Source organism: Kitasatospora sp. NPDC005748 (assembly GCF_040630735.1).
Classification (GTDB): domain Bacteria; phylum Actinomycetota; class Actinomycetes; order Streptomycetales; family Streptomycetaceae; genus Kitasatospora.
The window spans coordinates 112,745-194,850 of sequence record NZ_JBEXYD010000010.1 but is presented as its reverse complement, the minus strand read 5'-3'; the positions used below and the strand labels follow the sequence as shown (position 1 = coordinate 194,850).

General features: G+C 73.5%; 64 protein-coding genes and 1 tRNA gene. 36 read left to right on the top strand and 29 right to left on the bottom strand.

Translation table 11 applies throughout. The features are described from left to right. Window positions 1-186: 186 nt before the first annotated feature. Window positions 187-513 (top strand): hypothetical protein, encoded by a 327-nt coding sequence (locus ABZ495_RS11340; protein WP_359805349.1) that lies wholly within the window; start codon window positions 187-189, stop codon window positions 511-513. A gap of 226 nt (window positions 514-739) precedes the next feature. On the opposite strand, the gene ABZ495_RS11335 is transcribed toward ABZ495_RS11340, so the two are convergent. Both ABZ495_RS11335 and ABZ495_RS11330 read right to left on the bottom strand, forming a co-directional pair. Continuing rightward, entirely contained in the window at window positions 740-1,654 is a 915-nt protein-coding gene (locus tag ABZ495_RS11335) for a diacylglycerol kinase (RefSeq protein ID WP_329490333.1), read from the bottom strand. Beyond that, window positions 1,651-3,273 carry an FAD-binding oxidoreductase gene (locus ABZ495_RS11330; RefSeq protein ID WP_359805350.1) on the bottom strand — a complete coding sequence of 541 codons (1,623 nt, stop codon included), beginning with the start codon at window positions 3,271-3,273 and terminating at the stop codon, window positions 1,651-1,653. The genes ABZ495_RS11335 and ABZ495_RS11330 overlap by 4 nt, the downstream gene beginning before the upstream one ends. Window positions 3,274-3,293: 20 nt before the next feature. Between ABZ495_RS11330 and ABZ495_RS11325 the strand changes: the two genes are divergently transcribed. Continuing rightward, complete coding sequence (locus ABZ495_RS11325; RefSeq protein WP_359835467.1) at window positions 3,294-4,019, top strand: TetR/AcrR family transcriptional regulator; 726 nt, start codon at window positions 3,294-3,296, stop codon at window positions 4,017-4,019. A 180-nt stretch (window positions 4,020-4,199) separates the two neighbouring features. Beyond that, window positions 4,200-5,756, top strand: coding sequence for a glycerol-3-phosphate dehydrogenase/oxidase (locus ABZ495_RS11320; protein ID WP_359835465.1), 1,557 nt, complete (start codon window positions 4,200-4,202; stop codon window positions 5,754-5,756). A 153-nt stretch (window positions 5,757-5,909) separates the two neighbouring features. Here ABZ495_RS11320 and ABZ495_RS11315 read toward each other — a convergent pair whose 3' ends face one another. Both ABZ495_RS11315 and ABZ495_RS11310 read right to left on the bottom strand, forming a co-directional pair. Next, window positions 5,910-6,203 (bottom strand): hypothetical protein, encoded by a 294-nt coding sequence (locus ABZ495_RS11315; RefSeq protein ID WP_352287575.1) that lies wholly within the window; start codon window positions 6,201-6,203, stop codon window positions 5,910-5,912. A gap of 122 nt (window positions 6,204-6,325) precedes the next feature. Beyond that, entirely contained in the window at window positions 6,326-7,093 is a 768-nt protein-coding gene (locus ABZ495_RS11310; protein ID WP_359835463.1) for an SDR family oxidoreductase, read from the bottom strand. A 103-nt stretch (window positions 7,094-7,196) separates the two neighbouring features. Here ABZ495_RS11310 and ABZ495_RS11305 point away from each other — a divergent pair, with 103 nt between their 5' ends. Next, window positions 7,197-8,147 (top strand): LysR family transcriptional regulator, encoded by a 951-nt coding sequence (locus ABZ495_RS11305; protein ID WP_359835462.1) that lies wholly within the window; start codon window positions 7,197-7,199, stop codon window positions 8,145-8,147. Window positions 8,148-8,301: 154 nt separating this feature from the next. Next, window positions 8,302-8,877, top strand: coding sequence for a TerD family protein (locus ABZ495_RS11300; protein WP_329490340.1), 576 nt, complete (start codon window positions 8,302-8,304; stop codon window positions 8,875-8,877). 60 nt (window positions 8,878-8,937) lie between these two features. Here the strand turns inward: ABZ495_RS11300 and ABZ495_RS11295 are convergent, their stop codons facing one another. Then, on the bottom strand, window positions 8,938-10,218 hold the full coding sequence (locus tag ABZ495_RS11295; protein ID WP_359835459.1) for an FAD-dependent monooxygenase: 1,281 nt from the start codon (window positions 10,216-10,218) through the stop codon (window positions 8,938-8,940). A gap of 248 nt (window positions 10,219-10,466) precedes the next feature. Here ABZ495_RS11295 and ABZ495_RS11290 point away from each other — a divergent pair, with 248 nt between their 5' ends. From ABZ495_RS11290 to ABZ495_RS11280, 3 genes are all read left to right on the top strand, one after another. Further along, a complete protein-coding gene (locus tag ABZ495_RS11290; protein ID WP_359835457.1) occupies window positions 10,467-12,515 on the top strand; it encodes an NADPH-dependent 2,4-dienoyl-CoA reductase in 2,049 nt (682 codons plus the stop codon). 37 nt (window positions 12,516-12,552) lie between these two features. Next, window positions 12,553-13,149, top strand: coding sequence for a PadR family transcriptional regulator (locus tag ABZ495_RS11285; protein WP_359835455.1), 597 nt, complete (start codon window positions 12,553-12,555; stop codon window positions 13,147-13,149). Window positions 13,150-13,238: 89 nt separating this feature from the next. Continuing rightward, window positions 13,239-13,985, top strand: coding sequence for a hypothetical protein (locus ABZ495_RS11280; protein WP_359805361.1), 747 nt, complete (start codon window positions 13,239-13,241; stop codon window positions 13,983-13,985). A gap of 72 nt (window positions 13,986-14,057) precedes the next feature. On the opposite strand, the gene ABZ495_RS11275 is transcribed toward ABZ495_RS11280, so the two are convergent. Continuing rightward, the gene (locus ABZ495_RS11275; RefSeq protein ID WP_359835453.1) at window positions 14,058-18,413 is read right to left on the bottom strand and encodes a LamG-like jellyroll fold domain-containing protein; all 4,356 of its coding nucleotides are present in this window, start codon (window positions 18,411-18,413) and stop codon (window positions 14,058-14,060) included. 467 nt (window positions 18,414-18,880) lie between these two features. Between ABZ495_RS11275 and ABZ495_RS11270 the strand changes: the two genes are divergently transcribed. Together ABZ495_RS11270 and ABZ495_RS11265 are read left to right on the top strand one after the other, a co-directional pair. After that, window positions 18,881-25,921, top strand: a complete 7,041-nt coding sequence (locus ABZ495_RS11270) for an RHS repeat-associated core domain-containing protein (RefSeq protein WP_359835451.1) — start codon at window positions 18,881-18,883, stop codon at window positions 25,919-25,921. A 458-nt stretch (window positions 25,922-26,379) separates the two neighbouring features. Then, complete coding sequence (locus ABZ495_RS11265; RefSeq protein WP_359835449.1) at window positions 26,380-26,637, top strand: hypothetical protein; 258 nt, start codon at window positions 26,380-26,382, stop codon at window positions 26,635-26,637. 67 nt (window positions 26,638-26,704) lie between these two features. Here ABZ495_RS11265 and ABZ495_RS11260 read toward each other — a convergent pair whose 3' ends face one another. Next, window positions 26,705-26,887, bottom strand: coding sequence for a hypothetical protein (locus ABZ495_RS11260; RefSeq protein WP_359835447.1), 183 nt, complete (start codon window positions 26,885-26,887; stop codon window positions 26,705-26,707). Window positions 26,888-27,492: 605 nt separating this feature from the next. On the opposite strand from ABZ495_RS11260, the gene ABZ495_RS11255 reads away from it, so the two are divergent. Further along, complete coding sequence (locus ABZ495_RS11255; protein ID WP_359835445.1) at window positions 27,493-28,080, top strand: hypothetical protein; 588 nt, start codon at window positions 27,493-27,495, stop codon at window positions 28,078-28,080. A gap of 609 nt (window positions 28,081-28,689) precedes the next feature. On the opposite strand, the gene ABZ495_RS11250 is transcribed toward ABZ495_RS11255, so the two are convergent. Next, the gene (locus ABZ495_RS11250) at window positions 28,690-29,421 is read right to left on the bottom strand and encodes a TetR/AcrR family transcriptional regulator (protein ID WP_359835443.1); all 732 of its coding nucleotides are present in this window, start codon (window positions 29,419-29,421) and stop codon (window positions 28,690-28,692) included. A 134-nt stretch (window positions 29,422-29,555) separates the two neighbouring features. On the opposite strand from ABZ495_RS11250, the gene ABZ495_RS11245 reads away from it, so the two are divergent. Continuing rightward, a complete protein-coding gene (locus tag ABZ495_RS11245) occupies window positions 29,556-31,082 on the top strand; it encodes an APC family permease (protein ID WP_359835441.1) in 1,527 nt (508 codons plus the stop codon). Between the two features lie 61 nt (window positions 31,083-31,143). Continuing rightward, window positions 31,144-32,781, top strand: coding sequence for an amidohydrolase (locus ABZ495_RS11240; RefSeq protein WP_359835439.1), 1,638 nt, complete (start codon window positions 31,144-31,146; stop codon window positions 32,779-32,781). A gap of 64 nt (window positions 32,782-32,845) precedes the next feature. Here the strand turns inward: ABZ495_RS11240 and ABZ495_RS11235 are convergent, their stop codons facing one another. Continuing rightward, window positions 32,846-33,010, bottom strand: a complete 165-nt coding sequence (locus ABZ495_RS11235) for a hypothetical protein (protein WP_359835437.1) — start codon at window positions 33,008-33,010, stop codon at window positions 32,846-32,848. Further along, window positions 33,000-33,458 (bottom strand): ATP-binding protein, encoded by a 459-nt coding sequence (locus ABZ495_RS11230; RefSeq protein WP_359835435.1) that lies wholly within the window; start codon window positions 33,456-33,458, stop codon window positions 33,000-33,002. The genes ABZ495_RS11235 and ABZ495_RS11230 overlap by 11 nt, the downstream gene beginning before the upstream one ends. A gap of 132 nt (window positions 33,459-33,590) precedes the next feature. Between ABZ495_RS11230 and ABZ495_RS11225 the strand changes: the two genes are divergently transcribed. The 5 genes from ABZ495_RS11225 to ABZ495_RS11205 all read left to right on the top strand — a co-directional run bounded on the left by ABZ495_RS11225 (window position 33,591) and on the right by ABZ495_RS11205 (window position 37,488). Further along, window positions 33,591-34,463 (top strand): helix-turn-helix transcriptional regulator, encoded by an 873-nt coding sequence (locus ABZ495_RS11225; protein ID WP_329490356.1) that lies wholly within the window; start codon window positions 33,591-33,593, stop codon window positions 34,461-34,463. 2 nt (window positions 34,464-34,465) lie between these two features. Then, window positions 34,466-34,651 carry a DUF397 domain-containing protein gene (locus ABZ495_RS11220; RefSeq protein WP_329490357.1) on the top strand — a complete coding sequence of 62 codons (186 nt, stop codon included), beginning with the start codon at window positions 34,466-34,468 and terminating at the stop codon, window positions 34,649-34,651. 216 nt (window positions 34,652-34,867) lie between these two features. Further along, entirely contained in the window at window positions 34,868-35,833 is a 966-nt protein-coding gene (locus ABZ495_RS11215) for a DUF4331 family protein (RefSeq protein ID WP_359835433.1), read from the top strand. Window positions 35,834-35,961: 128 nt separating this feature from the next. Next, window positions 35,962-36,795: a DUF1206 domain-containing protein gene (locus ABZ495_RS11210; protein WP_359835431.1), complete on the top strand. Its 834-nt coding sequence runs from the start codon at window positions 35,962-35,964 to the stop codon at window positions 36,793-36,795. 102 nt (window positions 36,796-36,897) lie between these two features. After that, on the top strand, window positions 36,898-37,488 hold the full coding sequence (locus ABZ495_RS11205) for a DUF6368 family protein (protein ID WP_359835428.1): 591 nt from the start codon (window positions 36,898-36,900) through the stop codon (window positions 37,486-37,488). A gap of 52 nt (window positions 37,489-37,540) precedes the next feature. Here the strand turns inward: ABZ495_RS11205 and ABZ495_RS11200 are convergent, their stop codons facing one another. The 3 genes from ABZ495_RS11200 to ABZ495_RS11190 form a co-directional block, all read right to left on the bottom strand. Further along, a complete protein-coding gene (locus ABZ495_RS11200; protein WP_329490362.1) occupies window positions 37,541-37,765 on the bottom strand; it encodes a DUF6458 family protein in 225 nt (74 codons plus the stop codon). 58 nt (window positions 37,766-37,823) lie between these two features. Beyond that, a complete protein-coding gene (locus ABZ495_RS11195) occupies window positions 37,824-38,486 on the bottom strand; it encodes a hypothetical protein (RefSeq protein ID WP_359805383.1) in 663 nt (220 codons plus the stop codon). A 172-nt stretch (window positions 38,487-38,658) separates the two neighbouring features. Then, window positions 38,659-39,192 (bottom strand): hypothetical protein, encoded by a 534-nt coding sequence (locus tag ABZ495_RS11190; protein WP_329490364.1) that lies wholly within the window; start codon window positions 39,190-39,192, stop codon window positions 38,659-38,661. Window positions 39,193-39,399: 207 nt separating this feature from the next. On the opposite strand from ABZ495_RS11190, the gene ABZ495_RS11185 reads away from it, so the two are divergent. Further along, window positions 39,400-40,173 carry an alpha/beta hydrolase gene (locus tag ABZ495_RS11185; RefSeq protein WP_359805385.1) on the top strand — a complete coding sequence of 258 codons (774 nt, stop codon included), beginning with the start codon at window positions 39,400-39,402 and terminating at the stop codon, window positions 40,171-40,173. 41 nt (window positions 40,174-40,214) lie between these two features. After that, complete coding sequence (locus ABZ495_RS11180; protein ID WP_352287520.1) at window positions 40,215-40,682, top strand: OsmC family protein; 468 nt, start codon at window positions 40,215-40,217, stop codon at window positions 40,680-40,682. 6 nt (window positions 40,683-40,688) lie between these two features. On the opposite strand, the gene ABZ495_RS11175 is transcribed toward ABZ495_RS11180, so the two are convergent. Beyond that, window positions 40,689-43,862 (bottom strand): EAL domain-containing protein, encoded by a 3,174-nt coding sequence (locus ABZ495_RS11175; protein WP_359835425.1) that lies wholly within the window; start codon window positions 43,860-43,862, stop codon window positions 40,689-40,691. On the opposite strand from ABZ495_RS11175, the gene ABZ495_RS11170 reads away from it, so the two are divergent. Continuing rightward, window positions 43,856-47,632 carry an amino acid adenylation domain-containing protein gene (locus ABZ495_RS11170; protein WP_359835423.1) on the top strand — a complete coding sequence of 1,259 codons (3,777 nt, stop codon included), beginning with the start codon at window positions 43,856-43,858 and terminating at the stop codon, window positions 47,630-47,632. The genes ABZ495_RS11175 and ABZ495_RS11170 overlap by 7 nt on opposite strands. Then, window positions 47,629-48,438: a leucyl/phenylalanyl-tRNA--protein transferase gene (locus ABZ495_RS11165; protein WP_359835422.1), complete on the top strand. Its 810-nt coding sequence runs from the start codon at window positions 47,629-47,631 to the stop codon at window positions 48,436-48,438. Before ABZ495_RS11170 ends, ABZ495_RS11165 begins: the two co-directional genes overlap by 4 nt. 121 nt (window positions 48,439-48,559) lie before the next feature. Here the strand turns inward: ABZ495_RS11165 and ABZ495_RS11160 are convergent, their stop codons facing one another. The 6 genes from ABZ495_RS11160 to ABZ495_RS11135 all read right to left on the bottom strand — a co-directional run bounded on the left by ABZ495_RS11160 (window position 48,560) and on the right by ABZ495_RS11135 (window position 55,447). Next, window positions 48,560-49,705, bottom strand: coding sequence for an FAD-dependent monooxygenase (locus ABZ495_RS11160; protein ID WP_359835420.1), 1,146 nt, complete (start codon window positions 49,703-49,705; stop codon window positions 48,560-48,562). A gap of 81 nt (window positions 49,706-49,786) precedes the next feature. Further along, window positions 49,787-50,398 carry an ATP/GTP-binding protein gene (locus ABZ495_RS11155; protein ID WP_329490370.1) on the bottom strand — a complete coding sequence of 204 codons (612 nt, stop codon included), beginning with the start codon at window positions 50,396-50,398 and terminating at the stop codon, window positions 49,787-49,789. A 3-nt stretch (window positions 50,399-50,401) separates the two neighbouring features. Then, on the bottom strand, window positions 50,402-50,770 hold the full coding sequence (locus tag ABZ495_RS11150; protein ID WP_329492319.1) for a DUF742 domain-containing protein: 369 nt from the start codon (window positions 50,768-50,770) through the stop codon (window positions 50,402-50,404). Between the two features lie 64 nt (window positions 50,771-50,834). Beyond that, a complete protein-coding gene (locus ABZ495_RS11145; protein WP_329490371.1) occupies window positions 50,835-51,266 on the bottom strand; it encodes a roadblock/LC7 domain-containing protein in 432 nt (143 codons plus the stop codon). After that, window positions 51,263-54,403 (bottom strand): nitrate- and nitrite sensing domain-containing protein, encoded by a 3,141-nt coding sequence (locus ABZ495_RS11140; protein ID WP_359835418.1) that lies wholly within the window; start codon window positions 54,401-54,403, stop codon window positions 51,263-51,265. Before ABZ495_RS11140 ends, ABZ495_RS11145 begins: the two co-directional genes overlap by 4 nt. Window positions 54,404-54,754: 351 nt before the next feature. Next, the gene (locus ABZ495_RS11135) at window positions 54,755-55,447 is read right to left on the bottom strand and encodes an FCD domain-containing protein (RefSeq protein WP_329490374.1); all 693 of its coding nucleotides are present in this window, start codon (window positions 55,445-55,447) and stop codon (window positions 54,755-54,757) included. Window positions 55,448-55,649: 202 nt separating this feature from the next. Between ABZ495_RS11135 and ABZ495_RS11130 the strand changes: the two genes are divergently transcribed. From ABZ495_RS11130 to ABZ495_RS11120, 3 genes are all read left to right on the top strand, one after another. Further along, complete coding sequence (locus tag ABZ495_RS11130) at window positions 55,650-57,398, top strand: 2-isopropylmalate synthase (protein WP_359805395.1); 1,749 nt, start codon at window positions 55,650-55,652, stop codon at window positions 57,396-57,398. Next, the gene (locus ABZ495_RS11125) at window positions 57,395-57,877 is read left to right on the top strand and encodes a YbaK/EbsC family protein (RefSeq protein WP_329490376.1); all 483 of its coding nucleotides are present in this window, start codon (window positions 57,395-57,397) and stop codon (window positions 57,875-57,877) included. Before ABZ495_RS11130 ends, ABZ495_RS11125 begins: the two co-directional genes overlap by 4 nt. Before the next feature lie 140 nt (window positions 57,878-58,017). After that, window positions 58,018-58,086: transfer RNA gene (locus tag ABZ495_RS11120), tRNA-Glu, on the top strand. Window positions 58,087-58,164: 78 nt separating this feature from the next. Here the strand turns inward: ABZ495_RS11120 and ABZ495_RS11115 are convergent. After that, window positions 58,165-59,589: an MFS transporter gene (locus ABZ495_RS11115; protein ID WP_359835416.1), complete on the bottom strand. Its 1,425-nt coding sequence runs from the start codon at window positions 59,587-59,589 to the stop codon at window positions 58,165-58,167. Window positions 59,590-59,723: 134 nt separating this feature from the next. Here ABZ495_RS11115 and ABZ495_RS11110 point away from each other — a divergent pair, with 134 nt between their 5' ends. Continuing rightward, window positions 59,724-60,389: a helix-turn-helix transcriptional regulator gene (locus ABZ495_RS11110; RefSeq protein ID WP_359835414.1), complete on the top strand. Its 666-nt coding sequence runs from the start codon at window positions 59,724-59,726 to the stop codon at window positions 60,387-60,389. 103 nt (window positions 60,390-60,492) lie between these two features. Here ABZ495_RS11110 and ABZ495_RS11105 read toward each other — a convergent pair whose 3' ends face one another. Then, complete coding sequence (locus tag ABZ495_RS11105; protein ID WP_359835412.1) at window positions 60,493-61,020, bottom strand: N-acetyltransferase; 528 nt, start codon at window positions 61,018-61,020, stop codon at window positions 60,493-60,495. Between the two features lie 647 nt (window positions 61,021-61,667). Here ABZ495_RS11105 and ABZ495_RS11100 point away from each other — a divergent pair. The 6 genes from ABZ495_RS11100 (at window position 61,668) to ABZ495_RS11075 (ending at window position 70,408) form a co-directional block, all read left to right on the top strand. Next, entirely contained in the window at window positions 61,668-62,915 is a 1,248-nt protein-coding gene (locus tag ABZ495_RS11100; RefSeq protein ID WP_352287491.1) for an aminotransferase class I/II-fold pyridoxal phosphate-dependent enzyme, read from the top strand. Continuing rightward, window positions 62,912-64,516: a carboxyl transferase domain-containing protein gene (locus ABZ495_RS11095; protein ID WP_329490381.1), complete on the top strand. Its 1,605-nt coding sequence runs from the start codon at window positions 62,912-62,914 to the stop codon at window positions 64,514-64,516. Before ABZ495_RS11100 ends, ABZ495_RS11095 begins: the two co-directional genes overlap by 4 nt. A gap of 8 nt (window positions 64,517-64,524) precedes the next feature. Next, window positions 64,525-66,639, top strand: coding sequence for a biotin carboxylase N-terminal domain-containing protein (locus ABZ495_RS11090; protein ID WP_359835410.1), 2,115 nt, complete (start codon window positions 64,525-64,527; stop codon window positions 66,637-66,639). A gap of 92 nt (window positions 66,640-66,731) precedes the next feature. Beyond that, the gene (locus ABZ495_RS11085) at window positions 66,732-67,994 is read left to right on the top strand and encodes an ATP-grasp domain-containing protein (protein WP_329490383.1); all 1,263 of its coding nucleotides are present in this window, start codon (window positions 66,732-66,734) and stop codon (window positions 67,992-67,994) included. After that, the gene (locus tag ABZ495_RS11080; RefSeq protein WP_352287480.1) at window positions 67,991-69,292 is read left to right on the top strand and encodes an MFS transporter; all 1,302 of its coding nucleotides are present in this window, start codon (window positions 67,991-67,993) and stop codon (window positions 69,290-69,292) included. Before ABZ495_RS11085 ends, ABZ495_RS11080 begins: the two co-directional genes overlap by 4 nt. 300 nt (window positions 69,293-69,592) lie before the next feature. Next, the gene (locus ABZ495_RS11075; RefSeq protein WP_352287477.1) at window positions 69,593-70,408 is read left to right on the top strand and encodes a helix-turn-helix transcriptional regulator; all 816 of its coding nucleotides are present in this window, start codon (window positions 69,593-69,595) and stop codon (window positions 70,406-70,408) included. A 65-nt stretch (window positions 70,409-70,473) separates the two neighbouring features. Here the strand turns inward: ABZ495_RS11075 and ABZ495_RS11070 are convergent, their stop codons facing one another. Together ABZ495_RS11070 and ABZ495_RS11065 are read right to left on the bottom strand one after the other, a co-directional pair. Continuing rightward, window positions 70,474-70,908 carry a protein phosphatase gene (locus tag ABZ495_RS11070; protein WP_359835408.1) on the bottom strand — a complete coding sequence of 145 codons (435 nt, stop codon included), beginning with the start codon at window positions 70,906-70,908 and terminating at the stop codon, window positions 70,474-70,476. A gap of 100 nt (window positions 70,909-71,008) precedes the next feature. Next, a complete protein-coding gene (locus ABZ495_RS11065; protein WP_359805408.1) occupies window positions 71,009-72,418 on the bottom strand; it encodes a LuxR C-terminal-related transcriptional regulator in 1,410 nt (469 codons plus the stop codon). Window positions 72,419-72,573: 155 nt separating this feature from the next. On the opposite strand from ABZ495_RS11065, the gene ABZ495_RS11060 reads away from it, so the two are divergent. Then, window positions 72,574-73,503 (top strand): NADP-dependent oxidoreductase, encoded by a 930-nt coding sequence (locus ABZ495_RS11060; protein WP_359835406.1) that lies wholly within the window; start codon window positions 72,574-72,576, stop codon window positions 73,501-73,503. A 126-nt stretch (window positions 73,504-73,629) separates the two neighbouring features. After that, window positions 73,630-74,415 (top strand): SDR family NAD(P)-dependent oxidoreductase, encoded by a 786-nt coding sequence (locus tag ABZ495_RS11055; protein WP_359835404.1) that lies wholly within the window; start codon window positions 73,630-73,632, stop codon window positions 74,413-74,415. A gap of 46 nt (window positions 74,416-74,461) precedes the next feature. Here ABZ495_RS11055 and ABZ495_RS11050 read toward each other — a convergent pair whose 3' ends face one another. The 4 genes from ABZ495_RS11050 to ABZ495_RS11035 form a co-directional block, all read right to left on the bottom strand. Beyond that, the gene (locus ABZ495_RS11050) at window positions 74,462-75,133 is read right to left on the bottom strand and encodes an ATP-binding cassette domain-containing protein (protein ID WP_359835403.1); all 672 of its coding nucleotides are present in this window, start codon (window positions 75,131-75,133) and stop codon (window positions 74,462-74,464) included. A 124-nt stretch (window positions 75,134-75,257) separates the two neighbouring features. Further along, window positions 75,258-76,025 carry an ABC transporter ATP-binding protein gene (locus ABZ495_RS11045; protein ID WP_359835401.1) on the bottom strand — a complete coding sequence of 256 codons (768 nt, stop codon included), beginning with the start codon at window positions 76,023-76,025 and terminating at the stop codon, window positions 75,258-75,260. Beyond that, entirely contained in the window at window positions 76,022-77,998 is a 1,977-nt protein-coding gene (locus ABZ495_RS11040; RefSeq protein WP_359835399.1) for an ABC transporter permease, read from the bottom strand. The genes ABZ495_RS11045 and ABZ495_RS11040 overlap by 4 nt, the downstream gene beginning before the upstream one ends. Before the next feature lie 13 nt (window positions 77,999-78,011). Then, window positions 78,012-78,641, bottom strand: coding sequence for a hypothetical protein (locus ABZ495_RS11035; protein WP_359835397.1), 630 nt, complete (start codon window positions 78,639-78,641; stop codon window positions 78,012-78,014). Window positions 78,642-78,785: 144 nt separating this feature from the next. Between ABZ495_RS11035 and ABZ495_RS11030 the strand changes: the two genes are divergently transcribed. Further along, window positions 78,786-79,388 carry a hypothetical protein gene (locus tag ABZ495_RS11030; protein WP_359805420.1) on the top strand — a complete coding sequence of 201 codons (603 nt, stop codon included), beginning with the start codon at window positions 78,786-78,788 and terminating at the stop codon, window positions 79,386-79,388. Further along, entirely contained in the window at window positions 79,379-80,830 is a 1,452-nt protein-coding gene (locus ABZ495_RS11025; RefSeq protein ID WP_359835395.1) for an ABC transporter substrate-binding protein, read from the top strand. Before ABZ495_RS11030 ends, ABZ495_RS11025 begins: the two co-directional genes overlap by 10 nt. An 81-nt stretch (window positions 80,831-80,911) precedes the next feature. Here ABZ495_RS11025 and ABZ495_RS11020 read toward each other — a convergent pair whose 3' ends face one another. After that, window positions 80,912-82,099: a PP2C family protein-serine/threonine phosphatase gene (locus ABZ495_RS11020; protein WP_359835393.1), complete on the bottom strand. Its 1,188-nt coding sequence runs from the start codon at window positions 82,097-82,099 to the stop codon at window positions 80,912-80,914. Window positions 82,100-82,106: the final 7 nt, after the last annotated feature.

The following is an 82,106-nucleotide window of genomic DNA, read 5'->3' as shown; positions in this document are numbered from 1 at the left end:
GCCCGCGAGGTCTACCGCGCACTGACCAGCACTCCAACCTCACGAATCACCCAACCCGACCTTGCTCCTGCGGCTTGACGTCTATAGGAGCATCCGCGCGCACCCGTTCCTCGGGACCGGCCGGATGACGCCCGTCCCCGGGCCCGGCACGTGGACATCCGGGCGGGGTGACGGGAGGATCGGCGCATGACAGCTGACGGACCGTTGACGGAGGAAGACCTCAGCGCAATGGAACGGCGAGCCGCCGCGGCGGCGCCGGGCCCGTGGACCGCCTGGCTGGAGGGTCGCCACGGCGTCGGCGGCGACAGCTTCATCCAGGTCCGCCCCGAGGCGGAGCCGGACGACGAGATCTACGTCAGCCGCTTCGTCGAGGGCGCCCAACTGCCCGGACAGGACCCGAGGCTCGACGCGGACATCGACTTCATCGCGGCCGCCCGCCAGGACGTCCCCCGCCTGATCGCCGAGGTGAGGCGGCTGCGGGCGGCAGCGGCGGACCGGTCCCGCGGCTGGTGACTGCCGGGAGGTGAGGCCCCGGCCCCCTCCGCCGGGCACCTCCGCACAGGAAGTCGGCCGGTCCGACTCCCTGCGCGGAGGCCGGGGACGCTCGGCTCATCGCCCCGGACGTCGCGGCGAGTCCCACCGAAGCAGGGCGTTCGTTGCCCGGAAGAGGGGTGGGACAGCCCGGGCCGGACCTCAGGCCGGTTTCAGGGCGGTCTCAGGCCGGGTTTCAGGCCGGGTTTCAGGCCGGGGTGAGCAGGTGCAGGGCGCCGGGGACGGCCTCGACGTCGACTGGCAGGGCGGCCATGAACTCGCCGTCGGCGTATGCGGTGATGCCGGGGGAGTCGATCCGCAGCGAGGGCGTGCGGTGGGTGGTGACCTCCGGGTGATCGACGTGGGTGCCCTTGAAGAGGGTGGGGAAGAAGCGGGCGATGCGGTGGCGGGGCATGGCGTCGACCAGGGTGATGTCGAGCAGGCCGTCGGTGGGGTCGGCGGTGGGGCAGATGAGCATGCCGCCGCCGTAGCTGCTGGTGTTGCCGACGGCCGCGAGGGTGAGGTCGCGCGCGATGACGGTGCCGTCGGCGAGGGTGAGGCGGAAGGGGAGCGGGCGGAGGTTGGCGAACTCGACCAGGATGGCGAGGTTGTAGCGCATCCTGCCGTGCGGCCAGCGCAGCCGGTTGGTGCGGTCGCTGACCAGCGAGTCGAAGCCGCTGGCGAGGACGGAGCCGAACCAGCGCCGCGTGCCGTCCGCCGAGGTGATCCGGCCGAGGTCCACCGTGCGGGTGCGGCCGGCGGCGATGACGTCGGCCGCCGCCTCCGGCTCGCCGCGCGGCAGCCCGTACGCGCGGGCGTGGTCGTTGCCGGTGCCCGCCGGGACGACGCCCAGGGGGACGTCCGTCCCCGCGGCGGCCTGGAGGCCGAGGTTGATCATGCCGTCGCCGCCGACGACCACCAGGGCGTCGCAGGAGCCGGCGGAGACGGCCGCGCGGGCCAGGTCGAGCGACTCCTGGGCCGACGAGCCCGCCCGGGCGTCGACCTCGACGCCCAGGGCGCGCAGCCGGTCGGTGGCGCGGCGGGCCGCCGGCTCGGCGTGGCCGGCGGCCGCGGCCGGGTTGGTGAGGAGAACGACCCGGGTGATGGTTCTCCGGTCGGTCATGGGATCAGCTTGCCGGGGTTGAGGATGCCCGCCGGGTCCAGCTCGGCCTTGACCGCGCGCAGGATGCGGACGCCCAGCTCGCCGATCTCCTCGGCCATCCAGGGCCGGTGGTCGGCGCCGACGGCGTGGTGGTGGGTGATGGTGCCGCCGTTGGCGAGGATGGCGTCCCCGGCGGCGCGCTTGGCGACGGCCCAGCGGGCGAGCGGCTCCTCGCCGAGCGCGGCGACGACGGTGAAGTAGAGCGAGGCGCCGGTCGGGTAGACGTGCGAGATGTGGCAGAGCACGAGGGCGCCGGGCAGGGCGCCGGTCAGCGCGGTGGTGACCGCCAGGCGGAGGTCGGCGAGCCGTCGCCAGTCGGTCGCGGTCTCCAGGGTCTCGCAGAGCGCCCCCGCGCTCAGCAGCGAGTCCCGCAGGTACGGCGCGTTGAACCGGCCGTGCTCCCAGGCCCGGGCCGGTGCCTCGCCGAGCGAGGTGGCGCCGGCGGCGAGCAGGACGTCCCGGGTGAGCCGGTGACGGGTCGCGACCTGGTCGGCGGAGCCCTCGAAGACGGTGACCGCCAGGCAGCCGGTGACGGCGGGCTCGCCGCCGATCTTCTCCGTCATCGCGAGGTTGACCATGGTCTCGGCCTCGTCGGAGAGCCGGATCACCGTCGGACCGGTGTCCTGCTGCTCGACCGCGCGCAGTGCGGCCGCGCCGGTGGCGAAGTCCGGGAAGGACCACGCCTCGTAGGCCTTCACGGCGGGCACCGGGTGGATCCGGACGCGGACGGCGGTGATCACGCCCAGCGTGCCCTCCGAGCCGAGGAAGAGTTCACGCAGGTCGGGGCCGGCGGCGGAGGCGGGGGCGCGGCCGAGGTCCAGCACGCCCGCCGGGGTGACGACCCGCAGGCCGCGCACCATCTCGTCGAAGCGCCCGTACCCGGCGGAGTCCTGGCCGGAGGAGCGGGTGGCCGCGAAGCCGCCGATGGTGGCGAAGCGGAAGCTCTGCGGGTAGTGGCCGAGTTCGAAGCCGTGCTCGGCGAGCAGCGCCTCGGCCGCCGGGCCGGTCAGGCCCGCGCCCAGGACGGCCTCGCCGGAGGTGGCGTCCAGGTCGAGCAGCCCGTCGAGGCGGCGCAGGTCGAGCGAGACGACGGCGCTGAGGCCGCCGCGCTCCGGGTCGAGCCCACCGACCACGCTGGTGCCGCCGCCGAACGGGACCGCGGCGATCCGGCGCTCGGCGCAGAGCGCGAGCAGGGCGGCGATCTCGTCCTCGCCGCCCGGCAGCACGACGGCGTCCGGCGCGTCCTGCGGCTCGCGGCCGCGGCGGCGCAGCAGGTCGGGGGTGGACTTGCCGCCCGCGCGGGGGAGGCGGTCCGCGGGGGCCGCACTGACGTGGGTCTCGCCGACCACGGCGGCCAGCGCCTTCAGGTCCGCCTCGGTCAGCCGCGAGGGCCGCAGGGTGACCTCCTCGGCGGCGGGCCCGGGGGCCGCGTCGCCGGTGACGCCGAGGGCGGCGGCCAGCAGGGCTTTGATGTCGGCCGACAGCTCCTTGGCGAGGGCCGGGTCGCCCCAGGCGTCCCACTTCATCGGGGGGAGCGGCAGCGCGGCGTGGGCCGGTCCCGCTTGCGTCTCAGGTGCCATGCGTTACAGTTTCACACATCATGTCAAGTAGTAACGATGATCACGACGGCCGTCCGGTCGGCCCCGGGGCGGGCACCGAGTCGCGCGGCGCAAAGGCCCATGGCGCGGAGGCGCGCGGCCCTGCGCAGCGTGGAGCCGAGCCGAGTGCGGCCGAGCCGCCGGGGGCCGACGCGCGTGCGGCCGAGCCGCGCAGTACCGATGACGCCATTCTCGACGCCGCCGCCGAGCTGATCGTCCACCTCGGCGTGCGCCGCACGCAGTTGGCCGAGATCGCCCGGCGCGCCGGGGTCAGCCGGCCGACCGTCTACCGGCGCTGGCCGGACGTCCGGGCGGTGATCGGGGCCCTGCTCACCCGGGAGATCCTGGCGACCCAGGCCACCGTCCCGCTGGTGGGCGAGGACCGCGCCGCCTTCGTCGAGGGCGTCGTCGAGGTCGCCGTCCGGCTGCGCGACCACCCGGTGCTCGCCGCCCTGCTGCGCTCGGCCGACTCCGACGCGCTCTTCGAGTACGTCGTCGAGCGGCTCGGCACCAGCCAGCTCGGGCTGCTGGAGGCGTTGCGCAGGGGCATCGAGCAGGGGCAGGCGCACGGCTCGGTCCGCGCCGGCGAGCCCGTCGAGCTGGCCGCGATGGTGCTGCTGATCGCCCAGTCCACCGTCCAGTCGCACCGCATGGTGGCGCAGCTGCTGCCGGAGGCGGCCTGGCGGCGCGAGCTGGCCCGGGCGCTGAACGGATACCTCGCGCCGTGACCGCTCGGGGGGTTCGGGCCGGGGTGACCGCCCGCCGCGCGGCCGCCTGCCCGGTGACCGCCCGCCGCGCGGCCGCCTGCCCGGTGACCGCCCGCCGCGCGGCCGCCCGCCCCGCAGTCGAACGCCCCCTGACCGCTCGCGTCATACCCTGCACGCCGTGACGAACGGATACCTCGCGCCATGACGATCAACGCCGGGCCTTTCGCCGGAACCACCCGACTCAGCTCCCGTCGGCGGGAGGTGGAGCTGGACGCGCTCGCCGCCACCCCGGCCGTCGACCTGGTGGTCGTCGGTGGTGGAGTGACCGGCGTCGGGGTCGCGCTGGACGCGGCCGCGCGCGGACTCCGCGTCGTCCTCGTCGAGGCCCGCGACCTGGCCTTCGGCACCAGTCGGTGGAGCTCCAAGCTGGTCCACGGCGGCCTGCGCTACCTCGCCTCCGGGCGGATCGGCGTGGCCCGGGAGAGCGCCGTCGAGCGCGGCGTGCTGATGACCCGCACCGCCCCGCACCTGGTCCGCCCGCTGCCGCAACTCGTCCCGCTGCTCCCGGGGTTGCTGCGTCCCGGGCAGGCGTCGCTGGTCCGGGCCGGTTTCCTCGCGGGCGACGCGCTGCGGGTGAGCGCGCGCACGCCCGGGGCGGTGCTACCCCGGATGCGCCGGGTGGACGCCGCCCGGGCCCGCCAACTGGTGCCCGGCGTACGGTCGGTGGGCCTGGCGGGTGCGCTGGTCGCGCACGACGGTCAACTGGTCGACGACGCACGGCTGGTGGTGGCGCTGGCCAGGACGGCCGCGCAGTACGGCGCCACCGTGCTGACCCGGGTCCGGGCGGAGGAGGTCACCGGCAGCTCGGTCCGGCTGGTCGACAGCCTGACCGGGCAGTCCCTGGTCGTCACCGCCGGCGCGGTCGTCAACGCCACCGGTGTCTGGGCGGGCGAGGTCGACCCGTCGATCCGGCTGCGGCCCAGCCGGGGCACCCATCTGCTGGTCGACGCGGCCGCGCTCGGCCACCCCGTCGCCGCGCTCACCGTGCCGGTGCCGGGCTCGACCAGCCGGTTCGTCTTCGCGCTGCCGCAGCAGCTCGGCCGGGTGGCGATCGGGCTGACCGACGAGGACGCGCCGGGACCGGTCCCGGACGAGCCGCAGCCGACCGAGGCCGAGCTCGACTTCCTCCTCGACACCGTCAACGCGGCCCTGGCCACCGAGTTGACCAGGGCGGACGTGCGCGGTGCCTACGCCGGGCTGCGGCCGCTGATCGACACCGGCGGCGGCAGCACGGCGGACATCTCCCGCCGGCACGCGGTGCTGGAGTCCCCGTCCGGGGTGATCACGGTGGTCGGCGGCAAGCTCACCACCTACCGGCGGATGGCCGAGGACGCGGTGGACACCGCCGTCCGCCTGCGCGGCCTGCCGGCCCGCGACTGCTGGACGGCCCGGCTGCCCCTGGTCGGCGCGCCCGGGCACCGGGACAGCCGGCCGGTGCCGGAGGGCGGCGTGCCCGCATCGCTGCTCGCCCGGCACGGCGGCGCGGCCCGTGAGGTCCTGGCGGCGGGCGGCGCCGAGCCGATCGCCGAGGGCATCGACGTGACCCGTGCCGAGATCGCCTACGCGGTGACGCACGAGGGCGCCCTGGACGCCGGGGACGTGCTCGACCGGCGGACCCGGATCGGGCTGGTCGCGGCGGACGCTGCCCGGGCCCGGGCGGCGGTGGAGGAGATCGTGGAGCGGTCCCTCGCGGGGTAGCGGCCGACCACGGGTCCTCATCGCCGGGCCCCCGCGGCCGGGCGCCGGAACGCCGGCCCTCACACCCCGGCCCTCGCCGCCGGGCGCCGGAACGTCCGACCCTCACCGCCGGGCTCTCGCCGCCCGGCCTTCCACGCCCGGTGCCGGAGCGCCTCACTGCTCGACGCGTTCCGGCACCGGGTGGACGGTGCCGTCCAGGTCGACCGTGCAGGTGAGCGGGTGCTCCGCCGAGCCGGTCCGTTCCAGCCGGACCGAGACCGGCAGCGGGGGCTCCTCGGGCAGCCGGACGGCCAGGGTGAGCGGGTAGAGGCCGTGGCCGTGGACGCGGTGGAAGGCACACTCCCGGCCGTCCACCAGCAGTTCGGTCTCGGTGATCCAGCCCGAGCGGACGTTCACGGTGACGGACCGGCCCGCCCGGTCGAGGTGGAAGCTGTACCGGCGGCGCATGGCACCTCCCGCGCGGGGGTCCTGGCCCGCACGGCCAGTCTAGGCCGGACCTCGCGGCGTGGCCGGAGCGCGTGCTCCGCCACCTGGTGCGGGGCGCCGGGCCCCGCCCACGGCCTTCGCGGTCAGACCAGGCGGCCGCCGCCGTCGACGTGCAGGACCGTTCCGGTGACGAACGGGCTGGCCATCGAGAAGAGGACGGCGCGGACCAGGTCGTCCGGGCTGCCGACCCGGCGGGCGGGGTTGCGCTCGGCTACCGCGCGCAGGAACGGCTCCTTGTCGGTGCCCATCCGGTCCCAGGCGCCGCTGTCCACGATGCCGGGGGAGACGGCGTTGACCCGGACCGGGGCGATCTCCACCGCGAGGGCCTGCACCAGGAAGGCCAGCGCGCCGTTGGTGGCGGCCATCACCGTGCGGGCGGGCGCCGGGCGCCAGGCGGCGACGCCGGAGAAGAAGGTGAACGAGGCGCCGTCCGGCCCGTCGGTCGCGGCCTGGCCGGCCAGGTGCTTCGCGAGCAGCAGCGGGCCGACCACCTTGGCCGCGAACGCGCGCTGGACGTCGGCGAGTTCGAGTTCGGCGAGCGGGCCGTTGGCGGGCATCGCGGCGGTCGAGACCAGGTGGTCGAACCGGCCGGTCGCGGCGGCGAGGGCGGCGATCGACGCCTCGTCGGTGAGGTCCACGGGGACGACCCGGGACGGGCCGGACAGCTCGCCGGCGGTCCACTCCAGCTTGCGCGGGTCGGGGCCGGCCAGGACCAGTTCGGCGCCGGCCGCGGAGGCGGTGCGGGCGAGCGCTCGACCGGTGTTCGAGCCGGCGCCGACGACCACGACGCGGCGCCCTTCGAGGGCGGCGGGGGCGAGGGCGGGCGCGGTGGCAGGGGAGGTGGCGGTCATGATCGATACTCCGGGAGAAGGGGGTGGTTTCGTGTTCCACCCTGCGCCGAGCTGCACCGATGCGTCCAAGGCTTGTCTTTTCGCCGAGCCATAAACTCTCTGCATGGCCACTCTCCGACAGCTCGAATACCTGGTGACCGTCGTCGACACCGGTTCGTTCACCCGGGCCGCCGAGCTGCTGCACGTCACCCAGCCCGCGCTCTCGCACCAGGTACGGGCACTCGAGCGGGCCGTCGGCGGGACGCTGCTGGAGCGCCTGCCGCGTGCCGTCCGGTTGACGCCGATGGGCCGGGCGGTGCTCCCGCACGCCCGCGCCGCGCTCGCCGACGCCGAGCGCCTGCGCGCCGCGGCCCGTCTCGCGGCCGGTCTGGACGGTGGCGAGCTCGAACTCGCCACCGTCTACTCGATCAGCCTCGGCATCCTGCCGCCGGTGCTGCGGGCCTGGCACCGGCTCCACCCGAAGGTGCGGATCCGGCTGCGCGAGTACGCCCACAACGACGAGCTGCGCGCGGCGATGGCGGCCGGTCAGGCCGACGTCGCGGTCGGTACGCCGCCGCCGGACTGGGAGGGGCCGATCCGGGAGCTGGGCGTCGAGGAGTTCGTGCTGGCGCTGCCGGCCGAACCGGACGCGGTGCCGGCGGGCCGGGTGGTCCGGCTGGCGGACCTGTCCGGGCGCGACTGGGTGCACTACGCGCCGGGAAACGGCCTCGCCGACCTGCTCGACGGAGCGTGCGCGGAGGCCGGGTTCCGGCCGAGGGCCGCGGTGCGGACCGAGCAGACGGCCGCCGCGCCGCTGCTGGCCGCGTCCGGGCTGGGACCGGCCCTGGTGCCCGCCAACCTCGTCCCGCCGGGCTTCGACGGCCTGGTCCGCCTGCCCGAGCCGCCCGTGCGGCGCCCGCTCGCGGCGTACACCCGGACCCGGCCGGATCCGCTGACGGCGGCCTTCGTCGACCTGCTGGCGCGGCAGGCCTGTCTGCTGCCGCCGCACGTCGCCGAGCTGCTCGCGGGGGCGGGGGCGGTCGAGGCGGGGGCGGCGGCGGAGCCCGGTGAGTAGGCCGGCGACGTGCGGGGAGCGGGTCGGACGGCCGGCGCGCGCGGGTGGGTGCTGCCGGGGGGCGCACGACGGGGGCGCATCAGGTCGGATGGATTCTCGTGATCTCTACAGTGTTGTAGATTCTTTCGGAGGGAGAGCAACCGAGGAGGGCATCGTGGGAGTTTCGCTGGCCAAGGGTGGCAATGTCTCGCTGACCAAGGAGGCGCCGGGCCTGACCGCCGTCATCGTCGGTCTGGGCTGGGACGTGCGGACCACCACCGGGGCCGACTACGACCTGGACGCGAGCGCGCTGCTCTGCAACGCGCTCGGCAAGGTGGTCTCGGACCAGCACTTCGTCTTCTTCAACAACCTGCGCAGCCCCGAGGGTTCGGTCGAGCACAGCGGCGACAACCTGACCGGTGGCGGCGACGGCGACGACGAGCAGATCAGGGTCGACCTCGACGCGGTGCCGGCCGGGGTGGCCAAGGTGGTCTTCCCCGTGTCGATCTACGACGCCGACGCCCGCCTGCAGAGCTTCGGCCAGGTCCGCAACGCGTTCATCCGGATCGTCAACCAGGCCAACGGCCAGGAGATCGCCCGGTACGACCTCTCCGAGGACGCCTCGACCGAGACCGCGATGGTCTTCGGCGAGCTGTACCGCAACGGCGCCGAGTGGAAGTTCCGCGCCATCGGCCAGGGGTACGCCTCCGGCCTGCGCGGCATCGCCACCGATTACGGCGTCAACGTCTGAGACGCCAGCGCCACCCCCGGACCGTCGGCGCGCCGGTCCGGGGGTGAAACACGGTGACGTTCAGGGGTTCTGACGCCCAGTCGGTGGACGACCGAGCGCATGGCCGCCGAACCCGCCCGTACCGGCGACCTGTTGGCGCCACCACGCGGTCATCGCGCCCTCGTCCATGGCCGCCCAGTCGGGCGCCCCGGTCACCTGGGCCCGCCCGAGCCGTCGGCCGACCTCGACCATCTCCCGCCCCACCGTGCCGCGTTCGCGGTCGTACGCGGGCAGCAGCTCCGCCCAGGAGTCCGCCGCCCGCCAGGCGTCCTCGAAGGCGCAGGCGTCCTGCACGGCCTTGACCGCGCCGCTGGTGTTGTGCGGGCGGACGACGGTGGCCGCGTCCCCGGCGAGCAGCAGGCGCCCGGCGGTCCGGCGCGGCGCCGCGAGGTCGTAGATCGGCTGGATGAAGGTCCGCTCGCGGGGGGAGAGCGCGACGACCCCCGCCCAGTAGGAGGGCAGGTGGCGCTCGGCCAGCTCGGCCAGTTCCTCGAACTGCCCGCCGGTGAGCGCGCCGGCCGGGACGCTGGTCGGGTCACCCGGCCGCAGCCAGGCCGGGGTCGGCGCGTAGAAGACGAAGTTGACCTGGGTGGAGCCCGGGGTCAGGCCGGGTATGCGGTAGAGCACCACCTGGCCGCCGGGGTAGCAGACCGTGATCACCTCGTGCTCCGGCCAGAGTGCCGCGCCGCCGGGCAGCCCGTCCAGCAGCCGGGCGTCGAAGCTGCCGCGCCAGCAGACGTAGCCCGCGTACTCGGGCCGGGCCTCGGGACAGACGGCCTCGCGGACCACCGAGCGGTACCCGTCGGCGCCGATCACCAGGTCGTACGGCTCGCGTCCGCCGGCCGCGCCGGTCACCCAGGCGTGGTCGGTGCCGGTGCCCGGGGCGCCGGCACCGGAGGCGCCGTTCCCGACGGCGGGGACGGCCTCGCCGAGCCGGAACTCCACGCTGTCCGGGGTGCGTTCGCGCAGCGACTGCCAGAGCACGCCCCAGTGGTAGGAGCGGAACGGCATTCCCTGCGCCCAGAGCAGCCGCCCGCGCGGCCCGCCCCCGCCGTCGGGATCGCGCGCCAGCCAGTGCCGTTCGGTCAGCCGGTGCCACCGCATGCCGTCGTCGAGGTGGCCGGCGCCGGCCAGTTCGGCGAAGCGGTCCTCCAGGACGCAGAGGCCGACGCCGCGGTCCTCCAGCCGGCCGGGGCTGCGCTCCAGCACGACCACCCGCTCCGCCCCGCCCCGGGCGGCCGCCCGCGCGAACGCGCACCCCGCGATGCTGCCGCCGACCACGGCTATCGATCCGCCTCGCACAGTCGTCCCCTCCCCGGGGTTCCTTCGAACCCCCACCGGCCCCGGGGTTCCTCCGAACCCCCGCCGAGGAGGAACCCTACGCACATCCGGCCCCGAGCTGACGGGTGGTCAGGCAATTTCGGACGCGGCCGGGCGGGGCCGGCCGTCGTCCCCCGTAGGGCGCGTTTATGCAACTAGTTGCATACTCGGCTCCACGTCCCCTACCGTGTGGTAACAACGAGCCGCCGCACGCCGCACAGGAGACGCCGATGAGCACCGACCCCCAGCGGGCCCGGAAGCCGTACCCGCACCTGCTGAGCCCGCTCGACCTCGGCTTCACCACCCTCCCCAACCGCGTGATCATGGGATCGATGCACGTCGGCCTGGAAGAGGCGCCGAACGGCTTCGAACGGATGGCCGCGTTCTACGCCGAGCGCGCCCGCGGCGGCGTCGGCCTGATCGTCACCGGCGGCATCGCCCCCAACGAGGCCGGCCGGCCCTGGGGCGGCGGCGCCATGCTCACCACTGAGGCGGAGGCCGACCGGCACCGCGTCGTCACCGACGCCGTGCACGCCGCCGGCGGCCGCATCGCGATGCAGATCCTGCACTTCGGCCGCTACGCCTACCACCCCGACCTGGTCGCGCCCAGCGCCCTCCAGGCCCCGATCAGCCCGTACGTGCCGAACGCCCTCACCGCCGAGCAGGTCGAGCAGACGATCGAGGACTTCGTCCGCTGCGCCGCCCTCGCGCAGCGGGCCGGCTACGACGGCGTCGAGATCATGGGCTCCGAGGGCTACCTGATCAACGAGTTCACCGCCGCGGCCACCAACCACCGCGAGGACGAGTGGGGCGGCGCCTACGAGAACCGGATGCGCTTCCCGGTCGAGATCGTCCGCCGGGTCCGCGAGCGGGTCGGCCCCGACTTCATCCTGGTCTACCGCCTCTCCATGCTCGACCTCGTCCCCGGCGGCTCCACCCTCGCCGAGGTCGTCCGGCTCGCCCAGGCCGTCGAGGCGGCCGGCGCGACCATCATCAACTCCGGCATCGGCTGGCACGAGGCGCGGATCCCCACCATCGCCACCTCCGTCCCGCGCGGCGCCTACGCCTGGGTGACGAAGAAGGTGATGGGCTCGGTCGGCATCCCGCTCGTCACCAGCAACCGCATCAACACCCCCGAGATCGCCGAGCAGTTGCTCGCCGACGGCTGCGCCGACCTCGTCTCGCTGGCCCGCCCGCTGCTCGCCGACCCCGACTTCGTCGCCAAGGCGCGGGGCGACCGCTCCGCCGCCATCAACACCTGCATCGGCTGCAACCAGGCCTGCCTGGACCACACCTTCAGCGGGCAGATCACCTCCTGCCTGGTCAACCCGCGCGCCTGCCACGAGACCGAACTCGTCCTCGCACCGACCAAGCGGCGCAAGCGGATCGGCGTCGTCGGCGCCGGCCCGGCCGGGCTCGCCTTCGCCGTCTCCGCCGCCGAACGCGGCCACGCCGTCACCCTGTTCGACGCCGCCGACACCGTCGGCGGGCAGCTGAACGTGGCCCGGCGGATCCCCGGCAAGGAGGAGTTCGACGAGACGCTGCGCTACTACCGCACCCGGCTGGCCGAGTTGGCGGTCGAGCTGCGTCTCGGCGCACTGGTCGACGCGGAGCGGCTCGCCGCCGAGGGCTTCGACGAGATCGTCCTCGCCACCGGCGTCACCCCGCGCACCCCGGCCGACCTCCCGGGCATCGACCACCCCAGCGTCGTCGGCTACCTGGACGTGCTGCGCGACGGCGCGCCCGTCGGCGAGCGGGTCGCCGTCCTCGGCGCGGGCGGCATCGGCTTCGACGTCGCCGAGTACCTCACCGACCAGGGCGACGCCGCCAGCCTCAACCCGCCGGTGTTCCACCGCAAGTGGGGCATCGACCCGGAGTACCGCGAGCGCGGCGGCCTCACCCGCCCCGAGCCGCCCCGCCCCCCGCGCAGCGTCCACCTGATGCAGCGCAAGGCCACCAAGGTCGGCGCGGGCCTCGGCAAGACCACCGGCTGGATCCACCGCACCGAGCTCAAGCACCGCGGCGTCACCATGGTCGCCGGCGCGAGCTACGAACTGATCGACGACGCCGGCCTGCACTTCGTCGTGGACGGCGAACGGCAGCTCCTGCCCGTGGACACCGTCGTCCTCTGCACCGGCCAGGAACCCCGCCGCGACCTGGACGCCGCCCTGCGCGAACTCGGCATCACCCCCCACCTGATCGGCGGCGCCGACGTGGCCGCCGAACTCGACGCCAAGCGCGCCGTGAAGCAGGGCACCGAACTGGCCGCCACGATCTGACGGGGGCGGGTGCTCCGGTGGGATCTAGGATCGGGGCATGTCCCTGCCGCACGCCATCCTGACCGCCCTGCTGGAGAAGCCGTCCTCGGGGCTGGAGCTGACCCGGCGGTTCGACAGGTCGATCGGGTTCTTCTGGTCCGCCACCCATCAGCAGATCTACCGGGAGCTCGGCCGGCTGGAGACGGCCGGGCTGATCCGGGCGCTCCCGCAGGACGGTCCGGCGCGGGGGCAGAAGAAGGAGTACGACGTCCTGCCCGCCGGCCGCGCCGAGCTCGAACGGTGGACGGCCGGCGGGGACGACCCGAAGGCCGTCCGCGAGCCGCTGTTGCTGCGGCTGCGCGCGGCGGCGGTGGTCGGCACGGCCGGGCTCGACGCCGAGCTGGCCCGCCACCTCGCGCTGCACCGTGCGCAGTTGGCCGACTACCGGGAGATCGAGCGGCGGGACTTCCCGTCGGGCCGGGCGGCGGAGGGTGGCCGGCCCGCTGAGGGCGACGAGCCGGCCGACGGGGACCGGCTGCGGCACGCCGTACTGCGGGCCGGAATCGGGCTGGAGTCCTTCTGGGTGGAGTGGCTCACCGAGACCCGGGCCGCCCTGCCCGCGGACCCGTCCCCTCCTGGCCTCCCTACGACCTGACCTGCGACGATGCCGCGTGGGCGGGCGCGGCCGCAGGCCCGGTGGGACACTGATTGCCTGTCCCTGCCCGACTCCCGATCGGGGGCCGTATGTCTCACCCGAGGCCTCTCCTCGCCCTCACCGCCGCAGCCGTGGTCACCGTGCTCACCTTCGGGGCGGCCGGTATCGCCACCGGCTCCGCGGCCCCGTCGGCCGTGACGATCCGGGCGGCCGCGCCGGCCGGCCAGCTCCCTACGACCGACCAGCTGAAGGCGGCCCTGCTGAGCAACACCGAACTCGGCCCGAACTTCTCCGAAGTCCCGGTCGCCGACAGCCCGACGGCGGCGGGCGGCGCCTCCCCGGTCGCCGGCTGCGACGCGCTCCGCGCCCTGCTGAACGGGAACGAATCCGGGCCGTCCTCTCAACTGCCGCACCAGGAGATCGAGTTCGATGGCCCCGACGGCAACCCGATGCTGACCGAGTCGCTCACCGCCGAGGACGCCACCCAACTCACCAGCGACCTCACCGTGGTGTCCGACGCGTTCACCGACTGCCACAGCCTCACCTTCAACGACGGGACCGACGCCTCCGTGACCTTCACCGTCACCCCCGTCACCCTGGGCGACCGCAAGGACGCCCCCGCCGTCCGCCTCGACGGCACCCTCGCCGGCGTCCCGCTCAGCGGCTACCTCGCGGTCGAACGCTTCGGCACCGTCGCCCTCTCCTACGGCTTCTACCAGCGCGACGACCCCTCCTCCCAACTCGCCTCCCTCTACTACCGCGCCGCCGTCGCCAAGGCCGAACGCACCCTCGGCACCACCGCCGGCACCGCCACCGCCCCACCCGCCTCCGTCTGACCCCTCGACAACGCCGAACGGCCCCCTCCCGAGCACCACTCGGGAGGGGGCCGCACGCGTGCGCCTCAGGGCTCAGCGCGTCTGAGCCTCGAAGTACCAGCGCTGGTTCGGAGCGCCGTTGCACTGCCAGACCCCGAGCGCGGCCCCGTTGCCGGTGTTCCACCCCGGCAGTTCGAGGCAGGTGGCGGAGTCCGGGTTGTACAGCGAACCGTCGTACTGCCGCACCCAGGTCTGCGTCGCGGGGTCACCGCAGGGCTGGACCGTGACGCTGCTGCCCCAGTGCGCGGGCTTGTCCTCGGTCCCGAGGCAGCGATCGGCGCCCGGGACCTTCAGCTGGTTCTTGTCGGTCAACGTGAAGTGCTGGTTGTCGCCGTTGTAGCAGTCGTGTACGGCGGCGAAGGCACCGAGACCGCCGCCCCAGTTGTCGACGCACTTACCGGGGCTGTAGGCGCTGTGGATCTGCACACTGGCGGCGGTGGTGGCCAGGGTGTTGACCTGCTGGTCGGTCAGCGCGTACGGGTAGAGCCGGACGTCGCTGATCGCGCCGCTCAGTCGATCGCTGGGGCCGGGGTAGCGGGAGGTGACATCGCCGCCGATGTTCACCGTGCCGTTGGTCTTCCAGACTCCGGGGATGTTCGCGGAGCCCGCCGCCCGGCCGTTGACGAAGAGCGTCGCGACACCGGTGCCGGCGTTGTACGTCCCCACCAGGTGGGTCCAGACACCGGTCAGCGGCGACGGCCGAGCGCCGTCGTCCACCACCGCGTAGTAGGTGCCGGTGTAGTAGTTGTCCGATTCCGGGAAGACGAAGGCCCACTTGCCGAACTGGGCCGAGTACTGGAGGTAGAAGGGGCTCCGGTCCTGGCCGGCCAGCGAGACGACGGTCTGGTAGTCGTTGGTGTTGTCGAGCTTCGCCCAGGCGGCCACTGTGTAGCTCTGCGTGGTGTCCAGACCGGGCTTCTCGGTGGTCGGACCGACCGGAGCGGTCGACCGGTAGACCTTGGTGCCGTCGAAGGCGGTGGCCTTGTTGGCCGTACCGTTGTGATCGGTGGTGCGCGCGATGTTCTCCTTCGGGTACAGCGCGTTGGTGTCACCGGTGTCGCCGCCGCTGCGGCCGTCCAGCGCCCACCAGAGCGGATTCACCCCGGTGTCCCCGATCGTCTCGGGGCCGACCTGCCAGGCGAAGCCGGCGTTGGCGGTGCCAGGGTCGGTCGTCTGTCCCCACCACACGTCGATCCGACCCTCTGCGGTCTTGCCCCAGAGGGTCGGGTGGCCGGATCCGGTGAGGTCACCGTCGGAGCCCAGGACCGGCCAGCCGTCCACCGGCACCGCGCCGATCTTCGCGGTGGTCGCGATCTGGGTCAGCGTCGGCACCGTCAGGGGTGCACCGTTGTCATCGAGGACCGGCTGGCCCTGGTCGTTGGTGGCGACCACCGTACCGGTGGTGAAGGTGTAGGCGAACAGGTCGCCCTGTGCCCCGTCGGCGGCCGTCCGCAGGTTGCGCGCCCACAGGCCGGGGCGGCCCTGCTTCGCCCAGTCGCCGGGGGTGATGAGCTCCTTGTCCTTCCACCCGGAGGCTGCCAGCCGAACCGGCTTGCCGAGGGTGTTGGTCCCGGTGGCGGGGTAGTACCAGAGCGCGGCGTCCGCCCCGTTGTCGGTGCTCTCGACGGTGAGCAGGCCGGTCCTGTTCTTGAACTTCAGGCCGGCGTCGAGGTCGGTGTGCACCGGGTCCCCCAGAGCGGCTATCCGCAGGGTGGTGGACCAGTCGTTCGCGTTGTAGCCGGGACTGGTTCGCCAGGCGCAGTCCGCAGGAGGCTGGCACCCGGGCTTGAGAAGCATGCGCTTCTTGTTGATCCGGCCGACGACGCCGTCGTTGCTCGGGTTCTGGTAGACGTAGAGTTCTGCGCTGCCGGGAGCGTGGGCGATGACGTCGTCCACGTTGTGCCCACCGGTCAGGGTGCCCCGGTGGGTGAGCTGGATGTTGTTCCAACCCTGCCCCGTCGGCGAGTCCGCCGCCGTGGCGGCGACCGCCACGGCCGGACTGGTGGCGTGGGGGTTCCCGGGTGCGTTGTAGGTGCGCAGGTAGCCGGACTGGTCCGGGGTGAGGATGTCCGGTGCGCTGTCACCGGTGAGGTCGCCGAAGGCCGGCGGAGGTCCGTCCGGATTCCACGGGACGTAGAAGGCGTACTGGGCGATCGGCGACACGTTGCTCGCGTTGTCCATCACCTGGAGGTAGAGGATGTTGGTCCCCCAGTGCGTCGGAAGGACGCCGATGCCGCCTTGGGGGAACGAGGCGCCGCAGGACCAGCCTGCGCCCGCCAGCTGTGGGTTCCACGACCAGCGGGCACAGACCAGACCGGAGGGGGAACCGCCGTTCGGCGCCGCGTCGGCCGCGGTGAACGGGACGACGCCCCACTCACCGGAGCGCTTCTTGGAGACCTGGCCGTTGCCGGAGGGCGGGAACTGGTTCGCCAGGTCGGCCTCGGACAGCTGGCTGTAGACGTTCGGAACGCTCAGCGTCGGCGGCGTGAGGTCGATGCCGAACCGGCAGGTGGGCGTCGAGTCGGACTTCGCGTCGATCAGGGTGTCGTAGGACTGGGCGCCCCACCCGTAGACGTGGCCGTCCGTGAGCACGGCGGGCGGCACCGGGAAGCTGGCGACCCCTCCGTTGGGGACCTCCTCCGAGTTGCCGCTCGCCACGTCCGGCGCGCCGGGCAGTGAGTAGTCCCAGATGTGGGTCCAGGACCTGAGCGTGTTCTGTATCGGGCTGTGCACGTTGACGTTCAGCGAGACGTTGCCGTTGAACCCGGCCGAGGAGTTCATCCAGCCCAGGGAGGAGCCGTCGCAGCCCTGGTTGGTGGTCCGGGGATCGGCGGTGCTGGGGGCCGGCCAGGCGTTCGGGTTGGTGGGGGTCTCGGGGTAGCGGTCGTACTCGACCACGACGACCGGCCGGTAGTCCATCCGCTTGAACGCGAGCTTGTTCTGCTCGTCCCGGGCGAAGAGGCCGAAGGTCAGCGAGTCCCGCGACGGTGCGTAGTTCTGGTAGACGGAGGTGACGTCGTAGTCGAACTGGAGGTTGTCATGGCACCCGTTGCCGCCGGATCCGGCCACGTCGGCGGAGCCGACCCGGTCGCCGACGACTGCCGGGGGGTTGGACCAGGTGGTCCCGTTGTCGATCCCCCCGGTCAGGTACAGGTCCACCGGGTACTTGTTGGTGCAGGAGTGGTCGGCGGACTCGTACTCCCAGACCGACATGGTCGCCCGGTGGATGAAGATGTCGTTGTACCAACGGGTGTCGAACTGGAAGTAGGAGCGTTCGACGCCCTTGACGGTCTGGTACCCCTGGTAGCCCACGCCGGGGTGGTCGTACTCCTGGCCGGTGGCAGTCGTCTTCAGGTAGTTGGAGTCATAGGGGTGGCCCGCCTGCGTCCACGTCCAGGCGTTTCCCTCGCGCCGGTCGTACTGCCAGACCGGGTCGATGAACCAAGGGCCCTGGCCCTGGCCGAGGACGGACCGGTCGGGGACCACCTCGATGCCGTCCGCGGTGGCGGTGGTGGCCATGGTGGCGACCTTCGCGTCGATTCCCGGCCCGTCCGCGGTGCTCGTCCGGGTCGACTTTCCGGGTGTGCCGGGGTCCGCGCCGTCCACGCCTGCGGCGGCCTGCGCCGACTTGCCGGCCGGGGGAGCGGCTGCGGTGGAGCTGTCCCAGATTCGGGGAGCCGGAGCATGCCAGGCGACGGTTCCGTCCGTCGCGCTCGCGGTGAGGTTGTTGGCCGCGTCGGCCTTCACCGTCACACCCTTGGTGGTGGTGCCGAAGCGGACCTTCTGGAGCTTAGGGTCGGCCGCCGCCTCGGGGGTCTTGACGATGAGGACGGTGCTGAGACCGCCGGTGGCGGATGCGGTCACCTTGAGGTCGACGCCGGGGGCGACCTCCGGGTAGACGAGGCCGTCGCCGTCCTCGTCCACGGTGGGTGTGGTGAGCTGGAACGGCGACTGGATGGCGAGCGTCTCGCCCGCCGGGCTGCTCAGCGTGCCGAGCGGTCCGGGGCCGCCGCCCGAGAGATGGACGCCGGACGCCGCGACCCTGGGCCGGTACCCGCCCGCCGGGTCGGCGACGAGGGTCGCGTCGAGCTTCGCCCAGGTGCCGTCCGGCTGCTTCGCCCGCTGCTGGTCGGCGTGCTGGCTGCGGGAGAGGTGTCCCTGCGGGGTGGCGACGGTCTCGCTGAACGCATCGGTCAGCTCCGGCACGGGGACGGGCTTTCCGGTCGCCTTGGCGCGGGCGGCCGCTCTGTCGGCGGCAGCGGACACGGTCTTCTCGTCGGCCCGCTTGGCGTCGGCCTCGGCCATGATCGCGGAGAGGCCGGGCGAGGAGCTGGTGGGCGAGGCCGGTGTCGGCGCGGAGGCCGGTGCGGCGAAGGCGACCGGTGCCACCGAGGTCAGGGCGAGGAGAAGGCCGACGGCAGCGGCGACGGACCGCCGGGACGAGTGGTCGGAAGAGCGCGCGCCGGAGCGAGCTCCGGGCGGAGCGGCAGGCATGGTGAGTCCCCCACGGAAGTGTCGGATCAGCTGCGCATGGAAGATCTGTGAAGCTCACGCGCAGAGGCTGCTAGCAAGCTGTCGCAGAGGGTGACGGTTCGTCAACCGATTATTCGTACGGGTGTCCGATTTGCAGAGTGGCTCCCGATTACTCATCGTGTGAGGTCCGTCACTCAGGTGATAGGTCGACAATTTGCTCGACCGGAGGGCAGTCGAGGGCCTAGCCTCCGCCACAGTCATCCATCCGTACCCGATGCGTGGTGCGGTTGAGCCTGTGGGGGGTCGAGGTGTCAGTTCGTCATGTCCGTTTCTCCTGGCTGATCGGGAGGGGGAGTCCGTCACCGGGGAGGCGGAAATCCCGGGTGGCCCTGGTGAGTTCGCTGGCGATCCTGGGCGCCCTGGTCTCGCCGATGGCGCCGGCACTCGCCGCGCCGTCGGCGGACGGGAACAAGGATCGGATCTGGTCGCCGCCGAACACCCCGCTGCCGAAGACGGCATCGGTGCCCGGCAGGGCCGAGAAGCCCAAGGTGGTGCCGCCGGCCACCGGTTCGCCGAACTGGGTCCCGCCGAAGGCGCCGCCGCCGGCTCCGCACGGTGCCGCACTGGCGACACTGGATACGGCTCCGCCCGCGGGTTCTGTCACGACGCGTACGGATGCGGGCGGTGCCGAGGTCCGCGAGCCCGCCGCCGGCGCGTCCCGGCAGGCGGGCGACCTGCCGGTCTGGCTCGCGCCGCTGGCCCCGGACGCGGCCGCGACGAAGGGCGCGGAGAGCGCTGCCGCCGGTGACACGGCGGCGACCGCGACGTCCGTTCGCGTGGACGTGGCGGAGGCCAAGGCGGCCGACGGGCTCGGCGTGCAGGGCACCCTGCTGGCACTCTCCCGCAGCGGGCGGGCCGAGGCGGCCAAGGTCCGCGTGGCGCTCGACCTCGGCGGCGTCGGATTCGGCGGTGACTTCGCCGAGCGGGCGCGCCTCGTCTCGCTGCCGGCCTGTGCGCTGACCACACCCGAGGTGCCGAGCTGCCTGGTTCGCACCCCGGTGCCGTCCCACTACGACACGCAGGCCAAGCGGCTGATCGCGGACGTCGAACTGCCGTTGGTGGAGGCATCGCTGACGGCGCAGGAGCAGAACGCGGCGAAGTCCGCCGCACCGGCGACGTCGGCAGCGATGGCACCGCTAGCACCGCTGGTCCTGGCCACCGAGGGCACACCCTCCAGTGGCACGGGTACCTACAGCGCGACCTCGCTCTCGTCGAGCCAGGCGTGGACGGCCGGAAGCTCGTCGGGCTCGTTCAGCTACAGCTACCCGATCCAGTCGCCGCCGACCCTCGGCGGGGCGGCACCTCAGCTCGCGCTCGGCTACGACTCCGCCTCGGTGGACGGCCGGACGGCCTCCACCAACTCCCAGGCCTCGTGGATCGGTGACGGCTGGGACCTCAGCTCCGGGTTCGTGGAGCGCTCCTACAAGGCGTGTGCCAAGGCCGGGATCGCGGGATCCGGCGACCAGTGCTGGGGCGGCGCCAATCTGACGCTGTCGCTCGGTGGCCACTCCGGTGAACTCGTCCCGCACGACGCCTCGTGCGTGAACACGGACACCCGGTTCGAGCAGTCCAAGTGCACCTGGCGGCTGAACAACGACGACGGCACCAAGGTCGAGTTCCTCACCGGCGCCGCCAACGGCACCTGGAACGAGTCGTACCTGAAGGTCACCGACACCTCGGGCACGGTCTACTACTTCGGCCTCAACCAGGTGCCCACCGCAGCCGGCGCGCCGAGCCGGACCGGGCTGGAGAGCAAGTCGGCCTGGACGGTGCCGGTCTACTCGCCGAACGCCGGTGACCCCTGCTACGACTCGGCCAAGGGCAAGGGCTCCTGGTGCCAGATGGCGTGGCGCTGGAACCTCGACTACGTCGTCGACACGCACCACAACCTGACCACCTACACCTACGCACCCGAGACCAACTGGTACGCGCGAGGTGGCGGTCAGAACCCGGGCGCGGGGGTGAACACCCAGTACACCCGTGGCGGCACGCTCGCCTCGATCGGCTACGGCCAGCTGGATGCGGACCAGATCGCCGCCGGCGGCAGTTACCTGCCCGCTTCGAAGATCGAGTTCGAGACGGGGGAGCGGTGCCTCGGCGCTGCCTGCGACCCGTCGCAGCGCACCTCGGCGAACGCCACCAACTGGCCGGACGTCCCGCTGGACAAGCAGTGCGCCCAGTCGGGAGTCTGCTCCAACTCCGGTCCGAGCTACTGGTCCACCAAGTGGCTCAACACGATCACCACCAAGGTCCGTTCTGGCGGTTCGTACCGTCCGGTGGACAGCTACCAGCTCGCCCACAGCTTCATGAAGCCGCAGAACTCGACCGAGGACACCGCGATCCCGTGGCTGGCGTCGGTCCGCCGGGTCGGCAAGGACACGTTCAACAGTCCTGAGGAGAAGGGCCTCCCGGAGGTCACCTTCGCCAGCGCGTTGTTGCCCAACCGCGTCGACGGCCTCGTCCCGGCGCGCCCGCGGTATAACCGCCCGCGCATCGAGGTCATCACCACTGCGACCGGCGGGACCATCTCCGTCAAGTACGCGCTCGACTCGTGCTCGCGCACCGCCGGCCGGATGCCGGCGTCCGCCGACAGCAACACGATGAGCTGCTACAACGTGAAGTGGTACGACACCGGCATCAAGGCGACCGCCGATGACTGGTTCCTGCGCTACCCGGTCGAGAGCGTCACCGTGGACCCGAACGGCAACCTCGTCCAGGGCTCGGTCCCGAAGACCACCAGCTACACGTACGGCGAGGCCGCGTGGCACCGCAACGACGGCGCCCTGGTCGACTCCGCCTACCGGACGTGGGACCAGTTCCGCGGTTACGCCAGCGTGACCGCCGTGACGGGCTCCGGTACGGACGGCGCCAAGTCGAAGTCCGCCACGTTCTACTACCAGGGCATGGACAACGACCTCAAGGCGAACGGCTCGCCGAAGACCGCGAGTGTGACCGGTCCGAAGAGCGGTGCCCAGGCCGACAAGGACTGGCTCGCGGGCCGGGTGCTGGAGTCGGACAGCTACACCGACGCCGACGCCGCGGATCCCGTCGGCTACACGGTGAACACCAGCTCCGGAGAGGCCTCGACCGCCACACACAAGCGCACCGGCCTGCCGGACCTGGAGGCCCGCTACCCGGCCACCACGTCGACCGCCGTCAGTACGGTGAAGACCACCGGTGGCAGCCGCACCACCTCCACGGTGACCAAGACCGACAAGGACCACAACAACCGGGTCAAGTCCTCGCTCAGCACCGCCGACGGGACCCCTGACATCTGCACCCGCACCGATTATGCGGTCGCGAGCAACCCACAGATGACGGGGCTGGTCGCGGAGGTGCTGACCGTCTCCGGCGCCGATGCCTGTGCCGCCACGGCGACCGCGGCCAACACGGTCTCCAGTACCCGCGCCTTCTACGACGGCGCTGCCTACAAGGTGGCGGGCGACAAGGGCGAGGCCACCGGCAGCCAGGTGCTCGACCGCTATGACGGCTCGGGTACGGCCCAGTACGTGACCAGTGGTGCCAGCACCTACGACGCGTACGGCCGCGTGGCCACCGTCACCGACCCGACGGTCTCGGACGGTTCGAACCCCAACGGCGCGGTGGTGACCACCTCCTACAGCTCCGCCACCCCGGGCGAGCTGCCGAACCGTACGGTGACCGGGACCCCGGCACCGGCCGGCGCTCCGGACGCGGGCGGTCGGCGTGAGACCGCGGTGATGGTGAACCCGGCCCGAGGATTGCCGATCACCACGACCGACCCCAACGGCCGCAAGGTCACCCAGTCCTATGACGCACTGGGCCGCCTGAAGGCGGTCTGGACGCCCGGCCGGGACACCACGCTGAGTGCCAACTTCACCTACGACTACGCGGTCAACGGCACCAACGCACCGTCCACGATCAGCAGCAACACGCTGCGATCCAATGGCCAGTACGGCACCGCGACGCAGATCATCGACGGCCTCGGCCGGGTGATCCAGACGCAGAGCCCACCGGCGGTCTCCTCCTACCACGGGCGTCTGATCACCGACACCTTCTACGACTCGCAGGGCCGTGCCAACCAGGCCTACAACACCTACTACGAGGACACCAACGAGCCCCGCACGGTCCGGTGGACACCGGACGGTGCGATGGTGCCGAACCGGACTGTTACGCAGTTCGACGGCATGGGCCGCCCGGTCAGTACCCAGTTCATCGCTCTCGGTGTGCTGCAGTCCACCACGACCACCGCCTACCCGGGCGCCGACCGGGTCGACGTGACCCCACCCGCCGGGGCCACCGCGACCAGCACCGTCACCGACGGCCGCGGCCGCACGTCCCAGCTGTGGCAGTACCGGACGCCGAGCGCGACCGGCACCCCGGCCGACGCGGACGTCACCACCTACACCTACACGCCGAGCGGCTCGGCCGCGACGCGGGTGGATTCGGCGGGAAACACCTGGAGCTACGGCTACGACCAGCGCGGCCGCCAGGTCCGCGCCGACGACCCGGACACGGGCGTGTCCACCCGCAGTTACGACCGTGCGGGCCGGCTCACGTCCACGACCGACGCGCGCAACCAGACCGTCGCGATCACCTACGACCTGCTCGGCCGCAAGACCGGTACCTACAACGGCACGGCCGCCCCGGCCAACCAGTTGACCGGCTACACCTACGACACCGTGGCGAAGGGCCAGGCGGCATCGTCGACCCGGTACGTGGGCGGTGCGAGCGGTGCGGCTTACACGAAGACTGTCACTGAGCTGGATGTCGCCTACCGGCCGATCGGGACCAGCATCTCCCTCCCGGGCAGTGATATCGGCAAGACCGGTCAGGTGATCTTCGGCTACCGGGCGTCGTACGACGGAATCAGCGGCGCACTGGTCTCGGAGAGTCGTGCCGCAGCCGGAACTCTGGCCGATGAGTGGATCACCTACGGATACGAGGACTACGGCACGCTGAACGACATCGGCGGTGCCGGGACGACCTACCTCCGCCAGGCCGACTGGGACGCCTACGGGCGTAACATCCGTTCCACGATGAACCCGTGGGGCACCCAGATCGTCGCCACCAACACCTACGACGAGCCGACCGGCCGTCTGCTGAACCAGTACGTCGACAAGCAGACGGCAGGGACCGGCTCCGTACAGAACACCGCCTACGCCTACAACCAGGCCGGCCAGATCACCGCGATCAGGGCGATCCCGAACAACCTCCCGGCCGCGACCGACCTGCAGTGCTTCAGCTACGACTACCTGGGCCGCCTCACCACCGCGTGGAGTGACACCGGGCAGCTCAACCAGCCGACTCCGTCGCTCGGCGGACAGGGGTCCTGCGCCAACTCGACGCCCGCCAGCGGTGCCACCGCGCCCGCGAAGACCACCGTGGGCGGCAGCGCCGCCTACTGGCAGGAGTACGGCTACGACCTGGCCGGCAACCGCACCAAGCTGGTCAATCACGACCCGGCCGGCGACCCGGCCAAGGACCTGAAGGTCGATCAGACCTTCCCGGCCCCGGGCGCCCGGAACACGCCCACCGCCGCCGCCGATACGGGTGGCGGCACCGGTGGTCCGCACGCGCTCGCAACCGGTAAGTCCACCTTCGGCGTTGCAGTCGGTGTGCAGGGAACGGACGAGTACGACGCGGCCGGCAACACCACGAAGATCAACAACCCGGGCGGCAGCAAGGACCTCAAGGCGGGGTTCGTGCTCAACTCCGGTGAGTCGGTGCGCTCCAACAGCGTCCAGCTCGCCATGCAGCCGGACGGCAACCTGGTCCTCAGCTCGCTGCGCACCGGGAAGGCGATCTGGTCCACCAACACCCAGGACCACTCGGGTGCCTGGGCGACCATGCAGGACGACGGCAACTTCGTCGTCTACGACCCGCAGCGCGTCCCGCTCTGGTCCTCCAAGACCTGGGTCGGCAACAACAGCGGCTACTTCGCCAAGGTGCAGGACGACGGCAACTTCATCGTCTTCACATCGAGCTGGCAGGCCAAGTGGAGCAGCTCCACCTGGAACGCCGTCGATGCCGCCAACGCCACCACACTGACCTGGGACGTCGAGGGCAAGCTCGCCTCACTCACCCAGGGCTCGGCCACCACGTCGTACCTCTACGACGCGGACGGCAACCAGCTCGTGCGCCGCAACCCGGGCAAGGTGACGGTCAACCTCGGCGGCGGCGACGAACTCTCGTACGACACCAGCACCGGGACCAGCACCGGTGCGCGCTACTACAGCATCCCCGGCGGAATCACCCTGGTCCGCGAGGGCCCGGGCAAGCTGGCCTACCAGTTCTCCGACCACCACGGCACCAGCTCCCTGTCCATCGAGTCCGCGACCACCAACGAGACCCGCCGCACCTTCGACCCCTTCGGCGCCACCCGCGGCCCCGGCTCACTCGCCACCCCGTGGTCCGGCGACAAGGGCTACGTCGGCGGCCTCAAGGACGACGCCACCGGCTTCACCAACCTCGGCGCAAGGCAGTACCAGCCCGGCACGGGCCGTTTTCTCAGTGACGACCCGGTGACGGTCAGCGATACGCCCCAGCAGTGGAGCGGCTACGCTTACAGCAACAATGACCCTGTCAATGGTAGTGACCCGAGTGGCCTTTGTCGGGCCGATATCTGCGGTGTAGGAACCCCGATCGGCGGCACCGGTAGCGGCCCGAATAATCCGGTCCGCTTCGTCAGCACCGGACCAGTGGCGCCGGAAGACCCGTCTGAGGGAAGTTACTACATGGGTAACTTCATCCCCGGTCCGCCGAAACAGAAGCCGACTACGTCGATAGGGTCGGCCAAGCCCTGTAATGGTTGTAAGTTGGTAACCGACCTTCCCAAGAGCGCAGTTAAGGCCCTGCCGCAGCAGGATTCCGATGTGAGAGCCGTCACGATTTATCAGGTGTCCCAGTCGACATGGCTGAACAAGGAGGTATCTGACGAATTCAATATTGCTGACCAGGATGGCGAAGTTAGCCGTACCAGAACTACTATCCACACTAATCAGGTGACAAAACAGTTCACCGAGAAGGTCGGGGGCAGCGCGACGGCCAAGACGACACTCGAAGGCTCGCTCCCCTTCCTTGCGGACGGTAAGGTCGAGGTCTCGATCTCGCTAAATGGTGAGGTCACCTGGCAGGATACTGATGCCGTTAGCGACTCGAGGCAGGATACCGTGGTGCTCCCGGCAGTGAAGGTTAAGGCTGGCCAAGGATACGGACTTTCTCCTGCGGGAACCGCCACCCAGTACATGGCCGTCTATGTTCACTCTGACGGGACTACATCGAGTAAGGATTTTGCCACGTACGATATCCACAACTGGGCACCAGTCGCCTACGACCATACGCCAGGGCTGATCATCAACGTAAATTCGGGGCCCGCCAAGTGATTACGTGACATGCGTGGCGGCATCGTACCTAGGGGAGGTTACGGATGAACAATCGCAGAATCCGACTGGCGGTGGCCTTTGTATCCTTTGCATCCCTATGGATGGGTGTCGCCGCGTGTGGCTCTGTGCATAACGGATTTGAGGGGAGAGTTACCGGGGCCGACTCTGCGGAGGAGGCGGTCGCGCTGGGGCCAGAATTTCCGGCAGAAGGAAGACGCCTTGCGCTGGCCTGGGCGGCTGGAGAAGGAAAGGCGCCTGCCGGCGGGCGGACCGCAGTGGCCAGGTTTGGAGTGGGTCAGCCTGCGTCTCTGGTTTGGCAAGCCGAGGCTAGCGGTGATATTTGTACTGCTCGGGCGCCTGATGTGGGCGGCGTGATGACCGAATGTAGCAGAGCGTCGGATATCGAGGGCAGGCTAACTCCCGGTGTCGGAATTGTATTTGGCTCTCGGCTGGTTAAAATGGAGGCTCAGGAGAAGTGGAGTATTCTTCTCTTGGCAAGTGATGAAAGCGTGGAGAGGCTCTATTGCCAACAGCGCACCTTCCTTGCCCGAAAGGTCTTGGAAGTCACGGTCGGCGGTGCGCTGCGGACCATCTATGCCGTCAGTATCCCGACTTATCTCCCCGGGGACTACCGGGTCGATGCCCGCCGCAACGGAATGCTGGTGGCCGATCACATAATGCTCAACCCGACGCGGGTTGGGGCCGCCCAGTGTTGAAATAGATCATTGTTGGTGTTCGGGCCGCCCGCCCCGTCCTCCAGAGCGGGCGGCACCGTGCAATGATCTACCGCACGGGAGCGCCGGGTTGGGCCTGGGTGCCCTTGAGCTCGGCAATCGCGGCGGCGAGGGCGAGGTAGGCTTCGACCTTCGCGGCTTCGATCTTGGTTGTGGCCGTGAGCGAGTCAGGGTTGTGTATCGATGCCAGCCAAGCTCGTGCGGTACTCGCGTGGTCGAGGTGGTTGCTCATTCGAGGCCTCCGGAAGAGATCGCTAGGCAGGTACCCGCTGAGCGTAGGACCATAGTGGGTTGTATGCAGGCCTCTTTGCCCAAGTAGCCCTGTTCCTGTCTCAGCGGTCGGCCTCAGCGTCTCCGCACACGCGGGCCTGGTCAAGTCCTGTCCTGGTGTATGGCTCTTGCGCGCTGCTTCGGACTCGAGGAGTGGTGACCTCGGTCGGTCGTTCCTCGAAGATTCGGGTCCGGTATGGTGATGAAGAAGGTTTGGGGCTTCAGGGCTGTTCAACGCTGAGCTGCTGGTGCGGAGAAGTCGATTGAGCGGGTCGGACAGTTGCAGCGGCAGCATGCTTGCTTCCGCTGGCGGATTCCTCCTGGGGGCGGGATCGAGGGGCCGAGCTGGATGTGAAGTGCAGGGGGCATGGGGTGCTTCGGGTGTGCCGATCGTTCGGGTGGCTGGCGCTGTTCTGGCCTTTCGGCTCTGGTCGATCCGGGTGCCGTCTGGCTGCGCAGTGACGGCTTCGACCGATATGCCCCTGCGGTGACGCAGGGGCAATTTCATGAGGCGACTATCGCGAGCTTCTCGAGTGGTGGCATGCAAGACAAGGTGGTGCCACGGAGGTGATCCGTTCGGTGTTCAAGTCTCGTGCCGGGCGAGTGATTTCGATAGCAGTTGCCGTGGTGGTCGTCATGGGGATCTTTCTATGGAATATTCCCCTGATGGGGCAGTGGCGGGTGGACAGGCCGGTTACGGGCTTTCTTCTTGAGTCACCGGTCTCTGAAGGGCCGTGGCAGAGGCAGGAAGATCGGGATCCCGGTGCTCCCTATATGCGGGGGCTGGACGAGCGGCAGGAACGTTCCTTCGTGCGAGATGCTTCGGATCCGTCGAAGGGGAAGGTCAATCAGACGGTCATGCGGTTCGGTTCGCCGACGTGGGCGTGGCTCGTGTTCCGGTCCGGTGGCCTCAAGAGCCGGTACTCGCGCTATGGTCAGGTTGAACCGATCTCTGTGTCCGGCAGCCGGAGTGCCGATGATCAAGAATACGCCTGCCTTCTGTCGGAGGGTGCCGAATGCCAGAAGTGGGGTATGTGGCTGAGGTATGGACAGTATCTTGTCGAGGTCGTGGGCGTTGAGGAGTCATCGGTTGACGGGGCCGCCGAGAGCATGCGACAGCTGGCGGGAAAGGTCGATCTAGAAATGCGCGACTGACGTCGATACGTGTCGAATATCGGTCGGGTTCCTTCGTTGACCGCCCGCTCCCTTTTGGGGGCGGGCGGTCAACGGTGTGTTCACTCGGATGGTTCTGGGGCGGGCGAGTGCTGTGCCGGCGGGTTGTCGATGACGTACCGCGATGGGGGGCGACAGCACGGAAGTCGGCGTGGACGCGCATGCCGATCGCGTGGAGGTCGGCGCGCCAGTCTCCGTGAGTGCCAGGCCGTGCCGGGCGCGGCCGATGAGTTCGTCGGCGACGGCCAGCAGCAGGTCGTCGGTGTCGTGGGGAAGTGCCGGCAGACCGCACTACTTTCGGGCTGGCGCGGGACGTCGACGCTCCGGTCGTCGATTTTGATGCAGGGGGTTCCAGGATGAAGTACGCAATGAAGCTGTCCGGTGCGTCTTTGCTCTGCGCATCGATTGGCTCCTGGGGCGACGTCCGCCGTGACGGCGCCGTGGCAAGCGATCATGTAGTGCCCGGAGCAGGCCCTTCCCGTCCGATGTTCGACGGGCTCCCCCGGCTCGGCGTGCAGGTCGCACGTCGAGCCGGTCGTCCGGTGCACCTGGCGGGCGTTGGCGACGTCGCTCTGGTGTCGGGTCGGACGGTCAGTGTTCGCGCCGCGACGGCGGTTGCTCCTCCTGCCCCCGCAGGCGGGCGGCTACGGCTTCGAGGAGGAGGTCGAGGGCGAAGGGGTAGCCGCTGCGGTCCATGTCGGTGATCAGGAGGGGGGCGGTGGCGGCGATGTTGGGGTGGGTGGCGGGGGTGAGGCGGCCGTAGCGGACGCGCCAGACGGCGAGGTCGGCGGCGCGGGCCGGGGGTGGGAGGGCGAGGGCGGCGGCGTCCTGGGCGGCGAAGGCGAGGGCCTGGTCGATGAAGGCGTGGTAGATCGGGACGGCCTCGTGGTCGGGGAACCCGGCTGAGCGGAGCACGCCGAGGATGGTCTCGACGGCCCGGGTCTCGTGGTCGCGCCCGGTGGTGCGGTGGGCGGCGAGCTGGGCGGCCTGGGGGTGGGCCAGGTAGGCGGCGTGGACGCGCATGCCGATCGCGTGGAGGTCGGTGCGCCAGTCGCCGGTGAGGGTGAGGCCGTGCTGGGCGCGGCCGATGAGTTCGTCGGCGACGGCCAGCAGCAGGTCGTCGGTGTTGTGGAAGTACCGGTAGACCGCGCTCGGGTCGGCGCCGAGTGCGGCGCCGAGGCGGCGGACGGTGAGGGCGGCCGCGCCGTGCTGGCCGATCAGCCGCAGGGCGGTGGCCACGATGACCTGCTCGGACAGCACCGTGCCCTGCTTGGTCGGTTTCCGGCGCCGCCGTTGCGGTTCGGGGACCACGCGTTCCGTCATGGCGGGGAGCCTAGGGCATCGCGCCTTATGACAACAGCATTGACGTGTGACCGGGGCGAGGCTTTCATGGCCGCCACGGCCAGGACAGCTACCGGCCGCCACCCCTTCCCCCCCACGATCAAGGCGGTGATCCGTTGGCAACGACGGTCAAGGACTCCGGCGACACCCCGAGAGCCGGCGCGCCCACCCCCGAGGGCCCGCTGCCCAAGTCCGTCGGCGTGGTCGGCGGCATCGTGCTCGCCGCCTCCAGCACCGCGGCGACCAGCAGCATCGGCATCGGGCTCGGCCTGATGGCGGGCGTCGTCGGCCTGCACCTGCCGGCGATCATGCTGCTGGCCTTCCTCCCGGTGCTCGGCATCGCCGGCGCTTACGGGCGGCTCAACCGCGTCGACCCGGACTCCGGCAGCAGCTACACCTGGGTCGGCCGGGTGCTCAACCCCTGGCTCGGTTTCCTCACGGGCTGGGTGAACACCGTCGGTACCGTGGTGTTCATGGCCTATACCACGACGGTGACCGGGTCGGCACTGATCCAGCTGCTCGGCCAGGCGCGGGTCCGCTCGGTGGCCGGCCTGCGGCTGGACGCGGACTCCACCCTCCAGGCCACCCTGCTGGGCATGGTCGTCCTGGTGGCCGCCGCGCTGGTCGCGGTGCGCGGCCTGGAACTCGCCGCCCGGCTGCAGAAGTACCTGCTGGTCTTCGAGTACGTCGTGCTGCTGGCCTTCTGCGGCTACGGCCTGTTCGCCGGCGACCAGCCGTTCTCGCTCGACTGGTACAACCCCTTCGCGATCCCGTCGGTGGACGCCCTCGCACAGGGCATGGTGCTGGCGGTGTTCTGCTACTGGGGCTTCGAGTCGGTGTTCAGCATCGGCGAGGAGGTCCGCGAACCGGGCGACGCCTCGCGCGGCGGCTTCATCGCGCTGGTGGTGATGCTGCTGCTCTTCCTGCTCGCCGGGACGGCCTTCCAACGGGTGCTGCCGATGGAGGAGTTGGCGGACAACGGCGCGCACGGGCTGACGTACCTCGGCGAGAAGCTGGCCCGCCAGCCGCTGGCCGCGCTGCCGCTGATCGCGCTCACCTTCTCCGCCGTGGCCTCGCTGCAGGCCTCCGTCATCCCCACCGCCCGGGGCATGTACGCGATGGGCCGGGACGGCACGCTCGGCCCGGTCTGGACCCGGATCCACCCCCGCTACGGCACCCCCGCCGCCGGCACCCTGCTGATCTCGGGCGCCGCCATCCTGCTCGCGGTGCTCTCGCTGGTCATCCCGACCGTGAACGACCTGATCTCGGCGACGGTCAACGCGATCGGCATCGTGGTGGCGCTCTACTACGCGCTGACCGCGGTGGCGGCGGCGGTCCGGTTCCGGCACCTGCTGCGCACCTCACCGCTGGAGGGCCTGCGCGCGGTCGTCGCCCCACTGCTCGGCGCGGCGGTGCTGCTGGCGGTGGGCGGCTATCTCTGCTGGATGCTGTACGACTCCGCGGACCACTTCGAACTCTCGGCCGACAACGGCTGGTTCGGCCTGTCCGTGCCGGTGCTGATGATCGGCTCCGGGCTGGTGGCCGCCGCGTGGTCCCGTTTCCACCGCAAGTCCGCCTACTTCGACCGGCAGGCACCGGCCGACCCGGCCCCCGCCGATCCGACGGCCGCCCCCGCAGCCTGACCCCCACCGTCTCCCCGACCCCGGCCGCGCCCCGGCCGCCGAACTCCCAGGAGCACCACCGATGTCCAAGGCCGACCTGGTCTTCACCAACGGTCCCGTCCACACCGGCGACCCGGCCCGCACCCGCGCCACCTCGCTCGCCGTCACCGGCGAGCGGATCACCGCCGTCGGCCACGACGAGGTCCGCCAGCTGATCGGCCCCGGCACCGAAGTCGTCGACCTCGAAGGCCGGTTGCTGATCCCCGGCTTCCAGGACTCGCACATCCACGCCGTCTTCGGCGGCACCGAACTGGCCGAGTGCGACCTCACCGGGACGGTCGGCGCCGACGAGTACCTGCGCCGCGTCGCCGCGTTCGCCGCCGCCCACCCCGACCGGACGTGGATCACCGGCGGCGGCTGGTCGATGGAGAGCTTCGCGGGCGGACTTCCCACCCGGCACCTGCTCGACTCCGTCGTGCCCGACCGCCCGGTCTACCTGGTCAACCGCGACCACCACGGCGCCTGGGCCAACACCCGGGCGCTGGAACTCGCCGGGCTCACCCGGGACACCCCCGACCCGGCCGACGGCCGGATCGAGCGCGAGCCGGACGGCACCCCGAGCGGGATGCTCCAGGAGGGCGCCACCGGCCTGGTCGCCCGGCTCGTCCCGCCGACCGACGCGGCGGGACGGCTGGCCGGACTGCACCGGGCGCAGGAACTCCTGCACTCGCTCGGCATCACCGGCTGGCAGGACGCCCTGCTCGGCATCTTCAACGGCCAGCCGGACCCGTCCGACGCCTACGCCGCCGCCGCCAAGGCCGGCACGCTGACCGCGCGGGTCACCGGCGCGCTCTGGTGGGACCGCAACCGGGGCGCCGACCAGATCCCCGAACTGGTCGCCCGTCGTGCGCAGTTGACCGGAGGCCGGTTCCGGGCCGGCTCGGTGAAGATCATGCAGGACGGCATCGCCGAGAACTTCACGGCCGCGCTCTCCACCCCCTACCTGGACGGCTGCGGCTGCGCCACCGCCAACTCCGGCCTCAGCTTCGTCGACCCCGCCGCCCTGTGCGGCTACGTCACCGCCCTGGACGCGCTCGACTTCCAGGTGCACTTCCACGCCCTCGGCGACCGCGCGGTCCGCGAGGCGCTCGACGCCATCGAGGTCGCCCGCGCCGCCAACGGCCGGCGCGGCACCCGGCACCACCTCGCCCACCTCCAGGTGGTCCACCCGAGCGACCTCCCGCGCTTCGCCGCTCTCGGCGCGATCGCGAACATCCAGCCGCTCTGGGCCGCCCACGAGCCCCAGATGGACGAGCTCACCATCCCGTTCCTCGGCCCCGAACGGGCCGCCTGGCAGTACCCGTTCGGCGGACTGCTGAGGGCCGGTGCCACCCTCGCCGCCGGCAGCGACTGGCCGGTCAGCAGCCCGGACCCGATCGCCGGCATCCACGTCGCCGTCAACCGGATGGAACCCGACGCGACCGACGGCCGGGTCTTCCTCCCCGAGCAGCGGCTGGACCTCGCCACCGCCCTCGCCGCCTACACGGCCGGATCCGCCCATGTGAACGGCCACGACGACGCGGGCAGCCTGCGGACCGGCCACCTCGCGGACCTGGTGGTGCTCGACCGCGACTTCTTCGCCACCCCGCCCGAGGAGATCGCCGCCACCCGGGTCGAGCGGACGTACGTGGGCGGCCAGTTGGTCTACGCGAAGGGCTGATGAGACGCGCGAATCGGTGCCGCACAGGAAGTCGGCCGGTCCGACTTCCTGTGCGGCACCGATTTCAGGGGCGGGCAGCGGTCGGGGCACTCGGGGCCGGGCGCGGCTGGGCCGGGTGATGGTGCCGCGCGGTGAGGGGGAGCGCCCAGGCGAGGAGGGCGAGCAGCAGGGCGAGGGGGAGCACGGTCAGGACCGTGGCCTGGGCGGTGCCGGGGCGTTCAGGCGGCATGGGGGAGGTCGAGTTCGGCCCAGACGGTCTTGGCGTTGGGGTGGCGGGGGATGCTGCCCCAGCGGTCGGCGAGCGCGCCGACGAGGGTGAGGCCGCGCCCGGACTGCGCGTGGGCGGCGCAGGAGGCGGGGACGGTGGGGTGACGGTCCCCCCGGCAGTCGGACACCTCGATACGGAGGGTGGCGCCGCCCGGGGACCTGTCGACGAGGCGGAGCGCGAGCTCGAACCCGCGGCCCGGCACACGTCCGTGGGTGCTGGCGTTGGCCGCCAGCTCGGCGATCACCAGCAGCGCGGAGTGGAAGGTCTCGGCGGCGATCGAGTTGAGCCCCCAGGCCGTGAGTTGTTGTCTCGCGATCCGGCGCCCGATCGAGGCCCCCTTGGGGGAGGCGGTGAGCTGCGCGGTGTGGGCGCGAGGGGTCGCTGTGTCGAGGGGAATTTCGGACTTCATGTGACAAAGCCTGGTCCCTCGGAAGTACCCTGACCATGGATCGGGCGAGTACGGAGAGTGCTTGTCCGGGCGCGGAGTGTCGGCTTGTCGGTTGGCTGAGGATTAACCGATCGAAACGACGGGGTGGTTGCTGTGGGCGGCGATGAGCGCGTGGTGTTCGAGGACGGCGAACTGCCGGAGGGTTCCGAGGGGGTCGCGGAGTTCTTCAGCGCGGTGGGGAAGTTGGTGAAGCTGTTCCGTGAGCGGGCTGGCCTTACCCAGCGCGAGATGGCCGAAAGGATCGGCTACGGCGAGGACATGGTGGGCGCGGTTGAACGGGGGCGGCGGACTCCCAGGGTCGAGTACCTGACTGCCGCTGACGAACTCCTCGGTGCTGGAGGAGCGCTGAAGGCGGTCGCGGCAGACGTCATGAAGGCCAAGATCAGGGTGAGCACGCGGCACCCTGCGTGGTCCAAGGCCTTCACCACGGAGGAAGCGCAAGCCGTGGAAATCCATGACTACAGCACGCTCGATATCCCGGGCCTGCTGCAGACGGAGATGCACGCCCGGGCGCTCTACGAGATGCGGAAGCCGGTGCTTCCCGACGAGATGGTCGAGAAGTGGGTGGCAGCACGGATGGCGCGACAGGAGATCCTTACCCGCGCGCCGCTGCCGATGATGAGTTGGGTGATCGACGAGAGCGTGCTTCGTCGTCCCATGGGCGGGAGGGACGTGCATGAGGAGCAGCTTCGGCACCTGCTCAAGGTCGGCCAGATGCGCGGGCTTGAGCTTCAAGTGATGCCGCTGGAGCGAACCGAGCATGCCGGTATGGGTGGCTCGTTCATTCTGTTGACACCGAAGGGGAGGGCTCAGATTGCCTTCGTGGAGGTGCAGCACGTCAACAGGCTGATCACGGATCCGGAGGAAGTCCGTATCATGGCCGCACGGTACAGCAGCATCAGGGCTCAGGCGCTCAACATGGGGGAGTCCCTGGCTTTGATCGAGAAGATGCTGGGAGAACGGTGAGCATGGCCAAGCTGACGTGGTTCAAGAGCACCTACAGCGGAAATGAAGGCACCGCCTGCGTCGAGGTTGCTGAGACGCCCGAGGTCATCCATGTCCGTGACTCGAAGGACAAGAGCGGCCCGCAGCTGGAGTTCGACCCGGCTGCATGGCAGGCGTTCGTGGTGTTTGCCGCGGCTGCCGAGATCTGATCCCCTCTTGGACGGCCCGCCACTGGTGAGTGGCGGGCCGTTCTGTCGCCCTTGAGTCCACCCATCAGTTTCTATCTCCCGTCACAACCCTTCAGGAATGCGCCAATCGGCGGACGGCCGTCTTCTGTACGGGTGGCCTCCCCCTCTTGTACGGGTGCCGCTGGTAGCAACGGAGCCGACAGCCAGGGGGGAACGCAGAGACGAGGTAGCGCAGCCATGTCCCACCACCTCAGCGGTCCCGACCTGCGGTCGCCCCGGGGCGATGCCCGGCTGGACCTCACCGACCTGTTCGCGTTCCCGGCGGCCGACGCCTCGGGGCGGACGGTGCTCATCATGAACGTGAACCCGTACGCGCCGACCCGGGCCAACGCCTTCCACCCGGACGCGGTCTACCGGATCAACATCGACAACGACGGGGACGACCAGGCGGACGTCGCCTACTCCTTCACCTTCTCCGACCCCGAGGCCGGCGCCCAGACCGTGACCGTCCACCGGGCCACCGGTGACGCCGCGCGCCAGCACGAGGCCAACGGCGACGTCCTCTTCGCCGGCGTCCCGGTCGCCTTCGGCGACGCCCCCGACGTGGTCGAGGCGAACGGCTACAAGCTCTCCGTCGGCCTGCGCAGCGACCCCTTCTTCGCCGACCTCGAAGGGATCGTCAACAACTTCACCTGGACCGGCAAGGACGCGATGGCCGAGGCGAACGTCTTCGGCATCGCCCTCGAAGCGCCGGACGCCGAGCTGGGGCCGGAGGCGACGATCGGCGTCTGGGCGCGGGTCAGCCTCCACGAGGACGGCCGGCTGGTCTCCGTCGACCGGGGCGCGCACCCCTCCCTGACCGCCTACTTCAACGCCGAGGGCGTGAAGGACGCGTACAACGCGGGCGAACCGGCCGACGACTGGGCGAAGTACCGCGAGCCCTGGACGGCCGTCCTCCAGCACACCGGCGACTACACCACGGACGCGGCCACCGAGACGCTGAAGCTCGTCCTCCCCGACATCCTGCGCTACGACCGCTCGCGCCCGGCGATCTACCCCAACGGGCGGACCCTGGTCGACGACGTGACCTCGGCCCGGCTGTCCATGGTCTCCGGCGGCAAGATCACCGGCGACCACATCCCCCCGCACGTCGACCTGCTCCCCGTCTTCCCCCACCTGGGCCACCCGCACCCGGCCGTCTGACGCCCGCGCCGCCCGCGCCGCCCGCCCGCCCGTCCGACCGCTCGCCCGCACGCGTGTCCGACGGTCTGCCGGGCAGACGCCCCGGCAGACCGGGCGCGCACGGCGCCCGCTGCCGAGAGGGGGCCGTCGTGGCCGCAGGAGCGCACGGAAGACCGGCCGGCCGGGGAGCGGCCGCCGACGACACGGCGGACGGCGCGCTGCGCTGGGCCGGGCGCGCCGGGTTCACGGCCCGGGGCGTCGTCTACGTCCTGGTCGGCTACCTCGCCCTGCGGATCGCCTTCGGCAAGGGCTCGGACGAGGCCGACCGCCAGGGCGCGCTGCGCACGGTGGCCGACCAGCCGCTGGGCCGGGCGGTGCTCTGGCTGCTGGTGGCCGGCTTCGCGGGCATGGCGCTGTGGCGGGCCGCCTCGGCCGCTTTCGGCCGTGGCAAGGACGGCAAGCCGGGCAAGCGCGCCCTCAACGCCGGCCGCGCGCTCTTCTACGCTACGGTCTGCTGGGGAACGGCCGCCTTCGCGCTGGGCAGCGGTGGACGGTCGAGCAGCGACGACACCTCCAAGGACTGGACGGCCTCCGCCCTCGACCTGCCGGCCGGGCGGTACCTGGTCGGCGCGGCGGGCCTGGTGCTGGCCGGGGTCGGGGTCGGCACCGCCGTCCGGGCCCTGCGGCGCCGCTTCCTCGAACGGTTGGACACGGCGGCGATGGAGCCGCGCGTCCGGACGGCCGTCACCGCCTGCGGGGTCGCCGGCAACACCGCGCGGGGCCTCGTCTTCGCTGCGGCCGGCGCCTTCGCCGTCACCGCCGCGGTCCGCTTCGACCCGCAGCGGGCCAAGGGCCTCGACGACACCCTCCGCAGCCTCGCCACCACCCCGGTCGGCCCCTGGCTGCTGGTGCTCACCGCCGTCGGTCTGCTGCTCTTCGGCGCCTTCTCCTTCGCCTCCGCGCGCTGGCGCCGCCTCTCCTGAGGGCGCTCCCCGCCGCCGCCCCACCATGTGACCGGCCGTGAGCCGCCGTGGTCCGGTAGAACGGACCACGGCGGCTCACGGCTGTGGTGATCGGGGGACGGGATGGCGGGACCGGCGGTCGGACTGTGGCTCTTCGAGCCGTGCGAGGCCGAGGACGTCGTGGCCGGTGTGCGGCCCTGGCTGGAGGGCTTCTGCGAACCGGTCGAGGCCGGGGCGGGCGGCGGACTGGACTTCTGGGTGCGGGACGGTTCGGCGCTCGGGGTGCCGGCCTTCGACCCGGCCAGCGTGGGTGTGTTCTTCCTGACGGAGGACGAGGAGGTACCGGCCGAGGACGAGGACTACGCGCTCTTCCCCCGGCCACCGGTGCGGGGACTCGTGCTCGGGGCCGGCTGCTCGGGGCCGGTGATCCAGCTGGTGCTGGGGCGGCTCGCGCTCGTTCTCGCCGAATGCCTGGGCGCTCTGGTCGACTTCGACGGTCTGCTCGGCGTCGGCGCGACCCCGGGGGAGGGGGAGCGGGCAGCGGGTCAGGACGCGCTCCTGGCGAGGGCAAGAGCGCTGAAAGCCGCCCTGCCGGGGCGGCTGGAGGAGGTCTGGTACGACATGTGGGGTGGCGGCCGGTGGGTCCGGCACGTGGGTGACGCGGAGTTCCTGGCGGCCTGGCTGGCACACCCGGATTACCACCTGGTGACGTGACCGCGCCCGGTCCCGCGGCGGTGTGCCGCGGGACCGGGCGCGCGGTGCGGTGTCAGGCGCCGTCGTAGTAGCGGCGTTCCTCCACCACCGGGTCGACCCCGCCGACGACCGGTCGGCGGCGGCGCAGGGCGCGGGCGTAGACGACCAGGCCGAGCAGGCCGGCCACCATCAGGACGATGCCGACGACATCGACGTTGACGCCCGAGAGGTGCCAGTCGACGGCGAAGGTGAGGATGGCGCCCAAGGCGAAGACGATGATGCAACCGCCGATACCCATGGCGGTCTCCTTCCCGTTCTCGGAAGGGCCGGCCGGGGCCGGCGGGGCGGGTGTGGGGTCAGGCGAGAAGTCGGTCGAGGACGGCGCGGTAGTCGCGCATCGCCAGTCGTAGCTGCTCGGTGCGGGCGCCGGGCTCCTCGCCGGGGGTCCGGCAGCCTTCGCGCAGGTCCTCCAGGCGTCGGCGGGCGGCCTCGGCGACCAGGTCGGCGGTTCGGCTGACCAGGCTGTCGGCGGCGGCCGCCGAACCGGCGGGGTCGTCCACGAAGGCGATCTGGGCGCGTTCCCACTCGGCCCGTGCCTCCTGGACGGCGGTGGTGTCCAGCCAGGGGCCCAGGCCGGCGGCCGGTCGGTCGGGGGCGGCGGGAGCGGTCGGAGCGACGGTCTCGCCGGTGGGCGCGGTCGGGGCGGCCGCGCCCGGCGCCGGCGGTGCGGTCGGGGCGGCGGGGACGGCGTCCGGGGCGGGCGCCGCGTCCGGCTCGGCGGGTCGGACCGCCGGGAACTTCTGGAGCGAGGCGACGTCCGGCCGGTCCTCGGACCGCTCGGCCGTGCCGGCGGTGGCCGGTGCGGGGCCGTGCCCGGCGGCGTGCCGGGGGTGGCCGGACCGGCCACCGGCGTGGGTGCCGGCGTGGCGCGGGTCGGCGGCGTGGTGGACCCGGCCGTGACCGGGCCGGTCGTCGTTGCCCTGGCCGTTCTCGCTGCGGTGCTGCTCGATGCGGGTCATCGTCTCCTCCTCGGACTGACGTCGTACGGATGCGTCCGGACCGGCCCGGATACGTACGGCGGCCGTACGGGCCGGTGGCGTACGGGCCGGTGGCGTACAGGTCGGCGCTGTACAAGTGCTGTGCGGATACGGATGCGGGTGTGCTGTGCGGGTGGGGTACGGACGGGGCGGGTCAGTGGCGGGCGAGCGCGCCGGTGCGCTCCTCGTGGAGCAGTTCCACGATCAGGTCGCGGACGGCGATCACGGAGCAGCGCAGTTCCTCGCTGTCCGCGCCCGGGTTGTCCAGGGCCCGGCGGGCGTCGCGGTAGGCGGGCAGCCGCGCCGCGTGGTCGACGGAGAGGACCTCCGGACGGCCCTCGCCCGGGTAGCCCATGTCGGTCAGCAGGGAGTCCAGCAGCCGCGCCGTACGGACGGCGGACTGGCGCGGGTCCTCGACGAACAGGGCTTGCAGGCCGCGCAGTTCGGCCAGGTACCGGTCGCGGTCGGCGGCCTCGACCGGGACGGTCTTCACCCGGCGGCGCAGCGCCAGCCGGTCGGTGAGGTCGTGCTCGGCCGCCCGGACGTCACCCTCGTGGACCAGGACGGTGCGGTCGTACTCCGGCCCGAACCGTGCGCGCAGTCGGTGCGAGCGCAGCCGGGGGGCCAGGACGGCGAAGAGTGCGGCCGCCGCGATGACCGCGACAATGACGATCTGAAGAGGATCCATTTCCGCTCCTTTCGGCGGCGGGCCGCCGGTGCGGCCGCCGGGCCCTCGCTTTGCCCGTCCGGCGCCCCGCAAACCCCCCTGGGTGGTGCGCGGCTGTCCCGCCGTCGCCCGAGCGACCGTCAGATGCCGTCCAAGTGCGGTGCCGATACGGTTCCCGGGTACACGACCGACCGTGCTCCCGGCGGTAACCAGAAAGGCCACGAACGCATGCGCTTCCTCGTGGAGGAGACCTCTGACGGCGTCTCGGAACGCCGCTTCACCCACGGCGACGTCCCCGGTGTGCTGTGGACGCCCACCGGTACCGGCGGTGGCCGCCCGCTGGTGCTGCTGGGCCACGGCGGGGGCGGGCACAGCCGGACGCCGGTCCTGGCCGCCCGCGCCCGCCGCCTGGTGACGGAGTACGGCTTCGCGGTAGTGGCCGTGGACACGCCCGGCCACGGGGACCGGCCGCGCTCCGCGCGGGACGCCTGGTTCGAGGCGGAGATCGGCGCGCTGCTGGCGGCGGGCGAGCCGCTGAGCCGGGGGATCGCCGAGCACACGGCGGCGCTCGCGGAGCGGGCGGTGCCCGAGTGGCGGGCGGTGCTGGACGCGCTGGGCGGGCTCGACGAGGTCGGCGCGGAGCACCCGGTGGGCTACTGGGGCCTGTCGCTGGCCAGCGTGGTCGGCCTCCCGCTGGTGGCGGCGGAACCGCGGATCACCGCCGCCGTCCTGGGCCTGGCCGGCCACGAGTCGCTGACCGGGGCGGCGGCCCGGGTCACCGTCCCGGTCCGGTTCGTGCTGCAGTGGGACGACGAACTGGTCGCGCGCACAGCGGGGTTCGCGCTGTTCGAAGCCCTGGGCTCGGCGGAGAAGACCCTGCACGCCAACCCCGGCGGCCACGCGGGTGTGCCCGCGGCGGAGCTGGAGAGCGCGGCGCGGTTCCTCGAGCGGCACCTGCGCGCACCCGTGGCGCCGGGCCTCCCGGCCGGCTCCGTATTCTGAAGCGCCGCCGGGCAGGCCGGAGCCGTACGAGAGGGATGACGATGGAACAGCAGCAGTCCGAGCGCGGGCTCGTCGTGGTGAGCGAGAGCGGCGTCGGTCGCTACGGCCAGCAGGTCCGGGCCGGCCGCCACGAGCTGGCGGCCGACGAGCCGGGGCCGGTGGGCGCCGACAGCGGGCCGAACCCCTACGACCTGCTGCTGGCCGCGCTCGGCAGCTGCACCTCGATGACGGTGCGGATGTACGCGGAGCGCAAGGGCTGGCCGCTGGAGAAGGTCACCGTCGCGCTGCGGCACGAGCGGGTGCACGCCGAGGACTGCGCGGAGTGCGAGAGCGGGCACGGGCTGGTCGACCGGATCACCCGGGAGATCCGGCTGGACGGCGCCCTCGACGCCGAGCAGCGCCGGCGGCTGCTGGACATCGCGGAGAAGTGCCCGGTGCACCGGACGCTGACTGCCGGCGTCGTGGTCAGCACCACGGAGGTGCCGCCGGAGGCCGCCGCCCGGGGCTGAGGGCCGTCACGACTGCCGCTGGCCGGCCAGGTCGACCTCGCCCCGGACCAGGGCGCCGGCCTGGTCCGGGGTCAGCGGGCGGGCGAAGAGGTAGCCCTGGCCGAGCGGGCAGCCCATGGCGGCGAGCAGGTCGCGTTGCTCGGTGTTCTCGATGCCCTCGGCGATGACCTGGACGCCCAGCGTGTCGGCGATCCGGGTGATGCCCTCGACCAGCGCGTACTGCTGCTGCGACATCCCGAGCCCGTCGATGAAGGACTTGTCGATCTTCAGGATCGAGATCGGGAACTCCCGCAGGTAGGAGAGCGAGGAGTAGCCGGTGCCGAAGTCGTCGATCGCGATGCCGACGCCCAGCTCCTCGCTCAGCGTGCGCATGTCGGTGTGCACCCGCTCGTCGCGCCGCATCAGCACCGACTCGGTCAGCTCCAGCACCAGCGCCTCGGGGGCGATCCCGGAGGCCCGTACCGCGGCGCGCACGACGTCGACGAAGCCGGCGTCCCGGAACTGCCGGGCGGACACGTTCACGTTGACCCGCAGGGGTGGCCGGCCGGTGGCGCGGCGGCGGTCGGCGGTCAGCCGCTGCCAGCCGGCGGCCTCGTGCGCGGCGCGCTCCAGGACCCAGGCGCCGAGCGGCACGATCTGGCCGCTCTCCTCGGCGAGCGCGATGAACTCGTCGGGCAGGACCATCCCGCGCCGGTCGTGCGGCCAGCGGACCAGTGCCTCGAAGGCGACCAGCTCGCCCGTCGCCAGGTCGACGATCGGCTGGTAGTAGAGCTTGAACGCGGACTCGGCGATCGCGACGTCCAGGTTCTCGTTCAGCTCGTGCCGCTCCACCAGCCCGGCCTGGAGGGCGGGCTGGTAGTGGCACCACTGGCGCTTGCCGGCCGACTTCGCCGAGTACAGCGCCAGGTCGGCGTGGGTGAGCAGCTCCGCCGAGTCCACGCTGTCCTCGGTGGTCGCCACCCCGATGCTCGCCGTCACCCGGACGGCGCCCGCGCTCAGCTTGAACGGTTCGACGAAGGCGGCCAGCACGCTGTCCGCGATCGCGCCGACGTCCGCGGGGCGCACCGCGTCCTCGACCAGCACCGCGAACTCGTCGCCGCCGAGCCGGGCCGCCGTGTCGGAGGTGCGCAGCGCGGTGGAGACCCGCAGCGAGACGGCGACCAGCAGCTCGTCGCCGACCGCGTGGCCCTGGGTGTCGTTGACCACCTTGAAGTCGTCCAGGTCGATGAAGAGCACGCCGGTGACCGCCCCGCTGCGCTCGCCCCGGGAGAGCGCGTGGCCGACCCGGTCCTGGAAGAGCACCCGGTTGGCCAGGCCGGTGAGGGAGTCGTGGAAGGCCCGGTGGGTGAGCTCGCGCTCCATCTGCCGCTGCTCGGTGACGTCGCGCAGGGTGAGCACCAGGCCGCCGACGGTCGGATCCCCGCGCAGGTCGTTGCAGCGCACCTCGGCCTCGATCGGGGTGCGGTCCTGGCGCAGCAGGCGCCAGTGCTCGCGCTGCTGCTCGCGGCTGTCGCCGGTGCGGACCCCGCCGTCCGGGCCGCGCATCCGGGCCAGCGCGCTGCCGACGGTGCGGCTGTCCTCGGGCGGGACGAGGTCAGTGATCAGGACGCCGTCCAGGTCGGCGTAGCCGAGGACGCGTTCGGCGGAGGACGAGGCGTAGCGGACGCCGTCGTCGGCGTTGAGGATCAGGATGACGTCGCTGGCGCTCTGCACCAGGGTGCGGAAGTAGGCCTCGCTGTTGCGGCGGTTGATCTCCTGGCTCAGCATGACGCGCTCGACGGCCAGCGCGGCCTGGGCGGCCAGGATCTCCAGCGAGCTCCAGAGGCTGGTCAGCTCCTGCTCGGTGCCGGTCACGATGAGGGCGCCGATCAGCGGGTCGCCGGAGGGGCGCTCGGCCAGGGTGAGCGGGCTGAGCAGTGCGCAGGGCATGCCGTCGAAGCGGACGGCGAGATCGGTGCCGATGTCCTCGACGGGGAGTAAACGGGTCTCCCGGACGGCCGCCAGGGCGAGCACCTCGTCCGAGTCGGAGCCGTCGTGCAGGTGGTGCTGGGCGGGGCCGCGCTCGGCGTGCCGGATGTGCAGGACACCGGCCTCGCTGACCGCGAGCAGGGCGACGTGCCCGCGCTCGGTGGGCATCAGGGTGGAGGCGGCCCCCTGGACGGCGTCGGCCACCTCCTCGACGGTGACGGCGGCGGTGAGCGAGGCGCCGGCCTCGCGCAGCACGCGCTCCCGGGCGATGGCCTCGCGCCGGGCGCTCACCACGAGCGCGAGGCGCGCCAGTACGAGCAGGAAGAGCAGCGCGGAGAAGGCGCCGATCACCCCGGCGTTGTTGGTGTCGCCGGTGATCGACTCGACGATCAGGATGGTCGGCGCGACCAGCGAGGCGGCGGCGAGCAGGGCGAGCCGGCCCCGCCCGAGATCGACCTGCTGGGTGGGGACCGGTTTGGTGAGCTCGACCATCGAGGGATGCAGGGCGGCCGCGCCCCAGGCGGTGTAGAAGGCCGCCCAGCCGAGGTCGACCGGCGTCCCGATGTGCCAGTTGCCGTGCAGCACGATGAGCCCGTACAGGATGTCGGAGATCAGCAGGCCGACCGTGCCGACGGTGAGCAGCTGGAGCGCGCGGCTGCCGCCGCCGCGTGGCACCAGCAGGCGCAGCAGCAGCGCGAGGACCACCACGTCGCCCAGCGGGTAGGCGATCGAGACGGCCTTCTGGAACCAGCTGAGGTCGGGGTTACGGGCGTACGGGAGGATCAGGTAGATCCAGGCGAGCAGGGCCAGGCCCATGGTCAGGATGAGGGCGTCCAGCAGGCTGGCGCGGTCCTGGTGGGCCGTGCGCCAGCGGATGAAGCCCAGCACGCCGGCCGCGTAGAGCAGGTACTCGGCGAGGTAGAAGCCGTCGGCGACGGAGGGGAAGGGGCTGCCCAGGTGCAGGAACTGCATCTGGATGACCTGGACGACCTCGCCGGCGGTGAAACTGAGGTTGGCGAGGGCGAGCAGGTACCAGAACAGCCGGTGCGCCGGGCGGTTGAGGTGGACACCCACCACGATGGCCGCTACGCCGCCGAGGCCGATGCCGGTCCACCAGATGATCCGCTGGGTCGGGTTGCTGTAGTAGATGCAGGTGAACAGCACCATCCACGACAGGTAACAGACCATCAGGCGTTGTCGCCGACGTGTCAAGGACGCTACCTCCTCCGCGACATCACGGCGCCGGTCCGGCGGTGACTTCGGGCGAGGACGGGATCTGCCGGGGCAGGTCCGGGGGTTGTGCTCGGGGTTGTGCTCGGGGTTGTGCTCGACTTCCTCGAAAGGTGTACTCGGGTACGACCGTAGGCCCTGTCGGGGGAGTCCGCTCGGGGGTGCGCGCGGTTTCCGGGCAGCGGCCCCGTCCGTCCGGTGGCTTTCGGCCGGACGTTCGGAACGGTCCTTCGGTGCGTATAGTCGGAAATGTCGCACCTCCCAGCATTCTGCCGCCACACCACGAGGTCAAGCCGGTGGACGACGCAGTCGACAGCGCACAGGGCGCGCGCCCGGATGTGAATTCCGGGCGCCACGCCGTGCTGCGGAACGAAGACGGCCAGTATGCGATCTGGCCCGGTGACTTCACCGTGCCGGGTGGCTGGCACACGGTGTTCGGGCCGGCCGGCCTCGCGGACTGCCGGGCCCACGTCGAGCGCGTATGGCGCTGGGCCGGGCTCGGGCTCCCCGGGCCCGGCGGCGCCGGCCGGGGCCCGGCCCGGGCCGGGTTCTCGGACACCGTGCACGGGCTGTTCCGGGCCCGGGCCGCCCACGACCCGGACGCGGTCGCCCTGCTCACCGAGGACGGCGAGCTGAGCTACCGCGAGCTCGACCTGCGCAGTGACCGGCTGGCCGCCGTCCTGCGGGCCCGGGGCGTCGGGCCGGAGCGGGTGGTGCCGGTCTGCCTGGAGCGCGGGGCGGCCCTGATCACGGCCTGGCTCGGCGTGCTCAAGGCCGGTGGGGCCTTCCTGCCGCTGGACCCGGCGCACCCGCAGCGGCGGCTCGCGCAGCTCGTGGTGGACTGCCGGGCGGTGGTGGTCGTCGGGGAGCACGGGCGGCACTTCGCCGGGGTCCCGGTGGTCGGTGCCGACGCGGCGGGACCGGACGGCGATCCCGGCCGGGGCACCGCGGAGACGCCCCCGGGCACCGCCGCGGATCCGGCGGAGGACCCGGTCGAGGACGGCGTCCCGGCGCCGGACCCGGCCGTGCCGGACGACCTGGCGTACCTGATCTACACCTCCGGCACCACCGGCACCCCCAAGGGCGTACCCGTCACCCACCGCTCGCTGGTCTTCACGCTCGACCGGGTGATCCGCGCCTACGAGCTCACCGCGCGTGACCGGGTGCTGCAGCTCGCCGCGCTGGGCTTCGACACCTCGCTGGAGCAGGTCTTCGCCGCGCTGCTCAGCGGCGCGACCCTCATCCTCGGCGGCGCCCGGACCTGGGCGCCCACCGAGCTGGTGCACCGGATGCGCGAGCTCAGGCTGACCGTCGCCGACCTCACCCCCGCCTACTGGCACCACGTACTCGCGCTGCTCCCCGAGGGCGGCCCGGCCCCCGAGGGCCTGCGGCTCGTCGTGGTCGGCGGGGACACCGTGCACGCCGACGACAGCCGCGACTGCCTGGCCCGGCTGCCCGGCGTCCGGCTGGTCAACGCCTACGGGGTGACCGAGGCGGCCGTCACCTCCACGCTCTGCGAGGTCACCCCGGCGGTGCTGGGGCCGGCCGGCGGGGGCGGGCTCGGCGCGGCCCCCGTCCCGATCGGCAGGCCACTGCCCGGGGTGCGGCTGCACCTGCTGGACGCCCGGCTGAGCCCGGTGCGGCCCGGTGAGAAGGGCGAGATCTACCTGGGCGGCCCCGGCCTGGCCCGCGGCTACTGGCGGGCCCCCGGGCTCACGGCGGAGGCCTTCCTGCCCGACCCCTACGCGCCAGTCCCCGGCGAGCGGATGTACCGCACCGGCGACGCCGGCCGCTGGCGGCCCGACGGTCAGCTGGAGATCCTCGGCCGCTTCGACGACCAGGTGAAGGTCCGCGGCTACCGGGTGGACCCGGCCGAGGTGGAGTCGGTGCTCGCCGCCCACCCGGACGTGCGGCAGGCCCGGGTCGCCGCCGACGGCGCCGCGGACGGCACGCACGTGCTGACCGCCTACTACACGCTCGCCGACCGGGACGGCTCCGGCGCCCGGGCCCGGCGGTCCCAGATCCGCGACTACCTCGCCGAGCGGCTGCCGGACTTCATGGTCCCGGCCGACTTCGTCCTCCTCGACAGCATGCCGCTCACCGCCGCCGGCAAGATCGACCGGCGCCGGCTGCCGCGCACCGCGCCGCAGCTCCAGCGACGCGCGGGGCGCGACGGCGAGGGCACCGTGGAGGCCCGCGGCGCCGACACCCGGTCCGACCCGCCCGACGGTGCCCGCCGCGACGCAGGCCCGCTCGCCGACAGCTCCGGGAGCGCGATCGAACCCGCCGTCGCGCACCTCTGGTCCGAGCTGCTCGGCGTCGAGGAGGTCGGGCCCGCCGACGACTTCTTCGCCCTCGGCGGCAACTCGCTGCTCGCCATGGAGATGCTGGCCCGGGCCCGGATCATGTTCGGCATCGACGTCACCAGGATCCGCTTCCTCACCCGCTCGCTGCTGCGCGACGCCACCCTGCGGGCCTTCGCGACCGCCACCCAGTCCGCCCGCGCCGGCGGCAACGGCTTCGGCGAGGCGGCCGTCGACTGGACGGCCGAGGCCGAACTCGGCACCCCCGTACGGCAGTCCTGGCGCCCCGCGCCCTCGCGCGCCGAACCGGCCGAGATCCTGCTCACCGGCGCCACCGGCTTCTGCGGCGCCCACCTGCTCGCCGCCCTGCTGGACACCACCGGGGCACGTGTCCACTGCCTGGTCCGCGCCCCCGACGAGGAGCACGCGCTGGAGCGCATCCGGGCCGCCCAGCAGCGGTACCTGCGCAAGGACGTGCTGGACGGCCGGGTGGTCCCGCTGGTCGGGGACCTCGCCGAACCGCTGCTCGGGCTCTCCCAGCACCGCTTCGAGGCGCTCGCCGACAGCCTGGACGCGATCCACCACCTCGGCGGGCAGGTCAACTTCATCTACCCGTACCACCAGTTGCGCGGCCCCAACGTCGGCGGCACCCGGGAGGTCGTCCGGCTGGCCGGGCACTCGCGGGGCATCCCGGTGCACTACCTCTCCACGCTCGCCGTGCTCGCCGGCTTCGGCCCGGCGGGCGTCGGCGAGGTGACCGAACGGACGCCGCTGGCCCACCCGGACCGGCTCGCGGTCGGCTACGTGGAGAGCAAGTGGGTCGCCGAGCAGCTGCTGCACAACGCGGCGGCGGCCGGGCTGCCGGTCACCGTGCTGCGGACCAACGACGTCACCGGCGACCTCACCACCGGGGTGATGAACACCGGCACGGAGATCTGCGCGCTGATCAAGTACATGGCCGACAGCGGAAGTTGCCCGGACGTCCGGCTGCTGCTCGACTTCGTCCCGGCCGACCGGTTCAGCCGCGCCGTCGCGCACATCGCCCGGCACGCCCCCGCGATCGGCGAGGTCTACCACATCACCTCGCCGCGCCCCGCCGTGCTCGCCGACCTCGCCGAACGGCTGCGGGCGCGCGGCCACCCGGTGGAGCAAGTCCCGTACAAGGCCTGGGTCGAGGACCTCGTCCGGTTCGCCGCCGGGCACCCCACCCACCCGATGACCCCGTTCGTGCCGCTCTTCGTGGACCGCAGCCCGGGCACCGAACTGTCCATCAGCGAGATGTACTTCCGGCCGACATTCCCGCTCTTCGACCGGGCCAACACGGACCAGGCGCTGGTGGGCAGCGGGATCGAGCTCCCGGCGGTGGACGACGCCTTACTCGACCGCTACCTGGAGCAGTTGACCGCGGAGGGCTTCCTGATGCCCCCGGCGGGGGTGGTCCGGCGGTGAGCGGGGGCGGCGGCGACGGGGAGTCCGGTGACGCGGCTTTCGGCGACGCCGTGTTCGGGGGCCTGGACGTGCGGGGCGCGCCGGGGGACGGGCCGGTGGCGTTCGGGGCGCGGCTAGGGCCGGACGTGCTGCTGGCGGCCTACCGGCACGGGCTCTTCCCGATGCCCGCCGCCGACGACTACGCGAGCGCCTTCAACGAAGTCCGGTTCGAGGAGGCGGTGGCGGCGGGGGAGGTGGCGCTGCTGCCCGGCGCCGAGGACGACCCCTACGCGCTCGCCTGGTGGTCGCCCGACCCCCGCCCGGTGCTCGCCCCGGACGCGGTGCACGTCGGGAGCCGGCTCGCCCGGCGGCTGCGGAACGGCCGGCGGTGGTGGACCAGCGCCGACCGGGCCTTCCCGCGCGTGCTCGAAGCCTGCGCGCAGGCACGCCAACCCTCCTGGCTCGTACCGGAGCTGCGTGTCGCGCTGGTCGAACTCCAGCGGCGCGGCGCCGCCCACAGCGCCGAGGTCTGGGAGGGCGAGGAGCTGATCGGCGGGGTCTTCGGGGTGGCCGTCGGGCCGGTGCTCAGCCTGGACTCGATGTTCCACCGCCGCTCCGACGCCGGCCGGGTCGCCGTGGCCGACCTCGCCGCGCGGTTCGCCGACGCGGGCGGGCGCCTGCTGGACGCCCAGTGGGACTCGCCCCACGTCCGCGCGCTCGGCGCCGCCGCCGTTCCGCGCGAGCGCTACCTGGCCGAACTGGCCGCACCGGCCGAGGTCGGTCCGCTGGCCACCGCGATGCTCCCGGCGGCCCGGCTGGGCCGGTGACCGCGGTCGCCGGTCCCGCGGTGGGGGCGGCGGAGGCGCCGGGGCGGCCGACGACGCGGCCCCGCCCGGGAGGTTCCCGGCGGGGCCGGTCGGTGACGTCGGCCGGGCGAACGCCCCGGCGTCAGTACGGCTGGACGAGGACGTGCGCGGCGCCCGGGATGCCGACCTTCAGCAGCTCGTCCTCCTCCGGGGTGGTCGGCGTGCCGGTCTCCTGCTTCAGGACCGCCCGCGAGAGCGCCTGCACCCACATCGCGCGCGGCCGGCGGCGCTCCTCCCAGGCGGCGAGCGCGGCCGCGACGTCCCTGGCCGGGTCCTCGACCGCGTCCAGGCTCTGGGCCAGCACCAGCGCGTCCTCGACCGCCATCGCCGCGCCCTGCGCCAGGTGCGGGGTGCTCGCGTGCGCGGCGTCGCCGGCCAGCACCACCCGGCCGACGTGCCACGGCTCCTCGACACTGACCTGGGAGATCCGCGAGTAGACCACCGCGGCCGGGTCGGTGACCAGCGCCAGCGCCTCGGCGACCGGGCCGCCGAAGCCGGTCAGCCGCTCGGCCAGCTGCTCGTGGGCGCGCTCCTCGTCCGGGCGGAAGTCCGCCGGCTCGGCGAACACCGATCCCAGGTACATCAGCTCGTCGGTGATCGGGGTCAGCAGCGCCTTCGCCCGCTGGTTCCCGGCGGACATCACCACGCCCTGCACCTCGGGCGAACGCGGCAGCGTCACCCGCCAGTTGGCGAATCCGGTGTACTCGGGCAGGTACTTCTCGCCGTACAGCCGGCGGCGCAGCGGCGAACCGATCCCGTCGAAGCCGACCACCAGGTCGTAGCGGCCGTGGTGGCCGTCGGTCAGGGTGACGTCGACGCCCGCGCCGTCGTCGGTCAGTTCGGTGATCGTGGTGCCGAAGCGGAGGGTGGCACCGGCGGCGGTGGCGGCGTCGCCCAGCACCCCGGCCAGGGCGGGGCGCGGTATGCCGTTGTTGGACGGGGCGTCACCCATCCGGGGCTGCGGGATCTTGGCGAGGGTGGCGCCGGACGGGTCGCAGACGGTCAGCACCTCCCACTCGAAGCCGGCCGCCAGGCAGGCCTCCAGTACGCCGATCTCGCGCATCACGTGCAGGGCGTTGGACGGCTGGATGATGCCGACGCCGAGCGCCTCCAGGCCGTCGCGCAGCTCGGCCACGTCGACCCGGTGGCCGCGCCGGGCGAGCGCGGTGGCCAGGGTCAGGCCGCCGATGCCGCCGCCGTGGATCAGTACGCGCAGGGGTGAGGTCATGACGGGGGTCTCCCAAGGGGGTCGGTGCGGTGCGGTGCGGTGGGGTCGGGTGCGGGGCGGTCGGGTACGGGTGGGCCGGGATCAGCCGACCGGCGCGGGCCGGGCGGCGGAGAGGTCCATCAGGTGGTCGACCAGGGCCAGCAGGAGGTCCCGGCCGAAGCCGCGGTCGCGCACGTCGCCGAGCAGCATCGGGACCTGCGGGTCCAGGTCCAGTGCGGCCCGGATCTCGTCCGGCGTCCGGGTGTTCTGCCCGTGGAAGCAGTTGATCGCCACCACGAAGGGGATGCCCCGGCTCTCGAAGAAGTCGATCGAGGCGAAGCTGGTCTCCAGCCGGCGGGTGTCGGCGATGACGACGCCGCCGAGCGCGCCGTTCACCAGGTCGTTCCACATGAACCAGAAGCGCTCCTGGCCGGGGGTGCCGAACAGGTAGACCACCAGGTCGGGGCTGACCGTGATCCGGCCGAAGTCCAGGGCGACGGTGGTGGTGTCCTTGCTGTCCACGCCGGACAGGTCGTCGACGCCCACGCTGGCACGGGTCAGGTACTCCTCGGTGCGCAGCGGGGCGACCTCGCTGACCGAGCCGACCAGGGTGGTCTTGCCGACGCCGAAGCCGCCCGCGATGAGGATCTTCACGGCGGACGGCGCGGTGGCGCCGGAGGCGGAGGAGGAGGGAAGGGGTGCGGTCGGTGCCATGGTTCAGAGTCTCCGGAGTCCTTCGCGAACGGCCGTCAGCAGGCCGAGGTCCAGGCCCCCGCCGGCCCGGGCCACCGAGAGCGGCGCCCGGGCCAGCAGCAGGCCCTGGGAGATCAGGTCGCCCAGGAGGATCTTGGTGACCGAGATCGGCAGGTCCAGCTCCGCCGCCACCTCGGCGACGGCGGCCGGACGCCGGCAGCGGTCCAGGATCATCCGGTGCTCGGGCTGGAGCCCGCGCGGCCCCGAGCGGGAGGAGCCCCGCGCCAGGACGGTGCGGGCCTCCTCCGACACGGTGGTCAGCACGGTGATCAGGGTGAGGTCGTCGCGCTCGGGCGCGGTGCGGCCGCGGGTGATGGTGTACGGGCGCACCATCGTGCCGGCACCGTCGTCCTCGTCCTCGTCGGGCACCTCGCTCCAGTGCGGGATCACCGGGGCATCAACCCCGGTTCCTGGCCGCGAAGGCGTCGAAGTCGCTGCGCACCGGCGTGCTCAGCTTCTGGCCGACCTGCTGGACCAGGGTGTGCATGGCCACCGACATCACCTCGGCGTCCACCTCCTGGGAGGCGACCACGGCCAGGTGGGTGCCCTGCGCCGCGGCGATGATGAACAGCCAGACCTCGGACAGCTCGACGATCACCTGGTGCACCGGCCCGCCGTCGAACAGCTGGCCGACGCCCCGGGCGAGGCTCTGCTGGCCGGTCGCGACGGCGGCCAGCCGCTCGGCGTCGGCCCGCTCGATGGTGCGGGAGTGGCTGACGACCAGGCCGTCGTCGGAGAGCAGCACGGCGTTTCTGGTCCCGGCCACCGAGTCGACGAGTCCGTCCAGCAGCCAGTCCAGGTCCTGGTGGGTGGCGATCGTGCGGTTCATGACTGGTCATCCGTCCTAGTGGTTCGGGGATCCGCGGCGGGCAGGGCCCAGGGGTCCGGGTCCGGTGCGGGCGCCGGGGAGCCGGCGGATCCGGTGGGGGGCGCCGGGCGGGAGCCGCGGGTGAAGACGTCGGGCCCGGGGAGGTGGACCTCGCCGGAGTCCTGGCCGCGGGCCACCCGGGACTGTCGCTGGAAGGCGCCGATGGCCGCGCCCGAGCGGCGTGGGGGGCGCTGGAACGCGCCGGCCGAGCCGATCGGCGTGCCGAAGGAGCCCGGCATGCCCGGCGCTCCGGTGACGCGCTCGCCGGGCGCCGGGGCCGGCGGCGGGACGCGCAGCTCGGCGGCCAGGCTGGCCTGGCGAACCCGCTGCGGCAGCGGCGCCTGGCCGTCGGCCGGCTCGCTGAGCGGCACCGTCGAGGCGTACTCGCGCCGCTCGGCGAGGCGGTAGTGGTCGGCCGGGCGGTACTGCTCGTCGGCGTAGGGGGCCTCCGCGGGCGTCACCTTGGCGTAGGCGATGTCCGGGTAGGCGGGGGCGTCCTGGGCAGGGGTGTCCCGGGCGGAGGCGTCCTGGACGGGCATCTCCTGGGCGGGCGTCCGGGCGAGCGGCTCCTGGGCCGGCGCGGCGTACCCCGGGGTGCCGTCGGCGGGCACGGCGTACTCCTGGCCCCCGTAGGCGTCCGTGCCGTACCCGTTCGTCCCGTAGCCGTCGGTGCGGTACCCGTCGGTGCCGTACTCGGCGCCGCCGTGGCCGGCCGTGCCGTACCCGCCGGCGCCGTACCCCGCGCTGCCGTAGCCGGCCGAGGCGTCGACCGGGGAGCTGTGCTCGGCCGGCTGCTCGGGCGCGGGCGGCTGGATGTACTCGACGTGCGCGAACGCCTCGGCCGAGTTCTCCGCGGCCGCCGTCGCGACCAGGACGGTCTCCGGCGGCTCGATCGCCGGCGGGGCCGTCGCGACCGCCGTCGCCACGGTGGCCTCCGGGTCCGCCGGCCGGGCGTGGGCCGGGGTCCCGGCGAGGGCGGTCGGCGCGGTCCTGCGGGTGCGCCGGGCGAGCGGGATCGGCTCGACCGGGGTGGCGTCGGGCAGCCCGGCGTCACCGTCGATGACCAGCTCGTCGGGGACGAGCACGACCACCCGGGTGCCGCCGAAGGCCGACGGGCGGAACTCGATCCTCAGGTTGGAGTTGGCGGCCAGCCGGGCGACCACGTAGAAGCCGAGGCGGATGTCGTCCGCCCGGGCCAGCACGTCCATCCGGGGCGGACGGCTCATCAGCTCGTTGGCCGCGTCGTACTGCTCCGGATCCATGCCGAGGCCGCGGTCCTCGATCTCCACCGCGAGTCCGCGGCCGACCATCGCGGCACGGACCTCGACCGGCGTCGGCGGCTTGGAGAAGCTCGCGGCGTTCTCCATCAGCTCGGCGATCACGTGCGCGACCGGGCCGACGGCGCGCTCGGAGAGCCACGGGTGGCCCTCGACGTCCAGCATGATCCGCCGGTAGTCCTGCACCTCGCTCTGGGCGGCCCGCAGCACGTCCAGCAGCGGGACCGGCTTGCGCCAGCGCCGCTGCGGCTGGCCGCCGGCCAGGATGACCAGGTTCTCCTCGTAGCGCCGCAGGCGGGCGGTGAGGTGGTCGAGGTCGAACAGGCCCTCCAGCACCTCCGGGTCCTCGTGCTTGCGCTCCAGCTCGTCCAGCTTGCGCAGCTGCTGACCGATCAGCAGCTGGGTGCGGCGGGCGATGCGCTGCAGCAGCCGCTCGAAGCCGCGGTGCTGGTCGGCCTGCCGGACGGAGGTCTCCAGCGCGGAGGTGCGGGCCAGGTTGAGCGCCTGGCCGAGCTGGGCCAGCTCGTCGGTGCCGTTGCCGTGCGGATCGGCGGTGATGGCGCGGCTCTCGGCCTCGACGTCGACCTGCTCGCCCCGCGAGAGGCGCTCCACGACCTCGGGCAGCGTCCGCTCCAGCTCCTCGGCCTGGGTGTGCAGCGCCTTGATCCGGCGGCGCAGCGAGCGGGTCAGCCGCCAGCTGGTGAGGATCACCGCGACGACCGCGATCAGGCCGATGACGGTGGTCAGCACGAAGGCGGTGAGCAGCGAGAGGAAGGAGCCCTTGCCGACCTCGACGATGCCGTCGGTGCGGGTCTCGATCGCCTTCACCAGCTCCGGATTGAGCTGGTCGAGCGCCTGGCGCCACTGGTCCTGGGCGGCCGGGAGCTTGACGGCGCCGCTCGGATCGGCCGGGGTGGCCCTGATCAGCGACTGCTCCACGGAGGCCTTGGCCTGCCAGGCGGGGCTGGTCATGACGTCCTGCCAGGCGGCGGCCTCGGCGGCCGGCACGTACGGCACGACCTGCACGGTGAACAGGTGGTCCTGCGCGCCGATCGCCTGCTGGACCTGCTGGTAGTCGCCGGCGGTGAGCTTGCCGGACGGCCAGCCGCGGGCCAGCAGGGCGTCCTCGCGGGCCAGCATCTCCTTGGCCCAGAAGGCGTTCACCAGGGTCTTGGAGATCCAGGTGACCTCGCCGTTGTCGACGTGGCTCAGCGCGGTGAACAGCCGCAGGTCGACGGCGATCAGGTCGGTGTAGTAGGTGAAGGCGGTCTGCTGGTCGACGGCGGCGCGGTCGATCGCCGCCCGCTGCTCGGCCAGCTTGCCCATCGCCTGCCGGGCCTCGATGACCGCCGTGCGCACCTCGGTGGGCGCGCTGTCGGCGGTCTCGTCGGAGAGCGACTGGAACTGGCGCACCGCGTCGTCGGTGAGCTGGCGCTGGCGGCGCAGCGCGTCGGTGACGCTGCCGGGCCGGGCGAGCGCCTCGGCGCTGAGCCGGCGCTCCTCCTGGAGGTTGTAGTAGACGTGGTTGGACGGCTGCCCGGCCTTCTGGGCCAGCAGGCCCTGGGCCGCCTGGCGCTGGAAGTCGAGGAAGGTCTGGCCGCTGGTGACCGCCCAGAGGGCGGCGAGGGCGAGACTGGGGACGACGGCCAGGACGAGCAGCGCCGTCCGCAGGGACAGGCGCGGACGCCTGCGGGGGGACTTCGGCGTCGGGGGCCGCCGATTCGCACGCGCGCGCAGAGCTGACTCCTTGGGACTGGCGGCCGGCCTGGTGGGGCCGAACCGTCCGGGGGCACGAGCTTTTGACGAAGTGATACTAGTCATACGGTGTGATAGGAGTGAAAACTCGTTCGCTGCCTGGACGGTGTGCGCACACAGTCTTAACACACTGTCATCGGGCCGTTAATGATCGGTGAACGAAGGAGCCTTGCGGGGCGCGGCGCTCCGGGGCTCCGGCGGCCGGCCGCCGATGCGCCGTGATCGTGTGCGGAGCGTGCCTCCCGATTGCCCGCCCGGCCGGGGGGCGGCTGCCTTGCCGGTGCGGCCGCGACTGCCCGAACGGGCCTTCGTGGTGGCGGGCTGACGGGGGCTCGGGCCGGCGGCCGGCCCGGCCCGTCGGGCGGCCCCGGCGGCTCGGGCGGTTCAGGGGGCGCGGGGCTCAGGGGCTCGGGTGGCTCAGGCGGCGAGCAGGCGGGTCAGGGTCGAGGTCAGTTCGTCCGCCAGGACCTGCCCGGCCGCCTCCGCGTCGCGCCGGCGGACGGCCTCCACCAGCTCCGCGTGGGTCGCGTAGCCGTGGTGCGGATCGCCCTCGCGCAGCCCCAGCAGTCCGACCAGCTCGACCAGGCGCTCCCGGAGTACCGGGACGAACTCGGCGAACAGATCGGAGAGCACCGGATTGTGGGCGGCCGCCACCACCGTCGCGTGCAGGGCGATGTCCGCGTCCACGAAGGCGGCGTCGTCCGCCGCGCCCGCCGCGTGGCGGGCGGTCAGCGCCCGGTCGAGCGCCGCCTCGTCGGCCTCGTCGTGCCGGACGGCGGCCAGCCGGGCCGCCTGGACCTCGATCATCGCCCGCACCTCGTACACGTGCGCCAGCTCGGCCCGGCGCAGCCGCGCCGACCAGTCCTCGCCCGGCCGGTCCGCCGTCACGAACACCCCCGAGCCCTGGCGGCTCTGCACCATGCCGGCGCCCGCCAGCGCGCGCAGCGCCTCCCGGACGGTGGACCGGCCGACGCCCAGCTCCTTGGCCAGGGCCACCTCGCCGGGGAGCTTGCCGCCGACCGGCCACTGCCCGGCCGCGATCTGCTCGGCGATCCGCCGGGTCGCCTGGTCGACCAGGGGGGAGGGGCGCAGTGGGTCGAGCGGAGACATCGCGTTCACCTGTCAGGTTGTCTGAGGACTTGGTTCACGGTTACGGTACCCCGCATGAAGTCGTGGAGTCTCCTTCCCGGCTGCCTTCGCGGTGGCCTTCTTGGTGGCCGCAGCGGGGTCTGACCGGACCGGCACCCCGCTGCGGGGTGCCGTGCTGCCGGTTCGTCCTCCGGTGCAGAACCCGAGACGAAGGACCTCCCCCATGCCGTTCCCCACGCTCCGCACCCCCGCCGGGCCCGTACCGGCCGCCGCCCCCGACTGGAACCCGCAGCGCGGCAGCGCGATGCCGTTCCAGCGCTACCGCCCCGCCCACGAGCGGGTCGAGCTGCCCGCCGGCGACCGGCGGCAGTGGCCCTCCCGGCGGATCGAGCGGGCCCCGCTCTGGGTGCCCGTCGACCTGCGCGACGGCAACCAGGCGCTGGCCGAGCCGATGGACCCGGCGCGCAAGCAGCGGATGTTCGACCTCTTCCTGGCCATGGGCTTCAAGGAGATCGAGGTCGGTTACCCCTCCGCCAGCCGGACCGACTTCGACTTCGTCCGCCGGCTGGCCGACACGCCCGGGGCCGTCCTCGAGGACGTCACCGTGGTGGTCTTCACCGCCGCCCGCGCCGACCTGGTCGAGCGGACCTTCCGCTCCGTCGAGGGGCTGCCCCGGGTGGTCGTGCACCTCTACACCGCCACCGCGCCGATCTGGCGCGACGTGGTGCTCGGCCGCGGCCGGGCGGAGGTGCGCGCCCTGGTCACCGAGGCCGCCGAACTGATGGCCCGGCTGGCCGAGGGCCGCCCCGGCGTCCGCTTCGAGTTCTCGCCGGAGGTGTTCAACCTGACCGAGCCGGACTACGTCCTGGAGGTCTGCAACGGCCTCACCGAGCTGTGGGACGCGAGCCCCGACCGGCCGGTGATCCACAACCTGCCCGCCACCGTCGAGATCGCCACCCCCAACGTCTACGCCGACCAGATCGAGTACGTGCACCGCCACCTGGCCCGGCGGGAGTCGGTGATCCTCTCCGTCCACCCGCACAACGACCGCGGCACCGGGGTCGCCTGCGCCGAACTCGCCCTGCTGGCGGGCGCGCAGCGGGTCGAGGGCTGCCTGTTCGGCAACGGCGAGCGGACCGGCAACGTCGACCTCGTCACGCTGGCGCTCAACCTGCACACCCAGGGCGTCGACCCGATGATCGACTTCTCGGACATCGACGAGATCCGGCGCACCGTCGAACACGTCAACCGGCTGCCCGTGCACGAACGCCACCCCTACGCCGGCGACCTCGTGCACACCGCCTTCTCCGGCACCCACCAGGACGCCATCCGGAAGGGCTTCGCGCACCACGCCAAGGCGGCGGCCGACCTCGGCCTGCCGCCGGGCCGGGCCCCGTGGGCCGTCCCCTACCTGCCGATCGACCCGGCCGACCTCGGGCGGGACTACGAGGCGGTGATCCGGGTCAACAGCCAGTCCGGCAAGGGCGGGATCGCCTACCTGCTGCAGACCGGGCACGGGCTGGAGCTGCCGCGGCGGCTCCAGATCGAGTTCGCCCGGGTGGTCCAGGAGTCGGCCGACGACAGCGGCCGCGAGGTCGGGGCCGACGAGCTGTACGCGCTGTTCCGCTCCCACTACCTGGACGCGGCCCCGGCCGTCGACTGGCGCACCGGGGAGGAGGACGGCCGCCACTGGGCCGAGGTCGGCGGGCACCGGGGCGAGGGCAACGGCCCGCTGGACGCCGTCACCGCCGCACTGCGCGCCGCCGGGACGGCCGTCGACATCCTCCGCTTCACCGAGCACGCCGTGCGCACCGGGCCCGACAGCGACGCCGTCGCCTACGTCGAGGCGCGGGTGGCGGGACAGGTGGTCTGGGGCGCCGGCCGGGACTCCTCCGTCCTCGCGGCCGGGGTCCGGGCCGTGCTGAGCGCCGTCGGCCGGGCGGCCGCGGGGCACGGGAGGATGCCGGTATGACACCCTCCCTCCCCACCCGGAGCCAGGCGGTCGCCGACGCCCTCGCGGCGGCCGGCCTGCCCGGCGAGATCCGCGTCCTGCCCGACTCCGCGCGCACCGCCGCCGAGGCGGCCGCCGCCCTCGGCTGCGAGGCCGGGGCCATCGCCAACAGCCTGGTGTTCAGCTGCGACGGCGCTCCGCTGCTGGTCATGACCAGCGGGGCGCACCGCGTCGACACGGCCTACCTGGCCGGGCGGCTGGGCACCGGCCCGATCGTCCGGGCGAGCGCCGCCGAGGTCCGCGAGGCCACCGGCCAGGCCATCGGCGGCGTCGCCCCGGTGGGCCACCCGGCGCCGCTGCGCACCGTGGTGGACGAGGCGCTGGCCGGGTACGAGCTGCTCTGGGCGGCCGCCGGACACCCGCACACCGTGGTGCCGATGACCTACGACGAACTGCTCCGGCTCACCGGCGGCACGCCGTCGGCGGTGGTCGCGCCCTAGCCTCCGGTCCCCTGGCGCCGCGCGCGCGTGGCGTCAGGGGGCGGGCGCCGGGGTCGATTTCACCTTTGGATCATCCCTTGGTAGTTTCTTCCTCGTCGGCGGGACGAGATCGCGGAAGTGATCGGAAGCCCGGCGGTCAGGCGTCGGTGGTGCAGTGGTAGCACGCCCGCTTTCAGCGGGAAGGGTTCGTTCGATTCGGGCCCGGCGCTCGGACGTGCAGGGCGGGAGTCGTCATCGGCTCCCGCCCTCGCTGCTTTCCCGGGGGCCTTCGCTCCGGGGCTCTTCCGTCATCGGCTCCCCGCGTCCGGGCTCTTCGGTCCCGGGCTCTTCGGTCCCGGGGCCGAGGTGCGGGCGACCAGGAGCAGGAACAGCCCGCACAGCCCCACGAGCAGCCAGCCGGGCCGCGAGGCGACGGCCAGGCCGTCCGGGCCGACCCCCACCACCAGGCCGCCCGCGACCGCGATGCCGATCGCCGCGCCGACCTGGCGCGCGGTGGAGGTGATCGCCCCGGCCACCCCGGCCCGGGACGGCGGCAGACCACCGACCGCGGTGTTGGTGATCGGCGCGTTGGCGAAACCGAAGCCGACACCGATGAGCAGATAGGCCGCCAGGAGCAGCGGGACACCGGTGTCCGGGCCGAGATCCACCAGACAGAGACCGCCCGCGGCGACGAACCCGCCCGCCAGCAGGAGCGGCCGCCTCGGCCCGAACCGCGCCACCAGGGAGCCGGACCACGGCGCGCACACCGTCGCCCCGAGCGCCATCGGCAGGGTCGCCGCCCCGGTGGCCAGCGCCGTCCAGCCCCGGGCGTGCTGGAGGTACAGCGTGTTGAGCAGCAGGCTCACGTTCAGGGCGACGAACAGGGCCACGGCGCCCAGGGCCGCCATGGCGAACGGCATCCGGCGGAAGAGCGCGAGGTCCATCAGCGGCTCGGGCCGGCGCAGCTCGACCCGGGCGAACCCGGCGGTGGCGAGCGCCGCCACCGCGCAACCGGCCACCGCCGCAGGAGAGGTCCAGCCGATCCGGGGGGCCTCGATGAGCACGGCCACCGCACTGCCCAGGGCCAGCACCAGCAGCGACTGGCCGGGGAGGTCGAGCCGCCGGGCGCGCTGCCCGTGCGACTCCGGCACGAACACCGCCACCAGGACGAGGGCGGCGAGGATGACCGGCGCGTTGATCCAGAACACCGAGCGCCAGCCGAAGGCCGCGATGAGTGCCCCGCCGGTGACCGGCCCGGCCGCCATGCTGAGCCCGAAGACGGACGCCCAGACGCCGATCGCCCGGGCCCGCTCCCGGGGGTCGGGCATCGTGTTCACCACGATCGCCAGGGCGACCGGGCTGAGCATCGAGGCACCGACCCCCTGGGCGGCCCGGGCCGCGACGAGGAAGCCGAGCGAGGGCGCCGCCGCGCAGGCGAGCGAGGCGAGGCCGAAGACGACCAGCCCGGTCCGGAACACGCGCCGGCGGCCGAAGCGGTCCGCGAGGGCGCCGGCCGAGATCAACAGACCGGCCAGGACGACGGTGTAGGCGTCCACGACCCATTCCAGCCCGCTGGTGCCCACCGCCAGCCCGCGCCCGATCTGGGGCAGGCCGACGTTGACGATGGTGGTGTCCAGCCCGACCAGGAACATGCTCAGCGCGCAGACGGCGAGCACCGTCCACCGTCGGCGGGTGCTCAGTGCGGGTCGATCAGCCAGGATTGTCGTGGTCACGGGCCCACCTTCGGTTCGGTAACGTCTGCGGCCCCATGCTCGGACCGGGCGGCAGCGCCGGCCCAGCATCTTTGCGAAGACCGCAAAAACGCGCTCCGGCCCGCCCGAGGGGCCGGACGGACCGGAGGCACCCCATGAACGGCGACCGCACCGACCCCGTGAAGCCCGGGGAGCCCCTGACGCCCGTGGAGTCCGGGGAGCCCGTCGCGCCGGTGGCCGGTGGCGACGACGTCGACGAGATCCTCGCCGGCATCGGGCCGCGGCTGCGGGCCCTGCGCCGCGACCGCGGGCTCACCCTGGAGGCCCTCGCGGAGACCACCGGGATCTCCGTGAGCACGCTGTCGCGCCTGGAGTCGGGCAAGCGGCGCCCGACCCTCGAACTGCTCATCCCGCTCGCGCGCACGCACCGGGTCGCCCTGGACCAGCTGGTCGCGGCCCCGGCGACCGGGGATCCGCGCCTGCACCTGAAGCCGCAGCGCCGGGAGCGCGGCAACGTCCTGGTGCCGCTGACGCAGTACCCGGGCCGGGTCCAGGTGTTCAAGCAGGTGCTCGCCCACCGCGAGCCGAAGCTGGTGACCCACGCCGGTTACGAATGGCTGTACGTGCTCGCCGGCGGCCTCCGGCTCATCCTCGGCGAGCGCGAATTCACCCTCCGCCCGGGCGAGGTGGCCGAGTTCGACACCGGTGAGCCGCACTGGTTCGGCCCCGTCGACGCGAACGCGGTGGAGGTCCTGCACCTGTTCGGCCCGCACGGCGACCAGGCCGTGGTGCGTACCGGGCCTGCCGAGCAGGCTCCTTGACGGTCCGTCCGCTGGGGCGCGGCCGTCGCGCGGGTGGCCGCGCCACCGCCGGGCGGCGCCATCTCGGCGGCGCCGCCCGGCGGTTCGGGGTGCGGGCCGGCGGCTAGATGCCGAAGGCGTCGGCCCAGCGGACCGTGCCGGACGGCAGCGGGTGCCGGTCGTCCAGGCTCAGCGCCATCCACGCCTCGTCGGGCGCGTCGACGGTGAGGACCAGTCCGTGCGCGGAGGCGCGGACGAAGCCGAACCGCGGGTAGTACGACGGGTGTCCGAGCAGTACGACGAAGCGCTCGCCGAGGCCCCGGGCGGCGTCGAGCGCCGCCCGGACCGCGGCCGAACCGGCGCCGGAGCGCTGGTGGTCCGGGTGCACGGAGACCGGGCCCAGCGCGAGCGCCGGGACGTCACCGATGAACGCGCGGCTCAGCACCGCATGGCCGACGGGGGCGCCGGCCGGACCGGTGGCGACGACGGAGAGGCCGTCGATCCAGCCCTCGTCGGTGCGCAGCACGGCGAGCAGGTCGGCCTCCGCGGGCCGGCCGAACGCCGCGAGGGTGAGGGCCTGGACGGTCGGGACACCGGCGTCGGACTCGACGCGGGTCTGCCAGGAGGAAGCGGACGAAGACGGAGAGGACATGGTGGAGACCCTTGGCTGAAGGGCCCGTCGCGGCGGCGCCGCGCACCCGCGGTGCGGGGGCGGAAGCCGTCAGACCAGGGCCCGGGGAGTGTGAACCGTCGCCTGGGCGCTGCGCGGTACGGGCGCAGCCGTCGTCACCGTGGCCACTGGTCCACCTCCTTCGTCGAGCTCGTCGTCCTGTCGTCCGGTCCGGACCAGTCGAAGGTAACACGGACAGCGGAACGGACGCCCCCGGTTTTCCGGCCGGCCGCCGGGCGGCGCGGACGGAGTCCGTGATCGGGCGCGCGTCAATGGCGACCGACCGGCAAATAATTTCCGGTGCACCCGTCGGATGGCGGTCTGTCCAGTTTTGCGAGGCGGCAAAAATCTTCCGGTTGACAGTCGTCGCAGCGTATTGAATTCTTTCAATCGCCGGGGAGCCGCGCAGCTCTTCGGACCAAATAGCGATCGACTCCGGGGGCCGGCAGGGCGAGCGGTGCAGGAATCACTGGATCATGCGAGCGGCCGGACGGTCGGCGCCGGCCAGTCCGGACGGATGTCCGGACGCGGTTTCCACGAGTACGCCTGATCACCCGGAATTTGTGATGCCGAAAAGGCCCCGGGGAGGGCCCGGCATTTCCGTACCGAAATTCAACAAGGAATCTGGCGTGCACTCATACATGAACATCAAGAAGTCCGCGCGAATCAGCCACGACTTCTGGGAGGTCACCGCCGCGGCCGGGATGTTCGACATCGTGGTGTCCGGCCTCGGCGACGGGCGGCACCGGACGCTGGCCGACGGCCACGAGTTCGTGAACATGTCGTCGTACTCCTACCTCGGCCTCGACACCCACCCGCGGATCGTGCGGGCGGCCGCCGACGCGGTGCTCGCCGAAGGGGCGCTCAACAGCTCGACCTCGCGGATGCGGATCCGGTTCGGATCGCTGCGGGACGCCGAGACGGCGCTCTCCGAGCTGTTCGACGTCGAGGCGCTGACCGTCGCCTCCTGCGCGGCCGCCGCCTGGGCGAGCCTGCCGCTGCTGGCCTCCGGGCTGCTGACGGACGGCGTCGCGCCGCTCATGGTCTTCGACAAGAACGCGCACTTCTGTCTCAACGCGATGAAGCCCGCGGTGGCCGACGAGGCGGAGATCGCCACCATCGCCCACAACGACGTGGACGCGCTGGAGGACCTCTGCCGCAAGCACCCGCAGGTCGCCTACGTCGCCGACGGCGTCTACAGCACCGGCGGCGCCGCGCCGATCCCCGAACTGCTGCGCCTGCAGGAGAAGTACGGGCTGTTCCTGTTCTTCGACGAGGCGCACGGCGTCTCCACCGTCGGCGAGCGCGGCCGGGGCGCCGTGCTGGAGGCGATGGCGGCGAACGGCGGGATGAACGACCGCACGCTGATCATCACCTCGCTCAACAAGGGCTTCGGCGCCTCCGGCGGCGCGATCTTCCTCGGCCCGGGCGGCTCGCAGCAGCGCCGCGACACCGCGCTGCGCAACGGCGGCCCGCTGATGTGGTCGCAGCGCATCAACACCGCCGGACTGGGCGCCATCATGGCCTCCGCGGAGCTGCACGGCTCCCCGGAGCTCAAGGAGCTCCAGCTCAGGCTCCAGGACAACATCGCGCTCTTCGACTCGCTGGTGGAGACCTCCTTCAACGGCGACGGCCTGCCGATCCGCTTCGTGGACATCGGCTCCGAGGACGCCACCATCCGCCTCGCCGGATCGCTGCTGGAGCGCGGCTACTACACCTCGCCGATCTTCTTCCCGGTGATCGGCCGGGGCAAGGCCGGGCTGCGGCTGATGCTGCGCGCCAACATGGCCGAGGCCGAGATCCGCGACTTCTGCGGCGCGCTGAACGACGGCCTGCGGGCCGAGGCGGCCCGCGAGCCGGGGCAGGACCAGCGATGACGGCCCTGCGCTCGCACATCGACTCCTCCGCCGAGGTCTTCCGCCGCAACACCGCGGCCTTCGACGAGAAGCGCCAGGTCATCGCCCGGGCCCGGGCCGCCGCGATCGCCGGCGGGGACGAGCGCTCGCGCCGGCGCCACACCGAGCGCGGCAAGCTGACGGCCCGCCAGCGGGTCTACCAACTGCTGGACCCGGGCACGCCGTTCATGGAGCTGGGCCAGCTGGCCGGGCACGAGGTGTACGACGAGCACGTGCCCTCGGCCGCGCTGGTCACCGGCATCGGCATGGTGAGCGGCCGCCCGGTGGTGGTCTTCGCCAACGACGCCACGGTCAAGGGCGGCAGCTACTTCCCGCTCACCGTGGAGAAGCAGCTCCGGGCCCAGCTGGTGGCCCGGGAGAACGGCCTGCCCTGCATCTACCTGGTGGACTCCGGCGGGGTCTACCTGCCGCTCCAGGAGCAGCTGTTCCCCGGCGAGTACCACCTGGGCCGGATGTTCCGGAACATCGCCGAGATGTCGGCGCTCGGCCTGCCGCAGATCGCCGCGGTGATGGGCAACTGCACCGCCGGCGGCGCGTACATCCCGTCGATGTGCGACGAGACGGTGATCGTCCGCGGCACCGGCACGGTCTTCCTGGGCGGCCCGCAGCTGGTGCGCGCGGCCACCGGCGAGGTGGTGGACGCCGAGACGCTGGGCGGCGCCGACCTGCACACCCGGGTCAGCGGGGTGGCCGACCACCTCGCCGAGAGCGACGAGCACGCCCTGTCGATCGTCCGGGAGATCATGGCCCGGGACGGCCGGCCGGCCCTCAGCCCGCCGCCGCAGCCCCCGCGCGCGCCGCTGTACGACCCGGCGGAGCTGCCCGGCATCGTCAGCGCCAGCCTGCGCGAGCACATCCCGGCCCGGGAGATCCTGGCCCGGCTGCTGGACGGCAGCGAACTCGCCGAGTACCGGGCCCGGTACGGGCCGACCATCGTGTGCGGTACCGGCCACATCGGCGGCTACCCGGTGGGCGTGGTGATCAACGACGGGGTGCTGTTCCCGGAGAGCGCCCAGAAGGCCGCGAACTTCATCGAGCTCTGCACCCAGCGGGACATCCCGCTGCTGTTCCTGCACAACATCAACGGCTTCATGGTCGGCGCCGAGTACGAGGCCGACGGCATCGCCAAGCACGGCGCCAAGCTGGTCAACGCGGTCTCCACGGCCAAGGTCCCCAAGTTCAGCCTGGTGATCGGCGGCAGCTACGGCGCCGGCAACCTCGCGATGTGCGGGCGCTCGATGGGCCCCCGGCTGATGGCCATGTGGCCGAGCGCCAAGTCCACCGTCGTCGGCGCCGAGCAGACCGCGACGGTGATGGCGCTGATCCGCAGCGACCAGCTCGCCAAGGAGGGCAAGGTCCTCTCCCCCGAGGAGGAGGAGTCGATCCGGCGCCCCATCATCGAGACGTACGAGCGCCAGTCCCACCCGCTCTACTACGCCGCCCGGATGTGGGTGGACGCCGTGGTGGACCCGACCGAGACCCGTGAGTGGCTGGCGCTCTGCCTCGCCATGTCCGCCGACGCCCCCAAGCAGGAAACGCGCTTCGGCGTGTTCAGGATGTGATGACGGAAATGATCAAGCGTCTCCTGATCGCCAACCGCGGCGAGATCGCCCGGCGGATCGCCCGCACCTGCCGCCGGCTCGGCATCGAGTACGTGGCGGTCCACTCCGACGCCGACCGCTCCTCGGCCCACCTGGCGGGCGCCGTCGAGCGGGTCCGGATCGGCCCCGCCGCGGCCGCCGAGAGCTACCTGGACGTCGACGCGCTGGTCGACGCCGCCGTCCGGACCGGCTGCGACGCCGTCCACCCCGGCTACGGCTTCCTCTCCGAGCACCCCGGCTTCGCGGCGGCGGTCGCCGGAGCCGGGCTGGTCTGGGTCGGCCCGGACGCCGCCACGATCACCGCGATGGGCGACAAGTCGACCGCCCGCGCGCTGATGGCCGCCGCCGGGGTCCCGGTGCTGCCCGGCTCCGGGACGGCCACCGAGTCGGCCGAGGAGATCCTGGCCGACGCCGAGCGGATCGGCTACCCGGTGATCCTGAAGCCCGTCGCCGGCGGCGGCGGCAAGGGCATGCAGGTGGTCCGCGCGGCCGCCGAGCTGCCCGAGGCGGTGGCCGAGGCCGTCCGGCTGGGCCGCAGCAACTTCGGCGACGGCCGGCTGCTGGTCGAGCGGTACGTGGAGCGGCCCCGCCACATCGAGGTCCAGGTCTTCGGCGACGACCACGGGAACGTGGTGCACCTCTTCGAGCGCGAGTGCTCGCTGCAGCGCCGCCACCAGAAGATCGTCGAGGAGGCCCCGGCCGCCAACCTGGCGCCCGCCGTCCGGGCGGAGCTGCTGGAGGCGGCCGTCCGCGGCGCCCGGTCGCTCGGCTACGTCAACGCCGGCACCTTCGAGTTCATCCTGGACGCCACCGACCGCTGCTACTTCCTGGAGGTCAACACCCGGCTCCAGGTGGAGCACCCGGTCACCGAGGAGATCACCGGCGTCGACCTGGTGGAATGGCAGCTGAGAGTCGCCGACGGGCAGCGGCTGCCGCTCGACCAGCACGAGATCACCGCGACCGGCCACGCCGTCGAGGTCCGCGTCTACGCCGAGGACCCGGCCGACGGCTTCCGGCCCGCGCCGGGCCGCGCGGCGGCGGTCCGCTGGCCGGCCGGCATCCGGGTGGAGGCGGCGTTCGACGACACCGGATCGGGCACCGACGGGGCCGCGTCCGGCTCCGCCGCGCCGGAACCGGCCTTCGCGGGCGGTCCGGGCGGTGACGCGGCCTTCGGCGGCGCCGTCTTCGGTGGCGGCGCCGAGGTCCCGGCCTTCTACGACCCGATGTTCGCCAAGCTGATCGCGCACGGCCCGGACCGCCCGAGCGCCCTGCGCCGGCTGCTCCCGGCCGTCCGCGACACCGCCCTGCCCGGGCTGACCACCAACCTCGGCTTCCTCGCCGAACTCCTCCAGGCCCCCGCCGTGGTCGCCGGGCGGATGGACACCCACCTGGTGGACGCCCTGGTCTCGACCGGGACCGGGCAGTCGGGGCAGGGCGAGCCGGCCGGCCCCGCCGGCCGCACCGACCGGGTCCTGGCCGCCGCGGCCTGCGCGGCCGCGATGCAGCTGCCGCCCGTCGACGACGCCCCCGCCTCGCCGTGGCACGGCGCGGTCGGCCCGTTCGACCGCCACCGGCTGGACCCGGTCGCGCCGTTCGGCCGGGTCGTGCTGCGGCACGGCCGGCGGACGCTGCAGGCCGGACTCACCGGACGGCGCGGCGCCGCCGTCGACGTCCAGGTCGAGTCCACCCCGTTCACCGTCACGGTCGCCGCCGTACCGGGCCACCCCGGCCTGTACCGGGGCACCGTCGGCGACCGGCGCTGGACCGGTCTGCGCAGCCCTGCCGGCTGGGAGCTCTCCGTCGACGGGCACCGGGTGGCGCTGGCCGCCCAGAGCTTCGCCGAGGGCGGCTCCGGGGCCGCCGACAACGCCGTGAAGTCGCTGATGCCGGGCACGGTGGTCGGACTGCTGTGCGAGGTCGGCGACCGGGTCGAGGAGGGGGACGCCCTCGTCATCGTCGAGGCGATGAAGATGGAGAACCGCATCCTCGCCCCGTTCTCGGGCGTCGTCACCGCGATCCGCTGCGCCGTGCGCGACCTGGTGGCGACCGAACAGGTCCTGGTCGAGCTCGACGCCGAAGCCTGAGCGCCCGACCCGCCCGACCCGCCCGATCCGCCCCACCCCCCGGTCAGTTGAAGTAGTACCCCCCCCGCACCACGCACGCAAGGAGCCCTCTCATGCCCGCTGAACCAACCCCCCGGAAGCTGCTGCTGGTCGGCGGGGTACGGGCGGTGCCGCTCGGCCTCGACATGGCGCGGCTCGCCCTGGACCAGGCCCACGCGCGCGGGCTGCGGACCCACCTGACGAACCAGGAGGCCGTCCTCGCCGCCACCCCCGGGGTGGCCGAACAGGCCGGCGCCGTCTCGGCGGTGGACTTCGCCAACCCCGGCGAGTCCGCCGCCTGGGCGCGCGACCGGGCCGCTGCGGGCGAGCGCTTCGACGCCGTCCTCGCCCTCCAGGAGATGGCCCAGGTGGCCGCGGCCGAGACCGCCGAGGCACTGGGCCTGCCGGGGAACCCGGCCGAGGCCGTCCGACGGGTCCGCACCAAGGACGCCTGCCGGACCGCCCTGGCCGCCGCCGGCTTCCGGCAGCCCGCCGTCCGGCTCTGCGCGGACGAGGCGGAGGCGGCGGAGTTCCTGCGCGGCTCCACCGGGCCGTGGATCGTCAAGCCCCGTGACGCGATGGGCAGTACGGGCGTCAGCCGGATCACCGGACCGGACGGACTGCCCGCCGCGATCGCGCTGCTGCCCGGCCGCAACCCCTTCCTGGTCGAGGAGTTCGTCCAGGGCGCCGAGTACAGCGTCGAGGGCCTCTTCCTCGGCGGCGAGCCGGTCGTCCTCGCGGTCACCGAGAAGGAGAAGGTGGAGCCGCCGTTCTTCGTCGAGGTCGGCCACATCCTCCCGGCCGAACTCCCGGACACGCAACGTGAGGAGATCGAGCGTCAGGTCAAGGCGGCGCTCGCCGTGCTGGGCCTGCGCGTCGGCGGCTTCCACGTCGAACTCTGGCTGAGCCCGGACGGCATCGTGCTCGGCGAGGTGCACGGGCGGTTCGGCGGCGACTGGATCCACCGGATGCTCGCCCACGTCGTCCCCGGCCTGGAGCTGTTCGGCCTCCTCTACGACGACCTGCTGGGCCTGCCGCGCGACGAGGCCGCGCCGACGCCGGTCCGGGCCGCCGCCGCCCGCTACCTCACCCCGCCGCCCGGCCTGGTGACCGCGGTCGAGGGGTGGACGGAGGCGGCGAACCACCCGGACGTGCTCTACGCCGACCTCGCGGTCGGACCCGGCGGCACCGTCCGCCCGCTGCGCACCTCCGGGGACCGGGCGGGCGTGATCGTGGTCGGGGCCGACACCCCGGACCAGGCCCGCAAGCTCGCCCGCGAGCTGGCCGACTCGGTCCGCTTCACGGTGGAGCCGGCCCGGACGGTGGAGCCGGCATGACGCACACGGACGCCCCGCCCCGGGCGGCCGGCCTGCTGAGCCGGCTGACCGCCACGCTGCTGCCCGCCTCCCGGCAGGGCCGGATCATGGCCGCCGGGACCACCGTGGACGCGGTCGCCAACGGCCTCTACCTGGCCACCGCCACGCTCTACTTCGTCCGCTACCTCGACATCACGGCGGTCGCGGTCGGCACCGCGATCGCCGCGGCCAACATCGCCGGCCTGCTCAGTCCGCTGGTCTTCGGCCCGCTCGCGGACCGGCTCGGTGCCCGGCCGGTCTACGTGGCGCTGACGCTGGTCCGGGCGCTCGGCTTCATCGGGTACGCCCTGGTCGGCAGTTACGCCGGCTACCTGGTCGTCACCTGTCTGACCATCGCCGCCGCGCGGGCCTGCTCACCGCTGCTCCAGGTGATCGTCGGCGAGTTCGAGGGGGCCGCCGAGCGGACGAAGACGATGGCCTCGCTGCGCGCCATCACCAACATCGGCCTCACCGCCGGCTTCCTGCTGGCCGCCCTGGTGCAGGCCGCGCACTCCCGGGCCGCCTTCGTCGCGCTCTTCCTGTTCAACGCGGCCGCCTTCGCCGCCGTCGCGCTCGCCGTGGTGCGGGCCGGCCGGGTGGCGGGATCGTCGGCCGCGCCGGCCGCCGCGCCCGCCGAGGCCGGGGCGGAGGGCGGCTCCGGCTCGCCGTACCGGGACCGGCGGTTCCTGCTGGTCACGGCTGCCAACGCGGTGCTGATGCTGCACGACTGCGTGCTGTTCATCCTGCTACCGCTCTGGGTGGTGGACCGGGCCGGGCTGCCGGCCAGTGCCAGCTCGGCCCTGCTGGCGATCAACACCGTGCTGACCGTGGTGCTCCAGCTCTCGGTGGCCCGGTTCGCCCAGGGGCTGGCCAAGGCGCTGCGGATGCTCCGGGTCGCCTGCCTCTTCCTGGTGCTGGCCTGCGCGTTCTTCGCCTTCGCCGACGGCCGGGGCAAGTACCTGGCGCTGGCCGCCGCGGTGGTCGCCGTCGCGCTGCTGACCGTGGGGGAGAACCTGCACGCCGTCTCGCGCTGGGAGATCTCCTACGAGCTGTCGCCGCCGGTGGGCCGCTCCCGCTACCTGTCGCTGTTCAGCACGGGCATGAGCGCGCAGCTGATCGTCGGCCCGTTCCTGGCCACCGGTCTGCTGCTGCCGGCCGGCGCGATCGGCTGGGTGCTGCTCGCCGCGCTGTTCGCGGGCGCGACCACCGTGACGGTGCTCGCCGGCCGCACCGGCATCCAGAAGTCACCGGCCGTTTCCCAGGAGGCGCTGACCGGCTGATGTCACTCTGCGTTGCTTGAACGATCACAACCGAGCAAGTACAGTCCCCCTAGAGCGTGTCAAGGGCCACGCGGGCACACCGGGGGGTGGACTTCATGCTGCGACGCTCGGTCGCGACGTTCCCCGGTCTGCCTTTCCGATGTCGGTCCAGCCACTGAACCAGCCGTTCAGCAAGGGGACTTGTCATCACCGACCGGGCTGACGAACCATCAGCCGCGCCGGTACTTCGGGCTGTCCGAATTCGACACGTCCCCCCTCGGGGCCGTCATCGTCGAATGCAGGAACAGACCGGAGTGAGCCATGGTGCTGCGCGAGGCACTGAGCATCCCCATCCCCCTCGACCACGAAGCGTCGACCACCGCCGAACTCCCCGGCCTCGCCAGTCTGCTACGCGACTGGCGAGGCCGGGCCGGCCTGCGAATGGGGCTGGCCAAGCCGCTGCCCCAGATGGTCGTCGCCACCAGACTCGGCATGAGCGAGCGCTGGTACCGCGACCTGGAGCGAGGCGGCACCGCCCGCTTCGACCCCAGACTGCTGGCGCTGCTCGCCGACGTGCTGCTGCTCGACGCCGACGAGCGCGCCACCCTCTACCTCTACGCGATGGGCGGCACCCCGGCCGCCGGCCCGGCCCGGCCGGAGGACCTCACAGCCCTCCAGGAGCTGGTCGACCGGCAGATGCCGAGACCGGCCTTCATCGCCGACCGCGCCTGGACCGTCGTCGGCCACAACCGGGCCGCCGCCGAGTGGTTCCCCTGGATGAGCAGGCCCGGGGCCAACTTCGCCCGCTGGGTGCTGACCGCCCCGGAGGCCCGCGAACAGGTCGCCGACTGGACGTGGCAGGCCCGGATGACCCTCGCCATGATCCGCTTCGCGCTGGCCCGCTACCCCGGGGACGAGTCGGTGGTCGCCCTGCTCACCGACGTGCTGCGCGACCCGCTCTGCCGCCGGCTCTGGGCCGGCCGGGCCTGCGTGGTCGCCAACCGGGACGGCGACCGCTTCGGCCTGCGGCTGCCGCACCTCTCGCCCGAACCGATCGAGACGGTCGCCCAGGTCCTCACCCCCGGTGGCCGACCGGACCTCAGCTTCGTCGTCCTGGGGCCGCCGCCCGGGGTCTGACCGCGGGGTGCCCCGGGGCCGCCGGCCCCGGGGTCCGAGCGGGGGCGGGGCGGCCGGGCGCGGCGTCAGTGGAACCGCGTCACGAACCGGCGCTGCCAGGGGGTCTCGACGGCGCGCCGGTCGTAGTGCTCCCGCACGAAGGCGACCGCCTCGCCGGCCGGGACGCCGTCCAGCACGGCCAGGCAGGCCAGCGCGGTCCCGGTCCGGCCGAGCCCGCCGGCGCAGGCCAGCTCGACCCGCTCGGACGCCGCCCGCTCCCAGGCCTCCCGGAGGGCGGCCGCCGCCTCGGCCCGGTCAGTGGGCAGCCGGAAGTCCGGCCAGCGGAGCCAGCGGCTCGCCCAGCGGACGGCCGGCGGCCGGTGCCCCAGCAGGTAGAGCCCGAAGGCGGGTTGCGGCCCGGGCGGCAGCGGCCGCCGCAGACCGCGGCCCCGGACGAGTCGGCCGGACGGCAGGCGCAGCACCCCGGCGGCGGCGGGGTCCCAGGTGGCGGAGACGGTCATCCGGCGAGCCTACGGCGCGTCCGGCCGGTCGCGGGCGGTCGCGGGCGGGGCCGGGCCGGGTGGCAGCACCCGGCCGTTCCGTGCCGCGGGTCCGCGCGGGTCAGGAGGCCGCGTACAGGCCGGTCGGGGCGGGCAGACCGGCGCGGTGTGCCAGAGCGGCGGCCTCCCCGCGCGAGGTCACGCCCAGCTTGCCCAGGATGTTGGCGACGTGGAACTTCACCGTGGACTCGCTGATCAGCAGGGCGCCGGCGATCTCCCGGTTGCGCCGGCCCCGGGCGAGCTGGTCGAGCACCTCCAGCTCCCGGGGCTGCAAGCCCTCCAGGGGGTCCGGCCCGCCGGTCGCCGCCGGGGCGCTCAGCGGCAGGTCGACGGTGACGGTGGTGCCCCAGCCGGGAACGGCGTCCACCGCGAGCCGGCCGCCCACGGCGGTGATCCGGTCCGCCGTCCGGTGCACGGCCAGGGTGTCGGCGCCGAGCAGGCCCGGGCCGTCGTCGCGCACCACGACCCGCAGGACGTCCGCGACGAACTGCCAACTCACGTGCAGGCGCGTCAGACCGTCCTGTTCCATCATGGTGAGCACGGCCGACCGGACGGCCGCCCGGGCGGTGTGCGCGATCTCGGCGGGGAGGGAGCGCCCGCCCGCCGCCGGGGCCGGCAGGTCGAGCCGGACGGGGCTGTGCCGCAGCAGCGGGCGGATCTCGTCCGCGAGCCGGGCGAAGGCGGTGGCGGCGGGCTCCTCGCTCAGCTCCCGGTCGAGGTCGGCGCCCGCGCGCAGGTCCAGCAGCGCGCCGACGGCCAGCTCGGTGGCGCTGCGGCGGGCGGTGGCGTCGTCCAGGGCGGCGGAGCGCAGCGGCGCGAGGATCGCGGAGAGCGCCGAGGCGTGCGCGCCGCTCAGCTCGGCGATGGCCCGGGCCCGGGCACCGGCGGAGGCCCGTGACGTGGCGGCGTACGCGGGGGCGGCGTCGACGGCCCGGTGGTGGGAGTGGGTGACCAGCAGCTCCCAGAGCTGCTGCAGGACGGCGAGCGGCTGGTCGGGCAGCCGCTCGCCGCCCGTCCGGACCAGCACCAGCAGCGCGCCGTTGCTGCCGGGCGGGGCGGCGGAGACCGCGACGGCCGCCCGCGGCCGGCCCGCCAGGACCGCCTCGCCCTGCCAGGGCAGACCGGGTGCCACCGCCTCGGCCAGCCGGGCCAGTTCCCGGGTGGTGATCCGCCCGGTGAGCTCGGTCGGACCGTGGGCGAGGGCGGGGGAGTAGGTGCAGACGCCGCTCAGCTGGGCGAGGGCGGTGTGCGGGACGAGATCGGCGAGGACGCCGGAGAGGCGCGGGAGGAGCTGTGGCCTCGGCGCCCCCAGCACCGCCACCACCTGGGCGAGCACGTCCTCGGGGCGCTCCCAGCCGCGCTGCCGGTGCCCGGGGTGCCCGGCTCCGTCCGGGGCCTGCGCCGCGTTCCCGGCCCTCGCGTGCCCGGTCGCCGCGCTTCCCGCCCCGTCGCCTGCCCCGTGGTTCGCCATGGGTTCCAGCCTAGTCACCCGGTCCGCGCGGGTGCCTGGCCGTTCGGCCAGGCGGAACCGGCCGAACGGCGGGCCGGAGACCGCCCCTCCCGCGACCAGGCTGGAGACCGTCAGACCGACGAACTCTCCGACCAGTGAAGGACAGTGGGACTCCCATGACCAAGGCCATCGCCTTCTCCGCATTCGGCGGCGCGGACGTGCTGCACCCGATCGAGATCGACCTGCCCGCTCCCGGCCCCGGCCGGATCCGGATCGCCGTCCGGGCGGCGGGCGTGAACCCGGTGGACCACAAGCTGCGCAGCGGCGCGATGGAGGGCCTGTTCCCGGTGACCTTCCCGCACGTCGCCGGTTTCGAGGTGGCGGGCGTGGTGGAGGCCGTCGGCGAGGGGGTGGACGAGTGGGCGCCCGGGGACGAGGTGTTCGGCTCGGTCCGCGGCGGCGGCTACGCCGAACACGCCGTGGTGGGCGCCGGCGACGTGGCCCGCAAGCCGGGCGGGCTGAGCTGGGAGCAGGCCGCGGGGCTCCCGGTCGCGGCCGAGACGTCCTGGCGGGCGCTCCACCTGCTGGGCGTGGAGCGCGGCCAGACGCTGCTGGTGCACGGCGCGGCGGGCGGGGTGGGCACGATCCTGCTGCAGTTCGCCCGCTCGCGCGGGATCCGGGTGATCGGCACCGCGAGCGAGGCCAACCACCCGTACCTGCGCGAGCTGGGCGCGATCCCCGTGACGTACGGCGACGGTCTGGCCGAGCGGGTCCGGGCGGTGGCGCCGGAGGGGGTGGACCGGGTGCTGGACGCGGCCGGCCAGGGTGACGTCCTGCCGCTCTCGATCGAGCTGGCCGGCGGACCGGAGCAGGTGCTGACCATCGCCGACCACGAGGGCTCGGCCAAGTACGGCGTGCGGTTCAGCGCCGGCTCGGACACCGTCCACCACCACGGCCCGGCGCTGGCCGCTGTGCTCGCGCTGCACGAGGAGGGCACGCTGCACCTCCCGCTGCACCAGGTGTTCCCGCTGGCGGAGGTGGACCGGGCACACCGGGTGAGCGAGCAGGGGCACGTCCGGGGCAAGCTCGTCCTCACCGTCGGCTGACGCCGGCGCCGGGGCGGTCCGCCGGGTGCCGCGGTCTGCGGCGGGGTGGAACCGCCCCGATCGCGGCCTGACCCAACTGTGCGGCGTGCCGGTGTATCTGACGATCGGTCGGTAGAGTCCGGTGCCATGGCTGATGCGATCGAATCCCCGGGTGCGGGGCGGCTGGCGGGCAAGTCGTGCGTGGTGACGGGTGCGGCGAGCGGGATCGGCCGTGCGGTGGCCGAACGCTTCGCCCGGGAGGGCGCGCGGGTGGTCGCGACGGACCTCGACGCCGAGGGGCTGCGGCGGCTGGCGGACGAGCTGCCGCGGGCGGTCAGTACGGTGGTCGGCGACGTCTCCCGCGAGGACGACGCCCGCCGGATGATCACCGCCGCCGTCGAGCGGCACGGCCGGATCGACGTCCTGGTCGCCAACGCGGGGGTGCTCCCGCTGTCGGAGATCACCGAGGTCGACGCCGAGGAGTGGGACCGGGTGATGGCTGTCGACGGCCGGGGGATGTTCCTCACCTGCAAGTACGCGATCGAGGCGATGGCCGGGCCCGGCGGCGCCGGCGGTGCGATCGTCTGCCTCTCCTCGATCTCCGGCGAGGCCGGCCAGCGCGGACAGGCCGTCTACGGGCCCGCCAAGTTCGTGGCGTCCGGCCTGACCAAGCACCTGGCCGTCGAGTGGGCCGACCGCGGCATCCGGGTCAACGCCGTCGCTCCCGGCACCATCACCACCGAGCGCGTCCGCCGCCTCCAGGACGAGCCGGGCGGCTCCGACTACCTGACGGCGATCGAGAAGCTGCACCCGATGGGCCGGCTTGGCACCCCCGCCGAGGTGGCGGCGGCGGTCCTCTTCCTGGCCTCCGACGACGCCTCCTTCATCACCGGCGCGGTTCTCCCGGTGGACGGCGGGTACCTGGCGCAGTAGGGCTCGCCGGCCCTGGGGCGTGTGTGCGGGTGGTTCCCCGGACCGGTCACCGTGCCCCGGCCGGTCGGCCGACGAGCTCGGCGGGCTCCCCGGAGAAGCCGACCTCGCCCCGGTGCAGCACATGGACGACGGCCGCGCCGGTGAGGCTGCGCGGGAGCGACCGCGCGGTCAGCACGACCGCCCGGCCCTCGGCGGCGGCCGTGTCGAGCAGGTGCGCGTGCAGCCGTGCGGCCACGGCCGGGGCCAGCCCCCGGTCCGGCTCGTCCAGCAGGAGCAGGCGCGGCCGGCCGGCCAACGCACGTGCCAGGGCGACCAGTTGCTGCTGCCCGCCGGAGAGCGTCCCGGCCGGCCGGGGCAGCAGGGCGGTCAGTTCGGGGAGGAGCGCGAGCACGGCCTCGGCGGGGGCGCCGCCGAGGCCGAGGTGCTCGGCCACCGTGAGCGAGGCGAACACCGCCCGCTCCGCCGGTACCAGCGTCAGCCCCAGCCGGACCCGCTGGTGGACACCGAGCGCCGTGACGTCCCGCCCCCGCCAGACCACCCGGCCGGCGGCGGGCCGGACCAGCCCGGCCAGGGCGTGCAGCACGCTGGTCCGCCCGGACCCGTTGCGGCCGAGCAGGACGGTGACCGCACCGGCGGGGAAGGCGAGGTCCACCCCGTGCAGGGCCTCCAGCGGTCCGTAGCGGACGCGGGCGCCGTGGAGTGCGGCTTCGACGGTCATCGGGTGCTCGCCCGGGTCGCCCGGGTCGCCCGGGTCGCTCGGGCGGTGCGGGCGGTGGGGGAGGCGGGGGCCGGCTCGCGGAGGGCTTCCGGTGCTCCCCGGCGGACACGGGTGGCTTCGACGGTCACGGGGCGCCCACCCCGGCCCCCGGCGCGGCCCCGCCCCAGGCCCGGGCCACCCGGGCGTCGGCGAGCACGGCGGCCGCCGGTCCGCAGGCCACCACCCGGCCGCCGGCCATCGCGTACACGGTGTCGGCCAACTCGCCGACCAGGTCGGGGTCGTGCTCGACCAGCAGCAGTGCCATGCCCCGGTCGGCCAGGCCACGCAGGACGGCGGCCAGCCGGGCGGTCTGGGTGGTGTCCAGGCCGGCCGCCGGCTCGTCCAGCAGCAGCACCTGCGGGTCGCCCGCCAGCGCGCGGGCCAGCTCCACCAGGCGCAGCACCCCGGTCGGCTGCCCACCGGCCGGCTCCGCCGCGAGGTCCTGGAGGCCGAACAGGGCGAGTGCGCGTGCCGTCGCCGTGTCGACGGCACGCGCGTCCGGACGGCGGTGGTGCCGCTGCTCGGGGCCGATCCGGACGTTGTCGGCCACCGAGAGGGTCGGGAAGACGGCGATCTGCTGGAAGGTCCGGGCCAGGCCGAGCCGCACCCGGGCGTACGCGGGCAGCCGGGTGACGTCCCGGCCGCCGAGCAGCACCCGGCCGGCGTCCGGGCGGACCGTCCCGGCCAGGCAGTCGAACAGGGTGCTCTTGCCGGCGCCGTTCGGCCCGATCAGTGCGGTGATCCGCCCCGGTGGCGCGGTGAGGTCGACCCCGGCGACGGCCTCGATGCCGCCGTACCGGCGGGTCACACCCCGCGCCGTCAGCCGGGCCCGGCCACTGCCCGGCGGGCTCACGGTCGCGCCTCCTCGCCCCGGGCGGCGGCCTGCCGGGCCGTGATCAGGGTGCGGATCCGGCGGCCGGTCGCGCTCAGGCGGCCCGGCGGCAGCGTGGCGGGCGGGGGCGCCGGGTGGCGGGGGGAGAGGCGGGCGGCGGCGCCGGCGAGACCGCCCGGCAGGCGGCCGATCGCCGCCGCCAGCAGACCCACCGCGACGGCCGACACCCCGGCCACCGTGCCCGCGTCCAGGCCGATCAGCAGCGCGGCGGCCAGCACCGCGCCGAGCGCGCTGTCCGCACCGGCCACCACCACCGCGGCGAACCAGAGCAGCCCGCGCACCGGATCGAACGAGGCCGGGTCGAAGGCGCGCCCGGCCAGGCCCATCAGCCCGCCGCCGAGCGCGGCCAGCGCCGCCCCGGCCACGAAGGCGAACAGCTTCAGCCCGGGCACGTTGACGCCTGCCGCGACCGCGCCCGGTTCGTGGTCGCGCATCGCGGTCAGGGCCCGGCCCGGCCGGCCCCGGTGCAGACCCCGCACCACCAGTAGGCCCAGCCCGAGCAGCACCAGCTCGGCCAGGTAGAAGGCGCGGTCGCCGGCCAGGAAGGCGGGCCGGTCCAGGGTGAGCCCGGTGGTCGCGTACGGCTGCTGGAAGACGAAGCGGCTCATCGCCGTCCCGACCGCGAAGGTGACCAGGGCCAGCGCCGGACCGCGCCGCCGGATCGCCGGCCAGCCGGTGAGCAGTCCGAGCGGGGCGGTGGCCAGCACCGCGAACAGCAGCGCGGGGACGGCGGGCAGCGGCGGGACGGCCGGGATCCGCCCGGACATCAGCAGTGCGGTGCCCAGCGCGCCGAGCCCGGCGTACCCGGCCTGGCCGAGCGAGATCTGCCCGCCGTACCCGGTCACCACCACGATCGAGAGCAGGACCAGGGCGAGCGCGGGCACCAGCAGCGCGCTGCGCAGGTCATTGTCACGGAAGCCCAGCGGCAGCAGGAGCAGCACCAGGCAGACCGCCCGGGCCGCCCGGCCCCCGCCGGCCGGTCCCGGCACCGCGAGCGGGGAACGGTCGCCCGCGCCACCGGTGATCCGCGGGCCGGCCAGCAGCGCGGCGGCCAGTAGCGCCACCACGAACAGGTTGGCCTGCACCGCCTGCACCAGCGGCAGCAGTTGGCCGGACGGCCGCAGCCTGGTCAGCTCGGCCTGCGCGATCCCGAGGCCGAGGCCGGTCACCACCGCCACCGGGATGCTGCGCAGCCGCGCCGCCACCGCGACCGCCATCGTCTCCATCACCAGCAGCGGCAGCCCGTACGGGTCGAGCAGCAGGTACGGCGCGAGGGCGACGCCGACCAGCCCGGCGGTGAAGGAGCCGAACGCCCAGCCCGCCGCCGAGACCCGGTCCGCGTCCAGTCCGGCCAGCCGGGCCAGCCGGCGGTCGTCGACGACGGCCCGCACCTGGAGGCCGAACCGGGTGAAACGGGTGGTGGCGGCCACCGTCAGGGCGAGCACCAGGACGGCGGCGAGCTGCGCCACGGTGTCGGGGCGCAGGGTGTGCCCGCCGGGCAGGTCGATCGGCTCGGCGCCGAACGGGGACGGCGCGCCGCTCAGCGGGGCGGTGCCCCAGACCAGCACCGCCACCCCGATGAGCAGCACGAACACGCCGAGACCGGCCACCATCGTCTCGGCCGTCCCGGCGCCGCGCCGTTGCAGGGGCCGGTAGACCAGGACGTCCAGCAGGCCGCCGAGCGCGGGGGCGACGAGCAGCAGGCAGAAGGCGAGGGCCGGCCAGACCGGCCAGTGCCGGACGACCACCAGGTCGCGCAGCAGATAGGCGATGAGCATCGCCTGGGCACCCTGGGCGAGGTTGAGCACCCCGGTCGCGCGGTGGCAGACGACCAGGCCGATGCCGCTGAGCGCGGCCGCGCTGCCGACGGTGAGACCGGCCAGGGCGAGGTCGACGGTCAGGCCGAGGGAGTCGAGGGGAGGGGTGTCGGGCACGGGTGGCACTCCCTCAGCCGGCCGGGTGGGCCGGGTCGGCGGGGTCGGCGGGCGCGTCCGGGGCGGCCGGTGCGCAGATCCGGCAGGGGGTGAGCCCGCGTGCCCGTACGGCGGCGGCGTCAACCGGCCGCGCGCCGTGCTTGCCGGTCACCAGTGGACAGTCGGGCCGGTGGTAGAGCGTGCCCTCGGCGACGGCGAGCAGACCGGTGCCGGGGGCGGCGGGCTCCTCCGGCGCCGTGGCCTCCTCCGGCTGCTCCGGTTCGACCAGGAGGGTGTAGAGCCGTTCGACCCGTCGGTCGGTCAGGTCGTCCGCGGTGGGCGGGGTCGGCGGGGCCGGCGGCCGACCGGGTGAACGCAGGGCGACCACGATGATGCCCGCCACGATCAGCGCCGCACCCGGGACGGTGGAGGAGGCCAGATAGGGGATCTGCTGTTCGACGAAGGCCTCGCCGGAGACGCCGTACCAGCCCAGGACGCACAGGGCCGCCCCGGCGGCCGCGAGGATCCAGCCCGGCCACTCGCGGGCGCCCGGCGCCGTGCGGGCCGCGCGGACGGCCGAGCGCAGCAGCCCCCGGCCACTCCGCCCGGCCGCCCCGTTCGGAGTGGTATGCGGCTTCTCGCGCTCGGATTGCGATTCGTCCATGGATCCGCCTTCATGGTGTCACGTGCGACATTTCCAGGATCGGCCTGGGACAGCATCCGGAGAGCGGCGGACCGGACCGCGCGGCGCCCCCGAACGGTCGGCGCCGACCCGGGCGGCGCAGCCGAGTTCGTCGAGAGGAACACCATGCGAGTAAGGCAGAGCGGCACCCGTCGGGGCGGCGGCCCGGTCCCGCGACCGGCGGTGGCGCTGTGCGCGCTGCTGCTGGTGGGCGCGGTGGCCGGGTGCAGCAGCAGCTCGTCCGGCTCCTCGCCCTCGGCCTCGGTGTCGATCTCCGCCCCGGCGTCGGGGTCCGTCACGGTGACCGCGACCACCAGCGCCAGTGCCAGTGCCACCGTGAGTGCGGGTGCCACCGCCCCCGCCGATCCGGCGACCGCGACGAACCAGGTCACCGCCAACTGGGAGAAGTTCTTCGACCCCACCACCCCCATCCCCGAAAAGGCGACGCTGCTCCAGAACGGTGACGCGCTGCTTCCGGCGCTCCAGGGCTTCTCGCAGGATCCGCGGGTCGGTCAGGTCAAGGCCAAGGTCACGAACGTGACGTTCACTTCGCCGACCGAGGCCACCGTCACCTACGAACTCTCGCTCCAGGGCACGGTGGTCGCGCCGGACGCCACCGGCCAGGCCGTCCTCGACAACGGCACCTGGAAGGTCTCCCGCTCGTCGCTCTGCGGCCTGCTCGCCCAGGCCGGCGGTGGGAGCGGCGCCGCCGTCCCCGGATGCGGCTGACGGCCCCGCCGTCCCGCCGGGCCGCCGACGCGCACTGCCGTCGGCGGCCCGGCCCTCGCGTCCCCCGGCGCCGCGTCCCCCGGCGCCGCGTCCGCCGCCGCTGCGGGGGCGCCGCCCTCCTCGCGCTGCTGCTCACCGCCGTCACCGCCTGCGGCACCCGGCTGCCGGGGAGCGCCTTCACCCACCGCCCCACGCCGGCCGGCGCGAGCACCGCCGCCGGGGCCAACCCCGCCTCCGACACCGGCGTCACGGCGACCGAGATTCGGATCGGTGTGGTCACCTCGCTCACCAGTCCGGTCGGCAGTGAGGTGTTCAGCGGCCCGCGCTACGGCGCGCAGGCCTTCGTCCAGGCCCTCAACGACCGGGGCGGCCTGCACGGGCGCACCGTCAAGCTGGTGACCTGCGACGACGGCGGCAGCGGCATCGGCAACCAGGACTGCGTGCACCGCTTGATCGACCAGCAGCACGTCTTCGCCTTCGTCTCCGGCAGCGTGCTCGACTACGCGGGTGCGCCGTACGTGAGCGGGAAGGGCGTGCCGGACGTCGGCGGCCAGCCGATCGGCACGGCCTACGACCGCTGGCCGCACCTCTACGGCATCTACGGCAGCGGCGCGCCGCGCGACGGGCAGGCCGTCGGCTGGAACGGGACGCTCTACCAGACCCCCGAGGTGTTCCGTTTCTTCACCGAACGGCTGGGCACCACCAGCGCCGCCGTGGTCGCCTACAACCAGGCCGACTCGGCCCGCTACGCCGCCCAGCTGAAGGCCGGACTGGAGGCGGAGGGCTACCGCGTCCTGATGCAGACGGTCGACTTCGCGCTGCCGAACTTCCAGGCGGTGGCCGCCGCCGTGCGCGCCGACGGCTCGCAGCTGCTCCTCGACGCCATGGACGCCCGGGGCAACGCGGCGCTCTGCCGGGCGCTCGACGAGGCCGGGGTGCGGGTCGCGGCGAAGGCGACCAACGTGCAGAACTGGTCGCAGACCGTCGGCACCGACTACGGCGCCTCACCCGGCTGCCGCAACGCGCTCTGGGCGACCTCGGCCAGCCTCAACTACGAGGACGTGCAGGACCAGGCGGTGCGGGACTTCCGCGCCGCGATGTCCCGCTACTACCCCGACCGCGAACCGCTGCTCTCCGCCTGGGAGCTGGAGGGCTGGGCGGGCGCCCAGTGGCTCACCGACGCGATGGACTCCTGCGGCGCCGACCTCACCCGGGCCTGCGTCGAGCGGTTCATGAACCGTGCCGAGCCGTACGACGCGCACGAACTGATCCTGCCCGCCTCGTTCGTCCCGCAGCCCCCGCCGACCGGGCCGACCCGGGCCTGTCTGAACGCCGCCCGCTGGCAGGACACCGCCTACGGGGGCCGGGGCGGCTGGGTCACCCAGGTGGCCTCGATGACCACCACCTGCTTCGAGGTGCCGCAACTGCCCTACCGGCCGTGACGGGAGCCGACGGCTCCGGGGCGGTACGGCGGGACCACCGCCGCCGGCGACCCGCGCGCCGCTGCGCCCCCCGGAGCGCCCTCAGCCGAGGCGCTCCACCGCGACGATCGCCGCGTCGTCGTCCAGCCGTCCGCCCGCGTGGGCCAGCAGGTCGTGGCGCACCTGCTGCACCAGGGCCTGCGGGGGGTCGGCGGACCAGGCCGTGACGCGCTCGGTGAGCGGGTAGAACCGCCGCCGGGCGTCGCGGGCCTCGATCACGCCGTCGGTGTAGATCAGCAGGCGGTCGCCGGGCAGGAAGGCGAACTCGTCCACCTCGTAGCCGCCCGGGGCGAGTTCGCCCAGCCCGAGCGGTGGCGCCGGCCGGCGGGCGTCCAGCGCGGTGACGCCGTCGGCCCGCAGCCGCAGCGGCGGCGGGTGGCCGCAGTCGATCAGCCGGACCACCGAGCCGTCGTCCGGGATGTCCAGGATGACGGCGGTGATGAACGACTCCTCGCAGTCGTCCGCCGCCGCCCCGGCGGAGGCACTGTCCGGGCCCGACCGGTGGCCGCGACCGGTCCCGTCACCCGGCCGCTCCTCGCAGGGCTGCTCGCCGAGCCGGGCCAGGCCCCAGCGGACGCTGCCGTCCAGATAGCCGGCGAGGTCGGTGAGGTCGGCGTGCAGGTGGGCGGCCGCCCGGAAGGCGCCCAGCAGGAGGGCGGCGTCGCCGAGCGAGGAGAGCCCCTTGCCGCGGACGTCGCCGACCAGCAGCCGGGTGCCGCCGGGGGTGCGGGCCGCCGCGTAGAGGTCGCCGCCGACCTGCGCCTCGGCCTCGGCGGCGAGGTAGACGGAGGCGAGGCGCAAGTGCCCGATCCGGTCCGGCAGCGGGCGCAGCAGGACGCGCTGGGCGGCCTCGGAGACGGAGCGGACCTGCGCCAGCTCCCGTTCGTGCCGGTCGCGCAGCACCCGTAGCGCGACGATCAGCACCGAGACGGCGATCTGCGCGCCGAGCTGGGTCTCGTGGTTGGGAGTGGTGAGCCCGTCGCGCGTGATGCCGATGACGGTGAGGCCGGCGAGCGCGAGCAGGGCGACGGCCGCGGTGGTCCGCGCCCCCGCGAAGGACGCGGTGATCGCGGGGGCCACGATCAGCAGCGGTCCGAGGTGGATCGTCGGCGGTGACAGGACGTCGACCACGGTGATCACGACGATCAGCGCGAGCGGGAGCGCCGTCAGCGCGTGGCGGCCGAGCCGCCACGACCGGCGGCGGTCGCGAGGACCCTGCCGAAGGGGCACCCCTCCT

Excerpts from the sequence above, each read along its gene's own strand:
- ABZ495_RS11085 (WP_329490383.1), top strand. The coding sequence starts at position 66,732 with ATGCCCGCTGAACCAACCCCCCGGAAGCTGCTGCTGGTCGGCGGGGTA.
- ABZ495_RS11140 (WP_359835418.1), bottom strand. The coding sequence starts at position 54,403 with ATGACTAGTATCACTTCGTCAAAAGCTCGTGCCCCCGGACGGTTCGGC.
- ABZ495_RS11215 (WP_359835433.1), top strand. The coding sequence starts at position 34,868 with ATGTCCCACCACCTCAGCGGTCCCGACCTGCGGTCGCCCCGGGGCGAT.
- ABZ495_RS11200 (WP_329490362.1), bottom strand. The coding sequence starts at position 37,765 with ATGGGTATCGGCGGTTGCATCATCGTCTTCGCCTTGGGCGCCATCCTC.
- ABZ495_RS11290 (WP_359835457.1), top strand. The coding sequence starts at position 10,467 with ATGAGCACCGACCCCCAGCGGGCCCGGAAGCCGTACCCGCACCTGCTG.
- ABZ495_RS11235 (WP_359835437.1), bottom strand. The coding sequence starts at position 33,010 with ATGCCGCCTGAACGCCCCGGCACCGCCCAGGCCACGGTCCTGACCGTG.
- ABZ495_RS11095 (WP_329490381.1), top strand. The coding sequence starts at position 62,912 with ATGACGGCCCTGCGCTCGCACATCGACTCCTCCGCCGAGGTCTTCCGC.
- ABZ495_RS11035 (WP_359835397.1), bottom strand. The coding sequence starts at position 78,641 with ATGGACGAATCGCAATCCGAGCGCGAGAAGCCGCATACCACTCCGAAC.
- ABZ495_RS11305 (WP_359835462.1), top strand. The coding sequence starts at position 7,197 with ATGGCCACTCTCCGACAGCTCGAATACCTGGTGACCGTCGTCGACACC.
- ABZ495_RS11160 (WP_359835420.1), bottom strand. The coding sequence starts at position 49,705 with ATGACCTCACCCCTGCGCGTACTGATCCACGGCGGCGGCATCGGCGGC.
- ABZ495_RS11240 (WP_359835439.1), top strand. The coding sequence starts at position 31,144 with ATGTCCAAGGCCGACCTGGTCTTCACCAACGGTCCCGTCCACACCGGC.
- ABZ495_RS11340 (WP_359805349.1), top strand. The coding sequence starts at position 187 with ATGACAGCTGACGGACCGTTGACGGAGGAAGACCTCAGCGCAATGGAA.
- ABZ495_RS11050 (WP_359835403.1), bottom strand. The coding sequence starts at position 75,133 with ATGACCGTCGAAGCCGCACTCCACGGCGCCCGCGTCCGCTACGGACCG.
- ABZ495_RS11070 (WP_359835408.1), bottom strand. The coding sequence starts at position 70,908 with ATGACCGTCTCCGCCACCTGGGACCCCGCCGCCGCCGGGGTGCTGCGC.
- ABZ495_RS11065 (WP_359805408.1), bottom strand. The coding sequence starts at position 72,418 with ATGGCGAACCACGGGGCAGGCGACGGGGCGGGAAGCGCGGCGACCGGG.
- ABZ495_RS11150 (WP_329492319.1), bottom strand. The coding sequence starts at position 50,770 with ATGGTGCGCCCGTACACCATCACCCGCGGCCGCACCGCGCCCGAGCGC.
- ABZ495_RS11090 (WP_359835410.1), top strand. The coding sequence starts at position 64,525 with ATGATCAAGCGTCTCCTGATCGCCAACCGCGGCGAGATCGCCCGGCGG.
- ABZ495_RS11180 (WP_352287520.1), top strand. The coding sequence starts at position 40,215 with ATGGAACAGCAGCAGTCCGAGCGCGGGCTCGTCGTGGTGAGCGAGAGC.
- ABZ495_RS11205 (WP_359835428.1), top strand. The coding sequence starts at position 36,898 with ATGGCGGGACCGGCGGTCGGACTGTGGCTCTTCGAGCCGTGCGAGGCC.
- ABZ495_RS11125 (WP_329490376.1), top strand. The coding sequence starts at position 57,395 with ATGACACCCTCCCTCCCCACCCGGAGCCAGGCGGTCGCCGACGCCCTC.
- ABZ495_RS11060 (WP_359835406.1), top strand. The coding sequence starts at position 72,574 with ATGACCAAGGCCATCGCCTTCTCCGCATTCGGCGGCGCGGACGTGCTG.
- ABZ495_RS11250 (WP_359835443.1), bottom strand. The coding sequence starts at position 29,421 with ATGACGGAACGCGTGGTCCCCGAACCGCAACGGCGGCGCCGGAAACCG.
- ABZ495_RS11220 (WP_329490357.1), top strand. The coding sequence starts at position 34,466 with ATGGCCAAGCTGACGTGGTTCAAGAGCACCTACAGCGGAAATGAAGGC.
- ABZ495_RS11265 (WP_359835449.1), top strand. The coding sequence starts at position 26,380 with ATGGAGGCTCAGGAGAAGTGGAGTATTCTTCTCTTGGCAAGTGATGAA.
- ABZ495_RS11195 (WP_359805383.1), bottom strand. The coding sequence starts at position 38,486 with ATGACCCGCATCGAGCAGCACCGCAGCGAGAACGGCCAGGGCAACGAC.
- ABZ495_RS11130 (WP_359805395.1), top strand. The coding sequence starts at position 55,650 with ATGCCGTTCCCCACGCTCCGCACCCCCGCCGGGCCCGTACCGGCCGCC.
- ABZ495_RS11190 (WP_329490364.1), bottom strand. The coding sequence starts at position 39,192 with ATGGATCCTCTTCAGATCGTCATTGTCGCGGTCATCGCGGCGGCCGCA.
- ABZ495_RS11110 (WP_359835414.1), top strand. The coding sequence starts at position 59,724 with ATGAACGGCGACCGCACCGACCCCGTGAAGCCCGGGGAGCCCCTGACG.
- ABZ495_RS11280 (WP_359805361.1), top strand. The coding sequence starts at position 13,239 with ATGTCTCACCCGAGGCCTCTCCTCGCCCTCACCGCCGCAGCCGTGGTC.
- ABZ495_RS11325 (WP_359835467.1), top strand. The coding sequence starts at position 3,294 with ATGTCAAGTAGTAACGATGATCACGACGGCCGTCCGGTCGGCCCCGGG.
- ABZ495_RS11310 (WP_359835463.1), bottom strand. The coding sequence starts at position 7,093 with ATGACCGCCACCTCCCCTGCCACCGCGCCCGCCCTCGCCCCCGCCGCC.
- ABZ495_RS11260 (WP_359835447.1), bottom strand. The coding sequence starts at position 26,887 with ATGAGCAACCACCTCGACCACGCGAGTACCGCACGAGCTTGGCTGGCA.
- ABZ495_RS11105 (WP_359835412.1), bottom strand. The coding sequence starts at position 61,020 with ATGTCCTCTCCGTCTTCGTCCGCTTCCTCCTGGCAGACCCGCGTCGAG.
- ABZ495_RS11145 (WP_329490371.1), bottom strand. The coding sequence starts at position 51,266 with ATGAACCGCACGATCGCCACCCACCAGGACCTGGACTGGCTGCTGGAC.
- ABZ495_RS11330 (WP_359805350.1), bottom strand. The coding sequence starts at position 3,273 with ATGGCACCTGAGACGCAAGCGGGACCGGCCCACGCCGCGCTGCCGCTC.
- ABZ495_RS11285 (WP_359835455.1), top strand. The coding sequence starts at position 12,553 with ATGTCCCTGCCGCACGCCATCCTGACCGCCCTGCTGGAGAAGCCGTCC.
- ABZ495_RS11025 (WP_359835395.1), top strand. The coding sequence starts at position 79,379 with ATGCGGCTGACGGCCCCGCCGTCCCGCCGGGCCGCCGACGCGCACTGC.
- ABZ495_RS11030 (WP_359805420.1), top strand. The coding sequence starts at position 78,786 with ATGCGAGTAAGGCAGAGCGGCACCCGTCGGGGCGGCGGCCCGGTCCCG.
- ABZ495_RS11075 (WP_352287477.1), top strand. The coding sequence starts at position 69,593 with ATGGTGCTGCGCGAGGCACTGAGCATCCCCATCCCCCTCGACCACGAA.
- ABZ495_RS11185 (WP_359805385.1), top strand. The coding sequence starts at position 39,400 with ATGCGCTTCCTCGTGGAGGAGACCTCTGACGGCGTCTCGGAACGCCGC.
- ABZ495_RS11315 (WP_352287575.1), bottom strand. The coding sequence starts at position 6,203 with ATGCGCCGCCGGTACAGCTTCCACCTCGACCGGGCGGGCCGGTCCGTC.
- ABZ495_RS11335 (WP_329490333.1), bottom strand. The coding sequence starts at position 1,654 with ATGACCGACCGGAGAACCATCACCCGGGTCGTTCTCCTCACCAACCCG.
- ABZ495_RS11230 (WP_359835435.1), bottom strand. The coding sequence starts at position 33,458 with ATGAAGTCCGAAATTCCCCTCGACACAGCGACCCCTCGCGCCCACACC.
- ABZ495_RS11155 (WP_329490370.1), bottom strand. The coding sequence starts at position 50,398 with ATGGCACCGACCGCACCCCTTCCCTCCTCCTCCGCCTCCGGCGCCACC.
- ABZ495_RS11055 (WP_359835404.1), top strand. The coding sequence starts at position 73,630 with ATGGCTGATGCGATCGAATCCCCGGGTGCGGGGCGGCTGGCGGGCAAG.
- ABZ495_RS11080 (WP_352287480.1), top strand. The coding sequence starts at position 67,991 with ATGACGCACACGGACGCCCCGCCCCGGGCGGCCGGCCTGCTGAGCCGG.
- ABZ495_RS11320 (WP_359835465.1), top strand. The coding sequence starts at position 4,200 with ATGACGATCAACGCCGGGCCTTTCGCCGGAACCACCCGACTCAGCTCC.
- ABZ495_RS11135 (WP_329490374.1), bottom strand. The coding sequence starts at position 55,447 with ATGTCTCCGCTCGACCCACTGCGCCCCTCCCCCCTGGTCGACCAGGCG.